This window comes from Pseudomonas putida (genome assembly GCF_028682475.1).
In the GTDB taxonomy this organism is placed as follows: Bacteria; Pseudomonadota; Gammaproteobacteria; order Pseudomonadales; family Pseudomonadaceae; genus Aquipseudomonas; species Aquipseudomonas putida_AG.
In genome coordinates this window covers 172,858-256,092 of record NZ_JANHLE010000003.1, presented here as the reverse complement: position 1 = coordinate 256,092, position 83,235 = coordinate 172,858, and the positions used below count along the sequence as shown (strand labels likewise).

The following is an 83,235-nucleotide window of genomic DNA, read 5'->3' as shown; positions in this document are numbered from 1 at the left end:
GATTATCTAGTCGCAAGTTTGCCTGTAAGGAAGCTCCAGCCATATCGGCTGGTTTCGCCGCCTCAAACGGATCATCTCGCCATGTTCCAGAGCCGGCAAGCGTCACCTGGTCTGCGGCAGGTGCTCGAAGAGGGTCTTGCAGACGCCGGCGATGTGCTCATCGAGCAAGGTGACGGCTCGTTCGACATCCTTGGCCCGGCAGGCATCGAGGATCTCGCGGTGTTCATGGTCGGCGCGCTCCTTGCCCGCCGACAGGCTCATCTGCATACGCAGGTAGCGCTCCAGCTTGTCGTTCACCGAACGGATCATGTTCACCAGAAAGGGCCGCTGCGCCGGCTCGTACAGGCAGGCGTGCAGCTCCCAGTTCAGCTCGGCCCAGCGCCCGACGTCATTCTCGCCGACGAACTCCTGGCAGATTCGTTCGGCGCGCGCGAAGGTCTCTTCGGTCATGTTCGGAATCGCCAGGCGCAGCGCCTTGTCTTCGAGCAGCATGCGCACTTCGAACATTTGCGCCAGCTCAGGTTCGGACATGCGCGTGACCATCGCCCCGCGATTGCGCTGGAACATCACCAGCCCCTCGGCCTCCAGGCGCTTGAGCGCCTCGCGTACGGGGATTTTGCTGACATTGAACTGGCGGGCGATGTCGTCCTGGCGGATCGGGTCGTCTTCGGCGAAGTGGCCGGCAATGATCGCATCGCGCAGGTGGCGGGTGATGATTTCCGAAGTCGAAGGCGTGTTACCCAGGTCCGGGGCGTTGAGGCGAGGTACGGTCACGGTGGCGTCGTCCGAAGTGCTTTGTGGATATGGTATACGAATTTCGCGGGGCAAGCCCGCTCCCACCGACTAACTGCACCGCCGGTGGGAGCGGGCTTGCCCCGCGAAAAGAGACTACTTGCGCGCTTCCAGAATCAAATTGAACGGCGTTTCCGTGGCCCGGCGAAAGTGTTTGAAACCCGCCTCCTCGAACACCGCACGCAATCGCGCCTCGCCAGCCTGGGCACCCAGCCCCAGACCGACTTCCTGGGACAGCGAGTTGGGTGTGCAGATAAAGGTCGAGGCGGCATAAAACAGGCGACCAACCGGCGTGCTGTTCTCATCCAGGCTGTCCTTGGCAAACGGCTCGACCAGCAGCACCGTGCCGTCGGCCTTGAGCGCTGTATAGGCATGGCGGGCAGCGCCAACCGGGTCGCCCATGTCGTGCAGGCAATCGAAGTAGCAGATCAGGTCGTAATCGTTGCCGGGGAAATCCTTGGCGCTGGCCTGGATGAACCGGGCGCGCTCGGCCACCCCACCTTCGCTTGCGCGCTGGCTGGACACCGTGATCGATGGCGCGTGGTAGTCGAAGCCGTAGAACTGCGAAGCAGGGAAGGCCTGGGCGAGGATCACCGTCGAGGCGCCATGTCCACAGCCAACGTCGGCGACCTTGGCCCCGGCCTGCAGTTTATCGACCACCCCCGTCAGGGTCGGCAGCCATTCGCTCACCAGGTGGGCGCGGTAACCGGGACGGAAGAAGCGTTCGGTGCCGCTGAACATGCATGGATGATGGTCGCCCCAGGGCAGACCACCGTCGCCGCGCATGGCGGCTACCAGTTTGTCTTTATCGTGATAAAGCGCGGCAATCACCGAGGCGCCGCCCGCGGCGTACACCGGTGAGTCCTCGATGGCCAGGGCCATGGCCTGTTCCTCGGGCAGGCGAAAGCGGCCGTCCTGGTGTTCCATATAGCCCGACGCCGCCTGGGCGCTGAGCCATTCGCGCAGCAGCCGGGCATTGCAGCCGGTCTTTTGCGCCAGTTGTTCCGGGGTAATGAACTGGCTGTCGGCCATGGCCCGGTACAGGCCCAGCTCATCGCCGAGGATCAGGTTGGCCAACAGCGCGGCCGCGCCCATGTCGTTGACCAGTTTTCCCATGAACTCATTCAGCTTGGCTTCGTCCATTGCGTGTTCTCCTGCAGGAAGTCCAACGTCAACGGGGTCGTCACGCCAGGCGACGACCTCGGGCCATTTCTCGTGGGGCAATCATTAAGTCTAGTTCAGCGGGCCTGGCCGGATGAGCGTTCGCGCAGGGCTTTGCTGACTTTCGACTGGATCGCGTAAGCCGGTGCTTCGACCGAGTTGAAGTCGCGCGAGTAGCGCCGGGCGAATTCTTCCACGCCCCACTGCTGGTATTGCTGCACGTGATGCAGTTCATGGGCCCAGAGCGCGGCGTTGTCCTGGGCATCGGCCTCGTTGCGAAAGACGATGATGTCGATCAGGGTCACGGCGTTGACATCGGGGTTCTGCAGCAGGGCGTTGGCGCTGTCCAGGGCCTGCTGGTCGCCAACTTTGTAGCGCGCCGCATCCAGCACCTGGAAGTCGTAATACGGCTCAAGCTGGGCGCGGATGTGCAGGGGAATCGGCAGCACGGTACCGGCCGCTGCCGTGTCGCGGGCCTGTTGCAGGGCCAGGGCCAGAGAGCTGCTGGCTATGCGTCCGAGGTCGTCGAGCACGCTGCCGGCCTGGCCCGGATCGATTGGCGAGCAGATGCAACTGCCCAGACAGATTTCGTACTGGCCAGCGGGGCAGACGGCGAGGGCGTTGAGCGGGGCGAGCAGGGCCAGACCGAGCAGCAGTTGTTCAAGGGCTTTCATGCAAGGCCCCGGCGAGAAACTCACGGGAGGCCTTGAGCACTTCCTGCTGGCTGGGTTCGTTGGCGAGCATGCGCGCGATCACCAGCGCCCCCACGCACTGGCTGAGCAGGGCCCAGGCCAGGTCCGGGTCTTCGAGGGTCTCGGCCCAGGCCTGTTGCAGGGTGCGCAGCCAGTGTTCGGCTTCTTCGCGCACTGGCAGCGGTGCCTGGGCGATCTCGGCACCCAGGGCCGGGATGGCGCAACCGCCTTCAGGGTTGTTCACGTGGGCCAGGCTCAAGTAATGATCGAGGCAACGCTCTAGACGCTGACGGTTCATCGGTTGCTGGGCCATGGGACTGAGCGACAGTTCGCGGCGTACCACTTCGGTGAACAGGTCGTCCTTGGACGGGAAGTGGTTGTAGAACGCCCCACCGGTGAGGCCGATGGTCTTCATCAGCCCAGCGACGCCGGTAGCATTGAACCCCCCGCGCTTGGCCAGGGCACCGCTGCTTTCCAGCAGCTTCTGCCGGGTTTGTTCTTTGTGGGTGGTGGAGTAGCGCACGCCGACCTTCTCCGTAGCACTGACTTGACGAAGCCTGGATCATAGCATAGCGTTCGTTTACTAAATGATCGTTTACCAATGGAGGCGATGGATGACTCAGGGCAAGAAAGTGGTGTTGGTAGTAGGGGCCGGTGATGCCACCGGTGGTGCGATTGCCAAGCGTTTTGCCCGCGAAGGCTATATCGCCTGCGTGACCCGGCGCAGCGCCGACAAGCTACAGCCGCTGGTGGACGAAATCCGCGCTGCGGGCGGCGAGGCACATGGCTTTGCCTCCGATGCACGCAAGGAGGAAGAGGTGGCGGCGCTGGTCGAACAGATCGAAACCACCCTCGGCCCGATCGAGGCGTTTGTGTTTAACATCGGCGCCAACGTGCCGTGCAGCATTCTCGACGAGACCGCACGCAAGTACTTCAAGATCTGGGAAATGGCCTGCTTTGCTGGTTTCCTCACCAGTCAGGCCGTGGCGCGGCGCATGGTCACGCGCGAACGCGGGACGATTTTATTCACCGGTGCTACTGCCGGCCTGCGCGGCGCCGCCGGCTTTGCCGCGTTCGCCGGGGCTAAGCATGGCATCCGTGCCCTGGCGCAGAGCATGGCCCGCGAGCTTGGACCGCGTAACATTCATGTCGCGCATGTGGTGGTGGACGGCGCCATCGACACCGCGTTCATCCGCGACAGCTTCCCCGAGCGCTATGCACTCAAGGAACAGGACGGCATCCTTGATCCTGCGCACATCGCCGACAGCTACTGGTTCCTGCACGCGCAGCCGCGTGATGCCTGGACCTTCGAACTCGATCTGCGGCCGTGGATGGAACGCTGGTAAGCCTCTGACAACAACAAGGACTCCGAGCAATGAGCAAAACCGTCGAATTCTTCTTTGATCTGGGCAGCCCGGCCAGTTACCTGGCCTGGACCCAACTGCCAGCGCTGTGTGCTCGCCACGCTGCGCAACTGCGCTACCGGCCGATGCTGCTGGGCGGGGTGTTCCAGGCCACCGGCAATGCCTCGCCCGCAATGATTCCGGCCAAGGCGCGGTACGTGTTTGCCGATTTTCAGCGCTATGCCAAACGCTATGGCGTGACCCTGGCGTTCCCGCCGGGTTTTCCAATCAATACCCTGGGGCTGATGCGCGGGACCATTGCCGTGCAGCAGTATCAGCCGGAACGTTTCGAGGCTTACCTGACTGCGCTGTTCCAGGCCATGTGGGTCCAGCAGCGCAATGTCGGCGATCCGCAGGTACTCGCCGCTGTACTGCAAGAGGCCGGATTCGATCCTGAACAGTATCTGGCCTGGACAGCAGAACCCGGGGTCAAGGCGGCACTCAAGGAGGCCACTGAAGAAGCCGTGCGCCGCGGCACGTTCGGCGCGCCGACGTTCTTTGTCGGTGAGCAGATGTTCTTCGGTCAGGACCGTCTGGAGTTCGTTGAAGCGGCGTTGGCTTGAAGGGTACAGTCAAGTGATACGCTATTATTTTCACTAACTGTATGGTCGGCTCGGGTCAGGACTCCGTTAGTGTCAGTGCAGCCCACAAGAAAAAATCCGGATGCCTGCCATGCTCAGCTCAATCGACCTGATAACCGCCTTCGTGCTGTTCGCCTTCGTGTCTTCGATCACCCCGGGGCCCAACAACACCATGTTGCTGGCCTCCGGGGTGAACTTTGGCGTGCGCCGTTCGATTCCGCACGCCTTGGGCATCAGCGTCGGCTTCATGGTCATGGTGCTGGCGGTGGGCTTTGGCCTGGGTGAAGTGTTCAAGGCCTATCCGCCGATCTATACCGTACTGCGCTATGTGGGCGCGGCCTACCTGCTGTACCTGGCGTGGAAAATCGCCACCTCCGGGCCTTTGTCGGTGAGCAACTCCGATAGCCGTAAGCCGCTTGGGTTCTGGGGCGCGGCAGCGTTTCAATGGGTCAATCCCAAGGCCTGGGTCATGGCGGTGGGGGCAATCACTACCTATACGCCAGCTCAGGGCTACGTCACCAACGTGATCGTCATTGCCGCCGTGTTCGCCCTGGTCAACCTGCCCAGCGTCTGTGTCTGGGTGATGTTCGGCAGCGCCTTGCGCACGGTACTGCAGAATCCGCGCTGGTTAATGCTGTTCAATGTCCTGATGGCGGCGTTACTGGTGATATCCCTTTACCCGCTGCTCTTTGTAGAATCGGGTTTTTCCTGAATGAGTGCGCTGGCACATGCAGTTGATTCCCTGGTCCCATGACACAAGTGCCGGCTTTACCTTGCGCGGCTGGCGCTCACCCGCCAGCGGCAAACCCTTGCTGCATTTTCTCCACGGCAACGGCTTTTGCTGTCTGGTCTACCAGCCAATGCTGGCGCGTCTGGCGGAACATTTCGACCTCTGGCTGTGTGATGTCCAGGGCCATGGCGACAGTGACCATGGCGGCCCGTTCCAGGGCTGGAACCGTACCGCAGAGTTGGCCATCGAGGCCTTCGAGGCGGGCTGTGGCGAGTACGCCGAGGTGCCGCGCTTTGCCGTCGGTCACAGTTTCGGCGGGGTGATTACCGGGTTGATGCTGGCGTATCGGCCGCAGTTGTTTCAGCGCGCAGTATTGCTCGACCCGGTGCTGTTCAGCCGCTCGATGATGGGCATCATGGGCGCTGCCGCGCTGGTCGGCCTGCACCGTCGTCACGCCTTGGCGCGCAAGGCCGCCACCCGCCGTAGTCATTGGCCGGATCGCAGCGCCGCCCGCGCCTCGCTGGAGGGAAGGGGGATCTTCAAGGGCTGGAACGAGCATGCGTTGCACTCGTATATCGAGCATGCCATTGGCGATTGTGGCGAAGGCGTGGTGCTCAAATGCCGGCCCAGCCGCGAAGTGGAGATTTTCAGCTCGTTCCCGCGACGCATGTGGGCGTCGCTGACCCGGGTGAAAACCCCGAGCCTGGTGCTTTACGGCAAAACCACCTATCCCTTTGTACCGCAGTCGGTGCAGCGCTGGGCGCAGGACAATCGCCAGGTGACTGCCGAGCAGGTGCCGGGTGGGCACTGCTTTATGCAGGAAGATCCTGCTGCTTGCAGTGAGCGGGTCACGGCATTCTTGCTGCAGCAATAGGGTGATGCTGATCGCGGGGCAAGCCCGCTCGCACAGTGCCCCCGCGATTCAGGTGATATCACTGGCTTCAAACTCTTTCGCCAGAAAGTCCAGCAAGCTGCGCACGCCCGGCAACAGCCCACGGCGCGAAGCGAACACCGCGTGCACCACGCCGCACTCCGGTGCCCAGTCAGGGGTGACCCTGACCAGTTGGCCGTTATCGAGTTCATCGCGCACCACCACCAACGGCAAATGCACCACACCCACCCCGGCCAACGCTGCCTGGCGCAACACCAGCAGATCGTCGGTGACCAGCCGCGGTTGATAGCGCAGGCTGGCGCGCGCGCCATCAGGCCCCACCAGCTCCCAGTGATAGTCCCTTTGCGGTTTGCCCCAGCGCAAACTCGGCAAGCTGGCAAGGTCGGCAGGTACCGGACGCGCCGGCAGGCGCTCGCGCAGCTCAGGTGAGGCGACCAGGCACTGGGTGCTGTGGGCCAGGGTCTTCATTACCAGGTCACTGCTTTCCAATGGCGGCACGCGCACGCGCAAGGCGATGTCGATGCCTTCCTGAATCAGGTCGACCTGGCGGTTGGTGCTTTCAATGTGCAACTGCACCAACGGGCACTGGACCATAAAGCGGGTCAGCATGGCGCCCACCCAGAAATCCAGCAGGGCGGTCGGGCAGCTCAGGCGCACGATGCCCTGGGGTTCGGCGCGGTTGCGCTCTATCAATTCGGCGGCGCCCTCGGCCTCCACCAGCATTGCCACGCAGTGGCGGTAATAGGCCTGACCGATTTCGGTCACCGAAAAATGCCGGGTCGAGCGTTGGATCAGGCGTACGCCGAGGCGCTCCTCCAGCCCGGCGATACGCCGGCTGAGTTTTGACTTGGGCATGTCCAGGGCACGACCAGCAGGGGCAAAGCCACCGTGATCGACGACCTGGGCAAAGTAGTAAAGGTCGTTGAGGTCTTCCACCAGTGTTCTCCATATGGAACGCTGAAGGCAGTTTAACGGATCTACCGCCGATGTCGTTGCGCTCGTATGGTTATAGCCATCCACGAGAGGAGACATCTCATGAAAAAGATCCAAGGCGTCTACAGCAGCCCCAACCCGCACTGGGTCGGCGATGGCTTCCCGGTACGCAGCCTGTTCACCTACGACAACCTGGCCCAGCACATCAGCCCGTTCCTGTTGCTGGACTATGCCGGTCCCCACGACTTCAGCCCGACCACCGCCCGTCGTGGTGTTGGCCAGCACCCGCATCGCGGCTTTGAAACCGTGACCATCGTCTACCAGGGCGAACTCGAACACCGGGACTCCACCGGTGCCGGCGGCCTGATCGGCCCGGGCGATGTGCAGTGGATGACCGCCGCCAACGGCATCCTCCATGAAGAGTTTCATTCGCCGGCGTTCGCCGCCAAGGGCGGCACCCTGGAGATGGTCCAGCTGTGGGTCAACCTGCCAGGCAAAGACAAATCGGCACCCGCCGGTTACCAGACCCTGCTCAGTACCGACATTCCCGTGGTGCCGCTGGGCGCCGGTAGCGGCAGCCTGCGAGTGATCGCCGGTGAGTACCGCGGCCACAAAGGCCCGGCGCAGACCTTCACGCCGATGGATGTCTGGGACCTGCAACTCAAAACCGGCGCACCGCTACGCCTGCCCAGCGCGGCAGGGCGCAGCACGGCGCTGGTGGTGTTGCGCGGCAAGCTGCTGGTCAATGGTGAGCGCGCAGTCGGCCCGGCGCAGCTGGTGCTGTTCGACCGTGCCGGTGACGAACTGCTGCTGGAAGCACAGACCGAGGTGTCGGTGCTGCTGCTCAGTGGCGAACCGCTGGACGAGCCGATCGTTGGTTACGGCCCGTTCGTGATGAACAGCGAAGCGGAGATTGCCGAGGCGTTTGAAGACTTCCGTGCCGGTCGTTTCGGCCAGATGGATGGGGCGGGCGGTTCTCGTCACGACAACTAGTATCAATAACCCGAAGGCCACCCGACGGGCGGCCTTCGACACGGCTGCGCGCACAACGTGCAGCCAGCCGCCAAGGAGAATGTGTCATGAGTACATTTGCCAACGTTGCCAATTTCAATGGCCAGGTTCCGCGTATCGATCCTGATAACGCCGCGATGCTGCTGATCGACCACCAGAGTGGTCTGTTCCAGACAGTCAAGGACATGCCCATGACCGAACTGCGGGCCAATGCCATTACCCTGGCCAAAGTCGCCAGCCTGGCCAAGATGCCGGTGATTACCACGGCATCCGTACCGCAAGGTCCCAACGGCCCGCTGATTCCGGAGATCCATGAAGCCGCGCCACACGCCAAATACGTCGCACGCAAAGGTGAAATCAACGCCTGGGACAATCCGGAGTTCGTCGCGGCGGTTGAGGCCACCGGCAAGAAGCAGCTGATCATCGCCGGCACCATCACCAGCGTGTGCATGGCCTTCCCGAGCATCAGCGCGGTCAGTGCCGGTTACCAGGTGTTTGCGGTGATCGATGCCAGCGGCACCTATTCGAAGATGGCGCAGGAAATCACCCTGTCGCGGATCATGCAGGCCGGTGTCGTGCCGATGGACACCGCTGCAGTGTGCTCGGAAGTCCAGCGCACCTGGAACCGCCCCGACGCACAACAGTGGGCTGAGGCCTATAGTGCAGTGTTCCCGCACTACCAACTGTTGATCGAGAGCTACCTCAAGGCGCAACAGGTCGCCAAAGAAAACGAACAACTGGATTCGGCACGCTGATCCCTCATGGCCGGTGCCACCGGGTACCGGTCTACCCTCGCAAGGAGTAACACCATGAGCAAGCCCTACGTTCGCCTGGACAAGAACAACGCCGCTGTTTTGCTGGTGGATCACCAGACCGGTCTGCTGTCGCTGGTGCGTGACATCGATCCGGACAAATTCAAGAACAACGTGCTGGCTGTGGGCGACCTGGCCAAGTATTTCAACCTGCCAACCATCCTCACCACCAGCTTTGAAACCGGCCCCAACGGCCCGCTGGTACCCGAGCTCAAGGCGCAGTTCCCGGAGGCGCCGTATATCGCCCGTCCTGGCCAGATCAACGCCTGGGACAACGAAGATTTCGTCAAAGCGGTCAAGGCCACCGGCAAGAAGCAACTGATCATCGCTGGTGTGGTGACCGAGGTGTGCGTGGCCTTCCCGGCACTGTCGGCCCTGGCCGAAGGTTTTGAAGTTTTCGTGGTCACTGACGCTTCGGGTACCTTCAACGCGCTGACCCGCGATTCGGCCTGGGACCGCATGTCGCAAGCCGGTGCCCAGCTGATGACCTGGTTCGGCCTGGCCTGCGAGCTGCACCGCGACTGGCGCAACGACGTCGAAGGCCTGGGCACGTTGTTCTCCAACCACATTCCGGACTACCGCAACCTGATCACCAGCTACAACACCCTCACCAACGGCAAGTAACACCGTTTCACCGATCAGCGGCCGGGCACTTGTGTTGCCTGGTCGTTTTCGTTTCTGCCTGCTCAAACCGGTACTGGCAAAGCCTGGGGTAATCAGGCGATGATCCGCCAATGAATCCTGATCCTGCCATGCGCGGTTACCGGCGCAGTTTACGGCCCGGCTGTTGGTTGACCTTCTGGCTGGACTATCAGCCGCCTTTGCACTGGCCTTCGCTGCTGGGATTTCTGTCTGCGCGCTGTATTGCCGGCATCGAGACGGTGCAGGCCGGGGTGTATTCGCGCAGTGTGGTGCTGGGTGGTCGCCACGCGGTGATTCAGGTGCGCAGGGCGCGCGGGCATCGATTGCAGCTGACGGTTAGCGGTGTGCCCACAGCCTCGCTCCCCGGTTTGATCGCCCGGGTGCGGCGGGTCTTTGACCTGAATGCGCAACCCGCGCGGATCGAGGCGCAACTGGGCACCGACCCGCTGATGGCCAGGCTCATCGCCGCGCGGCCAGGATTGCGCGTACCTCAAGGCTGGGACGGTTTCGAACAGGCCATGCGCACGGTGCTGGGCCAGCAGATCAGCGTGGCCGGGGCGATGACTCTGGTTGCACGGATGGTCGCCCGGTACGGTCAGCCGTTGTTGCCGCAGGCCGCTCAAGCAACAGGGCTGACCCATGTGTTTCCGACGCCGACCGCCGTGGTCGATGAGGATCTGAGTGTGCTCGGCATGCCGCGTTCGCGCGCCGCGACCTTGTCGACCCTGGCCCGGGCACTGCTCGATGAACCGCATCTGTTGCGCCCGGGGGCCGACCTGGACAGCTGGGTACAGCGCCTGTGCCAGTTGCGCGGGATCGGCCCGTGGAGTGCCCAGTACCTGGCCTTGCGTCAACTGGGCGCTGCCGATGCCTTGCCGCTGGGGGACGTCGCCTTGGTCAAGGCCTTGCGCTTGCTGGAGGGCGCCGAGGTGAAGTTGGCGGATCGAGCCCGGGCCTGGAGCCCTTGGCGAGCTTACGCTGCCCAGCACCTCTGGGCGTCCTTGAGCTGACTCAACCGGACTGGCGCCATTTGACCTCGGTGATGCCATAGCGCTCTGCCAGCGGTGGGCTGATCTTCTTCACTTTCTCGCGCCCGTAGCGGCCGATACGGCCAACGCCGGCATCACAACTGGCCCAGTGCCAGGCCTCGGCGTTGTCCATCGTCTCGGCACGGATGATGAAAGATTTGGCTTCGCCGTACAGCTGGTAGTCGATGACGAAAAGTTTTGCGTTGTTCATAGGGCTAAAAGATCCTTTCAGTGCAGTGACCGAGAACATCCCTTCAATGTCTGTAGTGAGTCCTGCAAGGCTGGAAAAATTCCATCGGATTTCAACCGTTATGCGTGGCGCTGACCGTCAGGTGGCGAGCGTCCTTTTCGAACACCAGCTGTTCCAGGCGATGAGCGATGCCGCAGGCCAGCGAGTCGTAGGCTGGAATGACCTTTTCTTCAGCCGACAGGCAGTGGAAGATGTCCAGCTTGCGTTCGGCGTGGGCCGTCTCCAGTTCGAAGATGCGCACGTAGCGCTCCAGGTCGTTGTTCAGGCTCGACAGGTACTCGCGCAAGCGTGAGTGATCAACCGCACTCTGGCTGAAATGCCAGGTCATGGGGTGGATGAGAAAGCGCGAGTGGGGCGCGGCGATACGCTCGGCGGCGGCCAGGTACAGGATGATGCCCATGGATTCGATATTGCCGGCATTGACCGCACACAGCGGCACCGGCAAGGATTTGAGAAAGCTGTAGAGGGAGAAACCAAAGTTGGTGCTGCCACCGGTGGTCGACAAAAACAGCAGCAGCGACGAGGCGCCCTCGTCAACCGCTTGCAGGCACCGGTCGCGGAAACGTTCGGTGGTGTCCTGATCGATCTGGCAATGAAAGTGAATGACGTGCTGAGTCATCATCGCGCCTCAGGGCCGACGCACCGTGGGTGCGCCGGTCGTTCGTCCGTTAGCTGCGGCCGCCACCACTTGGTTTGCGGGCCTGGTCTTTGTCCATGTCAGGTTTGCGGGTCTGACCGCCTGTTTGACCGCCGGAAGCCTGGCCGCCTTTCTTGCCGGCGTCGGAGGCTTTCTGTCTGTCGTTACCGAAGTTGCCAGGATTCGAAGTGCCTTTGTTAGCCATGATTCTCTTCCTCTTTTGAATGTTTGCAAGGCATTTGCCCTACACAAGGTGGGAGGCAGGCGCGGCAGGCAAAGTTTGAAAAATTTCAGCGCTGCGGGACGAACGGTCGGGATGCGCCGCTCATCCGCCCCCGGCGTGTTTTGTTGAACTTCGCCGCCGGCCGATGGCTCATCTCAGATAGCGTTTCATTGATTGTTGTACTGCATGGGGGAAGCGGCGCGGTATCTGTATTTTCAATTGGCAGCGAGGCCTCGCTTGGTAGTAACTGAGTAGCCGGGCCCCTCGCTACGAGGATCAAACCATGTCACTGATTGGCGTTTCCAACCTCGAATTGCGTCAGCTCATCGAGCAGGCGTTTTTGCCTGACCGTTGTGTAGTGTCCTCCATCGACGAGGATCACCTGACCATCCAGTTAGGGCAGGGTGACAGCCTGGACGAGTGCCTGACGGTCACCGGCATTCGTGTGCAGAGCCTGACCACCTGTCACGAGCTGGCTGCGCTGGTTGCACAGTTGCGCGAGGAGCAGCGTCTGGCGCGCAATCACATTCCGTTCCAGCCCCAGGCGACTGCTTGAACTCGCGAACTCAGGTTTTCAGCAGCTGCAATGTTCTGGGGTCGGGGTGCGCGTCATAGAACTGCTCCAGCGCGGCCTTGAACAACGGATGATCGGGTTCGACGCTGGCAAACAAGGTCAGGCAGGAGCGCAGTTTCAGATCATCGGGGTGCCCCAGAATGTGCAGGGCGCTTTTGTCAGTGTGCTGCAAGAGGGCGGCGACACATTGTTCCAGGCGGGCGCGTAAAACGTCATGGCGCAGATACGCACGGGCTTCGTCAGCAGATTGCAGGGCATAACGTTCGGCCATGTCGCTGTGACCCAGGCCCTCCAGTTGGGGAAAGATGAACCAGATCCAGTGGCTGGTTTTACGTCCGGCGTGAAGTTCAGCCAGGACCCGGTCAAGGAAAGGGTCCTGGGCATCAATGAAGCGCTGAAGGTTGAAGGGGGCTGGCATGCTGGTCTCCCGCTATTGCAACTCAAGCTGCAGCTGCAATCCGCCATCATCACAATGCCGGTGGTAATGGACGATGCCGCGATAGGTACGACCTTCCCAGACAAACGCCACGCTATGCGAACGCTCAAGCTTGGCCGGCACTGGCGCCCGCACTTGCATCTGCAGGCCGGGCAGGCCATTGAGGTTCAACGGCGCCACCTGCACCTGGCACTCGGCGCTATGGGCGACAGGGCCGAACAAGGTGTCCTGGACAAAATCAAGCTGCAGGCAGGTCGCACAGGCCGGGCTGACCTTTCTCATGCCAGACACCTCCTTCAGTTCTTGCGGTGCGCGTTCTGCAGTTGCTTGGCCATTTCCAGGTGATGCTGCAGGGTCGGCAGCGTGGTCGTGGCGAAGGTCTGCAGGTCGTCTGGCGCGGAGGTGGAGCGGCTTTCCTCCTCGAACAGACGCACCGCCTGCTCATGGGCCTCGACCTGGTGCTTGGCGTAGGCGGCATCGAACGATGCGCCGTCCTGAACCTGCAGCATCATCTTGCGCGCCTTGCTGGTCAGGGCGGCGTCATCCGGCACACTGAAGCCATGCTGCCTGGCCAGATCGAGCAACTGCTGATTACTTTTAGTGTGGTCCTTGATCATCTGCTCGGCAAACGCCTTTACCTGTGCCGATTCGGTTTTTTCCAGCGCCAGCTGGCTGGTCTGGATCTCTGCCATGCCGGCGCTGACCGCTTCGTCGACAAAGCTGTTGTTCGAGGCCGCATGGGCGGCAACGCTGAGCAGGGCACACAAGCCCAAGGCCAGGCGGGTAGGGAGACAGGGGTTCATCGGCGGCTACTCCTGGTATAGAAACAGACGGCTATTAGTTTTACGAAAGGCCCGCAGCGCCAGAGTTCAGCTTTTTTGTCCAATCCGCGGCGCTGATCGTCGGCTCAGGCAAACCTTCAGTGTGCGTTTGCAGTCAGACAGACAAACAGCCGTTCAATTGCCCGTGGGAGACGATCATGGCCAGAGCTATCTGGAAAGGTGCTATCAGCTTCGGCCTGGTGCATATCCCGGTGTCCTTGAGTTCCGCCGTCAGCAGCGAGCGGATCGATTTTGACTGGCTCGACGCGCGCAGCATGGAACCGGTCGGCTACAAGCGGGTGAACAAGGTCACCGGCAAAGAGATCGCTGGCGAGCATATCGTCAAGGGTGTCGAGTACCAGAAGGGCCGCTATGTGGTGATCAGCGAAGAGGAAATTCGCCAGGCGCGCCCCGAGGCGACCCAGACCATCGATATCTTCGCCTTCGTCGACAGCGCTGAAATTCCCCTGCAGCAGTTCGATACACCGTACTACCTGAGCCCGGACCGCCGTGGCGGCAAGGTTTATGCGCTGCTTCGCCAGACCTTGGAGAGCACCGGCAAAGTCGCCCTGGCCAAGGTGGTGCTGCATACCCAGCAACACCTGGCGTTGTTGCGCCCGCTTGAGGACGCAATCGTGATGATTACCCTGCGCTGGCCGCAGGAAGTACGTGGCCTGGAAAGCCTGGAGCTGGGCAGCAGCGTGCGCGATTCGGCAATCGACAAACGCGAGTTGCAGATGGCCAGGCGGCTGGTCGAGGACATGAGTGAGCACTGGACGCCGGAGGCTTACCGCAACGACTTCAAGGACACCATCATGAGCCTGGTCGAAGAGAAAGCCAGCCAGGGCAAGATCGCGACTGTTGAGGCGCCGCAGGGAGACGCTGGGCAGAAAAGCGCCGATATCATCGACCTTACCGAGTTGCTCAAACGCAGTCTGGGCGGGCGTAAGGCGCCAGCGGCGAAAAAGCCCACGACCACCGGTAAACGGTCTAGTCCTGAAAGAGGATGACACCCCCACGGTGGGAGCGGGCTTGCCCCGCGATTGCGGTCTGTCAGTCACATCGCATCGCGGGGCAAGCCCGCTCCCACCGGGACAAACCGCACATAAAGGCGCTAGGCCTGGGCCGGGTCGTCCAGGTTGTTGAGAAAATCCCCGAAGCCACCCCGTACCCGGCAGTCGCGGCGGCTGCTGGTCGCCACGCTGTTGCGCGCCGTCCAGACAATATGCGCGCCGCTGTGCTGCAGGTCGCAGACCAATTGCACGTCTTCATGCAGCGCCAGGGCCTGAAATCCGCCGACCTTCTCATAGGCCCGGGCACAGATACCCAGGTTGGCGCCGTGAATATGCCGATGCCCTTCTACAGCCCGGTAGTGGGCCAGGTAGCGCTCCTGCAGTGCTGCATCCTGATCGGATTGCCAGCGCTCGACATGCACTGTGCCACACACCGCATCCGCGGCAAACGCCAGCTGACACTGCAGCCAGTCTGGCGGCACGCAACTGTCGGCGTCGGTGAAGGCCAGCCAGCGCGCGCCGCGTTCGAGCATCGAGGCGGCGCCCGCGCGCCTGGCGTAACCGACATTGCGCGCGCTGACCTTGAGCACTTCAGCGTGACCGCGGGCGATGGTTTCACTGGCATCGCTGCAATCATCCAGCACGACCACGGTCAGCACCTGTTCGCCCAGCGCCACCACCCTTCGGGCGGCCCGATCGATTGCCCGCAGGCAACGGCCAAGCAGCTGCTCTTCGTTGTGTGCGGGAACGATCACGGCAATCATTGGCATGGCTCGTTCAGATCAATGGCGCTGGGCTGCAGGCACCAGTATTCGAGGACAAAGTCTGCCTCTTCATGGCGCAGGCTGCGATACAACGGCAAGCGTTCGGCCAGCAGCGCATGGACCTGATGGCCGGTTTGCGGGCAGCCTTCGATCGGGTGTAGCCAATGGCACAGTAGCAGGGCACCGTCGGCCGTCAGGCTGGCGACAGCGCGCTCCAGTACTTCCAGCCACTGGCCCGGATCCAGGTAATAGCCGATCTCGCTGAGGACAATCAGGTCGAATGCTCCGGGCGGCCAGTCGCCGGGCAGGCAACCTTGTACCACCCGAGCGTTCGGCCAGGGGCGCAGGCGTTCACTGGCCAGTTGCACTGCCGTGGCGTTGATGTCCTGGCACAGCAGGCGGTCGGCGCGCTCGGCCAGCCCGGCGCTGAGCTCGCCGTTGGCGCAGGCCGGCTCGAACACACGGGTGTAGTACTGGCGCGGCAGGCTGGCCAGCAGCAGCTCGCGTTTGCGCTTCTCGTACCAGCGGGTACGAAATGCCCAGGGATCGTCGCTGTGGGCGAACAGTTGCTCGAAATAGCTGGCCGATATGCTCATGTGAACACCAGTTCGAACGGTTGCAGCAGGCGCGCCAAGGTCTCGCCATCCAGTACCGGAGGGGTTTTGCCGTCTGCCTGCAGTTGGCTGGTATGGGCGCCGATGGCCCGCTGCTTGAGGGCCAGCACGGCGCGGTCGAGGTACAGCTTGTGCGCGCGCTGCCAGGGTAGGCGCGGATCGTTTGGCCGGGCCCAGTGCCACGCCCAGATCGGCACTTCGATCAGGTGCGCGGCGACGGTTTCGCAAGCGCGGGCACAGGCGCGGCCCACCGCTTCATGGTCACAGTGGCCGTCCAGGCGCCAGGTCGTCAGCACCCGGTCGCCGGCGTGCAGCAGCGGGATCAGGTGCTCGCCCAGCCAGCGTTCATGATTGGCCACGGCGCTGTCCGGCAGGCCCAGGCGCAACCAGGTCAGCTGGGCCATGTTCAGGCCCAGGCGTCGCAGGGCGTCGGCGCTTTCCCGCGGCCGCTGCTGGCGCAGGCGCTCGCTGCTCCAATGCCGGGAATTAGGGTGGCTGGCCTCGCCATCGCTGACCGAGACCAGCAGCAGGTCTCCTTCGCGGCCACGCATCGCGGCCAGCAGACCGGCGCAGCCGAGCACTTCGTCATCCGGGTGCGGGGCGACCACCACCAGGCGGCTGCCCGCAGGAACAAGGTGTTCGTGGCTGATGCTCGGTACCGCTTGCAAGGTGGACGAGGCCTGCCATTGCAACAGTGATGTGCCGGGCGCCTGGAGCGGATTTTGCGGCGCCGACGTCATAGCAGCCAGCCTTGATCGGCGGCACCGATCAAGTGCCGGGCCAGGTCGGCGAGGTCGCGTTCGGCATGGCTCTGGCGGATGAACACCGGCAGGTCGGTGCTCAGACGGGCGAAATGGCTGTTGCGACAGAAGGGGACTGCCCCCAACGCCCGGCCCACGTGCTTGAGCACCGTGGTCGCGGCTGATTCGACCTGACCCCGCAGGCGCCGGACTTCACACTCGGCAGTGCTGCCAGGATGACCGTCGATCCAGCCGGCGGTTTCCCGCAGGGCCGCCCGGGCGCCGCTCAGGGCGGCGTCCACCGCCCCCAGATGCGCCAGGGCATGCGGTTCATCACGGCTTTTGCAGTGCTCAAGCAAATAGCCGCCCAGGGCTTGCGCTGCGCCGTACCAGCAGGCGGCAATACCGCCACCGCCATGCCAGAAACCGGGGCGCGACAGGTACTGGCCGCTGCCACCGACCAGCTGAGCGGGACTGTCAGTGAACTCGACATCGACACTGGCCGTGCTGGCCATGCCCACTGCTTGCCAGTTTTCGTTGAAAATCCGCAACGATGGCTGGTTCAGGGCCACCGCCACCAGGCAAGGGCGCTCCTGTTCATCCCAGGCGGTGAGCAACGCATGGTCGATCTGCAGGGCACCGGAACACCAGGCTTTACGCCCTTGCAAACGCACGTCATTACCGTCGCGGGCGACGATCCGTACCCGTGCCGTTGGTGGTTCGGCTGCCCATACGCCCCAGCTACCGGCCGTGTCGACGTGGTTGGCGCCGCACTCATGCAGGATCGCCAGCGCATCGGTATGCCCTTCGAACAGCTTGGCCAGTGCCAGGTCGCTGCCCGCCACCTGGGCCAGCACCTGCCAGCGTTGCAGGGTACGACCATGACCGGGCAGCGGCAGCTGGTCCAGGCCGCTTTCCCGGCACTGCTCCAGGCAGCGCTGCAACTGACGGTCAAGGTTCAGCGCCAGGGGACGCTGGGCGAATTGCTGCAGGAAGGTGACGGGGGCGGGCGCGTTCATCGGTTCGATTTCCGGGGGGCAGGGTGGTGGGGCGCAGGGCTGTTTTCAAGCCCGAGGCGACGGCGCAGATCCTTGCTGATCGATTGCCGCACCTGGTCATAGCCGGCCCAAGGGTCTGAATCTTCTGCCAGGCGCTCGCCGAGGTTGCTCAGGGTCCATTGGTTGGCGCCTTTGAGCGCGGTCAGCTCTTCACGGCGAATCGGCACGGATACCGGCAAACCCTCGCGTGCCCTGATCGAGTAGGCGCAGACAGTGGTCGCGCCCTTGCTGTTGCGCAGGTAGTCGATAAAGATCCTGCCGACCCGGTTCTTCGGCCCGGACACCGCCGACAAGCGCTCTGGAAACAGCCCCGCCAGGTGCTGGACGATGGCCTGGGTGAAGGCCTTGACCTCGTCCCAGCCCGCGCGGCGGATCAGCGGCACAACGATGTGCATGCCCTTGCCGCCACTGGTCTTGAGAAAACACTGCAGGCCGAGTTCGTCGAGCAGAGCCAAGGTCAGCTGGGTGGCTTCGAGCATCGATTTCCACGGCAGCGCCGGGTCCGGGTCGAGGTCAAGGTTGAAGCGGTCGGGCTTGTCGAAGTCCTTGGCTGTGGCATTCCAGGTGTGCAGTTCAAGCGTGTTCATTTGCACGGCGCCGAGCAGGGTATCAGCCTGGTCGATGATCATCAGCGCCTGACCGGCCTCGGCCTTGTCGTGGCTTTCCAGGCCGGGGATGTTCAGCTGCGCGGCGTTCTTCTGGAAGAACAGTTCACCGGCCAGACCATCCGGCGCGCGCACCAGGGCCACTGGCCGGCGCTTGAGGTGCGGCAGGATCCATGGCGCGACCAGGGCGTAATATTCGGCCACCTGGCGCTTGCTGATGCCGCTGCTGGCATCGACGATACGTTCGGGGTGGGTAAGGTGCAGGGCAGGGGTGTTGGGCGGGGTTTTCACGGGTTGCTCCAGACCGATCGAGCGCGCCGGTTTGTCATCGCGCAGGCCATGAAACACCGCATGGCGCACCACGCCCTCGCGAGTCATCTGCGCATAGGCAACTTCGGCCAGCAGTTGCGGCTTTAGCCAGTGCACGCCCCTGGCCTCAGCGCCAGTGGGTGGCTTGCCGAACTGCGCTTTGCTGACGTGCAGCGGCGCCAGGCGTTGATGGATTTGATTGAGTGTGCTGCTGGTGAAACCCGTGCCGACGTTGCCGGCGTAGCGCAGCTCGCCGCTGTCCGGGTCATGCAGGGCCAGCAGCAGGGCGCCGAAGGCTTGGCGCGAACCCTTGGGGTCGGTATAGCCGACGATCACGAATTCCTGGCGCTGCTGGCATTTGAGCTTGATCCAGTCGCTGCTGCGACGGTTGAGGTAGGGGCTGTCCTGGCGTTTGCCGATCAGGCCTTCCAGGCCCATCTTGCAGGCGCTGTCGAGCAGCGACGCGACCGGCTGATTGAAATCAGCGGAAAAACGCAGGCGTTCGGTATCGGCCTTTTCCAGTACTGCAGCCAGTGCCGCACGTCGTTGTTGCAGCGGGCATGGGCGCAGGTCCAGGCCATTGAGAAAGGGCAGGTCGAACAGGTAGTAGATGATCGGCTCATCGCAGCTTTCGTCGAAGGCATTTTGCAGCGCCTGGAAGTCGGCCACGCCGTGTTCGTTGGCCACCACCATTTCGCCGTCGAGCCAGGCCGATTGCAGCTTGAGTTCGCCCAGCGCTTTGGCCTGGTTCGGCAGTCTGGCCGTCCAGTCATGGCCGTTGCGGGTGAACAGGCGCACCTCGCCGTCTTCGATTCGGGCAAGGATACGGTAGCCGTCGAACTTGACCTCGTAGCGCCAGTCACCCTCGGGAGCCGATTCCACCAGGGTCGCCAGTTCGGGTTTAAGGCTGGCGGGCAGGGCGGTGAGCTTTGCGCCGTTGAGCGTTCTGTTCGGGTTTTTGCTTTTACTTGCCGCAGGTTTGTGCTTGCGCTCGATCAGGGTGCGTTCACTGAGCACACTGTCGGGTTCGGCCTCGAGGATGTCGTAGTCGGCTTGCGGACGTGCCTGTGCGTCGTCGGATTTGACCAGCAGCCACTGCTCTTTCTTGCCGGCCAGGTGCGTGCGAAACAGGTTCCAGATCCCGGAAAGCTTCTCGCCCTGCAGGCGAAAGCGCAGTTTGCCTTTGGCGAAGGCCTTGTGCGGCTCTTCCTCGGGAATCCACACGCCACGGTCCCAGACGATCACGTCACCGGCACCGTAATGGCCTTCGGGGATATGCCCTTCGAAGCTGGCGTAGTCCAGCGGGTGGTCTTCAACATGCACGGCCAGGCGCCGGACCTTGGGATCGAGCGACGGCCCTTTGGGGATCGCCCAGCTTTTCAGGGTGCCGTCCAGCTCCAGGCGAAAGTCATAATGCAGGTGGCTGGCGTCGTGTTTCTGGATGCAGTACTGCAACGCATGCGCGGGCTGCTTGCCACGGGCGTGCTGGCCGGCGGGTTCCGGGGTGGCGTCGAAATTGCGCTTGTGCGCGTACTCCTGCAACGGCTTGGCCATGGCGGTGTCCTGCGGCTTTTCCAGATTTCCTTAGCATTGGGAAAGGCCGCAGGGGTGGGAGTTCCATCGGCTTGTGTGCGCCCGCTGAAATGGCGCCGATCAGCTCGACCGCTGTTGCTCTCGCTTGCGCAGGGCCGTCACCGTCTCACCGCCTACGCCCCAATTGTCGGTCGGTACCTCTTCGATGACCACAAAGGTCGAGGCCGGTGGTTTGTTCAACACCTGAAACAACAGCTCGGTGGTTCCTTCGATCAGTGCGCGCTTTTGCTCGGCGCTGACGCCTTCCTGGGTGACCCGAATATGAACATAGGGCATGACTGTTTTCCTCCGATTGATTACCAGACACCTGTAGACGAGCCACCATCCACGGCAATGACCGTCCCGGTGACGAAACGCGAGTCGCTCAGGTACAGCACCGCATCGACAACGTCCTGAGGCGTACCGATCTGTCCGGTCGGGGCCAGGGCCTTGAGCGCGTTGCGCACCTGCGGATCATCGCCATGCAGTGGGGTATCAATGATCCCCGGCGCCACGCCATTGACCTGTACCTGCGCAGACGCCAGTTCCAGCGCCAGAGCGCGTACCGCCTGGTTCAGACCACCCTTGATCAGTACCGGCAGCAGCGCTGGCACCTTGGTATTGGGTTGCAGGGCGATGGAAGCGGTGATGGCGATGATCTGCCCGCTGCCGTTTTGGGTCATGTGCCGTGCGGCCACCTGGGCAGGGTAGACGAAACCTTTGAGGTTGGTGTCGACGATGGCCTCGATATCAGCCGGGGTGTACTCGGCCACCGGCTTGGCGATAAAGATGCCGGCGTTGTTGACCAGCAGGTCGACCTTGCCGAAGGCTTCAATGGCCTGGGCGAACAGCCTTTCAGCCGTTTGCGGCTGGGAAATGTCGCCTTCCACCAGAAGGAAATTCGCGGGATTGCCCAGTTTCGCTGCGGCTTCCTGCAAGCGCGGCAAGGTGCGGGCGTTGCCGACTACATTGTCGCCGCGCTCAAGGTAGGCCTTGGCGATGGCGAAACCCAGGCCGCTGGACGCGCCGGTGACGATGACGGTTTTGCTGGTTTGCATAATCGATGTCTCCAAAGGGCCGGGCGGTAGACCCGGTAGGTGGAGTTCACTGTAATTGGCAAGCAACACTTGAAAAATGGTGCGCATGGAACTTGAATAGATACACCATGTAACTAATCTGGCAGCCATGACGCGCATTTTCGATGATCTTCAACTGGGCAGCATCGAGCTGTTCTGTCTGGCGGCTGAAACCAGCAGTTTCACCGGTGCTGCCACCCAGGCCGGGATCACCCCGGCGGCGGTGAGCCGCTCGGTGGCGCGCCTGGAAGAGCGGCTGGGGGTACGGTTGTTCGTGCGTACCACCCGCCAGATGCGCCTGACCGACGGTGGGCGTCGTTACTATGAACAGTGCCGTCAGGCGTTGACGCAACTGGTCGATGCCGAACGCGAAGTCAGCGGCTCGCAGGTGGTGCCGTCCGGCTTGTTGCGCATCAGCATGCCGACACCCTACGCCCATTACCGTCTGCTGCCGCGCCTGCCGTTGTTTCGTCAACGCTATCCGCAGGTGCGGATTGACGTGCACGTCAGCAACCGCAACATCGACTTTGCCGATGAAGGCTATGACCTGGCGATCCGCGGGCGCGAACCTGCCGACTCGAACCTGATCGCCCGCCGCCTGGAGGATGCCGAGCTGGTGGTGGTGGCGACGCCCGACTACCTGCGCCGTGCGGGGACGCCAGGAACGCCGCAGGACTTGCTCGAGCATGAATGCATCCAGTTCGAACTGCCCAGCAGCGGACGTGCCAGCACCTGGTCGTTTCGCATTGACGGTAAACCGACGGAGGTGCAAACCTCAGGCAGCTACACCTGCCTGGAAGACTTCCTGGCAACCGTCACCCTGGTGAAAAGCGGTGCCGGGCTGATGCAGGCCTATCGTTTCACCGTGCAACAGGAACTGGACAGCGGGCAACTGGTGGAAGTGCTCAGCGATTTCGGCGGCGCCTCGCGACCGTTCATGCTCATCTATCCCCATGCCCGGCATGTACCGTCGCGGGTCAGGGCCATGATCGATTTCCTGCTTCATACCGACGACACGCAGACTTCACCCTCCCAGCCATGATCCGGCAAGCCTGCTTTAATGAATCAGACCTTCGTGCCCCTGACTCACTTCACAGAGCATGCGCCCATGGAACGTCTGACTGCCAAAGACTTTGCCCCTGAACTGCTCGAACTGTACGACTACTACGCCCACGGCCAGATCAACCGCCGCGAGTTTCTCGACCGCGCCGCGGCCTTCACCCTGGCCGGGATGACGGCCAGTGCCTTGCTGGCTTCCTTGAGCCCCAACTACGCGCTGGCCGAGCAAGTGGCGGCCAATGATCCGGACATCATCGCCGAATATGTCACTTACCCTTCGCCCAAAGGGCATGGTTCGGTGCGTGGTTATCTGGTGCGCCCGGCCAAGGTGGGCAAGGCGCCGGGGGTGGTGGTGGTCCACGAGAACCGCGGCCTGAACCCCTACATTGAAGATGTCGCCCGGCGCCTGGCCAAGGCCGGTTTCGTTGCCTTGGCGCCCGACGGCCTGAGCTCGGTGGGTGGTTATCCGGGCGATGATGACAAGGGCCGCGCGCTGCAGGAAAAGGTAGACCCGGAAAAGCTCATGAACGATTTCTTCGCCGCCATCGAGTGGTTGATGAAAAACGACCACACCACCGGCAAAGTCGGCATCACCGGCTTCTGCTACGGCGGCGGTGTCGCCAACGCAGCGGCGGTGGCTTATCCGGAGCTGGGCGCGGCGGTGTCGTTCTATGGCCGTCAACCGGATGCCAAGGACGTTGCCAAGATCAAAGCGCCATTGTTGTTGCATTACGGCGAGCTGGATACTCGCATCAATGAGGGCTGGCCAGCCTATGAACGGGCGCTGAAGGCCACGGGCAAGACCTTCGAGGCCTATTTCTATCCCGGCGCCAATCACGGCTTTCACAACGACACCACGCCGCGCTACGACGAAGCGGCGGCGAAGCTGGCCTGGGAGCGGACCCTGGCGTGGTTCCGGCGCTATCTGGCATAGCGGCTAGCAGCTACACATCCGGATACAGTCGACGCTTTGCCAAGCCCTCATCGTTCTGCTGGCATGTCCGCCTCAAACAGCAAGCCACGTCAGGAGACAGGCGATGAGAACCATGGTGGTAGGTGCCAGCAAAGGCTTGGGCAAGGCGTTGATCGAGGGATTGGGGGAGGCCGGCGACAGCCTGATCGGTGTGTCGCGCAGCAAGCCTGAAGGGCTCTGCGCGCAACCCGGCGTGCAGGTTCAATGGTTGGCGGCCGACCTGAGCCAGCCCCGGCAAGCCGCGCAGCAGCTGGAGCAGGCGGTGGCTGAACAGGGGCTGGACACCTTGATCTACAACCTGGGGATCTGGGAACAGCGTGCTTTCAGCCCCGACTATGACTTTCTCGAGGATGACGAGGAGCAGATCGAAGCCATTGTCAGCTGCAACATCACCGCGACCCTGCTGGTCATCAAGTGCCTGCTGCCGACCCTGCTGCAAAGCGCCCGTCCGCGCATCATTCTCACCGGGTCAACTTCAGGGCTTAGTCGGAGCGGGCGTCCGGAAGTCACTTTCGGCGCTTCGAAGTTTGCCCTGCGCGGTATTGCCGATGCCTTGCGGGAGGGTTATCGCCAGCAGAATCTGGGCGTGACCTGCCTGAACCTGGGTTATTTGAACACCGATGACGCCCTGGCTGTCCCGCGCGAGGTGGCTGAGCTGCGGGGTGAGGGGCAGTTGATCCCGGTACACGATGTGGTCCAGGTGGTGCGCATGGCCGTGAGCCTGTCGTCGGCCAGTTTTGTCAGGGAGCTGACCCTGCCGGCGATCCTGGACGAGCGCTTTTAAAGCGCTGTCGGGCCTGTCTGGAGATGGCGCTGGAGCCACAGATCCTTGGCAGAAGCGGCGGTCTGGATCGCTGAGGCAGAAGACGGTGAAACGCGCCTGGCTCAGGCAATCACGGCGCTGGAGCTGCTCCTGCTGCTGCTGCGGGATCTTGAAAGATGCAGATCAAGCAGAGGCCTCAGCCACGAACGGGCGCAGATCGCGGAGGTGCTCTGCCCACAGCTGCTGATCAAGAATGAACGGTATCAAGCCCGGCCCTTCGCAGTGCACTGTCTTTTGCCCTTCCGTTCAACGTTCCCTAAAGGCTATCCGGGTCCCCAAAGAACATCTGAATCCGCGACCGCAACCAGCGCTCACCCGGATCATTGTCCTGCGACCCTCGCCAGGCCATGTGCAGTTCAAAACTCTGCACTTCAAGCGGCGGATCCTCGGCCCGCAAACCGCCAGCAGCGGTCAGCACTTCGGCGGTATAGTCAGGCACAGTGGCAAGAATGTCGGTGCCGGTCAGCAGGCTCCCCAGCCCGTTGAACTGCGGCACCGCCAGCACCACATGACGTTTGCGCCCGAGCTTTTCCAGGATTTCGTCCATAAACCCACCCAGGTCGCCGGCAAAGGACACCAGGGCATGGGGGCGGGCGCAGAAGTCGTCGAGGCTGAGGCTGCCCGGCATGCTGTCGGCGCGTAGCACCTTGGGTTTGCTGCGGCGCAGCACTTTGCGCTTGGCGTTGGCGGGCAGGTCGCTGGTCCAGCTCACACCCACCGAGATCTCGCCACTGGCCAGCAAGGCCGGCATCAACAGGTAGTTGACCCGGCGCACTACCAGGACCACGCCCGGTGCTTCGGCGCGTATGCGTTTGAGCAACTGCGGCAGCAAGGCGAATTCGGCGTCGTCCGACAGGCCGATGCGGAACACCGCGGTACTGGTGGCCGGGTCGAAGTCGGCGGCGCGGCTGACTGCAGTGGAGATCGAGTCCAGGGCCGGGGACAGCAGGGCGAAGATTTCCACGGCGCGCGCCGAGGGTTCCATGCTGCGGCCGGTACGCACGAACAAAGGGTCGTCAAACAGACTGCGCAGACGCGACAGCGCGGCGCTGATCGCCGGCTGGCCGAGAAACAGCTTTTCGGCGGCGCGGGTCACGCTACGTTCGTGCATCAACGTCTCGAAGACGATCAGCAGGTTCAGGTCGACGCGACGCAAGTCGTTACGGTTCATCGGCTCGGCTTCACTGGACGTTTGGGGCAGGGGTGAATCTTACGGGGAAAGGCTGCTACCCTGCACCGCATAATTTGCTGCCTGCGGTATGACGGGCAATCAATGACAGGCATGTTGACTATTAATGGCCACAGATGGTCTAACCGTGAAAGCCCGGATAGAGTTCAGGGTATTAGAGTTTCACTAGGCGAGGTTTGCGATGTCGCGCATGATCCGTTTCCACAAATTTGGCCCGGCCGAGGTGCTCAAGATCGAAGAGCAGGCCGCGCCGCAGCCGGCTGCCGGCGAAGTGCAGATCCGCGTTGAAGCGATCGGCATCAGTTGGTACGACGTGCTCTGGCGCCAGAACCTGGCGCCGTCCCAGGCACGCCTGCCAGCCGGCATGGGTCATGAGATGGCGGGTGTGGTCAGCGCGGTAGGCGAGGGCGTCGATGATCTGCAAGTGGGTGACAAGGTGGCCAGCTTTCCTGCCGCCAGCGCCAACGACTATCCGGTGTATGGCGAGGTCATCGTGTTGCCGCGCAACGCCCTGACCCGTTACCCGGAACATCTCACCCCGATCGAAGCCAGTGTGCATTACACGCCGCTGTTGATGGCCTACTTCGCCTATGTCGACCTGGCCCGGGCCAAGGCCGGGCAGACCGCCCTGGTCACCGATGCCAGCCATTGCGCAGGTCCGGCCTTCGTGCAGATGGGCAAGGCACTGGGCCTGAAGGTTTTCGCTGCGACCAAGGAAGCCGAAGAACGTGACTACCTGCTTTCGCTAGGCGCCGAGAAGGTCATCGTCACCGAGGAGCAGGACCTGCTCATGCAGATCAACAAGTACACCGGCAACCGCGGTGTCGACATGGTCCTCGATGGCCTGGGCGGCCCGCAGATGTCATTGCTCGGTGATGTTCTGGCACCGCGTGGCAGCCTGGTGCTGTATGGCCTGCAGGGGGGTAACCAGACGCCGTTCCCGGCCTGCGCGGCGTTTCAGAAGAACATCCAGTTCTTCGTGCACTGCATTGGTAACTTCACCGGCAAACCGGAGCTGGGGATCAGTCAGGACCAGGTGGCGTTGCAACGCGCACTGCGTGATATCAACCAGTTCACCACCGACAAGCTGCTGACACCGCAAATCATCAAGTCTTATCCTTTCGAACGTGTTGTTGAAGCCCATCGCTACATGGACGAATGCCCATGCGGTGGTCGCCTGGTGCTGGAAATAGCCAGCGCCTGAGGTTGCAGGCAGAAAATAAGCCCGAGCTATGCTCGGGCTTTTTTGTGCCTCTTTCCTATGTGAATTTGGGACGTTTCGATCAACTACATGACCTGCGCAATGCCGGTGAATTCGCTATGTTAAAGCTTGTCGGAAAATTTACCCTCGCTGACTGATTACAAGCAGGAAGCTGTTTGAATCTGAACGGATTTTTTACCGGGTTCTGTATCTTTTATTCATCGGCCAACACCCGATAATAACCTGTCGTTTGTGCACTCAAGGAGTGAGGTGTGATGAAGCAAGGTCGGGTTGTACCTGGTATTGGAGGCTTTGGTGCGTGTGAATACGTGGGGTTGAATTGGCTGGTCGGCAAGTTTGTGTAGGAGCTTGTGGGAAGTTTCCTAGGATATTAGGTAAGTCTTTATTTCTGCTGATTGAATGATTTCGCAGGAGCGATTTCTTTCAGGCGGCCGTAACTGAAATTCAGGTGGGCGTTATGGGCAGTATTCACGATCAGGCCATGCAGTATATATATCATCAAGTATTGCAACGATTACTTGAGCATTTGTCGCAGGCGCAAAAGGCCTCGCTGCAGTTATTGATTCAGCGGTTGATTGTGGCCGCTGGCGGGGTCGAGCGTATCAAGGGATTGCGCTTGATGTTCGTGCTTGATGCCAGCCTGCCCAGCGCCCAGGCCCTTGCCTGCTTGCGCGCGGCGCAGCTGAGCATTGCCGCACGATCCCCGGCGACTTTCCACCTGCGTATTGCCACTGCCTGGCAAGCCGGGATGAGTGCAACTGCCCTGGCAAACATTGATAGCACGTTCTCCAGGTTGTTTGTGCATGATGATCCGCGCATCGATTTGCTGGTGCTCGATGCCGGCGAACTGTTGCCTTACGACAGCCGCCGCGCGCCGTCCAGTGAGCAGCAGCAGGCAGAGCGTCAGGAATGGTTGCTGTGCGGGCACCTGTCGAGTGACGGGGCGTTGTTGGCGAATTTTGCCAGCCATGGTTACCTGCACCTGGCTGAACTTGCCTTGCAGGCATTGCGTTGCAAGGGCGGTGTAGATGCCATTATCAGCGCCGAGTCTCTCGCTGAGCGCAAGCGCTACCTGGCCTGGAGCCGGCGCTCATTGCGCGATGCCGGCATGCTCGGAGTGCGTCCGGTTCACAGCTGTGCCATCTCGTTGCTGGAAGGGATGAGCGCGTTGCGCGCCCGCTACTGGAGCCTGTTGCAGGGGCACGAGCCCACGCCGCTGGTGCTGCCTGGCCCTGATGCGGATTGTCGGCCGGCATTGCGCTTTATCGCCATCGATGACCTGGTGTCTGATCGTGACGCACTTCAAGGTGAGCGGCTGAGTGGCTTTCTGGGGCATCGTTTCGACGAACAGGCTTTTCCCTGTGAGCACGTGGGGGCTGCCAATCCCTTGCTGTTGGCCCACCTGCAAGGATTGCAGGCGGAATTTGTCGACGATACGTGCTATGGCGATGGCATCGAGCGTTACCTGCAGCAAACCCGTCAGTTGATGCAGCGCCAAGGAGTGTCGCACTCTTTACAGGCCCGGGTGCTCAACCACTGGCAACCGGGGGTGTTGGAACAGCGACGCAACGAGGCGAATGATGTCGCCCTGCAGGCTTTTGGCTTGCGCGAAGCGCAACTGGTTTGCCAATTGTTCAGCCCTTTTGTCGGGCAGGGCCTGAGGCTGGAAGCCTTTCTGCGCCGCTGCCACCCCGGCATGCTGGTTGCCGTCCCTTACTTGCACAAGGCGTTGCGCAGGCAACCGGCGCCGGAACCGGTGGTGCAGTGGTTGCTGGATACCAGTGGTTTGCCGCTGGTCATGCTGCAGCAGCTTTATGCTGGCGAACCCTTGGCCGAGCGTCCCGCCGACTGCCTGTTGAGCCGATTGCGAGTACGGAGTGCCGATCTGCGTCATCTGCAGATTTACTCTGCAAACGGCGCACGGTACAGGGGTGATCGGGTTGGCAGTCCTTGATGAAGCGGCCGACAAAAAACAGCGTATTTGCCTACCAGGCGGTGTATCGCTACCTGGTTGATCTGATTGCCCAGATGGCGCCGGGTAGTTACAACAAGCTGCCTTCGCTACGCGATCTGTCGCAGCGCTTGAATGTTTCGATCTCGACCATCCAGTACGCCTACTCGTTGCTGGAGCACGAAGGGCGCGTACAGTCCGTGCCCAAGTCCGGCTATTTTGCCAGGGGCGGTGCGCTGGTGGTGCAGGCGCTGGCCGATGAGCACGTGTTGCAAGATCTGCAGCAGCATGCCAGCAGCCCGCAGATGCTCGAGTTCAGTGGCGCGCACTGCCTGCCTTCACTGGCGTCGAATTTGCTGGCCGTCGAGCGCCAGCTATTGCGCCAGAGCCCACGGCCTGCCGGGCTTGTACATCCGTGCGGCGAGCTTGAGTTGCGCACGGCGCTGGCGGCGCGCTACACCCGTTCCGTGCAGCTGTACTGGACCGCCGAAGATGTTTATCTGGCACTGGACCTGCGTTCGCTGTTCGAGACCTTGCTGGCGGCGTTGGAGCTGCAAGGCTGTACGATTGTGGTGACTTCGCCGTGTTCCTGGCGTTTGCTGATGATCTTGCAGGCCACCGGGTTACGGGTCATCGAGTTGCCTTTGGGCATTGATGGGGCGCTGGATCTTGAACGTTTTGCCAGCGTGCTGCAGCGCGAGCCTGTGCGCATGGTCATGCTCGCCTCGCGCTTGAACAGTCCTCACGGCAGCCTTGTGCCGTTGGCACAGCATCAGGCGATTGCCCAATTGTTGGCTGAGCACGGGGTGTGGCTGCTGGAAAACGACCTGGAATCCGAATACTGCTTTGACGCATTGCCCCAGCGCTGCCTGCGCGAAATGGTCGACCCGCAGCGATTGCTGGTGTTCTCGTCACTGGAACGTACGGTGGGGGCCGAAGCGCCGTATGCCTACCTGCTGTCGCGCCATTGCCCGCGGCAACTGCAGCATCAATTCCTGGCCCGGGGCTTTCGCTTGCCGCCTTTGCGTCAGCAAGCAGTTGCCCGGTTATACGCCAAGGGGCGCATCGACCTGTATCTGCAACAGGCACGCTTGCGCCTGCATGAGCGTGTCATCCACCTGTATCGGCAGATGCAGGTGCAACTGGGGGCTCATCTGCACTTTCAGATGCCGGCGGGCGGTGCAACGATCTGGGCGCAAGCGCGGACATCACTGGATATTCGCGCTCTGTTTCATCGCATGCTGGATCAGGGGCTGGTGATCGCTCCGGGTGAACTGTTCAGCCTGCAGGGCGATTATTGTCAGCACATGCGTCTGGGCTGGCCACCCACGCCATACGATGATCTGCAGGGTGGGTTGAGTGTGTTGCGTGAGGCGATGCAGCGGTCCTAGAAGGCAGGCCTGGGGGTAACGCCAGGCGATCAGTGGTCAGCCGGCAGGTTGCCAAGGGGTTGGTCTGTATGTATAACCAGTGCCATTAATGCCTGCCAGTAGCCTTGCCGTGATTGCCCATTCTGTCGACGACCCGTTCTATTACCTGCACAACTTCGAGCAAGTGCTGCAGTGGATCGCGCTGCGCTATGCCGACCTGCTGGACGACAGCGAGCGCGCCTTCATTGCGCAATTCCCTGAGCAGCCGCGTAATTCCCGGGCGCTGCTGGTGCGCATGGTGATGCGCAAGGGCGAGCTGTTTCGCCCCAGCAAGCTGGCTTACACGGAAATCGGGCCGCCGTTGCCAGCCTTGCAGCCTTTGCTGGAGCGGGGCTGGGTCACCGACGACGGCCCCTTGAGCCTTGAGCAACTGTTTCAGGTGTTGCGCAAGGAAGAAATCGCCAGTGGTTTTGCGCCGCAACTGACGCGTCCGAGGGCGGCCAAGGCCGAGCTTTTCGCCCAGTTGCAAACACACGAACTGTCGCCTCGGCCCTTGCAGGACTGGTTGCCAGACTTCGACGAACCGATCATTACCCTGCAGCTGCAAGCGCTGTGCGATCGCTTTCGCCTGCTGTTCTTCGGCAACTTGTACCAGGACTGGTCGGAGTTCGTCCTGGCGGACCTGGGCCTGCTGCGCTACGAGCAGGTGGCGTTCAGTGACGAGTCACGGGCGCTGCGTCAGCGTAGCGATGTTGACCTGGCCCTGGCGCTGCATCATTGCACCGAGCTGCTCGAGCAGGGAGCGTCTGTGCAACAGGTGCTGGCCCAGGTCGAGTCACTGCACAGCGATAACCCGTGGCTGCTGCGTCGCCGCTCACGCCTGCTGTATCAGCTTGGCCAGCACTGCGAGCGCCTGGGCGACTGGGACCTGGCGCTGCGTATCTATCCGCACAGCCAGCATCCGCAAGCACGGGTTCGCCGTATACGGGTGCTCGAACGCAGTGAGCAGTGGGACCAGGCCCATGCGCTGGCCACGGAAGTGGCCTCGCAACCTGCCAGCCCCATCGAGGTCCAGGCATTGACGCGGATCCTCCCCCGTCTGCAGCGCAAGTTGGGTGGGCCACCGCAACCGCGACGGGTGAGAACCCAGACGGGCCTGATCGAGCTGCACTTGCCGCTGGAACAGGCGGCGCTGGGGGTGGAGCAGGCGGTGCAACTGTACCTGGAAGAGCAGGGCGGCCAGGTGCATTACGTGGAGAACACGCTGTTCAACAGTCTATTTGGCCTGTTGTGCTGGGAAGCCATTTTTGCGCCGCTGCCGGGTGCGTTCTTTCACCCGTTCCAGAGCGCCCCGCAAGACTTGTACGATCCTGAGTTTCAGGCGCGGCGCAGTGCTTTGTTCGCCGATTGCCTGGGGCAGTTGGACGATGGTCGCTATCAGCAGACCATTCGCCGGCACTTCGCCTGCAAGCAGGGCTTGCAGTCGCCTTTTGTCTATTGGCAAGTGCTCGACGAAACCTTGCTCGAACAGGCGCTGGCCTGCCTGCCGGCGTTGCACCTCAAGCGCTGCTTCGCGCGTTTGCTCGAAGATATCCAGAACAATCGCGCCGGCATGCCCGATCTGATCCAGTTCTGGCCCGAGCAGCAGCGTTACCGGATGATTGAGGTCAAGGGGCCGGGTGACCGCCTGCAGGATAGCCAGCTGCGCTGGATCGACTTCTGTAGCGAACATGGCCTGCCGGTCGAGGTGTGCCATGTTCGCTGGATAACGCCAACACCATGAGCTATCGCGTGGCTGTGCGGGCATTGTGCGAGTTCAGCGCCAAGGTTGGCGATCTGGACTTGCGCTTCACCCCTTCGCCCACTGCCCAGGAGGGCATCAGCGGCCATCAACGGGTGGTGGCCCGGCGTGGGCCGGGCTTTGAGGCCGAGATCAGTCTTGAGGGGCAGTTCGGGGGCTTGCAGGTACGGGGGAGGGCCGACGGCTATGACCCGCAGCTCAATCGCCTGGAGGAAATCAAGACCCACCGCGGCGACCTGGCGCGCCAGCCGGACAATCATCGGCAGTTGCACTGGGCCCAGGCCAAAGTCTATGGCTGGCTGCTCTGCCAACAACGTCAGCTGGCCGAAATCAACCTGGCACTGGTTTACCTGGATGTCGACAGCGATACCCAGACCCTGATTGAACAGCACTGCAGCGCGCTAGAACTCGAACACTTCTTCAACACCCAGTGCGCGATTTTCCTGCACTGGGCCGAACAGCAAGTGCAACGGGTGTCCCTGCGCGACGCCGGTTTGCAGGCGCTGGGCTTTCCTTATGGGCAGATGCGCCGTGGCCAGCGGGAACTGGCCGAGACCGTGTACAAAGCGGTGAGTACCGGGCGCTGCCTGATGACCCAGGCCACCACCGGTATCGGCAAGACCCTGGGCACCCTGTTTCCATTGCTCAAGGCCGTGGTCCCGCAGCAGCTGGACAAGATCTTCTTTCTCACCGCCAAGACGCCGGGCCGTGCCCTGGCCCTGGAAGCGTTGCACCAGATCCACGCCAGTCACCCCGAGCTTGCCCTGCGCAGCCTGGAGCTGGTGGCCCGCGACAAGGCTTGCGAGAACCCCGGCACGGCGTGCCATGGCGACGCCTGCCCCTTGGCCAAAGGCTTCTATGACCGCCTGCCGGCGGCTCGCCAGGCGGCCCAGGCACTGACAATCCTCGACAAAACCGCGTTGCGCGAGATTGCCCTGGCGCATCAGGTCTGTCCGTATTACCTGGGACAGGAGATGGCGCGTTGGGTCGATGTACTGGTGGCCGACTACAACTACTATTTCGACCAGAGTGCGCTGCTTTATGGTCTTGCCCAGGTCAACCAGTGGCGGGTGGCGGTGCTGGTGGATGAAGCGCACAACCTGGTGGAGCGGGCGCGGCAGATGTACAGCGCCAGCCTCGATCAATGGCAGTTGCACGCCTTGCGTCGGAGCAAGCCGGCGGGCATGGGCAGCGCGTTGGATCGCCTTAATCGTCAGTGGAGTGCCCTGCACAAGGCGCAGGTGGCGCCTTATCAAGTGGTCGAGGCGTTACCGGAAGCATTCCTCAAGGCGTTGCAGCAGTGTGTCGGCCTGATTCAGGAGCAGCTCAATCAGCAACCCACCGGGCTCGATCCGGCGCTGTTGCAGTTCTTCTTCGATGCGTTGCAGTTCATCCGCATCAGCGAACTGTTCGACGCTCATTTTCTCTTCGATATCAGCAAGCGCGAGGGGCCGGGCAAGCGCAGCCTGTCGACCCTGTGCCTGCGCAATGTGGTGCCGGCGGCACAGATCGGCCCGCGCCTGGCGAGCGCCCGTAGCGTCACCTTGTTTTCCGCGACCCTGAGCCCGCGGCACTATTACGCCGACTTGCTCGGAATGCCGGCCGACACCGCCTGGCTGGAAGTGGCTTCACCCTTTGCCGCCGAGCAATTGCGCGTGCAGGTAATCAGTCATGTCTCGACCCGTTATCAGCATCGCGCCGCCTCGGTGGCACCGATCAGCGAGCTGATTGCCGCGCAGTTTGCCGAAGCGCCAGGTAACTACCTGGCATTCTTCAGCAGCTTCGAGTACCTGCAACAGGTGGCTGCCATGCTGGCCGCAACCCACCCGCACATCCACCAGTGGTGCCAGGCGCCGGGGATGGACGAGGCGCAGCGCCAGGGTTTTCTGCAGCGCTTCGAGCCTCAGGGGCGTGGTGTCGGATTTGCCGTGCTCGGCGGTGCCTTTGCCGAGGGCGTCGATCTGCCTGGCACACGCCTGATCGGCGCCTTTGTCGCCACCCTGGGGCTGCCGCAGGTCAACCCGGTGAACGAGCAGATCAAGCAACGCATGGCCCAGATGTTCGGCGCCGGATTCGACTACACCTACCTGTATCCCGGGGTGCAGAAAGTCATCCAGGCGGCCGGGCGAGTGATTCGCGGCACCGATGACAGGGGCATGGTCATGCTGATCGACGATCGGTTTGCCGAGCCGCGGGTGCAGGACATGTTTCCGGCCTGGTGGGCGTCGCAGCAGAAATAATCACGGCAGCGGGGAGCATTGGCATCGCGTGCTTGTCAAAGTGCCAGTAAACTCCGTGTTTTCATTACCCTGAACATCCTTTCTTGAGGTTTTGCATGAAGCTCAGTCCTTTGGCAGGCAAACCGGCTCCAGCCTCCGTGCTGGTGGATATCCCGCGCCTGTTGACCGCCTACTATACCGGCCAACCCGATGCCAGCATTGCCAGCCAGCGTGTTGCATTCGGCACTTCCGGGCACCGCGGCAGCTCGCTGGACCTGAGCTTCAACGAAAATCACGTCTTGGCCATCAGCCAGGCGATCTGCCTGTACCGTCAGGCCAAGGGCATCGATGGTCCGCTGTTCGTTGGCGCCGATACCCATGCGCTGTCGACACCGGCTGCGGCCAGTGCCTTGCAGGTGCTGGCGGCCAATGGCATTGAAGTCATGCTGTCCAAAGATGACGAGTACACACCGACGCCGGCGGTGTCCCACGCCATTATCTGCTACAACCGTGGGCGCAGCAGCGGCCTGGCCGATGGCATCGTCATCACGCCTTCGCACAACCCGCCGCAAAGCGGTGGCTTCAAGTACAACCCGCCCAATGGCGGCCCGGCCGACAGCGATGTGACCAAGTGGATTGAAGCCAAAGCCAACGAGCTGCTGGCCGGTGGCCTCAAAGACATCAAATGCATGGATCACGAGCAGGCCCTTCAAGCCAGCACCACTCACCGCCATGACTATGTGGCCAGCTATGTCGCCGACCTGGAAAACGTCATTGATTTTGACGTCATCCGCAGCGCCAATCTGCGCCTGGGCGTCGATCCGCTGGGCGGGGCGGGCGTGCGTTACTGGTCGGCGATTGCCGAGCATTACAAGCTCAATCTGGAAGTGGTCAACACCGAGGTCGATCCGACGTTCCGCTTCATGAGCGTCGATTGGGACGGTCAGATTCGTATGGACCCGTCTTCACCCTACGCCATGCAGGGCCTGATCGGCCTGCGCGAGCGGTTCGATGTGGCCTTTGCCTGCGACCCGGACCACGACCGTCATGGCATTGTCACCCCGAACGGCCTGCTGGCCCCGAACAACTACCTGGCCGTGGCCATCGACTACCTGTTCCAGCACCGTCCGCAGTGGCGTCAGGATGCTGCAGTCGGCAAGACGGTGGTCAGCAGTGGCCTGATTGATCGTGTCACGGCACGCCTGGGTCGCCGCTTGTACGAAGTACCGGTAGGGTTCAAGTTCTTCGCCGACGGTCTGTTCGATGGCAGCCTGGGCTTTGGCGGTGAGGAAAGTGCCGGTGCATCCTTCCTGCGTAAGGATGGCAGCGTCTGGACCACCGACAAGGATGGCCTGATTCCGGCACTGCTGGCCGCAGAGATCACCGCCCGTACCGGTCGTGACCCGAGCCAGGCGTATGCCGAGCTGACCGCAGAGCTGGGTGAACCCTTTGCCACTCGCGTCGAGGCCAAGGCCAATGCGCAGCAAAAAGCGCTGCTGAGCAAGCTGGCCCCGGAGCAGGTCAAGTCGACCGAGCTTGCCGGTGAGCCGATCGAGCAGATACTCAGTCATGCCCCGGGTAACAATCAGGCCATTGGTGGCCTGAAGGTGATGACCGCCAATGGCTGGTTCGCCGCACGGCCGTCGGGTACCGAGGACATCTACAAGATCTACGCGGAAAGCTTTGTCAGCGAAGCGCATCTGCAACGTCTGGTGGCTGAAGCCCAGGCGCTGGTGGATGCTGCTATCGCTTGATGGGGTGAAATACATCGCGGGGCAAGCCCGCTCCCACCGGTTTTCACCATCCCGGTGGGAGCGGGCTTGCCCGCGATAAGGCTTAAAGCTATGCCACATCCACCAGAACAATTTCACTGTCCTGCAACGCCGTCACCCTGAGCATCTGCTCATCCTCAATGGCAACACCATCGCGCGCCTCGGCCCGCACGCCGTTCACCTCGATCAACCCCTTGGCCGGCACCAGATAGCCGCGCCGCCCGGCCTCAAAGCGATATTCAGCGCTTTCCCCAGCCTGCAGGGTCGCCGCCACCAGGCGTGCATCGGCGCGAATGCGCAGACTGTCCTCATCGCCTTCACGACCGCTGGCCAGGGTCACGAAGCCTTCGCCGCGCTCGCCTGTCGGGAAGGGCCGGGTGCCCCACGAAGGCGCCTGGCCGACACGCTCCGGCACGATCCAGATCTGGAAGATCCGCGTATCGACTTTTTCCAGGTTGTACTCACTGTGGGTGATACCGGTACCGGCACTCATCACCTGCACGTCACCGGCCTCGGTGCGGCCCTTGTTACCCAGGTTGTCCTGGTGGCTAATGGCGCCTTCACGCACATACGTGATGATTTCCATGTCGCGGTGCGGGTGTGGCGGAAAACCGCTGCCTGCCGCAATCAGGTCGTCGTTCCAGACCCGCAGGTTGCCCCAGTGCATCCGTTGCGGGTCATAGTACTCGGCAAAGGAAAAATGATGGTGGGCGTCGAGCCAGCCATGGTTGGCATGGCCAAGGCTCTTGAAGGGGCGCAGTTGCAGCATGATGGGCTCTCCTGGTGAGTCGGTTGATGGAGTGATCATCGCTGAATCCATAATCGAAAATAAGCGTAAATTTCGACTGAACTCAATCGATTTATTGGATGTATAGAGCTGCGGTGCTTTATACGCTTCATCGTCTAATTCACTGATCTGCAAGCAATCAGCTGGTGATTTCTGTCCGATGGAGCGAACATGAGCGCAGGTTTTTTCTTGTTGGAGTCAGTGTGTCTGAAGAGCGTCCCAAGCTACCCCTGGAGTTGACTCCACCTGCGCAATTGCCCTGGATCCGGCGCCTGGCGGCGCGCCTTCTGGGTCGTGGCTTGAGCCGTTTGCAGGCCCAGCACCGTGATTCCTGGTTCCAGGGCCATGCCACTGGCCAGCGCACCGGGCATGCCGACGGTTTGCGCGAAGGCTATGAAGAAGGGCGGGTGGACGGCTACGAAGCCGGGCGCCAGGTGCTGGTGATCCGTGATACGCGTCCTGATGGCCATGGTGTGCCGGGGCAGGATGACCACCTGTTCGACGACTGGCGCCTGCCGCTGACAGCCGAGTTGAAGAAGCGCTTCAAGGCTGACGTCGCCCAGCGTCTACCTGCTCACGCTCAGCCAAGCGCAGCGCAGTGGAAGATGATTTTCAGCGACACGCCTTCCACTTGCGTGATTGCCGGTGCCGGTGCCGGCAAGTCGACTTCGCTGGTGTTGCGTATCCTGTTGCTGCGTCATTACCTGGGCTACGAGCTGGACGCCATGACCGTGGTGACCTTCACCCGTGAATCGCGCAAGGACTTCATCGCCCGTCTGGTACAGGTATTCGCGCTCTGGCAACTTGACCTGAGTCCTGCCCAGGCCCGCGAACTGGTGCGTACCTTCCACTCACGCATCCTGCCGCTGGTACGAAGCCTGCCGGGCTTCAGTCAGGCGCGTGCGTTCGAGACCCTGGGCAGCGAGATGCCAGGGGGCAGCGAAGTCAACGCCGAGAGCAACCCGTTCGACCTGCGCATCAATGACGCCCAGCGTCAGCAACTCAACCTGTGCTATCGCGACCTGCTCAACAGCAGCCCACGGTTTGCCGAGCTGATCGCCGGCCTGCGCCGCGAGGCCCTGCAGCTCAAGGCCCTGGACCGTGATCACCCGGATGTGCAAAAGCGAATGGCCGTCACCCAGCTATCCGCCAGCCGTGACGAGGAGCTGTGCGACACCCTCGAAGACCTGTGGTTTGCCGCCGGCGCCTGGCCGATCAAAGGCATTGAGCCGAGCCGCGAGACGGTCGAGATCAACGGCAGCCGTTTCCATTTCCATGGCCATATCGCCGAGCTGGACGCCTGGGTGGTATTGGGCTTCGATCCGGGTGAAAACCAGCAGTACAAGCGTCCGGGGGCCAAACTTCCGGTCTGGGCAGAGTGGGTGATAAAGCGCACCCTGTTTCAAGCTTTCTGCGATAAGCCTGTGATTTGGTTGGAAAACTATGCTGCGGCCAAGCGTCTGACATCCTCCTTGGCGGGTGATGCCGTGGCCGGGCCGGGCTTCGATTACAAGGTCAAGGGTGAGCTGTCGGCGGTGCCGCTGCTGGATGCCTTTGTCGGTGCCGCAGGCTTTATCGAGAACCTCGGGCTTGAGGTAAGCCCGGCGGTGGACGCCATGAGCTTCCCCGCGGGCGACAGCGATGCGCAGTTCTTCGAAGCCCTGAGTCTGTACTGGAAAGCGTTGGAAGCGCACCTGCTCGCTCAGTCGCCACCGATCATGAGCTACAACCGTATGTTTGCCCTGTTCGGCGAGAACAACCCGGAGAACCTGCGTTTGCTGCCTGACCCGCTGTTGCGGCCACTGGCACACCTGATGATCGACGAGTTCCAGGACGTCTCGCCGCAGATCGTCTCGTGGCTGCGGGCCTGCCTGCGCGAGATCCGCAGACGTGGCCCAAGCCTGAACGTCGGGCGCGTGGCCCAGCATTCCTCGCTGTTGTGCGTTGGGGATGACTGGCAGTCGATCTATGGCTGGCGTGGCAGTTCGCCGAAATTCTTCATGGAGTTCAGCAAGGAGTTCGTGTCCCCAAGCAACACCCGGGTGATGCTTGCCGACAATTACCGCAGCCACCAGCACATCATCGACGCGGCCGAGCACATCGTGAAGCCGGCACCGGCGATTACAGGCAAGAAGGCCAGGGCCTGTGGGCCAGCGGCGGAGGACCCGCTGCCGGTCAAAGTGCTTGAGCGTGACGAAGCGGCCTTGGCGCAAACGCTGATGGAGCATTACCGACGCGGCGAATCGGTGATGATGTTGTTTCGAAAAAGTAGCGATAAGTTATTGATATCTGAGCATATCAAGTCTCTGGTAAATCACGAGGCCGGGCTGCCGGCCAGTCAACGCCGGTTCCGCCAGCTGACCTATCACAGCGCCAAGGGGCTGCAGGCAGACGCGGTGTTCATGCTCGGTGATTGCCAGCACCTGACCAGTTCGCCCTACAAGAATCAGGTGTATCGACAGGCGGGATTGGGACGAGCAGGGGATCCGCTGGCGTTCGATAACGCCCAGAAGGATGAAGTGCTGCGTTTGGCTTATGTAGCCATTACCCGTGCGGCCAGGCATTGCTACTGGTATGTGGAGAAGCCCACGGGTGAGGCGGCCAACCTGCCTCGGGCGTCGAGTCAGGTGGATGGGCGTAAAGTGTTTTTTGAAGATGGTCGGGAGTGAAAATCGCGGGGCAAGCCCGCTCCCACAGAGAATTTAACCCCCTGTGGGAGCGGGCTTGCCCCGCGATCAGGCTTCCAGCGCCGAATCCGGCTTGACCGCCGGCACCGGCTTGCCAATCGCCTGTTCGACCCGCTGCGCCGCTACCGGATCATCAGCAAACGGCATCAGGCTGACCTGGTCGTCCACCTCGCGGCTGTGGCCGCGCAGGCAGGCGCTGGTGACCAGGTAGAAGAACACCACGCCAGTCAGGCAATACAGCGCATAAAGCCACTGATCCATCTCCGTGCTCCTCAGGCCATGCTGGCGTTGGACAACGCCAGCTTTTCATCTGCCACACGCACCGTGCGCCAGGTGTTGTAAGCCATCAGCAGCATGCCCGTGAGGAACAGCACACCACCGGTGAAGCGCACCAGGAAGCCCGGATGGCTGGCCACCAGCGCTTCGACAAAGGAATAGGTGAGGGTGCCGTCTTCGTTGGTGGCGCGCCACATCAGGCCCTGGGCGATACCGTTGACCCACATCGAGGCGATGTACAGCACGGTACCGATGGTTGCCAGCCAGAAGTGCGCGTTGATCAGGCCGATGCTGTGCATCTGCTCGCGGCCGAAGACTTTCGGGATCATGTGATAGAGCGAGCCGAAGGTGATCATCGCTACCCAGCCCAGGGCGCCGGCGTGTACGTGGCCGATGGTCCAGTCGGTGTAGTGCGACAAGGCGTTGACGGTCTTGATCGCCATCATCGGACCTTCGAAGGTCGACATGCCGTAGAACGCCAGCGACAGCACCAGAAAGCGCAGGATCGGGTCGCTGCGCAGCTTATGCCAGGCACCCGAGAGGGTCATCATGCCGTTGATCATGCCGCCCCAGCTTGGCGCCAGGAGAATCAGCGACATGGCCATGCCCAGCGATTGCGCCCAGTCGGGCAGGGCGGTGTAGTGCAGGTGGTGGGGGCCGGCCCAGATGTACAGGGTGATCAGCGCCCAGAAGTGCACGATCGACAGGCGATAGGAGTACACCGGCCGGCCAACCTGCTTGGGCACGAAGTAATACATCATGCCGAGGAAACCGGTGGTCAGGAAGAAGCCCACGGCGTTGTGGCCGTACCACCACTGGACCATCGCGTCGGTGGCGCCGGAATACACCGGGTAGGACTTGAACCAGCTAACCGGAATCGACAGGTGATTGACCACGTGCAGCATGGCGATCACCACGATGAAGGCACCGAAAAACCAGTTGCCGACATAGATGTGCTTGGCCTTGCGGCGCATCAGGGTGGCGAAGAACACGATGCCATAAGCGACCCAGACAATGGCCATCCACACCGCGCCGGTAAACTCGATCTCGGCGTATTCCTTGGTGGTGGTCAGGCCCAGCGGCAGGCTGATCAGCATGATGACAATGGTCGCCTGCCAACCCCAGAAGGTGAAGGCTGCCAGCTTGTCGCTGTACAGGCGTACCTGGCAGGTGCGCTGGACCGCGTAGTAGCTGGCGGCAAATTGTGCGCTGCCGGCAAAACCGAAGATCACCAGGCTGGTATGCAGGGGGCGCAAGCGACCGAAGCTGGTCCAGGGCAGTTCAAGATTGAGTTCCGGCCAGACCAGCTGCGAGGCGATCCATACGCCCATCGCCATGCCGACGATGCCCCAGAACACCGTCATGATGACGAATTGCCGGACCACCTTGTAGTTATAGGCCTGGGCCTGATGATGTGTGCTCATGGCTAGTTTCCACTGTTCCTGTAAGGCTCGTCCTGCCAAAAAGGGCAGGACACCGGCGCAGACTGTAGGAACCTGCCGATATTCAAAACAGACTCAGAAACTGGGCATAACACCGGATCAGATAAAAGCCCCGTATTTACTGGGGATAATCTCCTCTGATCTGGGTAAGGTGCGACGATTTATCCCTGTTTTGTCCGAAATTTCCCCGAACAACGTGGCTTTCTGCCGCATCCCTGTGCCAGTGGAATTACCTTGACATCACCTTCGGGGCGCACGCAGAATTTCTATAAACTTTGCGCGCAAAGTTTTAGGTTGGAGCGCAAGGTCGTGTCAGTGATGTGCAATCGATAATGAAGCCAATCCGCCATCGAGCGTGTGCGACGGCGCTTACACGCCGGGACAAGCACCGCCGCCAGAGCGGGACACTATAAGAACGATGGGAGCAACAGATGAAGCTTTCCAAGGAACTCGTCATCCAGGCAAAAACGACGTTCGGGACACCGACTTACCTCTACGATGAAGCGGTGCTGCGCAGCAGTTTCAACGAGTTGCGTGAGGCATTGCCGGACTGCGTGGATATCTTCTATGCGCTGAAGGTCAACCCCAACCTGTCCCTGGTGAAACTGATCCGCTCATACGGTGGCAACACTGAAGTGTGCTCACTGGGCGAACTGGAGATTGCCCTCAAGGCAGGGGTGGCGCCGCAGGACATTATTCTGCTAGGCCCCTACAAGAAGCCTGAAGAGCACCGCCGCGCCCTCGAAGTCGGCGTGTTCGCCATCGTTGTCGAATCGGAAAGCGAGTTGCGCAAGTTGTCTGCCCTGGCTGGGGAGCTGGGCTGCGACGCGCCGGTTGCGATCCGCATCAACCCGAATTTCTCGGCCGCAGGCTCACCCTGGAAGATGGGCGGGCGGCCTACTCACTTCGGTATTCAGGAAGACACCGCAGTGGCCAATTTTGCCGAGTACCTGGCACTGCCCAACATCAGGATCAAGGGGATTCACGTCTATAACGGCACCAAGATCCTCGATGCGCAATCGGTGTATGACAACGCCGCGTACATTCTCGGCTTGTTCCGCACCTTGTCTGAGCACCACAAACTGGACATGCGCATGGTCGATGTTGGCGGCGGCCTGGGTATCAAGTACTACGAGAACGAAACCGAGCTTGATACCGCCCAGCTCAAACAGTTGCTGGCGCCGCTGTTCAATGATTTCCATCAGCAGTTCCCGCGTACGCGCATCATCCTTGAATCAGGGCGCTTCATTGCCGGCAAGTGCGGTGCCTTGCTGGTCACTGTCGACAATATCAAGGAAAACCACGGCAAGACCTTTGCCGTCACCGATGGCGGCACCAACTGCCATGGTGCGGCAGCGGGCAGTGGTCAGGTGCTCAAACGCAATTTCCGGATCATCAAGGCCACTGGCAACACCGGTGCACCGCTGCGCGAATACCATATCTCCGGACCGCTCTGCAGTCCCGATGACCTGCTCGGGCGCGATGTACGCCTGGAAACCCTGCACGAAGGCGATGTTCTGGCCGTGACCGCCTCGGGCGCCTACGGCCCTTCGGCTTCGCCGACCCTGTTCCACAGCCATGGCCACCCGGCCGAAGTCGTGGTCAGCAACAATCAGCTGTTTCTCGCCAGGGCGCGGCAGACGGCCGTGGATATTCGCGACAGCCATACTGACGTGCCACTTGAAGCGATGCTCAGCACAGCTGCCGCAGTCGAACCTGCTCCTGAAATGCAGAGGGCGACCCAGCGTCAGCTCAGCGACATCCTGCGGGTGGTACTGAAGTTGCCGGAAGGCACGATCATCACCGCCGACTCTCACTTGCGTGACGACCTGGGGCTGGATTCGCTGACCTCCATGGAGCTGCTGATCAGCCTGGAGGACGATATCGAAGGTTTCTTCGTCAACCCGGACACCATCGTCCCCGGGCATTTCAACACCGTGGCGACCCTGGCCGGTTACATCGATGCTCATCGACAGACCCGCTCGCTGGTGCGCCCGCTGGGCGTAGTCGAGGTGCTGCATGAACGTGCGTGAAGTCCTGCTGCAGGACGTGCTGGAAACTCGCAGCGGTTTACACCCGGACAAAGCCGCGATCATCTACGCCGATGAAACCTACACCTATGCGCAGCTGGATGAAGCCAGCGCGCGCCTGGCGGCAGGCTTGCAAGTCAATGGCCTGCTGCGCCAGGAACGGGTGGTGGTGTGCCTGGGCAACCGCGTCGAAACGGTGTGCGCCTTCTGGGGGATCCTCAAGGCCGGTGGCGTAGTGGTCAATGTCGGCCTGGATACCCCGGCCGACTGCCTCGACTATATCGTTCGCGATGCCGAAGCCTCGGTATTGATCACCACCACCGAGAAAATTGCCAGCCTGCCGGCCAGCGCTAGCGACCTCGCGCATCTGAAACTGATCGTACTGCTCGATGGCGAAGCCGGTTCGAGCGTGGCGCAGACCTTTGAAAGCCTGCTCGGGCAGGGTGGCGGGGAGCCGTTGCCGTGCGGCAACCTCGACCTCGACCTGGCGGCGATCATCTACACCTCAGGCTCCACTGGCGAGCCCAAAGGTGTGATGCTGACCCACCGCAACATGCTCGCTGCCCTGACCTCGCTGAATACCTATCTGGGGTACAACGACACCGACAAGGTGCTCTGCTCGCTGCCGCTGTCATTCGACTACGGCTTGTACCAGATGATCATGGCCATCAGTGCCGGCTCTACCCTGGTGCTGGAAAAGGAATTCACCTGGCCGATTTTCCTGATCAGGAAGATCCGCCAGTACCAGGTCACGGTGATCCCGTTCGTGCCGACCATGCTGACGTTGTTGTATGAGTATGCGTGCAAGCGCGAAGCGGTGTTTGCTGATGTGCGCATGGTCACCAACACCGGCGCCGCGCTCAAGGCGCCGCATATCGCCCAGATGAAGGCGCTGTTTCCCCAGGCGCAGATTTTCTCGATGTACGGCCTGACCGAGTGCAAGCGCTGCACCTACCTGCCCCCTGAAGACATCGACAGCAAACCGGGCAGTGTCGGTATTGCCATTCCCAATACCGAGCTGTGGCTGGTGGACGAACAGGACCAGCGTATCGATCAGCCCCATCAGGTCGGACAGCTGGTGATTCGCGGCGCCACGGTCATGGCCGGCTATTGGCGCAATCCGGTAGCCACGGCGCTCAAGCTCAAACCCGGGCGCTATCCGGGTGAAAGCGTGCTCTATACCGGTGATTACTGCAGTCTCGACGAGGACGGTTATTTGTATTTCCGCGGCCGCATGGACCACATGATCAAGTCGCGGGGCATGAAGGTCAGCCCCAGCGAAGTGGAGAGCTTTCTCTACGCCATCGACGGCGTGGAAGCCGCTGCGGTGGTGGGCGTCGAACACCCCTCGGTCGGCGAGGGGCTGTGCGCGTTCATTACCTTGGGGCAAGGTGTGAACCTCAGCGTCGAGCAACTGCTTGAACGTTGCCGCCAGGGCCTGGAGGCACACAAGGTGCCGCTGTCCATCAGCATCGAAAGCAGCCTGCCACGCACCGCCAACGGCAAGATCGACCTGTTGCTGTTGCAGCACTCGGCGCGTACCACACAGCCGCTGGTGACCGGATGACAGCTCATACACGGCGGCCCCACAGGGAGAACTATCCATGACTCCAGGCCTTAGCGGTCGCGACCAATCGCTGGACGTCAATGGCAATCACTTTGCCTTGCGTACCTGGGGTGATGAGCGCGGGCATCCGGTGCTTGCCCTGCACGGCTGGCTGGACAATGCCGCCTCCTTCGAGCGCATCGCGCCGTTGTTGCGCGATTGTTTTGTGGTCGCGCCGGATCTGGCCGGGCATGGGCGCTCTCAACATCGCCGGGCCGACAGCGGTTACTACCTGTGGGAACACGCCGACGATATGAACGCCCTGGTCGAGTGTCTGGGTTGGAAGCGTTTTTCAGTACTCGGCCATTCCATGGGCACCGGTGTGGCGTCGATTCTGGCGGCGATGAGCCGGAGCATCGACAGCATGGTGTTTATCGATGGCATGGGGGCTCCGTTTACCGTGGACGACGGCAACACTGTCGAACACATGCGCAAGGCCCAACGCTTGTTGCGGTTGGCGTTGCGCACCCGCCTGCACGGCTTCAGCGGGCCTGAAGAAGCGCAGTTCAGCAGCCTGGAAGCAGCCATCAACGAGCGGCGTAACAGTATTGACGGCAGCCTCAGTGAAGAAGGGGCACGCTTGTTGGCCTTGCGCGACCTGCTCAACCTGGGTCATGGCTATCGCTGGCGCCATGACCCGCGGCTGGTGCTCCCCGAACCGCTGCAACTGACCGAACGTCAGGCGTGTGAGTTTCTGCAGCAGATCAACTGCACTTTGCATGTGTTGCTCGGGCGCCAGGGGCTGTTCACCGGTAATGCCTTCGACAAACGAAAAAACGCCTTGCCTGCGGATACCCTCGTGCACTGGCACGACGGCGGTCATCATTTTCATCTGGATGCCCCCACGCCTGCGCTGATCGAACAGCTCAATGCAGCATTGGGGCTGGGTGATTCGGGACCGCGGCAACGCTTAGTCAATGAGTAATGGAGTACGCGAGTGAAAGATTTCTGGATTGCCCCGTCGATTCTGGCTGCTGATTTCGCCCGGCTGGGAGAGGAGGCTGCACAGGTGCTGGCTGCCGGTGCCGATGTCATCCATATCGATGTCATGGATAACCACTATGTGCCCAACCTGACCATGGGGCCGCAGTTCTGCAAGGCTTTGCGCAGTCACGGTATTACCGCACCGATTGATGTGCACTTGATGGTGACGCCGGTGGACGGCATGATCCAGGCCTTCGCCGATGCAGGCGCCGATTACATCTCGATTCATCCCGAGGCGACCCTGCACCTGGACCGTTCCGTGCAACTGATCAAGGATCTGGGTTGCAAGGCAGGCCTGGTGTTCAACCCGGCCAGTACCCTGGACGCGGCTCAGTATGTACTTGACCGGCTCGACCTGATCCTGCTGATGTCGGTCAATCCGGGCTTTGGTGGTCAGCGTTTCATCCCCCAGGTGTTGCCCAAGATTGCCGCAGCGCGCAAGCTGATTGATGACAGTGGCCGCAACATCCGTCTGGAAGTGGACGGCGGCGTCAACCTGGAAACCATCGGTCAGGTTGCTGCGGCAGGCGCGGACATGTTCGTCGCCGGCACGGCAATCTTCGCCCAGCACGATTACCGCGAAACGATCTTGGCCTTGCGTCGCCAGATTGCTGACGCTGTGACCAACCGCACCTGATAATACGCGGACTTACCCACGATTCTCGCGAATCCAGCATGAGTTACCTGTCCTTGCATAACAATACCGAAACCACCTTGCAGGCGTTCAGTCGAATCAAGGGAGGTGGGCATGCTTGACCCGACCTTCGACTTCGACAAGATGCTGTGCTTCTCGCTGTACTCGACGGCCAACGCTATGGTTCGCGACTATGCCGAGCCATTGAAAAAGCGTGGCATTACCTATCCGCAATTGCTGGTGATGGCCGGATTGTGGGGTAAGGACGATGTCTCGATCAGCGCCTTGAGTGAGTTGACCCTGTTCGACCTAGGCACCTTGACGCCTATCGTCAAACGCCTGGCCGACAACGGCTTTATCACCGTTTACCTCGATCCCAACGATCGCCGTCGACGCAATCTGCTGCTGACTGATAAGGGCCGCGAACTCAAGGCCGAGGCGGCCAAGGTGTTCAGCAACATGGCCTGCAAGATCGACCTTGGCGAGGGCGAGGTGCAGCAGGTGCTGAACGTGTGCCAGCGGATTCGTTCGCGGTTGCGTTAAGGCAGGATGATCAAACCTGTGGGAGCGGGCTTGCCCCGCGATGCGATGGGGCTGGTAAAGCACAATCGCGGGGCAAGCCCGCTCCCACAGAGCCAGTTCAGCCCTGCAGAAACTCCGGCGTATTGAAGTTGCTCAAGCGCCGATCATCCTCAGGGTATTCCAGCGCCCGCACCGGATGCTTGAGCAGCGCCCGCTGAATCCCGCGATCACCCTGTTGCCAGGCCTGCTCAAGGTCATCGCGCAAGGCACAGGGAATCAGGCTGAACATCGGCTGCCAGTAACCGCTTTGGCGAATCATTGCCGGTTGCCCCTGATCGTTGGCCTGGCTGAGCAGGTCGACAATCAGCGCGCTGTCGATCAACGGCGCATCACAAGCCAGCACCAGCATCCAGTGATGGCGAGCCACTGCCAACCCCGCCATCACGCCGGCCAGCGGCCCGGGGAAGTCGGCTTCGGCATCACTGACCAGTTGATCGGCATAGGGCCGGTACTGCTCCAGGTTGCGGTTGCAGGAAATGATCAGGTCATCGGTCAGTGGCCGCACGACCGCCTGGATATGGGCAATCAGCGGTTTGCCCTGCCAGTCCAGCAGGCCCTTGTCCTGGCCGCCCATGCGCTGGCCGCGGCCGCCGGCCAGGAGGAGAATAGAGCAGGGGGGAGTGGCGGCGGACATGGGTAAGGTTCCTGGCTGTGTCAGCCGGTTACCTTCCCATGCATGCCGCCAACTGTCCAGATCAGTGCTCTTCGACCACCGGCTGTGCTTGCTGTGCTTGAGCCCGGCGCTTGCCGGTCAGGCGCATGACCACGACGAAGAACACCGGCACGAACACCACCGCCAGCGTGGCACTGAGCATGCCGCCGATCACCCCGGTGCCGATCGCCTGCTGGCTGGCCGAGCTGGCGCCGCTGGCAATCGCCAGCGGTACCACGCCGAGGATGAACGCCAGCGAGGTCATGACAATCGGCCGCAAGCGCAGGCGCGCTGCCTGCACCGTCGCTTCCACCAAGTCATGGCCGTCATCGACCAGGCTCTTGGCGAACTCGATGATCAGGATGGCATTCTTCGCCGACAGGCCGATCAGGGTGATCAAGCCGACTTTGAAGAACACATCGTTAGGCATGCCGCGCAAGCTCACGGCGATCACCGCACCGAGCACACCCAATGGCACTACCAGCAGCACCGAGGTCGGAATCGACCAGCTTTCATACAACGCCGCCAGGCACAGGAACACCACCAGCAGCGACAAGGCCATGAGCATCGGTGCCTGGGCGCCAGACAAGCGTTCCTGCAGCGACAGCCCGGTCCATTCCAGGCCCATCCCCTGCGGCAGCTGGTCGACCAGGCGCTGGATCTCGTCCATCGCCTGACCCGAGCTGTAGCCCGGTGCCGGTTCACCCGATACCGCTACCGCCGGGTAACCGTTGTAGCGCGTCAGTTGGACCGGGCCGGTAATCCACTTGGCCTGGACAAAGGCGGACAGCGGGACCATCTTGCCGCTGTTGTTGCGCACATGAATCTTCAGCAGGTCTTCGACCTGCGCGCGCTGGTCGCCTTCGGCTTGCACCACCACGCGCTGCATGCGCCCCTGGTTAGGGAAGTCATTGACGTAGTTGGAGCCCACTGCGGTATTGAGCACATTGCCGATATCGGCAAAGGAAACGCCCAGGGCGTTGGCCTGTTTGCGGTCGACTTCGAGCTGCACTTGCGGGCTTTCAGCCAGGGCACTTTCGCGCACGTTGACCAGCACCGGGCTCTTTTCGGCATTGGCCAGCAGTTGGTCACGCGCCGCCATCAGCGCTGCATGGCCGAGGCCGCCACGGTCCTGCAGGCGGAACTCGAAACCGCTGGAGGTGCCCAGGCCGTCCACCGGCGGTGGCAGTACGGAATAGGCAATGGCGTCCTTGAGCTGGCTGAAGGCGGCGTTGGCGCGGTCGGCAATCGATTGGGCGCTGTCGTCGGCGCCGCGTTCGGACCAGTCCTTGAGCGTGGTAAAGCCCAGCGCCGCGTTCTGGCCGTTGCCGGAGAAGCTGAACCCGAGAATCAGTGTGCTGTTGCCAACCCCAGGCTCCGTGGCGTTATGCGCCTCGATCTGCGCCGCTACCGCTTCTGTACGTGCACGGCTGGCGCCTGGCGGCAGCTGGATGTCGGTGATGGTGTAACCCTGGTCTTCGGTGGGCAGGAACGAGGAGGGCAACTGGCTGAAGCCGTAGACCAGCCCCGCCACCAGCACCAGGTACACCATCAGGTAGCGGCCGCTGCGCTTGAGGGCCTGGATCACCCAGCGCTGGTAGCCATTGCTGAGGCTTTCGAAGCGGCGGTTGAACCAGCCAAAGAACCCGCGTTTTTCGTGGTGCTCGCCTTTGGCGATGGGCTTGAGCAAGGTGGCGCACAGGGCCGGGGTCAGGCTCAGGGCGAGGAACGCCGAGAACAGGATCGACACCGCCATCGACACCGAGAACTGTTGGTAGATAACCCCCACCGAACCGCTCATGAAGGCCATGGGCAGGAACACCGCCACCAGCACCAGGGTAATGCCGACAATCGCGCCGCTGATCTGCCCCATGGCTTTTTTTGTCGCCTCGCGGGGCGGCAAGCCTTCTTCGCTCATGATCCGCTCGACGTTCTCCACCACGACGATGGCGTCGTCCACCAGAATGCCGATGGCCAGGACCATGCCGAACAGGGTCAGGACGTTGACCGAAAAGCCCAGCACCATCATCACCGCGAAGGTGCCCATCAGGGCCACCGGCACCACCAGGGTCGGGATCAGGGTATAGCGGATGTTCTGCAGGAACAGGAACATCACCGCAAACACCAGGGCCATGGCTTCAAGCAGGGTAGTGATCACTTGCTGGATCGAGACCTTGACGAACGGCGAGGTGTCGTAAGGGATATCGAACTTGGCGCCCGCTGGCAGGTAACGCGACAGGTCGGCCAGCTTGGCCTGCACCAGGGTCGCGGTTTCCATGGCGTTGGCACCGGGCGAAAGCTGCACGCTGAAGGCGCTGGTGGGTTTGCCGTTCAGGCGGGTGCCGTATTGATACTCCTGGCTGCCGATCTCGACCCGGGCGACATCGCCGATGGTCAACCGCGAACCATCCGGATTGGCGCGCAAAACGATGTCTTCGAACTCCTGCACCGTGCTCAACTGCCCCTTGATCACCACGTTGGCGGTGATTTCCTGGCTGCCGGTGGTGGGCAGGTCGCCGATGCTGCCGGGCGCGACCTGGGCGTTCTGGGCGGCAATCGCCTCGTTGACGTCATCCGGGGTGAGGTTGAAACCGATCAGCTTCTGCGGGTCGATCCAGATCCGCATGGCGCGTTCCGACCCATACAGCTGGGCCTTGCCGACGCCCTTGAGGCGGCGGATCTCGTTCATCACGTTACGCGCCAGGAAGTCGCTCAAGGTCACTTCATCGAGGCTGCCGTCCTCGGCGGTGAGGGTGACCAACAGCAGGAAGCCGGTGGACACCTTTTCCACCTGCAGGCCTTGCTGGGTAACCGGCCGCGGCAGGCGCGACTCGACCACTTTCAGGCGGTTCTGCACGTCGACCTGGGCCAGGTCCGGGTTGGTGCCCGGCTCGAAGGTGGCGGTGATCGTGGCGCTGCCCAGGCTGCTTTGCGAGCTGAAGTAGAGCAGGTTGTCTGCACCGTTGAGCTCCTCTTCGATCAGGCTGACCACGCTTTCGTCGATGGTCTGCGCCGAGGCACCCGGATAGACGGCATAGATTTCTACCTGCGGTGGCGCCACGTCGGGATACTGGGCAACCGGCAACTGCGGAATCGCCAGGGCACCGGCCAGCAGGATGAACAGCGCGACCACCCAGGCGAATACCGGACGATCAATGAAAAACTGCGGCATGAATCAGGCCCTCACTGGCCGGTGGTCTGAACGATGGAAGGGGCGTCCTTGCCCGCGTTGTCGACCTGTACCTGGTCGCCTGGATTGACGTGCTGCAGGCCTTCGACCACCACCCGGTCACCGGGGGCCAGGCCGGCACTGACGATCCAGCGGTCGTGTTGCACGCCACCGAGCACCACCGCGCGCTCGCTGATGCGCTGCTGGGCATCGACCAGCAGCACCCGCGGGTTGCCGGCGCTGTCACGCAAGATGGCGCGCTGTGGCACGCTGATGCCTTGCTGTTTGATCGCCTGCTCCAGGCGTACGCGAATGAAACTGCCCGGCAGCAGGTCGAGGTCCGGGTTGGGGAACTCGCTGCGCAAGGTGATCTGCCCGGTGCTCGGGTCGACACTGATGTCGGAGAACAGCAGCTTGCCGGGCAGTGGGTAGGGGGTGCCGTCGTCCTGGATCAGGGTCGCGCCGGCCTGGTCCTGACCCACCTGTTGCAGCTCGCCGGCGCGCAGGGCGCGGCGCAGGGCGGTGAGTTCGCGGGTCGACTGGGTGACATCGGCATGGATCGGGTCCAGTTGCTGGATGATTGCCAGCGGCGTGGTCTCGTTCTGTCCCACCAATGCACCTTCAGTCACCAGGGCGCGGCCGATGCGTCCGGAGATCGGTGCGGTAACGGTGGCATAGCCCAGGCTCAGCTTCGCCCGTTCCAGCGCCGCCTTGGCTTCGGCAACGGCGGCGTCAGCCTGCATCAGCGCGGCGCGGGCGTTGTCGTGGTCCTGGCGGCTGACGGCGTTGATGGTGATCAGTTCGCGGTAGCGCTGATCCTGCAGGCGTGCCTGGTAGCGCGTGGCCTCGGCTTTGGCCAGGGCTGCGCGGGCACTGTCGTAGTCTGCCTGGAACGGCGCCGGGTCGATGCGGAACAGCACATCGCCCTGTTTGACGTCGCTGCCCTCACGGTACACGCGCTTGAGCACCACGCCGGCCACACGGGCGCGAACCTCGGCGGTACGCGGGGCAAGGATGCGGCCATTGAGCTCGGTGCTGATGGACAGTGGCTGGATTTTCACCGTCTCGATGCTGACGGTGCTGGGCGGTGCCTGCTGTTCTTCAAGGGCGCTGTCATTGCACGCGCTCAGGGACAGCACGAGGGCAAACAGTGGCAGCAGGGCGCACAGACGGACGGGTCTTGAACTGAACATGCGGATCTTCCATAAATGACCCGGCAATGCTAAGGCAGGAGGCCAACGTCCAACTGTTAAGCTGTGTAGGCCGAGTGTGAAAAAGTGTGAAGGGTTGCGCTGGCTGCACGCAAGGTCCTATATCCTTGCCTGACTTTCCCAGCCTGTCAAACTAGCCATGCCGAATATCCTTCTGGTCGAAGACGACTGCGCCTTGTCCGAATTGATCGCCAGCTACCTGCAGCGCAATGATTTCTGCGTCACGGTGATTGCCCGTGGTGATCACGTGCTGGCCGAGGCCCGGCGCATCAAACCGGACCTGGTGATCCTCGACCTGATGCTGCCAGGCCTTGATGGCCTGCAGGTCTGTCGCCTGTTGCGCGCCGAATCGCAGTCCTTGCCGATCCTCATGCTCACCGCCCGTGACGACAGCCATGATCAGGTGCTCGGGCTGGAGATGGGCGCTGACGACTACGTCACCAAACCCTGCGAACCACGGGTGCTACTGGCCCGGGTGCGGACCTTGCTGCGCCGCAGCAGCATCAATGAACCGCGCCTGGAAACCGATCTGATCGTGGTCGGCGGCCTGCGCATCGACCTGGCCGAACGCAATGTGTTCTGGCGCGAGCAATGGGTGGAACTGTCCAGCGGCGAGTACAACCTGCTGGTGGTGCTGGCGCGCAATGCCGGCGTGGTGCTCAGCCGCGACCGCATTCTGCAACAGCTGCGCGGCATCGAGTTCAACGGCACCGACCGTTCGGTGGATGTGGCCATCTCCAAGCTGCGGCGCAAGTTCGACGACAGCGCCGGTGAGGCGCGCAAGATCAAGACCGTATGGGGCAAGGGCTATCTGTTCAGCCGCCTCGAGTGGGAGTTCTGACAGCGGTATGCTAAAGATCCTGATTCGCCTGTACCTGGTGATCATCGCCGCGTACGCCGGTGCCCTGTTGCTGATTCCCGACGCCATTGTCGGGGCGTTTCATGAGCGCTTCATCGCCTACAACCTGAATCAGGCCAAGGGCGTGCAAAAGCTCATTGTCGAACGCTTCAAGCAGGTGCCGGCCGAGCATTGGCCAGCGGTGGAGCGCGAACTGGCGGCGGATTTTGCCCCGCTGGAGATCGAGTTGCGGCGCCAGGACCAGATCGGTCTGGCGCATGCCGACCGGGCGCGCCTGGCGGCCGGCGAGAATGTCGTGCGCCTGGGCGACTGGGGCTATTACAAATCGGCCCTGGCACCGCTGGACGCAACCTGGGCGGTGGAGCTGCGCAATCCTCCTGACCCACTGGATATCAACCTGATCTCCTGGGGCGTCACGGTGCTGATCGTTGCCGCCTTGCTCGGCTGCCTGCTGCTGTGGGTGTGGCCGCACTGGCGTGATCTGGAGCGCCTCAAGGAAACCGCCCGCAGTCTGGGCCAGGGGCGTTTGTCGGAGCGTACGCAGATCCCGGCGCGCTCGAACATTGGCGAACTGGCCGAGGTATTCGACACCATGGCCCAGGACGTCGAGCGTTTACTGACCCAGCAACGCGAATTGCTCAACGCTGTCTCCCATGAGCTGCGCACCCCGCTGACCCGGCTGGATTTCGGCCTGGTGCTGCTGTTCGACGAAGTACCGCCGCATTGTCGCAAGCGTTTGCTGGAACTGGTCGGGCATGTGCGTGAGCTCGACGAACTGGTGCTTGAGCTGTTGTCCTACAGTCGCTTGCAGAACGCCGACCAGGCGCGCGAGCGCGTCGAGGTCTCGCTGCTGGAACTGGTCGATAGCATTCTCGGCAGCTTTGCCGAAGAGCTCGATGGCCGCGGCATCGAATGGCAGGTGCGTGCCGAAGGCAACCTGCCGCGCTTTATCCTCGACCCGCGCCTTACTGCCCGGGCCCTGCAGAACCTGGTGCGCAACGCCATGCGCTACTGCGACCGGCAACTGTTGCTGCGCCTGAGCCTGGATGCCGAAGGGCACTGCCTGTTGACGGTCGAGGATGACGGTATCGGTATTCCGGCGGATCAACGTGAATTGATCTTCCAGCCGTTCTACCGCCTGGACCGCAGCCGTGATCGCGCCACCGGTGGCTTTGGCCTGGGGCTGGCGATCAGTCGGCGGGCGATCGAAGGGCAGGGTGGAACCTTGACCGTGAGCCAGTCGGCGCTGGGGGGCGCGCAGTTCAGGATTCGCTTGCCGCGTGGCTGAACAGCACATACCTGTCCTTGCCCTCATGCTTGGCTTGGTACAGGGCGTCATCGGCATTGATCAGGGCGTTGGTCAGGTTATCTTCACAATCAATCCGGGTCAGACCGATGCTGATGGTCACCGGGTGCTCGGCGGCGTCTTCACGGACCCGCTTGCATAATGCATCGACGCGCTGCTCGGCATCAGCCTGGCTCATCCCCCACAGGTAGATGACAAACTCCTCGCCACCGAGTCGGGCGTACTCGAACTCGGTCATCGACGCCTTGATGTTGGCCGCAGTGCGTTTGAGCACGACGTCGCCGATGTCGTGGCCGAACTGGTCGTTGACCTTCTTGAAATTATCGATGTCGACCATTGCTAGAAAACGGCTCTGCTCGTGGTCTTCCTGCAGGTGGCGCTGGGCTTTGGCCATGAATGAGCGACGATTGGGGATCTCGGTGAGGGCGTCGATGTAGGCTTGCTCAAGCAGCATCTTCGACATGTAGAAGTTGTACAGCTTGGCCCGGCGCATTTTCAGGTAGGTGTAGAGGATCAGGCCGTTGAGGAACACGGCATAGCAGGTGAACATGATGCCGCGCAGCTCGAAAAGGTGCATGCCTGGCACCTGGAAGGGATGAAGATTGATCCAGGTGACCACCAGCGCGGCGAAAAACGACCAGCGCCGCACCGGCAGTACCGACACGCTGTACAACACACTGGAGGCACCCAGCATCAGCCACGCCGGGCGCAGCTCCTGCGGCAGCCCATCGATCACCAGGCGCATGGCCAGGGTGATCACGCCGATGAATGCCAGGTTGATCAGGTCGAAGTGCCCGGCCTTGCGCGTGAACGCCAGGATGATGCTGAGAGTCGCCATGACCGTGATGAAGGCCATCGATCGCCAGGTGAAGTCCTGCTGGCCCAGGTAGCTGACGATCAGGTCGAACAGCAGCCAGATGCCGATGCTGACGCCGAAGATCAGCAGGCAGAACGAGTGCAGGTTTTCGAAATCATGCTGGCGAAATTCCCGACGCAGCTCGGGCGGTGCGATGTTCCTGCGCACCTGTTGTTCGATGGTCTTGTACATGGCGGCCTTGCGTATTCGACGAGTTCTTGTAGTGCTTGGGTTGCGGCTCCAGATTAGCAGGCCCGTTACACCGGGATAACATCGACCAATGCCAATCTCATGATTCGGGACGTTCGCGAGGGTTTTCCTCAAGCCAGCGGATCAAGCGCTCAGCGATACGTTCGCTGGCATGACCATCGCCATAGGGGAGGAACACTCGATTCATCTGCTTGTAGGCTGCAGGGTCGTCAAGCAAAAGGCTGGTTTCCTTGACGATCCGTTCGGTCTGGGTGCCCACCAGTTTTACCGTGCCGCCTTCGAGCACCGAGTGCCGTTCGGTGACCTTACGCAGCACCAGCAGCGGTTTGCCCAGGGCCGGTGCTTCCTCCTGGATGCCGCCGGAGTCAGTGAGAATCAGGTAGGCGCGGTCCATCAGCCAGACGAAATGCTGGTAATCCTGAGGTGCTACCAAGAGGATATTCGGCTGGTGCGAGAGCAGCGCGTAGACCGCTTTTTGCACTTGCGGGTTGAGGTGTACTGGGTAGACGAACTGCACATCCGGGTAGCGCAGGGCCAGTTCTGCCAAGGCCAGGCAGATGCGCTCGAAGGCCTGGCCGAAGTTCTCGCGGCGGTGGCCGGTGATCAGCACCAGCCGCCGGTCATCGCGCAACTGCGCCAGCGGCGAGCCTGCGCTCGGCTTCCAGCGGCTCTTGACCAGGTGCTCGCGCATCCACAGCAAGGCATCGATCACAGTGTTGCCAGTGACCTCGATCTGCTCCGCTGCCACCCCTTCGCGCAGCAGGTTGTCGCGGGCGCGGTTGGTGGGCGGGAAGTGCAGGTCGGCGAGCACCGAAGTCAGGCGCCGGTTGCCTTCTTCGGGCCAGGGCGACTTGAGGTTGCCGGAGCGCAACCCGGCTTCGACGTGGCCAATGGGGATCTGCCGGTTGAAAGCGGCGAGGGCGGCAATGAAGCTGGTGGTGGTGCTGCCGTGAACCAGGACGATGTCTGGCTGGATCCGGGCGTAGGTGGCGTCCAGCTGTGTCAGCAATTGCTGCGACAGGCTGTTGAGGGTCTGGTTCTGGGCCATTACCCGCAGGTCTTCATCCACGCTCAGGCCAAAATCCCGGAGCACTTGCTGAAGCATTTCCCGGTGCTGGCCAGTGGAACAGATGTTTAGCTCGATATCTGGCCATAGACGCAATATCTGCGCTAAAGGAGCCATCTTGATGGCTTCGGGGCGGGTGCCAAACACCATCATGACTGTGTAGGCCATTGTCGTGTGCTTTTTCCGGGTTTGTAGAGATTAGATACAAGCAGCGGAAGGCAGGGATGTCCAGTCGCGCCTTATCGCGGGGCAAGCCAATCAAGAAACACCCGCAACGCCGGCTCGCGCTCACGCCCCGGCAGCCACACCGCGCTGTACTGCGCCGCCGCCAGGCGCACGTCTTCGCGCCATGGCTGCAACAAGCCTTGCCTGACACTGTCGGCCACCAGTACGTTGCTCGCCAGCACCAGGCCATAGCCGGCAGCGGCTGCCTGCAAGGCATAGTGCTCATCGTCATAGTGATGAAAGCGAGCGCGCTGCAGCCAGTCTTCACAACCGGCCAGGGCGCACCAGCGCGGCCAGTCGATGATGACCCCGTTCGCCGCAGCCCAGGGCACTTCAAGCAGCGACAAGGGCTGGTCCGCAGGCGGCTCCTGCCAGCCAGGCGGGGTGTACACCGAAAAGTACTCTGCCAGCAGCGGCAAACGCTGCAACCCCGGATCGGGGGTGAATTCGGCACGCAGGGCCAGGTCGTAACGGTGGTCGCGCTGCAAGTCGACCACCTCGCTGCCGGTCAGCACCCGTACCTGAATGTCGGCATGGCGGCGATGGAAGTCGCCCAGACGTGGGATCAGCCACAGGCTGGCAAAGGCGGCGGTGGTGGTCAGGGTCAGTTGCTGGCGTTCGCAGGGTGGTTGCAGCTCGTCGAGACTGCGCTGCAGGTCGGCCAGCCCCTGATGCACCTGGCGATACAGGCGTTCACCGGCTTCGCTGAGCATCACTCCCTGGGCACTGCGTTGAAACAGCAGCAGGCCAAGGTGCGATTCCAGGCGCTTGATCTGGTGCGACACGGCTGCCGGGGTCACCGCCAGTTCGTCGCTGGCAGCCTTGAAGCCGCCCAGACGAGCCGCCGATTCGAAGGTGCGCAAGGCCGTCAGGGGCAGTTTGGCGAACACGGTGCTCAAGCCAATTGAGGGAGACTCAATTTAGCTCAATTGAGCCGGTGCCTCAACGCGGCTAGGGTGGAGACTCATTTCCTCAACGGAGCCGGTCATGCAAGGCAAGGCGCGTAAAGTGGTTCAGGCCATCCTCTACGAAACCATCGCGGTGGTGTGTGTCGCTCCGGTGTTGTCCTGGGCCTTCGATGCCAGCATGGCCCACTCCACGGCGTTGTCGTTGATCCTCTCGGCCGTGGCCCTGGCCTGGAACATGTTCTACAACTGGGCGTTCGAGTACTGGGAGGCCCGTCAGCAGCAGCGCCGGCGCACGCTGTGGCGGCGTTTTCTGCATGCATTGGGGTTCGAAGGCGGTCTGGTGCTGATTCTCCTGCCGGTGGTCGCCGGTTGGATGCAGATCAGTCTGTGGGCGGCACTGTTGACCAACCTGGCGTTGTTCCTGTTCTTCTTTGTCTATGCCTTTGTCTTCCAGTGGGGCTTCGACCGGGTATTCGATGTGCCTGAGTCGGCGCGCGAGGCTGCTTGACTTTGACTGCAGGGCTGCGCTAGTTTCCTCGTTATGAATACTTTCCTGCAGTCGCCTCAGCACAGCATTATTACCGCCATTATCGTTTTGGCGGGCTAGCTGGCACTTGCACCGAACCCGCCCTGGAGGCGGGTTCTTTCTCTCTCTCCTGGGCACTTAAAAAAACCAGGAGTCACTGATGACCAGCCTTGCCGTTAGCCCTCGCACCCCGTCCGCGTCGCTGAACCTGCTGTCCGACTATGTGCGGCGCATTCTTGCTGCACCGGTGTACGACCTGGCCATCGAAACGCCCCTGCAGTTGGCGCCAGCCTTGTCCGCAGCCCTGGGCAATCAGGTGCTGCTCAAGCGCGAAGACCTGCAACCGACATTCTCGTTCAAAATCCGCGGCGCCTATAACCGTCTCAGCCGCCTGAGCCCGGCCCAGCGCGCCCGTGGGGTGATCACCGCATCGGCCGGCAACCATGCCCAGGGCGTGGCCCTGGCGGCCCGCGAACTGGGCATGCGCGCGACCATCGTGATGCCGACCACCACCCCGGAATTGAAGGTCAATGGCGTGCGCTCGCGCGGGGGGGAAGTGGTCCTGCATGGCGACAGTTTCCCTCATGCCCTGGCCCATGCGCTGAAACTCGCCGACAGCGAAGGCGCGACCTTTGTCCCGCCTTTCGACGATCCGGACGTGATCGCCGGGCAAGGCACGGTGGCCATGGAGATCCTCCGTCAGCAGCCGGGCGCACTGGATGCGATCTTCGTTCCGGTGGGTGGCGGCGGCTTGATCGCCGGGATCGCCGCCTACGTCAAATACCTGCGCCCTGAAGTCAAGGTGATCGGCGTCGAGCCCCAGGACTCCAACTGCCTGCAGGCCGCAATGCTGGCCGGCGAGCGGGTGGTATTGCCCCAGGTCGGCAGCTTTGCCGAAGGTGTGGCGGTGGCGCAGATCGGCGCGCATTGCTTCGAGTTGTGCCGGCACTATGTGGACGAGGTGATCACCGTCAGCAACGATGAATTGTGCGCCGCGATCAAGGACATCTACGACGACACCCGCTCGATCACCGAGCCCTCCGGCGCCCTGGCCGTGGCCGGGATCAAGAAGTACGTCGCCCGCGAGAACGCCCAGGGCCAGACCCTGGTGGCGATCGACTCGGGGGCCAACGTCAACTTTGACCGTTTGCGCCATGTTGCCGAACGTGCCGAGCTGGGCGAACAGCGCGAAGCGATCATCGCCGTGACCATCCCCGAGCAGCCCGGCAGTTTCCGTGCCTTCTGCCAGGCCCTGGGCAAACGTCAGATCACCGAGTTCAACTACCGCTATTACCCGGGCAAGGAAGCGCGTCTGTTCGTCGGCGTGCAGACTCACCCGCAGCACGACCCACGCGATCAACTGCTGGCCAGCCTGCAGGCGCAGGGCTACAGCGTGCTTGACCTGACCGACAACGAACTGGCCAAGCTGCACGTCCGCCACACGGTGGGTGGGCATGCCGGGCCAGGGGCGAACGAGCGGGTGATGCGCTTTGAATTCCCGGAGCGTCCCGGTGCTTTGCTGGGTTTTCTGGAGCGCCTGGGCAAGCGCTGGAACATCAGCCTGTTCCACTACCGCAACCATGGTGCAGCTGAAGCACGGGTGTTCGCGGCGCTGGAAGTGCCTGACGAGGAACACGCCGGTTTGCCCGCGGCCCTTGACGCCATGGGCTATCGCTACTGGGATGAAACCGACAACCCGGCCTACCGGTTGTTCCTCGGCTGAGCAATGTTTGCCCCAGATCAACACGGAGCAGGGCGCAGAGGCGGATCCTGAAGGCAATGGAATATTGCACGAGGGTTTCGCCATGAGCAGCACGTTCTTCATCCCCGCCGTCAACATCATGGGCATCGACTGCCTCGACGAAGCGATGGCCGCCATCGCCGGCTACGGATTGCGCAAGGCGCTGATTGTCACCGACACCGGTCTGGCCAAGGCCGGGGTCGCCGAGCGTATTGCCGAACTGCTGGCGATGCGTGACATCGACTCGTCGATTTTCGACGGCGCCAAACCCAACCCCAGCATCGCCAACGTCGAGCAAGGACTGGCGCAGTTGCAGCGCGAGCGCTGCGATTGTGTGATCTCCCTTGGCGGTGGCTCGCCGCATGACTGTGCCAAAGGCATTGCCCTGTGTGCGACCAATGGCGGCAAGATCAGCGACTACGAGGGTGTCGACCGCTCGGCCAAGCCGCAGCTACCGTTGATTGCGATCAACACTACGGCGGGCACCGCCAGTGAAATGACCCGTTTCTGCATCATCACCGACGAGGCGCGCCATGTGAAAATGGCCATCGTCGACCGCAACGTCACGCCCTTGCTGTCGGTCAACGACCCAGCGCTGATGGCGGCCATGCCCAAGGGCCTGACCGCAGCGACCGGTATGGATGCTCTGACTCATGCCATCGAGGCCTATGTCTCCACGGCTGCCACCCCGATTACCGATGCCTGTGCGATCAAGGCCATTGAATTGATCAGCCAGCACCTGCGTCAGGCCGTGGCTGATGGCAGCGACTTGCAGGCGCGGGAGAACATGGCGTATGCGCAATTCCTCGCCGGCATGGCCTTCAACAATGCCTCGTTGGGGTATGTGCACGCCATGGCGCACCAGCTGGGTGGTTTCTATGACTTGCCGCATGGTGTGTGCAATGCGGTGCTGCTGCCGCATGTGCAGCGCTTCAACGCCAAAGTCAGCGCCGCGCGCTTGCGCGATGTCGCCAAGGCGATGGGCGTGGAGGTGTCCGGCATGACCGCGGAGCAGGGCAGTGATGCGGCGATTGCGGCGATTGAAAGCCTGTCGCGGGACATCGATATCCCGGCCGGTCTGGCGGTGCTGGGCGCCAAAGAAGCCGATGTGCCGACACTGGCCAGCAATGCGCTGAAGGATGCCTGTGGTCTGACCAACCCGCGGGTGGCCAGTCAGGAAGAAATCGAGGGTATTTTCAAGGCTGCCTTTTAAGCGCATCGCGGGGCAAGCCCGCTCCCACAGGTTTATCACAAACCTGTGGGAGCGGGCTTGCCCCGCGATAAGGGCCTTCAGACCACCAAAGACAGCAGCATGATAAAGATGATGCCGACCACCGAAAGGATGGTCTCCATCATGCTCCAGGTTTTGAAGGTCTCGGCCACGGTCATGTTGAAGTACTGTTTCACCAGCCAGAAACCGGCGTCGTTGACGTGAGACAGAATCAACGAACCGGCACCGGTCGCCAGCACCAGCAACTCACGGTTGACCCCCGGCATCATGCCGATCACCGGCGCGACGATCCCGGCACCGGTGATGGTCGCCACCGTCGCCGACCCTGTGGCAATACGAATCACCGCCGCCACCAGCCAGGCCAGCATGATCGGTGAAATCTGCGCCTGCACGGCCATCTGGCCGATGACGTTGCCGACGCCGGTATCCACCAGCATCTGCTTGAAACCACCGCCAGCGCCGACGATCAAGATGATCGCGGCAGTCGGCGCCAGGCTCTGGTCGAGCAGTTTCATGATCTGCTGGCGCGAAAAACCGCGGGCGGCGCCAAAGGTATAAAACGCTAGCAACAGTGCGGCGAGCAGGGCGGTGATCGGGTGGCCGATCAGGTCCATCCATTGGCGCACGATGTGTTCAGCGGGCAACACCACATCCGCGAAGGTCTTCAGCAACATCAGCAACACCGGCAGCAGCACGGTGATCAGGGTGATGCTGAAGCTGGGCAGGTTGGTTTGCTCGGACTCGCGGGCGATCTGGTCCATCAGTTCCTGGGACGGCGATCCCGGAATGTAGCGGGAGATGAAGTTGCCGTACAACGGACCGGCAATGATCGCGGTGGGCAGGGCGACAATCAGGCCATAGAAAATGGTCTTGCCGATATCGGCGTTGAATATGCCGATGGCCAGCAACGGCCCCGGATGCGGCGGCACCAGGCCATGGACCACCGACAACCCGGCGAGCAGCGGAATCCCGATCTTGATCAGCGATACCCCGGAACGCCGGGCGACGATGAACACCAGCGGAATCAGCAGTACAAAGCCGATTTCGAAGAACAGCGGAATGCCCACCAGGAACGCCGCGAACATCATCGCCCAGTGCACTTTCTGTTTGCCGAAGGCACGGATCAGCGTCTGCGCGATCTGGTCGGCACCACCCGAGTCAGCCATCAGCTTGCCGAGCATGGTGCCCAGGGCGAGGACGATCCCGACAAAGCCGAGTACCCCGCCAAATCCGTCCTGGAAGGATTTCATCACCTTGGCCACCGGCATGCCCGAGGTCAGGCCGAGAAAGCCGGCAGCCAGGGTCAAGGCGACAAAGGGGTGGACCTTGAAGTGGGTGATCAGCAGCACCAGGCCGATGATGGTGACCACTGCATCGAGCAGCAGGTAGGTATCAGTTGCCAAACCGAACATGGTTCAGTGCCTCATTTTGTCATTGTTGTGGGCGGAGCATTTGCAGCGTTTACGTGTCGAGACAGCGCTATCTTTGGTGAGCCGGAAAACTGCCTGATCAGGCCGTTCGCGCCAGCACCGACTCACCGCAGGGCTTTAGCCACAGGTCGACCTGCACCGCCAGTTGCGCTACCGGCTGGGTGGCATCCAGGGGCAGGGTCAGGGCTTCGCCATTGGGGCGTTCGAGGGCAGCGAACTGGCTGTCGATCAGGCTGGCCGGCATGAAGTGCCCAGGGCGGGCAAGCACCCGGCGGCTGGCTTCTTCAGGGGTGAGGTCGAGAAAGACGAAACCCAGGTCCGGCACGGCATGGCGCAAGGCGTCGCGATAACGCTTTTTCAGTGCCGAACAGGTCAGGATCGGACGTTCGCCGGCCTTGAGGGAAGCCTGCATCTCTTCGCCCAGGCGGATCAGCCAACCGGCACGATCGCCATCGTCCAGGGGAATGCCGGCACTCATCTTTTCGATGTTGGCGGCAGGGTGGAAGTCGTCGCCTTCGATCAGGCGACCGCCGCTCAGGCCGGCAATGGCGGCGCCGACGTAGCTCTTGCCGCAGCCAGCTACGCCCATGACCACGATCGCGGATAGGGGTGGGTTCATCGGTACCTCCTGCAGGGCAAGATAGCGCTATCTTGAGCCGCGGCTGAATCAGCCTCGGGCGCTTCTTTCCCGGATGTTATTGATCTTGTATTCAGCAGTCTGGATGCTCATTTCAGGTCACCTGCAGTTATGCATTGCCTGCGTACTGAGACAGCGCTACCTTAGTGCCCGTTCCCCATTCTTTGCAAGTCGAAAATAACATTCCCCATGACCCGCATTGGCTCCCGTACTACCGGTCGTCCCACTCTGGCTGAAGTGGCCAGGCTTTCCGGGGTTTCCCCGATTACTGCTTCGCGCGCCCTGCGCGGAGTCAGCACGGTTGCCCCGGAGCTGGTCGAGAAGGTCAAGCTGGCAGCCACCACCCTTGGCTATGTCGCCAATCCGGCGGCCCGGGCGTTGGCCTCGGCGCAGAGCGAATCGATCGTGGTGTTGATTCCGTCGCTGTCCAACCAGCTGTTCATCGAGACCCTGGAGGCCGTTCACGAGGTCATGCGCCCGCGCGGCCTTGAGGTGCTGATCGGTAACTATCACTACGATATCGCCGAAGAAGAGAACCTGATTCGCAACTATCTGGCCTATCAGCCACGCGGCATTCTGCTCACCGGTTTCGATCGCAGCGAGGCGTCCAAGCAGATGCTCAGCGCCAGTGGCGTGCCCTGTGTGCACATGATGGAGCTGGGGCAGCAGGAGCAGGGCATGTCGGTGGGCTTTTCCCAGCAGCAGGCCGGTGCGGCGGCGGCGGCACACTTACTTGAGCGCGGCTGCCAGCGCCTGGGCTTCATCGCCGCGCAGCTCGACCCTCGGGTGATGCAGCGTGCCGAAGGCTTTCGTCAGGCACTGGTGGACGCAGGGCGTTATGCCAGTGAACTGCAGGTACTGTCGCCGCAGCCTTCGTCCATCGGTCTGGGCGGTGAGTTGTTCAGGCAGTTGCTCACCGAGCATGGCGATGTCGACGGCATTTTCTTCTGTAACGACGACCTGGCCCAAGGGGCGATTCTTGAGGCACTGCGCCTGGGCGTAAAGGTACCGCAGCAAGTGGCGATGGTCGGTTTCAACGATCTGCCGGCTTCGGCGCACATGGTCCCGCGCCTGACCTCGATCCGCACCCCGCGCGCTGCCATTGGCCGTTGCGCCGCGCAGGCCTTGCTGGGCTTGCTCGATGGCAAGCGTGGCACCGTGCACAACCAGGATCTGGGCTTTGAACTGGTGGTTCGTGAGAGCAGTTGAGCGGTTGGAGCTGTCAAAGCACCAGGGTTTGGCTCAGTTGCTTTTCCAGGGTCAGCAAACTGTGCTCCAGCGTATTCAGCAATGCGCTGAGCTGTGCATCCGTGGCACCACCGACACTGGCCTGCTCCAGCGCTTCGCAATGGCGCACCAGATCGCGTGCCTTGAGCATCTTGGCGCCGCCTTTGATGCGGTGGGCCAGGGCGCGCAGGCTGCTGCGTGAAGGCTGAGGGCCCAAGGCGCGCAGTGCATTGAGGTCATCATGATTGCTGCGTGACAGTTCACCTACCAGGCGCCGGATCAGCGCTGGGTCGCCCAAGGTCAGGTACTGCAGGTTGTCGATGTCGAAGCCGCTGGCGTGCCCGTCAGGGGCGGCAGTTTCCGTCAACCGCGCCGGGGCAGTATCCGCCTGTAGATGATTACGCAGCTCGGCCAGGCCAATGGGTTTGAACAGACAATCGTCCATGCCGCTGGCCAGGCAACGCTCGCGTTCCTGGGCCTGGGCATTGGCTGTCAGGCCGAGAATCAGGCAGGCGGGCCGCTGCAGCCGGCGCTCCTGCGCACGGATCTGGCGGGCCAATTGATGCCCGTCCATGTCGGGCATGTGGCAATCGGTGATCACCGTATCGAAGTCGCCTTCTTGCCACAGCGCCAGGGCCTGGCGAGCGTCGCCGGCCTGAATGACCCGGTGGCCAAGTAGCGTGAGCTGGCGTTCAAGGAGCATCAGGTTGGCGGGGTAGTCATCCACCACCAGAATCGACTGCGTCGGCATGCTGCTGTCGCTGGCCTGGGGCTTGTTGTCGGTGTGATCGGCAGGTTCGGCCGCAGTCAGGCGCAAGGTGACCTGGACGCGCGTGCCCTGGTGCAGGGCACTGTACAGGGTCAATTCTCCACCCATCAGTTCACACAGGGTACGGCTGATGACCAGGCCCAGCCCGGTGCCCTGGCGCGCCGTTTGTGTACCGACCTGGGCAAAGTGCTGGAACAGGCGCTGCTGATCGTCGCTGCTGATGCCGATGCCGCTGTCTTCGACGGCGAGCGTCACCTGCAGGTGACCAACGCCGGGTTCAAGATGCCGAAGGCTGACCTTGACGCTGCCCTGGTCGGTGAATTTGATCGCATTGCTTACCAGGTTCGAGAGGATCTGTTTAAGCCGCAGCGAATCGACCATGACCAGATGCGGCAGAGGCTGCAGATCGCTTTCCAGTCTCAGCCCTTTGAGCCTGGCGTTGCCTTCGAATACCCGCAAGGTGGCGCCGATCAGGACATTGAGGTCAGTCGGCTGCGGTGCCAGGGTCATGTGCCCGGACTCGATACGGACGATGTCGAGAATGTCGCCGATCAGCTCCAGCATGCCATTGGCCGATTCAAACGCTACCTGCAGCGAAGCGCGGTCGGCACGGCCTTGCTCAGCGTCTTTGACGGCTAATTCGAGCAGACCGATGACCGCATTCATCGGCGTACGGATTTCATGGCTCATGGTTGCCAGGAAGGTACTTTTGGCGCGGCTGGCATCTTCGGCCTGCTCTTTGGCCAGGCGCAACTCTTCAAGCAGGCGCTTGCTGAAGCCCAGTTCCGTTTGCAGGGCCTGCTCGGCCTCGCTGCGTTGGCGGATCAGTTTGCGCAGGTAGCGGTTCCACAGGATCACCGCTGCGATCAGGATCCCGGCGCCCGCCAGGATCTGCAGGATAAGCCCGCGATAGTTGTACCAGAGGCTGTCGCTGATCAGTGCGTTGGTTCGCCAGCGCCCGGTCAGTTCGGTCATTTCGTCGGGGGGGATGCTGAGCAGTGCTTTCTCGAGGATCGAATGCAAGTATGTGGCGTCACGGCCCACCGCGAAGGAGAAAATACCGGGTTGGTCACCGTATATCGAGGCGATCTGCAGACGATCCTTGAACATACGGCTGACAAAATAGGCCGCATTGATCTGCGAGCTCAAGGCCACATCGGCTTTGCCCTGTGCCACAGACTCCATCAGCGACAGCGGGTCATCGACCGCTACCAGTGTGGCTTGCGGATAGCGCAGACGCAGCTCGGCTTCGACCGGGGAGGCGTCACGTATCAACGCCAGGCGCTTGCCGTTAAGTTGTTCGGCGCTGCTCAGGCTGTGGTTATCAGTACGGGTGACCAGCACTCGTGGGGTAATCAGGTAAGGGCGAGTGAACAGCAACGTGCCTTCGCGAGCCGGGGTGGGCGGCAGCACCCCGGCGATATCGACGTTACCTTGTTCGACCTGGTTGATCATTTGCGCGATTGAATCGACCACTTGAATGTCGAACTTCAGCCCGGTGCGCAGGCTGACCTGGTCAAGGACATCGGCAGTGATACCACGAAACTGATAATGGTCATCGTAAAAGCTCATCGGCGCAAAGTACTTGTTGATCGCCACCCGCACGCGTGGATGCTGCTCGATCCAGCTGCGCTCGGCGGCGCTCAGGCTCAGGCTGCTACGGTTGAGCAGGACCCGGGTACTGCCACTGGTCCAGCGGCGCAGAATATTCAACCGATCGTTGTCTCCGATGCGGTCCAGCGCCTGATTGACCAGGCGCAGCACGACAGGGTTGTTGCGCGACACGGCAAAGGCGAAGGTACCGCGCAGATTCTTGATGAAATGATCGATCTGCACGCTGTCCAGGTAGACGCGGGTGATCAGGTAGTCACTGCTGACGGCGTCGCCCAGAAATGCATCGGCCTTTCCCAGCGATACGGCCGAGAGCCCTGCCAGGTTGGAGCTGTAAAGTTGCAGTTTGGCTTGCGGGTAGAGCGCGGTGACTACGGGCGTTGGCAGGTAATGATCAACCATGGCCAGGCGCAGCCCTGTAAGTTTGTCGTTAAGCCCCAGGGATTTCCCGGCGCCGATGGCAATTACCGATTGGTCGTCGGTGTAAGGACGGCTAAGTACCAATTGCGCGTCGGCGGCTTCGAAGGCGTTGGAACTGCCCAGCAGATCGATCTTGCCGGCATGCAAAGCGTCAATCGCCTGGGCGCGATCGGCAAAGCGCCGGACCTCGATCGGAATGCCGAGCAGCTCACTGATCAGCCCGGCATAGTCGGCGGTCAGACCTTCATAATCACTGCGGCTGACGTTGATATCGAATGGCGGGTAGTCGGGAATGGTAGTACCGAGCAGCAAGTGATGTTTGTGTTTGAGCCAGTTGCGGTCTTCGGCGCTCAGGGTCAAGGTTGTGCTGCTGAGCGAGCGGGGCAGCAGCTGGCGTGGTTCACCGACATCGATTGCACAGGCGAGGAGTGTCTGCAGGCTGAGCAGGCCACCTACCAGTAAGGCTGTGAGCCGGTTCATGGCGGGCTCAGAGCGAATGACGGCGCGACAGTTCAATCAGCTCTACGAATGAACGCAGCTCCAGTTTGTCCAGGATCCGGGTTTTGTAGGTGCTGACGGTTTTGGCACTCAGGTGCATGCATTCAGCAATGGCGTTGTTCGATTGTCCTTCTATCAGCAGCCGCAATACGGCGAGCTCCTGATCGGAGAGTTTCTTCAAACGCTGCTGTTCACTGAGCAGTGGACCGTGCTGCATCGGCAGGTCAGGAAAAATCGAATACCCTCTGACCATCGCTTTCAACGCCGATACCAGGGCTTCGAGGTCTTCATCCTTGCGAATGAATGCCGAGGCACCTGCATCCAGGCAGCGACGGGCAAACAGATTGGCGGGTTGGCCGGTCAGTACCATGACGCGCGGCGCAGGTTCGAGCTGTTGCAAGCGTTTCAGTACGCTCAGGCCATCAATACCTGGCAGACCAATGTCGAGAATCACCACGTCGGGGCGAAGGTCTCGTGCCATCTGTGCTGCAGTTTCACCGTCGTGGGCTTCACCGACGATCGTAAAGTGTTCGCGTTCGAGCAGCATGCGAACGGCCAAGCGGACGGTGGAGTGGTCGTCAACGATCAACACAGAGGTCAAAGTTCAGCTCCTTGTCGAGGTATGTAAGCGAATTCCCGAATCATTCAGGAGGGCGGCTCTGGCCTGGGCCGGAAGGGCGCCAACGATACGTCGAATCAAGGAACGATAGTACGGGGAGTATAGTTGTGTTGAATTAACCAGGTACCGCTGACGAAAAATCCTACAGGTGGTGAGTTTTTATCCGGCAGGACCCGGTCGGGGCCGACACAGTGTCGTGCGGCCCCTGTAGGTTTTTAGAACGAAGTGGTGAAGGAGGCGTAGTAGGCGCGTCCAGCTTCGTTGTAGGTCAATGCGCCGGCTTCGTCAGAATTGCCTTCACGGTACAGACGCTTGTCGAACAGGTTGTTGACCCCGACACGCACACTCAGGTGCTTGTTGAATTCATAGCCACTGCTGATGCCGACCAGCCCATAAGGATCGACATCCTTTTGCACCTTGGGGTCCAGCGTTTCATTGGCCCGGGCGTTGTAACTGGGTGCTTCCTGCTTGCCATAGTAGGTACCGTTGAGCTGGAACGAGAGTTTGTCGGTGGCATTCCAGTCCAGGGTCGAGTTGACTGTGTACTCGGGGATGATGCTCAGCGGCTCGCCGGTTTTCTTGTCTTCTGACTCGATCATGTAGGTGAAGTTGGTGTTCCAGTCCAGGCGTGGTGTGAGCGCGACGAACAGGTTGCCTTCCACCCCTTGCACTACCGCCTTGCCGGTATTCTCCCAGCGCAGGATGCGCCGGCCGTTGGGCAGGCGGAACAGGGTCTGGTTACCGGCCTCGATCTTGTTCTTGTAGTCGTTGCGGAAGTAGGTGGCGCTGGTGCGCCAGGTGCCTTTGTCGTACGCCAGGCCCAGCTCTTTGTTGACGCTGGTTTCCGGGTCGAGGTTGGCGTTGCCCAGCAAGTAGCAACCACCTTCGTTGACCTCGCTGGAGTTGCAGCCAGCGCCACGGCTGTAGAGCAGATAGTTGGGGTTGGCCTGGTACAGGTTCGGAGTCTTGTAGGCGCGGGCGATGCCGCCCTTGACGCTCAGGGCTTCGGTGATCTGGTGCGAGGCGTTGAGGCTCGGGCTCCAGTTGCTGCCGAAGTCCTCGTGATGATCGTAGCGCAGGCCGGGGGTGACGATGGTGTTGGCGCCGACTTCGATGTTGTCTTCGGCATACAGGGCGAAGCTGCGCGCCGTGGATTTGGTCTGGGAACGGTCGAAACCTGGCAGTTCGGCGCCCGGGTCATAGCTTTGCGGGCGCAGCGAGCCTGGGTCGTTGAGCGACTCGTAGAGGTACTCACCGCCCAGGGTCAGCACTTGCTCAAGGCCGAAGCTCAGCGGCAGGTTGACCTCACCGCTGGCGCGGGTGTTGCGCAGGCGCGATTCAAAGCGCCCGGCACTGCCTGAAGGTGCACCTTCGCCCCAGCCGGCCAGGCCTTCATTGAGCCGGCCGTTACGGGTCAGGTCGTAGGACAGCGACGCGGTCGAGGTGCCCCAGTCGTAGTCGCCGCGATGGGTCGCGGCGAAACTGGAGCGTTGCATGACGTTGGTTTCCTTGCCGACCTGGCTTTCGACGAACTCGCCACCGGCGTTGAGCATGGTGTCACCGGCGAAAATGTTGCCCTGGCGACTGTAGCTTGACTCCAGGTCGACAGTGTTGGCCGCATCGATCTTCCAGCTCAGCAGGCCGTTGATGTCCTTGTTGCGCACACCTTCACGACCGGCCATCAAGGATTCTCCGTAGGCCTGGTGCGCCGCGTTGATTTTCATGTCATCGGCGTCGGTCTTGTTCAGGTTGCCGTATACGCGAAAGATCAGGCTGTCGGTCAGCGGCCCGCTGAGGCTGAAGTTGATCCGCTTGCCAGTGCCCTCGGCATCGTCCTCGGGGAGCATGGTGTACAGGGTCATGGAACCGCGCAGGTCCTCGGTCGGGCGTTTGGTGATGATGTTCACCACCCCACCCATGGCGCCGGAACCATAGCGGGCGGCGGCCGGGCCGCGGAGGATTTCGATGCGTTCGACTTCTTCAGCGGGTACCCAGTTGGTTTCGCCACGGGTGTCGCGGTCGCCGCTCCAGCCATAACGCACGGCATTGCGCGAGGTGGACGGCTTGCCATCGATCAGGATCAAGGTGTTTTCCGGGCCCATGCCGCGCAGGTCGATCTGGCGGTTGTTGCCGCGCGCACCGCTGCTGCTGTTGCCGGTGAGGTTGACCCCGGGTTCGCGGCGGATGATGTCGGAGAGGTCATTGACCGGCGGGCGCTTCTTGATGTCTTCAGCGGTGATGATCGACACACCGGGGGCTTGTTTGAGCTCCTCTTCGGCGGTTCCCAACACTTTGGTGTCTTCGAGTTCTATGGCCTGGCGGCTGCCCGCGACCGGCAGGTCGGTAGGCTGGATCTGCACTTCGTCGGCTGGCAACTGCAGGGGAGCGGCGGTGAGGGTCGAGGAGCCCAGTGTTGCCAGCAAGGCAATATTCAAGGGGCTGAGGTTGAAGCGCGACACCATGTCAGATTTCTCCTGAAACAAAGGGTGAACCCCCAGGACGGAAAGGCCCGGTGGCTCGAAAGGCTGAGAATGATAAGAGTTACCATTCGCATGTAAACCCTTCGGGAGAAAAATAAAATATTAACGAACAGGGTGGTAATGCTCTGCGGTGCGGGTTTCAGCGGGGCAGGGAGGCCGGCTAAGCGCTAAAAAAAAGGACCGCAGCCACCCCCATCGGTAGCCACGGTCAAATCGGGGAGAGAAGGGCTGAGTTCCTACAGGGGGGTCACTGCTGCAGTACCGTGGCCTGGTTGCCGTAGCCATACTGCTGGACAGTCGCGTTCATGCTCGCGCCGCTCTGGTCAACCGTTGCCTGGTTGTAGGAGCCACCTTGAGTCACGTAGGCGACGTTGACGCCTTCGGTTTGTTTGATGGTGGCGCTGTTGTGGTCACCGTAGAGCTGCCAGGTGGAACTCTGGTTGCCAGTGCCGGACTGGTCCAGCTTGACAACGTTGCTCTCGCCAGCGCTGGAGCCTGTGGCGTAGTTGGTGGTGCCGCGTTGATCGGCGATCAGCAGGTTGTCAGTGCCGTTCTGTTCAAAGTACAGCTCGTTATTGGTGTCGACCTGAGTCAGCTCGGCGGTGTTGCCGGTGCCGTACTGGTCCAGCCGTGCCAGTTGCGCCACGTCCTTCTGGGTCAGGTTGGCGCTGTTGCCGCTGCCGTTCTGGTTGATCACCGCAGTCTGGCTGGTGCCGAACTGGCCACCGGTCTTGTCGCCTTTCCAGTTGCTGGCCAGCACCTTGTTGCCCGAGCCGTTGGAGCTGACTTCCAGCACATGGTTGTCGCCGGTCTGGTAGGTGAAGCTGACGTTGCCGTTACCGGACTGGGCCAGGGTCGACAGCGAGTCTGTCGACTCGTACTGGTCGGCGTAGATGGCGTTGAGATTGCCGCTCTGGAAGATGCTGGCAATGTTGTTTTCACCAAAGCTCTGGTCAATTACGCCTTCGTTGGTCATGCCATATTGGGTTACCGTTGCGTGGCTGCCGGCCTGGGTGTCCTGCCAGACTTCGGTGGAGTTGCCGGTGCCGTTCTGGGTAATAGTGACGGTACCACCCTGACCCTCGCGCTGGTCGCCATAGGCCCAGTTGCTTTGACCGGTCTGATAGATGCCGATCTGGCCGTCAGTATGGTTGATGTGTTCGGCGGCGCTGTAGTTGTCGATACCCGACTGGATGCTCAAGGCGTTGTTGGCAGCACCGGTATTCAATTGTTCGACGAAGGCACGGTTATCGGAACCGTACTGCACCGTGGTGCCGGTGCTGCCAGTCTGGCTGTCCTGGTAGACGAACGAGAAGTTGCCGCTGCCTTCCTGGGTTTGCTCGGCCTGGTTTTCGGTACCCAGGGACTGGCTGGCATGGGTGTTGTTCATCGACCCGGACGATTGCTGCTTGATCTGGCTGCCGAACTCGAACAGTTGCTCGGCATACCCGGCGTTGTAGTCACCGACCGTGCTCTGCTGGATGCTGCTGTTGCCACCTTCCTGCTTGGCGGCGTGGTTGTTACCCAGGCCAACCTGGTCCTGGGTGGTGACACTGAGCGGGGCGGCGGTCTGTTTGACCTCGGCGATGTTTTCGGTACCCGACTGGTTCTGGGTCGACTGGCTTTCGTCAGCCATCGCCTGGCCAGCGAGGCACAGAACTATGGCGGCGCTTAAGGGAGCGAGCTTGAACATGGTGGTGCCTCCAGGTTTCAACGGTATTGGTTGACTTGCACACGCTGGCCGCTGCCGGCCTGGACCACCGAGCTTTGCAGCCCGGTGCCGTCCTGTTTGATGCTGGCGCTATTGCTGTTGCCGTATTGCTCGATGTTCGCGCGGTTGTTGCTGCCGCTCTGAGCAATAGAGGCGCTGTTGCCATAACCTTGTTGGTTGACGCTGGCCATCAGGTCGTTGCCTTGCTGCAGGATGTACGCCTCTTGTGCGCCACCCGACTGCACGATGCGGCCCAGCAAGGCCTGACCGTCCTGGCCGATGGCGGCGCGGTTGGCTTGACCGTTCTGTTCGATCTGCGCCTGCTGCCCGGTACTGGCGGGCAGCGGTTGCAGCGACAGCGGTTCACCCAGGTCGCCGCCAGGGCCGAGGTCGGCGTTGTCCATCAAGTCGTCGGCCAGGGCGGCCTGACCGAGCAAGGTCAGGCACAGCAGCAAGGTGGTCAGGCGCGCCATGGTCATCTCTCCTGCGTTCTACTGCACGTTGACCGGCACGGTACGGACAGTGCCCTGGCTGGTGCGGATGGTCGCCGACGGTGCTGCGGTCGGAATCACCGTGGTGCTGTTGCTCACCGTCAACCGCCAGCGTCCGGTCAGCGGTACCGTGGTACTGCCCAGAGTGACCAGCCCGCTCGGGGTGGTGACCTGCACGGTGACGGTGTTGCCGGTGGTCACCGACGAGGTGCCGGAGAGGTCCCAGTTGTAGCGGTTGTTGGAACGCGCGGTGACGGTCGCGGTGGTGACGGCGAAGGTTTCTGCCGCCGGCTTCGGCGAGACCTGCACGGTTACCGTGGCAGGCGTCGACAGGGCCCCGAGGCTGTCGCGGGCGATGTAGGTGAAGCTGGTGGTGAACGGCGCCGGGATCGAAGCCGGTGGGGTGTAGGTGACCAGGTTGCCGTCGGTGCTCACCGTGCCGCGGCCATCGATAGTTTGCGACACACTGGCGACCGCCAGCGGTGTGTTGCCTTCCGGATCGCTGTCGTTGAGCAGGACGTTGATCGGCAGGGCGACACCCAGGGTTGCAGCGCTATCGTTGACGACCGTTGGCGCCCGGTTCGGGGCGACGTTGATGGTGACCGTGGCCACTTCCGACTTCAGGCCTTTGTTGTCCTGGGCCCGGTAGGTGAAGGTTGCGGTCATCGGCCCGTTGACCACTGGCGGCGGGGTATAGAGCACTGCAGCGCTGCCGCTGGGGGCGACGGAGCCTTGGTCCGGGCCGGGTTGGGTAAGGTCGGCGATGCTCAGCGGCACGTTGTTGTCCGGGTCGCTGTCATTGCTCAGCAGGTTCAAGGTCAGCGGCACGCCGAAGCTGGTGCTGCCCTGGTCGGCTTGCGCCACCGGCGCCTTGTTCTCGCCCTCGACCGGCGCATTGCCGACGATCACCACTGCTTCGGTATCACTGCCGCCGGCGGCGGACTTGATCGTAACAGTCGCCGGAGGCTGTGACAGACCGTTGACCGTCAGGGTTTGCACGGTGCCGGACTTGGACAGGCGGCCATAGCCCTGGGCGACCAGGTCAGGCACCTGCACTTCGTCACTGGAGCTGGCTTCGATGCGCAGGCGCTTGTTGGCCCAGTCGTAGCGCGCCGTGGTGACCTTGACCACATCGCTGAGCTTGCGCGACAGCGCGGTGGGGCGGGTTGCCCCGTTAGGGTCGGTGGCGGTGACCACGATCACTGGCGGTGGCGCGCCAGTGCTCAGATGGTGGGCGAAGAACAGGCCGTAGTTGTCCGCCAGCAGGTCGAACTGGCAAGGCGACGGCTTAGTGCCGGGGACCAGCGCCAGGGTTTCGCGGAAGCACAGGGTGGCGTCTTTTGGCGCCTTGGCAAACACCTCTACCCGGGTGCCGGCGGAAGTACGCCGGTAGCTGGCACGCTCAAGTTCCGCCGGGGTCTGTTTGCGTGCATCGAGGACTTTGCCGGAGACGGTGAAGACATCCGTACGGATGCTGCCGGGCGGCCCCTTGATCTCCACATAGTTGGTATTGAACGGGCTGCCGACGACCGCCTCGGTGATGTTCGGGTCGCCGATGAATTCTTCGGTGGCGGCGGTATCCGGGTTGATTTCTTTGTAGGGGCCACCCGCGCCGCGCAGGAACGGCCCCAGGGCGCCTTTGAGCGCACCGCTGAAATCGCCCGGGGCGCCGATACCGATGTCACGGGTGATGTTGATCGCCCGCCGTCCGGGCGTCGTGACGTTGACGGTCTCGACACCGTAGGGGTGGGTGATCACGTAAGTGCCGGCCTGGGGTACCGAGACGCGGATGCGGATCCGCGCGAAGCTTTGCTGATCGCCGTCGACCGGGTTCTCGCTGGCAAACGCCGCTTCGATACCGGCGACATAGACATCCATCTCATAGCCACTGTTGCCGACTGCCGGAATCGAGGTTTCAGCCAGGTACCAGAACATCTCCGGTGGCCAGTTGTCCGGGAACACCAGCGGCAGGGCATCGTCGTAGATGCCTGGCTCAGGCAGCAGGGTACACATGTAGGCGGGTGGCACCGACACCGGCACCCGCGAACTTGCCGCCCTGGACTGGCACAGCTCCATGGCCAGGTCATTGTGGTCCTGGTACCACATCGGGTAACGCCCGGTGGCCAGGGTATAGGGGCCCGGATCGACCGCTTTGAGGCCGGCCCAGGCAGTGCCAGCCAGCGAGAGGGAAAGCCCGGCTGCGCAGAGCGCCAGGCGTGGCCAGTTATTCATGCTGCCTCCTGCTACGGGACGTGGCGTAATGATGTTCATGGCACGAGCACCACTTCTTCGCTGTCGCTACCGCCATAGGCGCTGGTTACCGTGACCGTGGCCGGTGGCAGCGGCGTCTGTCCGGTGATGAGGGTCTTGACCGCGCCATTGCCACTCAAGGTGCCGATGGCAGCGCCATTGCCGGTGGTGGCGGTGAGCCCCGGCGGGCTGGTTTCGTCGCTGCTCGAGGCGACCAGGGTCAGTTCGCCGGAGTTCAGGCTGTACTCGGCGCGCTGGATCACCACCAGGTCGGTCAGCGGCAGGCTCAGCGTGGTCGGGGTACTGCTGGGGATCGCCAGTTGGTTGTCGGCAGTCACCTGCAGGTCGATGGGCAGTGACGGGTTGAGTGCCGACTGGCCGTACCAGGCACCGGTGGAATTGGCTTCGGTAAGCTTCAGGGCCGGGGTCTGGCTGATCAGGGTGGCGGTGCCCGGTGGCGGGGGCGCCTGCACGAAGACATCCTGCTGGGCGCGCAAGTTGCCGTTTTCGTCGTGACGAGAGAAGGTGCTGCGCTGGGCAATCACCGGCGTTGGCCGTACGACCTCGGAGAGTTTGCCGGAGACCGAGAACAGCGTGGTACGCAGGTCCAGGCCATTGGGCCCTTCGATACGCACGAAGTTGGTGTTGAACGGGCTGCCGGTGACCGCTTCTTGCAGGTTCGGATCGCCGATGTAGCGCTCGCTGACCTGAGTGTCCGGGTTGGTTTCAGTGTATGGGCCGCCGACGCCACGCAGGAACGGGCCGACATCGCCTTTGAGCGCACCGGTGTAGGTTTGTGGTGTGCCGATGCCGATGTCGCGGGTCATGTTGATCGCCCGGCGTCCTCCGGCAGGTACATCGAAGACTTCCACGCCGTAAGGGTGGGTGATGATGTAAGTACCGGCGGTTGGCACATCGACGCGAATCCGCACCCGGGCAAAGCTGACCTGGTCGCCGTCATGGACATCCTCGGCGGCGAAGGCGGCCTCGATGGCGGTGCCGTAGCTCAGGTCAATCCCGCGTGCTGCGTCGACAATCGCTGCGTCGGCGGTGAACCAGAAGGTCTCGTCGGGGTAGTTGTCAGGAAAGCTGATCGACTTGGTGTCGTCGAACACCCCTGGCGCCGGGTTCAGCACACACATGTATGAAGGCGCGCCGGGTGCGCCGGCCACTCGCGAACTGACAGCCTTGGACAAGCACAGGTCAAGCACCCGGCCATGGGTGTCCTGGTACCAAGCGGCGAATCCACCAGTTGCCGGCAGGTAAGGGCCGGGGTCTACTTCAAAGAGCGCGGCCTGAGCCGGCGCTTGAGTCAGGCTAGCCAGGATCAGCAAAGCCAGTGGGTGGGGCATTGGACGGTGCATGAGTCTTCCCTCTTGCAATCGGGCCCATGGGGTTGGGTCGTCTGCACAGGGTTCGGCAACTTCCATACCAATTTTTAAAAAACCTTGTGGAACAAGGCCTGCAGGGGAATTTAGCGTTGCCGCAGGCTGGCAAGGGCGGGGCCGATGCCCCATGGTTGGGGGCAGTTGGGGCAAGCGTGCGGGGCAAGTGAAAGCAACTGGGCTATAACCTAAGAAGTCATTTGTCAGGAGTACGCAATGGACTTGCAATCACGCTTGGAGTCATCTTCCGTGCAAGAAACCGCGCATGACCAAATGCCGGTCAAGCGGCCGTTCAATCTGTTGCGTTGGTATGCTTTCGTCAGTCTGGCGATCATCCTCTCGGTGGCCGTAGGGCTGGGCCTGATTTCCAGCCGATTCGTGATCAACGAAAGCATCGAGCGCGACGCGCTGCTCACTGCGCAGTTCATCCAGTCCATCGCCGCGGCCGAAGTGCGCCACGTGTCGATTCCCAATGTGCGGACCATGGGTGAATTGCTCGACCCCCGGCTGGATCAGAGCTTTCCCGAGGTCAACCCCGAGGCGCGGCGCAATGCCCGCGGTGAGTTTCTTGACCATGTTGCCCATTTGCCGGACATGCTTCTGGCCAACATCTATGCCCCGGACCGTACGGTGATCTGGTCAAGTAACCCGGCGTTGGTGGGGCGGATGATCGAGTCGGACGAAGACCTCGATCACGCCTTCGATAACAAGGTGCGGGTCTCGGCCAGTTACCACAACGTCGATCAGGCGCGCAGCGAACAGAAATTCATCACCCCGCCTGAGAGCCTGTTCATCGAGAACTACATTCCACTGTTCGATGCCGATGGTGTGAACGTCACCGCCATGGTCGAAATCTACAAGGAACCCCGTGACCTGATCGCGCGTATCGAGCACGGCCTGCTGATGATCTGGGCCGCTGTCGCAGTCGGCGCTGCGCTGGTCTATGGCGGCCTGTACTGGTTGATGTACCGCGCCAACCGGCACTTGCAGCAGCAGCAAAAACGGCTGATCAACAATGAAACCTTTGTCGCGCTGGGGGAGATGTCTTCGGCGGTGGCGCACAGCTTGCGTAACCCGCTGGCCAGTATTCGCTCCAGTGCCGAACTGGCCCAGGAGGTTGAGGAAGGGCCGGCGCAGAAGAACATTGGCGACATCATCAGCCAGGTCGATCGCATGTCGCATTGGGTGCGTCAGTTGTTGCAGTCATTACGCCCGCTCAATGACGAGGCGCAAGCGGTGGAGCTGGAACGGGTGCTGCAGGACAGCCTGCAGGCGTTCTCCCTGCAGCTCAGGCGCCAGCGCGTCGAGGTCCGGGTCGACCCGTTGGCCAATGTCCAGGTACTCAGCCAGGCGGTGTTGCTCGGGCAGATCTTCAACAGCCTGATTGCCAATGCCCTGGAGGCCATGGGCGACGGTGGGACGTTGCGCGTTGAGCAAGTGCGTCAGAGCCGAAAGACCTTGACCTTGCGCCTGTGCGACAGTGGCAAGGGCATGACCGATGAGCAAGTGCGCATGGCCTTCAGGCCGTTCTACACCACCAAGCAGGGAGGGCTGGGCGTAGGGCTGGTGCTGGTCAAACGGATCATGGAGCGCTTTGGCGGCACGGTGCGCCTGAGCAGCCGCGAAGGCGAGGGCACCAAAGTGCAGCTGAACTTTCGCGTGGCCCAGGGGCCAGTGCAGGGCTGACGAGTGGGTGGCGCTGAAACCCGAATCTGGGGGAGGTTTCCCCCATTTTTATTTAACGTTTACTGATGGTTTTTGTTGCTAAGTCATTGATATTTCGCTTGTACATATCTTGAAACACTTTTGGCCAAGTAATTGCAAATCGACATTACCGGTTGGCAAACACTGGGTGAAAGATCATGAGCAAGCGAGTGTATTACCCCTTGTGCCTGAGCGCTGCTCTGGCATTGCTGCTGGCGGCTGAAGTGCCTGCCAGCCCGATTGACGATGTCGAGCCGCCGGAGTCGGGAGATCCGTCGGCCTACAACGATGTACCCGCCGATCCCGCAGCTGCCTTGAACAATCTGTCGCTGTTGCCGGAGGCCAATGTCGGCGCCTTCGACCTGCCCGATGGTGTCGAGGGCGACCGTAGTACGCCGCGTCAGGAAAACCCCCGGCCACCGGCACTGCAGACGTCGTTCAACTACCCCACCAACGGGGCTCCGAGCCCGATGTTTGGTGCTCAGCCTTTCAGTCAACAGCTGTTGCTGTTCGAAGAATTCGGTCCGACCCGTCTGGACCCCACCACCCCGTCGGGTCTGCAGGTGTTTCCCGCGCCCACTACCGGTCCTGCACCGCAGCAGGACCCTGTCAATGTGTCCCGCAGTGCGCCTAACGGGCCACTGCTCGATGCCTTTCTCAAAGAGCCGGGGCTGACCCCGTTTCCCAGCCAGTATGCCAATGTCGTCGATCGCAACCCCTGGCAGGCGCAGATCGAGACGTTTCTCAATCGTCACATCGGCGCTTCGGCCGAAGGCCGGCCACCAGGAAAAGGCTGGTCGCACCAGCGCTGGAACGAGTTCTATCCGCAAGCGGCCTACAAGACTGCCCAGGCCGGCGCACGGATCAACGGCGGACTGCGCGACGCCATGCAGATGCACCACTACAGCGTCGGTGAATTCGGCCCCGGTGGTCTGTATTACAACACGGCCGGGCAGGCCAACACCCTGGGCACGACCAAGGGCGTCGACACGCGCTTTCATCCCAACATGCCCTTGCAGGATCACAAATCGCTGTGGACCTTCGACGGCACCCTGCCAGCCAAGCTGCTGATGGTGCGTTACGGCCAGCCGCTGTTGATGCGTCACTACAACGCCTTGCCGATTGACCCGGCGGCAAACCATGGTTTTGGCCTGCACACCATCAGTACCCATGAGCACAACGGGCATGCCCCGGCGGAAAGCGACGGCTATGCCAACGCCTTCTTCTTCCCCGGGCAGTATTACGATTACCGCTGGCCGATCCAGCTGGCCGGTTACGACAGCATCAACACCCGCGCCGAAGATCCGCGGGCGGCGTTTCCGTGCACGCCCGGCGAAAAACTCTGGGTCAACGATGCGCAGCCGGGCCTTAAAACCTGTGACAACGGCAGCATCCGTATCCGTGGCGACTGGCGCGAAACCATGAGCACCCATTGGTTTCACGACCACATGCTCGATTTCACCGCGCAGAATGTCTACAAGGGCAACGCGGCGATGATGAACTATTACAGCGCCCTGGATCGCGGTAACGAAGCCTTCGAAGACGGCGTCAACCTGCGCTTGCCCAGCGGCTCGGCGTTGTCCTGGGGCAACCGCGACTATGACGTCAACCTGCTGATCGCCGACAAGGCCTGGGGGGCGGACGGCCAGCTGTGGTTCAACCCGTTCAACACCGACGGCTTTCTCGGTGACCAGGTGCTGGTCAACTGGCAGTACAAACCTTACCTCGACGTGCGCGCGCGCAGCTACCGCCTGCGGATTCTCAATGGCTCGGTGTCACGCTACTTCAAGCTGGCGCTGGTGCGCGAGATCAAGGGCAGTGGCGGCGAGTTTCCCGGGCCCAAGGGGTCGGGGCTGTCCTACGCGCGGGTGCCGTTCCACATGATCGCCAACGACGGCAACATCATGGAACACGCCGTGCCGTTTGACGGCAGCATGGACCTGGACGCCGACGGCGACCGTCAGAACCACAACGCGATACTGCCGACCCAGGGTATCGCCGAGCGGTTCGACATCGTCGTCAACTTCGCCAAAAACGGTATCAAAGCGGGCGACAAACTGTTCTTCGTCAACCTCAAAGCCCATGACACCGGCAAAGGTCCGAAAGAGGACATCCCTCTGGCTGACGTGCTGTCGGAGAAGTACCTGGCGGTGATCAAACAGACCAGCAAGGGCCCGCAATGGGACAAGGGTGACCCCGCAGTGGGCAAGGTCCTGCAACTCAACGTCAAGGCCTACAGCGGCCAGGACCTGGCCATGGACCCGGCGGCCTATGAACCAGCCAAACCGGGCAAGGCCGAAGGCAAAATCATGATCCCGCTCAAGCTGCACCGTGATAACCCGGCCGATCTGGCTCGCCTGGCCCAGGCCCGGCACCGGACCTTCATCTTCGGCCGCTCGGATGGCACCGACCAGGCACCGTGGACCATCAAGTCCGACGGCGGTCTGGGCTACAACATGGACCCACGCCGGCTCAGCGCCGCGCCACAGCTGGCCACCGGCCCCACGGATGGCGGTTACGCCGGCGCCGGCACCCTGGAAGTGTGGAAGATCCAGAACGGCGGCAATGGCTGGAGCCATCCGGTGCACGTGCACTTCGAGGAGGGCATCATCCTCAGCCGTGGCGGCAAGGCCCCGCCGGAATGGGAAAAATGGGCGCGCAAGGACGTCTACCGCATCGGCACCGAGAGTGACGGCCTGGACAATGTCGAAGTGGCGATCAACTTCCGCGAGTTCGCCGGGACCTACATGGAGCACTGTCACAACACCCAGCATGAGGACAACTCGATGCTGTTGCGCTGGGACATCGACCATCCCGGCCAGTTGCAACTGATGCCCACGCCACTGCCCAGCTGGGACGGCGTCAAGTACATCAATTCCGCCGCGCTGCCGACCTGGCGCAGCGGGGATGGCAAGGGCCCGCAAGTCAAGATCAGCAACTAGCCGAAGGGGGAGTGGCCATGGGACGTTTATCGATCTGGCTGAGTACGGCACTGTTGTGCTGGGCCTTCCAGGTACTGGCAGAAGAAGCCACCCCCTGGGGCGCGGGGTATTTTCCGAACACACCACTGACGGACCAGGACGGTCAACAGGTGAACTTTTTCGACGACTTGATCAAGGGCAAGGTCGTGGTGATCAACTTCATCTTCACCGGCTGTGGCGACTCCTGTCCGCTGGAAACCGCACGTTTGCGCCAGGTCCAGCAACTGCTGGGGGACAGGGTCGGGCGTGATGTGTTTTTCTATTCGATCAGCATCGACCCGCTCAGTGACACCCCTGAAGTGCTCAAAGCCTACGCGGCCCGTTTCAAGGTCGGACCGGGCTGGCGCTTTCTGACCGGAGACAAGGACCAGATCGACCAATTGCGCCGGCGTCTGGGGCTGTTCATCGAAGGAGTCGACAATGGCCGCAGCCGCGACCACAACCTGAGCCTGATTGTCGGCAACCAGACAACCGGGCGCTGGATGAAGGCCTCGCCGTTCGAAAACCCCTGGATCCTCGCCGACCAGTTGGCCAATAGCCTGCAGAACTGGAAGACGCCCAGTGCCGAGCAAAGCTATGCCCAGGCGCCGGACATTCGCCCACCCAGCAGCGGCGAGGAGCTGTTTCGCACCCGCTGCGCCGCGTGTCACAGCCTGGGCCCGGAAGATGGCCAGGGCATCGGCATGCGCAGCGTCGGGCCGGATCTGCTCGGCGTCACCCAGCGACGCGAGCGGGCCTGGCTGAGCCGCTGGATCCGTGAGCCTGATCGCATGCTGGCTGAGCGCGATGCGTTGGCGGTGGCGCTCTATCAGCAGTTCAACCGGGTGGCCATGCCCAACCTGCGCCTGAACCAGCAGGATGCCGACAACCTGCTTGAATTTCTTCAGCAGGAAACCGAGCGACAGGGGGCGCTGAAGCAGGCACAAGCAGCAAACGATGGGGCCGGCAGCGTGCAGTAAAGGCAAAATACTATCAGTGGGCGACTGGCCATTAGTATTGATTCAAAACATCGTCTCCTGGCTGGGCTATAAGTTGTAAGAAAAAAACAGCCCGCCAGGAACGATCGATGCAGGTGCTGAATAAGAAACTGGCCGATGAGGGCCACCCAAATCAAGCTTCAACTGATCGTACCTTGCGCGAATTCAATCTGTTGCGCTGGTTCTCGGTGGTCAGCCTGTTGATCATTGCCTCGGTGGCAGTGGGGCTGGGTTATGTCTCGACGCAGTTTGTGGTCAATGACAGCGTCGAGCGCGATGCCATGCTCACCGCGCAGTTCATCCAGGCCATGGCCAAGGCCGAAGTGCGCCATTCGCGGATTCCGCCGGGCATCACCATGGCGCAATTGCTCGATCCGCGTATGGACAAGCAGCACCCGGGGGTCAGCGCCGACCTGGCGGCGTCTACGCGCATCGAGTTTCTCGACCACGTCGAGCACCTGCCCGACACCCTGCTGACCAATGTCTATGCCCAGGACCGGACCATTGTCTGGTCCACCAACCCGTTGCTGATCGGCCAGAAGATCGTCGGCGATGACGACCTCGACGAGTCGTTCAATTCGCAAGTCCCGGTATCGGCCAGTTATCACAAGGCCGATGAAGACCGTGAAGAACAGAAGTTCCAGCGTGATCCGCAGTACCTGTTCATCGAGAACTACATTCCCATGTTCGACGAGAGTGGCACGCAAGTGCTGTCGATGGTGGAGGTGTACAAGGAACCGCAGGACCTGGTGCGGCGCATTCAGCGTGGCTACGTGCTGATCTGGACGTCAACCGTGCTCGGCGGTGCGCTGATCTACTTCGGCCTGTTCTGGATCGTGCGCCGGGCGGCGAGCCTGCTGCATGCACAGCAGACCAAGCTGGTGGCCAGCGAAACCTTTGTCGCCCTTGGCGAGATGTCCTCGGCGGTGGCCCACAGCTTGCGCAATCCGTTGGCCACTATCCGCTCCAGTGCTGAACTGGCGCAGGAAATTGCCAGTGAGAGCTCGCAGAAAAATATCGGCGACATCATCAATCAGGTCGACCGTATGTCGCGCTGGGTGCGTGAGCTACTGGTGTCGTTGCGGCCGTTGAAGGACGATGCCGAAGCCGTTGATCTGATTGCGGCGGTTGAAGACACCTGCAGCGCTTTTGCCCAGCAGACCGAGCGCAACAAGGTGCAACTGGAAGTCAGCACGCCGCCGACGGCATGGGTGGTGAGCCAGCCGGTGTTGCTCACGCAGATCCTCAACAGTCTGTTTTCCAATGCCCTCGAGGCGATGCCAGGCGGTGGCCGCTTGACCCTGGAGGT

Annotated in this window: 72 protein-coding genes (1 of these 72 only partly in view); 35 read left to right on the top strand and 37 right to left on the bottom strand. The window is 61.9% G+C overall.

Annotation, left to right across the window (positions count from 1 at the left end; genetic code table 11):
- Positions 1-102: 102 nt before the first annotated feature.
- The 4 genes from NPS47_RS04600 to NPS47_RS04585 all read right to left on the bottom strand — a co-directional run bounded on the left by NPS47_RS04600 (position 103) and on the right by NPS47_RS04585 (position 3,168).
- Positions 103-774, bottom strand: a complete 672-nt coding sequence (locus NPS47_RS04600; protein ID WP_274293917.1) for a GntR family transcriptional regulator — start codon at positions 772-774, stop codon at positions 103-105.
- Positions 775-888: 114 nt separating this feature from the next.
- On the bottom strand, positions 889-1,935 hold the full coding sequence (locus NPS47_RS04595; protein ID WP_274293916.1) for a class I SAM-dependent methyltransferase: 1,047 nt from the start codon (positions 1,933-1,935) through the stop codon (positions 889-891).
- 95 nt (positions 1,936-2,030) lie between these two features.
- Positions 2,031-2,627, bottom strand: coding sequence for a DUF4157 domain-containing protein (locus NPS47_RS04590; protein WP_274293915.1), 597 nt, complete (start codon positions 2,625-2,627; stop codon positions 2,031-2,033).
- Positions 2,614-3,168, bottom strand: coding sequence for a TetR/AcrR family transcriptional regulator (locus NPS47_RS04585; RefSeq protein ID WP_274293914.1), 555 nt, complete (start codon positions 3,166-3,168; stop codon positions 2,614-2,616). Before NPS47_RS04585 ends, NPS47_RS04590 begins: the two co-directional genes overlap by 14 nt.
- A 91-nt stretch (positions 3,169-3,259) precedes the next feature.
- On the opposite strand from NPS47_RS04585, the gene NPS47_RS04580 reads away from it, so the two are divergent.
- The 4 genes from NPS47_RS04580 (at position 3,260) to NPS47_RS04565 (ending at position 6,233) form a co-directional block, all read left to right on the top strand.
- Positions 3,260-3,991 carry an SDR family oxidoreductase gene (locus NPS47_RS04580; RefSeq protein ID WP_038611598.1) on the top strand — a complete coding sequence of 244 codons (732 nt, stop codon included), beginning with the start codon at positions 3,260-3,262 and terminating at the stop codon, positions 3,989-3,991.
- A 29-nt stretch (positions 3,992-4,020) separates the two neighbouring features.
- Positions 4,021-4,611 carry a 2-hydroxychromene-2-carboxylate isomerase gene (locus tag NPS47_RS04575; protein ID WP_274293913.1) on the top strand — a complete coding sequence of 197 codons (591 nt, stop codon included), beginning with the start codon at positions 4,021-4,023 and terminating at the stop codon, positions 4,609-4,611.
- A 100-nt stretch (positions 4,612-4,711) separates the two neighbouring features.
- Positions 4,712-5,341 (top strand): LysE family translocator, encoded by a 630-nt coding sequence (locus NPS47_RS04570; RefSeq protein ID WP_274293912.1) that lies wholly within the window; start codon positions 4,712-4,714, stop codon positions 5,339-5,341.
- A 16-nt stretch (positions 5,342-5,357) separates the two neighbouring features.
- Entirely contained in the window at positions 5,358-6,233 is an 876-nt protein-coding gene (locus NPS47_RS04565) for an alpha/beta fold hydrolase (RefSeq protein ID WP_274293911.1), read from the top strand.
- A 48-nt stretch (positions 6,234-6,281) separates the two neighbouring features.
- Here NPS47_RS04565 and NPS47_RS04560 read toward each other — a convergent pair whose 3' ends face one another.
- A complete protein-coding gene (locus NPS47_RS04560) occupies positions 6,282-7,190 on the bottom strand; it encodes a LysR family transcriptional regulator (RefSeq protein WP_274293924.1) in 909 nt (302 codons plus the stop codon).
- Between the two features lie 96 nt (positions 7,191-7,286).
- Here NPS47_RS04560 and NPS47_RS04555 point away from each other — a divergent pair, with 96 nt between their 5' ends.
- The 4 genes from NPS47_RS04555 to NPS47_RS04540 all read left to right on the top strand — a co-directional run bounded on the left by NPS47_RS04555 (position 7,287) and on the right by NPS47_RS04540 (position 10,659).
- Positions 7,287-8,177 (top strand): pirin family protein, encoded by an 891-nt coding sequence (locus tag NPS47_RS04555; RefSeq protein ID WP_274293910.1) that lies wholly within the window; start codon positions 7,287-7,289, stop codon positions 8,175-8,177.
- An 86-nt stretch (positions 8,178-8,263) separates the two neighbouring features.
- The gene (locus tag NPS47_RS04550) at positions 8,264-8,950 is read left to right on the top strand and encodes a hydrolase (protein WP_274293909.1); all 687 of its coding nucleotides are present in this window, start codon (positions 8,264-8,266) and stop codon (positions 8,948-8,950) included.
- Between the two features lie 54 nt (positions 8,951-9,004).
- Positions 9,005-9,631 carry an isochorismate family cysteine hydrolase YcaC gene (ycaC, locus tag NPS47_RS04545; RefSeq protein ID WP_274293908.1) on the top strand — a complete coding sequence of 209 codons (627 nt, stop codon included), beginning with the start codon at positions 9,005-9,007 and terminating at the stop codon, positions 9,629-9,631.
- Between the two features lie 128 nt (positions 9,632-9,759).
- Positions 9,760-10,659 (top strand): DNA-3-methyladenine glycosylase family protein, encoded by a 900-nt coding sequence (locus tag NPS47_RS04540; RefSeq protein ID WP_274293923.1) that lies wholly within the window; start codon positions 9,760-9,762, stop codon positions 10,657-10,659.
- 1 nt (position 10,660) lies between these two features.
- Here NPS47_RS04540 and NPS47_RS04535 read toward each other — a convergent pair whose 3' ends face one another.
- The 3 genes from NPS47_RS04535 to NPS47_RS04525 form a co-directional block, all read right to left on the bottom strand.
- On the bottom strand, positions 10,661-10,888 hold the full coding sequence (locus NPS47_RS04535; RefSeq protein WP_274293907.1) for a DUF6555 family protein: 228 nt from the start codon (positions 10,886-10,888) through the stop codon (positions 10,661-10,663).
- A 91-nt stretch (positions 10,889-10,979) separates the two neighbouring features.
- Complete coding sequence (locus tag NPS47_RS04530) at positions 10,980-11,546, bottom strand: ATP-dependent Clp protease proteolytic subunit (protein WP_274293906.1); 567 nt, start codon at positions 11,544-11,546, stop codon at positions 10,980-10,982.
- A gap of 49 nt (positions 11,547-11,595) precedes the next feature.
- Positions 11,596-11,769, bottom strand: coding sequence for a KGG domain-containing protein (locus NPS47_RS04525; protein WP_274293905.1), 174 nt, complete (start codon positions 11,767-11,769; stop codon positions 11,596-11,598).
- A 301-nt stretch (positions 11,770-12,070) separates the two neighbouring features.
- Between NPS47_RS04525 and NPS47_RS04520 the strand changes: the two genes are divergently transcribed.
- A complete protein-coding gene (locus NPS47_RS04520; RefSeq protein ID WP_274293904.1) occupies positions 12,071-12,343 on the top strand; it encodes a DUF1652 domain-containing protein in 273 nt (90 codons plus the stop codon).
- Between the two features lie 10 nt (positions 12,344-12,353).
- Here NPS47_RS04520 and NPS47_RS04515 read toward each other — a convergent pair whose 3' ends face one another.
- From NPS47_RS04515 to NPS47_RS04505, 3 genes are read right to left on the bottom strand one after another with little or no spacing between them, the layout of a single operon-like run.
- On the bottom strand, positions 12,354-12,779 hold the full coding sequence (locus NPS47_RS04515) for a DUF1810 domain-containing protein (protein ID WP_274293903.1): 426 nt from the start codon (positions 12,777-12,779) through the stop codon (positions 12,354-12,356).
- A gap of 12 nt (positions 12,780-12,791) precedes the next feature.
- Positions 12,792-13,079, bottom strand: a complete 288-nt coding sequence (locus NPS47_RS04510; RefSeq protein WP_274293902.1) for a hypothetical protein — start codon at positions 13,077-13,079, stop codon at positions 12,792-12,794.
- A 14-nt stretch (positions 13,080-13,093) separates the two neighbouring features.
- Positions 13,094-13,600 (bottom strand): DUF4142 domain-containing protein, encoded by a 507-nt coding sequence (locus NPS47_RS04505; protein WP_274293901.1) that lies wholly within the window; start codon positions 13,598-13,600, stop codon positions 13,094-13,096.
- Between the two features lie 176 nt (positions 13,601-13,776).
- On the opposite strand from NPS47_RS04505, the gene NPS47_RS04500 reads away from it, so the two are divergent.
- Positions 13,777-14,628, top strand: a complete 852-nt coding sequence (locus tag NPS47_RS04500) for a Ku protein (protein ID WP_274293900.1) — start codon at positions 13,777-13,779, stop codon at positions 14,626-14,628.
- A gap of 104 nt (positions 14,629-14,732) precedes the next feature.
- On the opposite strand, the gene NPS47_RS04495 is transcribed toward NPS47_RS04500, so the two are convergent.
- The 7 genes from NPS47_RS04495 to NPS47_RS04465 all read right to left on the bottom strand — a co-directional run bounded on the left by NPS47_RS04495 (position 14,733) and on the right by NPS47_RS04465 (position 21,351).
- Positions 14,733-15,395, bottom strand: a complete 663-nt coding sequence (locus NPS47_RS04495; protein ID WP_274293899.1) for a glycosyltransferase — start codon at positions 15,393-15,395, stop codon at positions 14,733-14,735.
- Positions 15,392-15,991: a class I SAM-dependent methyltransferase gene (locus NPS47_RS04490; RefSeq protein ID WP_274293898.1), complete on the bottom strand. Its 600-nt coding sequence runs from the start codon at positions 15,989-15,991 to the stop codon at positions 15,392-15,394. Before NPS47_RS04490 ends, NPS47_RS04495 begins: the two co-directional genes overlap by 4 nt.
- Complete coding sequence (locus tag NPS47_RS04485) at positions 15,988-16,749, bottom strand: PIG-L deacetylase family protein (RefSeq protein WP_274293897.1); 762 nt, start codon at positions 16,747-16,749, stop codon at positions 15,988-15,990. Before NPS47_RS04485 ends, NPS47_RS04490 begins: the two co-directional genes overlap by 4 nt.
- Positions 16,746-17,768, bottom strand: coding sequence for an acyl-CoA dehydrogenase family protein (locus tag NPS47_RS04480; RefSeq protein WP_274293896.1), 1,023 nt, complete (start codon positions 17,766-17,768; stop codon positions 16,746-16,748). The genes NPS47_RS04485 and NPS47_RS04480 overlap by 4 nt, the downstream gene beginning before the upstream one ends.
- Positions 17,765-20,275, bottom strand: a complete 2,511-nt coding sequence (gene ligD / locus NPS47_RS04475; RefSeq protein ID WP_274293895.1) for a DNA ligase D — start codon at positions 20,273-20,275, stop codon at positions 17,765-17,767. The genes NPS47_RS04480 and ligD overlap by 4 nt, the downstream gene beginning before the upstream one ends.
- Before the next feature lie 99 nt (positions 20,276-20,374).
- On the bottom strand, positions 20,375-20,590 hold the full coding sequence (locus NPS47_RS04470; protein ID WP_274293894.1) for a tautomerase family protein: 216 nt from the start codon (positions 20,588-20,590) through the stop codon (positions 20,375-20,377).
- Positions 20,591-20,610: 20 nt separating this feature from the next.
- Complete coding sequence (locus tag NPS47_RS04465) at positions 20,611-21,351, bottom strand: SDR family NAD(P)-dependent oxidoreductase (RefSeq protein WP_274293893.1); 741 nt, start codon at positions 21,349-21,351, stop codon at positions 20,611-20,613.
- A 127-nt stretch (positions 21,352-21,478) separates the two neighbouring features.
- Here NPS47_RS04465 and NPS47_RS04460 point away from each other — a divergent pair, with 127 nt between their 5' ends.
- The 3 genes from NPS47_RS04460 to NPS47_RS04450 all read left to right on the top strand — a co-directional run bounded on the left by NPS47_RS04460 (position 21,479) and on the right by NPS47_RS04450 (position 24,185).
- Positions 21,479-22,411: a LysR family transcriptional regulator gene (locus tag NPS47_RS04460; RefSeq protein WP_274293892.1), complete on the top strand. Its 933-nt coding sequence runs from the start codon at positions 21,479-21,481 to the stop codon at positions 22,409-22,411.
- Positions 22,412-22,477: 66 nt separating this feature from the next.
- On the top strand, positions 22,478-23,362 hold the full coding sequence (gene yghX / locus NPS47_RS04455; RefSeq protein WP_274293891.1) for a YghX family hydrolase: 885 nt from the start codon (positions 22,478-22,480) through the stop codon (positions 23,360-23,362).
- Positions 23,363-23,465: 103 nt separating this feature from the next.
- Complete coding sequence (locus tag NPS47_RS04450) at positions 23,466-24,185, top strand: SDR family oxidoreductase (RefSeq protein WP_274293890.1); 720 nt, start codon at positions 23,466-23,468, stop codon at positions 24,183-24,185.
- Between the two features lie 295 nt (positions 24,186-24,480).
- Here NPS47_RS04450 and NPS47_RS04445 read toward each other — a convergent pair whose 3' ends face one another.
- Positions 24,481-25,395 carry a LysR family transcriptional regulator gene (locus NPS47_RS04445; protein WP_274293889.1) on the bottom strand — a complete coding sequence of 305 codons (915 nt, stop codon included), beginning with the start codon at positions 25,393-25,395 and terminating at the stop codon, positions 24,481-24,483.
- 199 nt (positions 25,396-25,594) lie between these two features.
- Between NPS47_RS04445 and NPS47_RS04440 the strand changes: the two genes are divergently transcribed.
- The 6 genes from NPS47_RS04440 (at position 25,595) to pgm (ending at position 35,730) form a co-directional block, all read left to right on the top strand.
- A complete protein-coding gene (locus tag NPS47_RS04440; RefSeq protein WP_274293888.1) occupies positions 25,595-26,617 on the top strand; it encodes a zinc-dependent alcohol dehydrogenase family protein in 1,023 nt (340 codons plus the stop codon).
- Positions 26,618-27,116: 499 nt separating this feature from the next.
- A complete protein-coding gene (locus tag NPS47_RS04435) occupies positions 27,117-28,589 on the top strand; it encodes a hypothetical protein (protein ID WP_274293887.1) in 1,473 nt (490 codons plus the stop codon).
- The gene (locus tag NPS47_RS04430; protein ID WP_274293886.1) at positions 28,589-29,977 is read left to right on the top strand and encodes a PLP-dependent aminotransferase family protein; all 1,389 of its coding nucleotides are present in this window, start codon (positions 28,589-28,591) and stop codon (positions 29,975-29,977) included. The genes NPS47_RS04435 and NPS47_RS04430 overlap by 1 nt, the downstream gene beginning before the upstream one ends.
- Positions 29,978-30,086: 109 nt before the next feature.
- Complete coding sequence (locus NPS47_RS04425) at positions 30,087-31,739, top strand: VRR-NUC domain-containing protein (RefSeq protein WP_274293922.1); 1,653 nt, start codon at positions 30,087-30,089, stop codon at positions 31,737-31,739.
- Positions 31,736-33,997 (top strand): ATP-dependent DNA helicase, encoded by a 2,262-nt coding sequence (locus tag NPS47_RS04420; RefSeq protein ID WP_274293921.1) that lies wholly within the window; start codon positions 31,736-31,738, stop codon positions 33,995-33,997. Before NPS47_RS04425 ends, NPS47_RS04420 begins: the two co-directional genes overlap by 4 nt.
- A gap of 95 nt (positions 33,998-34,092) precedes the next feature.
- Positions 34,093-35,730, top strand: coding sequence for a phosphoglucomutase (alpha-D-glucose-1,6-bisphosphate-dependent) (gene pgm / locus NPS47_RS04415; protein ID WP_274293885.1), 1,638 nt, complete (start codon positions 34,093-34,095; stop codon positions 35,728-35,730).
- Positions 35,731-35,818: 88 nt separating this feature from the next.
- On the opposite strand, the gene NPS47_RS04410 is transcribed toward pgm, so the two are convergent.
- Positions 35,819-36,517, bottom strand: coding sequence for a pirin family protein (locus tag NPS47_RS04410; RefSeq protein ID WP_274293884.1), 699 nt, complete (start codon positions 36,515-36,517; stop codon positions 35,819-35,821).
- Between the two features lie 221 nt (positions 36,518-36,738).
- Between NPS47_RS04410 and NPS47_RS04405 the strand changes: the two genes are divergently transcribed.
- Entirely contained in the window at positions 36,739-39,204 is a 2,466-nt protein-coding gene (locus NPS47_RS04405) for a UvrD-helicase domain-containing protein (RefSeq protein WP_274293883.1), read from the top strand.
- Positions 39,205-39,270: 66 nt separating this feature from the next.
- On the opposite strand, the gene NPS47_RS04400 is transcribed toward NPS47_RS04405, so the two are convergent.
- Together NPS47_RS04400 and ccoN are read right to left on the bottom strand one after the other, a co-directional pair.
- On the bottom strand, positions 39,271-39,483 hold the full coding sequence (locus tag NPS47_RS04400) for a cbb3-type cytochrome c oxidase subunit 3 (protein WP_274293882.1): 213 nt from the start codon (positions 39,481-39,483) through the stop codon (positions 39,271-39,273).
- 11 nt (positions 39,484-39,494) lie between these two features.
- Positions 39,495-40,922 (bottom strand): cytochrome-c oxidase, cbb3-type subunit I, encoded by a 1,428-nt coding sequence (gene ccoN / locus NPS47_RS04395; protein ID WP_274293881.1) that lies wholly within the window; start codon positions 40,920-40,922, stop codon positions 39,495-39,497.
- 449 nt (positions 40,923-41,371) lie between these two features.
- Between ccoN and NPS47_RS04390 the strand changes: the two genes are divergently transcribed.
- The 5 genes from NPS47_RS04390 (at position 41,372) to NPS47_RS04370 (ending at position 46,737) form a co-directional block, all read left to right on the top strand.
- The gene (locus NPS47_RS04390) at positions 41,372-42,973 is read left to right on the top strand and encodes a phosphopantetheine-binding protein (RefSeq protein WP_274293880.1); all 1,602 of its coding nucleotides are present in this window, start codon (positions 41,372-41,374) and stop codon (positions 42,971-42,973) included.
- Positions 42,960-44,537 carry a class I adenylate-forming enzyme family protein gene (locus NPS47_RS04385; protein WP_274293879.1) on the top strand — a complete coding sequence of 526 codons (1,578 nt, stop codon included), beginning with the start codon at positions 42,960-42,962 and terminating at the stop codon, positions 44,535-44,537. The genes NPS47_RS04390 and NPS47_RS04385 overlap by 14 nt, the downstream gene beginning before the upstream one ends.
- Positions 44,538-44,574: 37 nt before the next feature.
- Complete coding sequence (locus NPS47_RS04380) at positions 44,575-45,501, top strand: alpha/beta fold hydrolase (protein WP_274293878.1); 927 nt, start codon at positions 44,575-44,577, stop codon at positions 45,499-45,501.
- A 12-nt stretch (positions 45,502-45,513) separates the two neighbouring features.
- Positions 45,514-46,197, top strand: coding sequence for a ribulose-phosphate 3-epimerase (gene rpe, locus NPS47_RS04375; RefSeq protein ID WP_274293877.1), 684 nt, complete (start codon positions 45,514-45,516; stop codon positions 46,195-46,197).
- Between the two features lie 111 nt (positions 46,198-46,308).
- The gene (locus tag NPS47_RS04370) at positions 46,309-46,737 is read left to right on the top strand and encodes a MarR family winged helix-turn-helix transcriptional regulator (RefSeq protein ID WP_274293876.1); all 429 of its coding nucleotides are present in this window, start codon (positions 46,309-46,311) and stop codon (positions 46,735-46,737) included.
- Positions 46,738-46,834: 97 nt separating this feature from the next.
- On the opposite strand, the gene mobA is transcribed toward NPS47_RS04370, so the two are convergent.
- The 3 genes from mobA to NPS47_RS04355 form a co-directional block, all read right to left on the bottom strand.
- Positions 46,835-47,410 carry a molybdenum cofactor guanylyltransferase MobA gene (gene mobA, locus NPS47_RS04365; protein ID WP_274293875.1) on the bottom strand — a complete coding sequence of 192 codons (576 nt, stop codon included), beginning with the start codon at positions 47,408-47,410 and terminating at the stop codon, positions 46,835-46,837.
- Between the two features lie 61 nt (positions 47,411-47,471).
- The gene (locus NPS47_RS04360) at positions 47,472-50,600 is read right to left on the bottom strand and encodes an efflux RND transporter permease subunit (protein WP_274293874.1); all 3,129 of its coding nucleotides are present in this window, start codon (positions 50,598-50,600) and stop codon (positions 47,472-47,474) included.
- An 11-nt stretch (positions 50,601-50,611) separates the two neighbouring features.
- The gene (locus NPS47_RS04355) at positions 50,612-51,790 is read right to left on the bottom strand and encodes an efflux RND transporter periplasmic adaptor subunit (RefSeq protein ID WP_274293873.1); all 1,179 of its coding nucleotides are present in this window, start codon (positions 51,788-51,790) and stop codon (positions 50,612-50,614) included.
- Positions 51,791-51,947: 157 nt separating this feature from the next.
- Between NPS47_RS04355 and NPS47_RS04350 the strand changes: the two genes are divergently transcribed.
- Positions 51,948-52,649, top strand: coding sequence for a response regulator transcription factor (locus NPS47_RS04350; RefSeq protein WP_038610422.1), 702 nt, complete (start codon positions 51,948-51,950; stop codon positions 52,647-52,649).
- Between the two features lie 7 nt (positions 52,650-52,656).
- Complete coding sequence (locus tag NPS47_RS04345) at positions 52,657-53,955, top strand: ATP-binding protein (RefSeq protein WP_274293872.1); 1,299 nt, start codon at positions 52,657-52,659, stop codon at positions 53,953-53,955.
- Here the strand turns inward: NPS47_RS04345 and NPS47_RS04340 are convergent.
- From NPS47_RS04340 to NPS47_RS04330, 3 genes are all read right to left on the bottom strand, one after another.
- Positions 53,930-55,021 carry a GGDEF domain-containing protein gene (locus NPS47_RS04340; RefSeq protein ID WP_274293871.1) on the bottom strand — a complete coding sequence of 364 codons (1,092 nt, stop codon included), beginning with the start codon at positions 55,019-55,021 and terminating at the stop codon, positions 53,930-53,932. The two genes, NPS47_RS04345 and NPS47_RS04340, sit on opposite strands and share 26 nt — an antisense overlap.
- A 97-nt stretch (positions 55,022-55,118) precedes the next feature.
- Entirely contained in the window at positions 55,119-56,273 is a 1,155-nt protein-coding gene (wecB, locus tag NPS47_RS04335; RefSeq protein ID WP_274293870.1) for a non-hydrolyzing UDP-N-acetylglucosamine 2-epimerase, read from the bottom strand.
- A 71-nt stretch (positions 56,274-56,344) separates the two neighbouring features.
- Positions 56,345-57,220 (bottom strand): LysR substrate-binding domain-containing protein, encoded by an 876-nt coding sequence (locus tag NPS47_RS04330; protein WP_274293869.1) that lies wholly within the window; start codon positions 57,218-57,220, stop codon positions 56,345-56,347.
- Positions 57,221-57,317: 97 nt separating this feature from the next.
- Here NPS47_RS04330 and NPS47_RS04325 point away from each other — a divergent pair, with 97 nt between their 5' ends.
- The 3 genes from NPS47_RS04325 to yiaY all read left to right on the top strand — a co-directional run bounded on the left by NPS47_RS04325 (position 57,318) and on the right by yiaY (position 60,718).
- On the top strand, positions 57,318-57,746 hold the full coding sequence (locus tag NPS47_RS04325) for a PACE efflux transporter (protein WP_274293868.1): 429 nt from the start codon (positions 57,318-57,320) through the stop codon (positions 57,744-57,746).
- A gap of 178 nt (positions 57,747-57,924) precedes the next feature.
- Positions 57,925-59,487, top strand: coding sequence for a threonine ammonia-lyase, biosynthetic (ilvA, locus tag NPS47_RS04320; RefSeq protein ID WP_274293867.1), 1,563 nt, complete (start codon positions 57,925-57,927; stop codon positions 59,485-59,487).
- An 82-nt stretch (positions 59,488-59,569) separates the two neighbouring features.
- Complete coding sequence (gene yiaY, locus NPS47_RS04315; RefSeq protein ID WP_274293866.1) at positions 59,570-60,718, top strand: L-threonine dehydrogenase; 1,149 nt, start codon at positions 59,570-59,572, stop codon at positions 60,716-60,718.
- A 77-nt stretch (positions 60,719-60,795) separates the two neighbouring features.
- Here yiaY and NPS47_RS04310 read toward each other — a convergent pair whose 3' ends face one another.
- On the bottom strand, positions 60,796-62,148 hold the full coding sequence (locus NPS47_RS04310) for a GntP family permease (RefSeq protein ID WP_274293865.1): 1,353 nt from the start codon (positions 62,146-62,148) through the stop codon (positions 60,796-60,798).
- 97 nt (positions 62,149-62,245) lie between these two features.
- Positions 62,246-62,785 (bottom strand): gluconokinase, encoded by a 540-nt coding sequence (locus NPS47_RS04305; RefSeq protein WP_274293864.1) that lies wholly within the window; start codon positions 62,783-62,785, stop codon positions 62,246-62,248.
- 207 nt (positions 62,786-62,992) lie between these two features.
- Between NPS47_RS04305 and NPS47_RS04300 the strand changes: the two genes are divergently transcribed.
- Complete coding sequence (locus tag NPS47_RS04300; protein WP_274293863.1) at positions 62,993-64,012, top strand: LacI family DNA-binding transcriptional regulator; 1,020 nt, start codon at positions 62,993-62,995, stop codon at positions 64,010-64,012.
- A gap of 13 nt (positions 64,013-64,025) precedes the next feature.
- Here the strand turns inward: NPS47_RS04300 and NPS47_RS04295 are convergent, their stop codons facing one another.
- The 7 genes from NPS47_RS04295 to NPS47_RS04265 all read right to left on the bottom strand — a co-directional run bounded on the left by NPS47_RS04295 (position 64,026) and on the right by NPS47_RS04265 (position 76,243).
- Positions 64,026-67,310, bottom strand: coding sequence for a transporter substrate-binding domain-containing protein (locus NPS47_RS04295; RefSeq protein WP_274293862.1), 3,285 nt, complete (start codon positions 67,308-67,310; stop codon positions 64,026-64,028).
- Between the two features lie 7 nt (positions 67,311-67,317).
- Complete coding sequence (locus NPS47_RS04290) at positions 67,318-67,929, bottom strand: response regulator transcription factor (protein WP_274293861.1); 612 nt, start codon at positions 67,927-67,929, stop codon at positions 67,318-67,320.
- Positions 67,930-68,162: 233 nt separating this feature from the next.
- Positions 68,163-70,409, bottom strand: coding sequence for a FepA family TonB-dependent siderophore receptor (locus NPS47_RS04285; RefSeq protein ID WP_274293860.1), 2,247 nt, complete (start codon positions 70,407-70,409; stop codon positions 68,163-68,165).
- Between the two features lie 265 nt (positions 70,410-70,674).
- The gene (locus NPS47_RS04280) at positions 70,675-72,120 is read right to left on the bottom strand and encodes a curlin (RefSeq protein WP_274293859.1); all 1,446 of its coding nucleotides are present in this window, start codon (positions 72,118-72,120) and stop codon (positions 70,675-70,677) included.
- Positions 72,121-72,137: 17 nt separating this feature from the next.
- Positions 72,138-72,611 carry a curlin gene (locus NPS47_RS04275; protein WP_274293858.1) on the bottom strand — a complete coding sequence of 158 codons (474 nt, stop codon included), beginning with the start codon at positions 72,609-72,611 and terminating at the stop codon, positions 72,138-72,140.
- Positions 72,612-72,629: 18 nt separating this feature from the next.
- Positions 72,630-74,861, bottom strand: coding sequence for an Ig-like domain-containing protein (locus tag NPS47_RS04270; RefSeq protein ID WP_274293857.1), 2,232 nt, complete (start codon positions 74,859-74,861; stop codon positions 72,630-72,632).
- Between the two features lie 35 nt (positions 74,862-74,896).
- Positions 74,897-76,243 (bottom strand): hypothetical protein, encoded by a 1,347-nt coding sequence (locus NPS47_RS04265; protein ID WP_274293856.1) that lies wholly within the window; start codon positions 76,241-76,243, stop codon positions 74,897-74,899.
- A gap of 294 nt (positions 76,244-76,537) precedes the next feature.
- On the opposite strand from NPS47_RS04265, the gene NPS47_RS04260 reads away from it, so the two are divergent.
- The 4 genes from NPS47_RS04260 to NPS47_RS04245 all read left to right on the top strand — a co-directional run.
- A complete protein-coding gene (locus NPS47_RS04260; RefSeq protein WP_274293920.1) occupies positions 76,538-77,950 on the top strand; it encodes a sensor histidine kinase in 1,413 nt (470 codons plus the stop codon).
- 176 nt (positions 77,951-78,126) lie between these two features.
- Entirely contained in the window at positions 78,127-80,910 is a 2,784-nt protein-coding gene (locus tag NPS47_RS04255) for a multicopper oxidase domain-containing protein (RefSeq protein WP_274293855.1), read from the top strand.
- Positions 80,911-80,927: 17 nt separating this feature from the next.
- Entirely contained in the window at positions 80,928-81,908 is a 981-nt protein-coding gene (locus NPS47_RS04250) for an SCO family protein (RefSeq protein WP_274293854.1), read from the top strand.
- A gap of 107 nt (positions 81,909-82,015) precedes the next feature.
- Positions 82,016-83,235, top strand: partial view of a sensor histidine kinase gene (locus NPS47_RS04245; protein ID WP_274293853.1) — the 5' portion only. It continues 277 nt past the right edge of the window; only the first 1,220 of its 1,497 coding nucleotides appear in the window; its start codon is at positions 82,016-82,018; the stop codon falls past the right edge of the window.

Coding starts and splice junctions, on each gene's coding strand:
- NPS47_RS04255 (WP_274293855.1), top strand. CDS start 78,127: ATGAGCAAGCGAGTGTATTACCCCTTGTGCCTGAGCGCTGCTCTGGCA.
- ilvA (WP_274293867.1), top strand. CDS start 57,925: ATGACCAGCCTTGCCGTTAGCCCTCGCACCCCGTCCGCGTCGCTGAAC.
- NPS47_RS04270 (WP_274293857.1), bottom strand. CDS start 74,861: ATGAATAACTGGCCACGCCTGGCGCTCTGCGCAGCCGGGCTTTCCCTC.
- NPS47_RS04590 (WP_274293915.1), bottom strand. CDS start 2,627: ATGAAAGCCCTTGAACAACTGCTGCTCGGTCTGGCCCTGCTCGCCCCG.
- ycaC (WP_274293908.1), top strand. CDS start 9,005: ATGAGCAAGCCCTACGTTCGCCTGGACAAGAACAACGCCGCTGTTTTG.
- NPS47_RS04555 (WP_274293910.1), top strand. CDS start 7,287: ATGAAAAAGATCCAAGGCGTCTACAGCAGCCCCAACCCGCACTGGGTC.
- NPS47_RS04345 (WP_274293872.1), top strand. CDS start 52,657: ATGCTAAAGATCCTGATTCGCCTGTACCTGGTGATCATCGCCGCGTAC.
- NPS47_RS04565 (WP_274293911.1), top strand. CDS start 5,358: ATGCAGTTGATTCCCTGGTCCCATGACACAAGTGCCGGCTTTACCTTG.
- NPS47_RS04530 (WP_274293906.1), bottom strand. CDS start 11,546: ATGACTCAGCACGTCATTCACTTTCATTGCCAGATCGATCAGGACACC.
- NPS47_RS04550 (WP_274293909.1), top strand. CDS start 8,264: ATGAGTACATTTGCCAACGTTGCCAATTTCAATGGCCAGGTTCCGCGT.
- NPS47_RS04325 (WP_274293868.1), top strand. CDS start 57,318: ATGCAAGGCAAGGCGCGTAAAGTGGTTCAGGCCATCCTCTACGAAACC.
- NPS47_RS04460 (WP_274293892.1), top strand. CDS start 21,479: ATGACGCGCATTTTCGATGATCTTCAACTGGGCAGCATCGAGCTGTTC.
- NPS47_RS04485 (WP_274293897.1), bottom strand. CDS start 16,749: ATGACGTCGGCGCCGCAAAATCCGCTCCAGGCGCCCGGCACATCACTG.
- ligD (WP_274293895.1), bottom strand. CDS start 20,275: ATGGCCAAGCCGTTGCAGGAGTACGCGCACAAGCGCAATTTCGACGCC.
- pgm (WP_274293885.1), top strand. CDS start 34,093: ATGAAGCTCAGTCCTTTGGCAGGCAAACCGGCTCCAGCCTCCGTGCTG.
- NPS47_RS04280 (WP_274293859.1), bottom strand. CDS start 72,120: ATGTTCAAGCTCGCTCCCTTAAGCGCCGCCATAGTTCTGTGCCTCGCT.
- NPS47_RS04295 (WP_274293862.1), bottom strand. CDS start 67,310: ATGAACCGGCTCACAGCCTTACTGGTAGGTGGCCTGCTCAGCCTGCAG.
- NPS47_RS04580 (WP_038611598.1), top strand. CDS start 3,260: ATGACTCAGGGCAAGAAAGTGGTGTTGGTAGTAGGGGCCGGTGATGCC.
- mobA (WP_274293875.1), bottom strand. CDS start 47,410: ATGTCCGCCGCCACTCCCCCCTGCTCTATTCTCCTCCTGGCCGGCGGC.
- NPS47_RS04445 (WP_274293889.1), bottom strand. CDS start 25,395: ATGAACCGTAACGACTTGCGTCGCGTCGACCTGAACCTGCTGATCGTC.
- NPS47_RS04595 (WP_274293916.1), bottom strand. CDS start 1,935: ATGGACGAAGCCAAGCTGAATGAGTTCATGGGAAAACTGGTCAACGAC.
- NPS47_RS04570 (WP_274293912.1), top strand. CDS start 4,712: ATGCCTGCCATGCTCAGCTCAATCGACCTGATAACCGCCTTCGTGCTG.
- yghX (WP_274293891.1), top strand. CDS start 22,478: ATGGAACGTCTGACTGCCAAAGACTTTGCCCCTGAACTGCTCGAACTG.
- NPS47_RS04495 (WP_274293899.1), bottom strand. CDS start 15,395: ATGATTGCCGTGATCGTTCCCGCACACAACGAAGAGCAGCTGCTTGGC.
- NPS47_RS04575 (WP_274293913.1), top strand. CDS start 4,021: ATGAGCAAAACCGTCGAATTCTTCTTTGATCTGGGCAGCCCGGCCAGT.
- NPS47_RS04350 (WP_038610422.1), top strand. CDS start 51,948: ATGCCGAATATCCTTCTGGTCGAAGACGACTGCGCCTTGTCCGAATTG.
- NPS47_RS04370 (WP_274293876.1), top strand. CDS start 46,309: ATGCTTGACCCGACCTTCGACTTCGACAAGATGCTGTGCTTCTCGCTG.
- NPS47_RS04260 (WP_274293920.1), top strand. CDS start 76,538: ATGCCGGTCAAGCGGCCGTTCAATCTGTTGCGTTGGTATGCTTTCGTC.
- NPS47_RS04300 (WP_274293863.1), top strand. CDS start 62,993: ATGACCCGCATTGGCTCCCGTACTACCGGTCGTCCCACTCTGGCTGAA.
- NPS47_RS04450 (WP_274293890.1), top strand. CDS start 23,466: ATGAGAACCATGGTGGTAGGTGCCAGCAAAGGCTTGGGCAAGGCGTTG.
- wecB (WP_274293870.1), bottom strand. CDS start 56,273: ATGGCCTACACAGTCATGATGGTGTTTGGCACCCGCCCCGAAGCCATC.
- NPS47_RS04525 (WP_274293905.1), bottom strand. CDS start 11,769: ATGGCTAACAAAGGCACTTCGAATCCTGGCAACTTCGGTAACGACAGA.
- yiaY (WP_274293866.1), top strand. CDS start 59,570: ATGAGCAGCACGTTCTTCATCCCCGCCGTCAACATCATGGGCATCGAC.
- NPS47_RS04470 (WP_274293894.1), bottom strand. CDS start 20,590: ATGCCCTATGTTCATATTCGGGTCACCCAGGAAGGCGTCAGCGCCGAG.
- NPS47_RS04535 (WP_274293907.1), bottom strand. CDS start 10,888: ATGAACAACGCAAAACTTTTCGTCATCGACTACCAGCTGTACGGCGAA.
- NPS47_RS04430 (WP_274293886.1), top strand. CDS start 28,589: ATGAAGCGGCCGACAAAAAACAGCGTATTTGCCTACCAGGCGGTGTAT.
- NPS47_RS04515 (WP_274293903.1), bottom strand. CDS start 12,779: ATGCCAGCCCCCTTCAACCTTCAGCGCTTCATTGATGCCCAGGACCCT.
- NPS47_RS04250 (WP_274293854.1), top strand. CDS start 80,928: ATGGGACGTTTATCGATCTGGCTGAGTACGGCACTGTTGTGCTGGGCC.
- NPS47_RS04265 (WP_274293856.1), bottom strand. CDS start 76,243: ATGCACCGTCCAATGCCCCACCCACTGGCTTTGCTGATCCTGGCTAGC.
- ccoN (WP_274293881.1), bottom strand. CDS start 40,922: ATGAGCACACATCATCAGGCCCAGGCCTATAACTACAAGGTGGTCCGG.
- NPS47_RS04285 (WP_274293860.1), bottom strand. CDS start 70,409: ATGGTGTCGCGCTTCAACCTCAGCCCCTTGAATATTGCCTTGCTGGCA.
- NPS47_RS04465 (WP_274293893.1), bottom strand. CDS start 21,351: ATGCAAACCAGCAAAACCGTCATCGTCACCGGCGCGTCCAGCGGCCTG.
- NPS47_RS04355 (WP_274293873.1), bottom strand. CDS start 51,790: ATGTTCAGTTCAAGACCCGTCCGTCTGTGCGCCCTGCTGCCACTGTTT.
- NPS47_RS04540 (WP_274293923.1), top strand. CDS start 9,760: ATGCGCGGTTACCGGCGCAGTTTACGGCCCGGCTGTTGGTTGACCTTC.
- NPS47_RS04305 (WP_274293864.1), bottom strand. CDS start 62,785: ATGAACCCACCCCTATCCGCGATCGTGGTCATGGGCGTAGCTGGCTGC.
- NPS47_RS04400 (WP_274293882.1), bottom strand. CDS start 39,483: ATGGATCAGTGGCTTTATGCGCTGTATTGCCTGACTGGCGTGGTGTTC.
- NPS47_RS04275 (WP_274293858.1), bottom strand. CDS start 72,611: ATGGCGCGCCTGACCACCTTGCTGCTGTGCCTGACCTTGCTCGGTCAG.
- NPS47_RS04500 (WP_274293900.1), top strand. CDS start 13,777: ATGGCCAGAGCTATCTGGAAAGGTGCTATCAGCTTCGGCCTGGTGCAT.
- NPS47_RS04505 (WP_274293901.1), bottom strand. CDS start 13,600: ATGAACCCCTGTCTCCCTACCCGCCTGGCCTTGGGCTTGTGTGCCCTG.
- NPS47_RS04410 (WP_274293884.1), bottom strand. CDS start 36,517: ATGCTGCAACTGCGCCCCTTCAAGAGCCTTGGCCATGCCAACCATGGC.
- NPS47_RS04310 (WP_274293865.1), bottom strand. CDS start 62,148: ATGTTCGGTTTGGCAACTGATACCTACCTGCTGCTCGATGCAGTGGTC.
- NPS47_RS04440 (WP_274293888.1), top strand. CDS start 25,595: ATGTCGCGCATGATCCGTTTCCACAAATTTGGCCCGGCCGAGGTGCTC.
- NPS47_RS04435 (WP_274293887.1), top strand. CDS start 27,117: ATGCAGTATATATATCATCAAGTATTGCAACGATTACTTGAGCATTTG.
- NPS47_RS04490 (WP_274293898.1), bottom strand. CDS start 15,991: ATGAGCATATCGGCCAGCTATTTCGAGCAACTGTTCGCCCACAGCGAC.
- NPS47_RS04510 (WP_274293902.1), bottom strand. CDS start 13,079: ATGAGAAAGGTCAGCCCGGCCTGTGCGACCTGCCTGCAGCTTGATTTT.
- NPS47_RS04340 (WP_274293871.1), bottom strand. CDS start 55,021: ATGTACAAGACCATCGAACAACAGGTGCGCAGGAACATCGCACCGCCC.
- NPS47_RS04480 (WP_274293896.1), bottom strand. CDS start 17,768: ATGAACGCGCCCGCCCCCGTCACCTTCCTGCAGCAATTCGCCCAGCGT.
- NPS47_RS04420 (WP_274293921.1), top strand. CDS start 31,736: ATGAGCTATCGCGTGGCTGTGCGGGCATTGTGCGAGTTCAGCGCCAAG.
- NPS47_RS04520 (WP_274293904.1), top strand. CDS start 12,071: ATGTCACTGATTGGCGTTTCCAACCTCGAATTGCGTCAGCTCATCGAG.
- NPS47_RS04360 (WP_274293874.1), bottom strand. CDS start 50,600: ATGCCGCAGTTTTTCATTGATCGTCCGGTATTCGCCTGGGTGGTCGCG.
- NPS47_RS04380 (WP_274293878.1), top strand. CDS start 44,575: ATGACTCCAGGCCTTAGCGGTCGCGACCAATCGCTGGACGTCAATGGC.
- NPS47_RS04385 (WP_274293879.1), top strand. CDS start 42,960: ATGAACGTGCGTGAAGTCCTGCTGCAGGACGTGCTGGAAACTCGCAGC.
- NPS47_RS04390 (WP_274293880.1), top strand. CDS start 41,372: ATGAAGCTTTCCAAGGAACTCGTCATCCAGGCAAAAACGACGTTCGGG.